Genomic DNA, 115,343 nt, shown 5'->3' with positions numbered 1-115,343 from the left:
TTTAACGCGGGGAGCGCCACCGCCGCCAACAAGCTGGCCACTAATGCCTTTGTCGTGACCCATCTTGCGACAGCGGCGGCCGCACTGGCCTGGATGGTCGTCGAGTGGGGGTCCAGGGGCAAACCAACCGTCCTGGGGGCAGCCAGCGGCGCCGTCGCCGGTCTCGTCGCCATTACCCCGGCATCCGGCTATGTCGGCCCGATGTCGGCGCTCTTCATCGGGGCAGGCGGAGGGATGCTCTGCTACACGGCCTGTATGCTGAAGGGACGGCTGGGCTATGACGATTCGTTGGATGTCGTGGGTGTCCACGGTGTCGGCGGGACGTGGGGCGCACTGGCGACCGGCCTGTTTGCCTCGAAGGCAGTGAATCCCGATGCTGCCGATGGATTATTTTTCGGCAATCCTCATCAGTTCGTGGTGCAGGTCATCGCGACGTTGGCCTGTATGCTCCTGGCGTTCGTCGGTACGGTGATTCTGTTAAAGCTCATCGACGCCCTGGTCGGCCTGCGGATCAGCGGTGAAGAGGAACAGATCGGCCTCGACCTGAGCCAGCACGAAGAGAACGCCTACGGCTTCTGAGCCATCAACTACACCGTGTGTTGGCACCGATTTTGTATATTATGGCCAGTATGACAATACAGGCAGAAAAGGAACGCGACGACCCCAGGACTACCGGGTTTAGCGCACTCTACGAAGCGTCCCAGATCCTGAGCGATCAGATCAACCTCGGTCACGGGCTTCGGCAGCTTGGACGGAAACTGGTCATGCGGGCACTACAAAAGAACCGTGGTGTCCAGGCGAGGGCGGCCGGTCGCCTGGGCATCCCGCCGCGACCGCTTGCCTACAAAATTCATAACCACCGAATTATCAAAGAGTTCCGCATCACAGGTTGACCACTCCTTTAGCAATCGGGACGATTCTCGCCGACATCTGTCGTCAATTCGCTTGACCCTGCTCTGTCTATTGTCTGCACTCCGGCATTGACTACGACACGCAATACACTACATTAGTTTTGTAAGCTTGTGTTGAACTCTGGACAGCGGAGCTGAACGAAGGGAGGTTTCCTCGCCAAGCCAGATTGGGAGTTGGTTCTACCCTACTCTTTCCCGCCGTTGGCGGGTGGCCAAAGGAGGTTCCCTATGATCACACTGAAGAATGTTCTTGTGCCGACGGACTTTAGCGAAACATCGAAGGTGGCGATCAAGTACGCACGGGAGCTTGCCTCAGCGTACCACGGATCGGTACATCTGCTGCACGTGTTGCCGGATGCCTCGATCCAGCCTTGGGCGTTTGGGGTTGACACCGAGATCATGGGGCTCCCCGCCGCCGAGCGGACGAAGCGGTGGGAACAGATGGCAAACGAGCAGTTGAAGAACCTGCTCTCGGAGGCCGAACGGGTGCAACTTGATGTTCGGTTTGCGACGAAGGTGGGCCATCCGGTTCAGGAGATTCTTCAGTACGCACAGGATCAGGGGGTCGATCTCATTGTAATGGGGACCCACGGTCGAAGCACCCCAGGGCCCAATATCGGCCAGACGTTCCCATGGAATCCGCCGATAGGCAGTGTCGCCGAGCGGGTCGTTCGCGGAGCCCCGTGTCCGGTCCTCACTGTTCGACAATTCGAGCATGAGTTTGTTACGTCTTAGACCTCTTCCGTAAAGCGTGTGCCGCTGGCGCCGGCCTCCCGCCACGGCGCCAGCGCACGCGAAAGCCGAATACCGTGCCTTCCGACCGGCTTGCCGACATCACCGGTTGCCTGCAACATGCAAGAGCATCAGATCATCACAGAGCTCAGGATCGAAGCTCACCGCTCTCTACCTTGACACGCTGCAATTCTGGGACTAGTGTTATGATAGATACCATAGGCCCCTGGGACCCCGTGAGATGCGACAATTCACCAAGCCAAAAGCGACGATCCTGGTAGTAGCAGTGGTTGTGACTATGGCTGCCGTAGTCTGCGTCTGTCCTTTTTGGCCGATGGCGAATGCCCAGATGACCACAATGATGGGTCATGACACGGACACACAACAAACCGAAGGGATGTGTCCGGTGCCTTGTGGCGTTCCCCCGTACGCTGTCGGTGTTGAATCGAACGGGTTGGTCCAGGGCCTGCCCGTGGTTAACCCTATCCTGACACTTGCTGCAGCAGTTCGGCCCATCTTCCATCCCCCTACGCTCGCCTGACGACTTCCAACTCTACCTAAACGAACTCTTTCATTAACACGCTCGTTCCGGGCGCTCGGCGCCAAGCCATGGCTGATGGCGTGAGCGGTGGTGTGCTCCGCTTCATCTCGTCGTACGTCCCTGTACGGCTCGACGCGGGCGCAATAAATTGCGCCCCTACGTAGGCTATGCGGTCCGTGCTTCGTCTGTCGTCGACGATGGGTCGCACACCACCGCCCACGCCACACCCGAAACTCGAAAGGGGAAGCGATGCGCAACAGAAGACATCTTACGATTGCAGTCATGTTCGTGCTGTTGTCGGCAACGCCCTGTGCCGCTGAGCCGTCGCTCGCCTTGACGCTGGAAGCGGGCGCCGATCTCGGCGAACTGCTGGCGGAAGCGCTCAAGTCGAATCCGGAAATCCTGGCGGCTCGCAAAGCGGTGGAGGCGGCGCAGGCGCGGATCATCCAAGCCCGCTCCCTTGATGATCCGGAGCTGAACATCGAGAGCTGGATGATCCCGCTCAATCAGCCCACCAACATGAATAAGGCCAACACCCATATGGTGAACCTTCGCCAGCGGCTCCCCTTCCCCGGCAAGCTTCGCCTGAAGGGGGAAGTGGCAACCCAGGAGCAGGCCATGGCAACAGCCCGCTATCGAGCCAAAGAGCGGGAGATCATCGCCGACGTCAAGAAAGGCTACGCCGATCTGTTCATGGCCGATCGCGATCTCCAGATTACTCAAGAGCAGCTCGATCTCCTTGAGCGGATCCTCAAGACAGCCGAAGTCAGATACGCGGTGGGGAAGGTGGCACAACAGGATGTGATCAAGGCGCAGGTAGAACAGAGCGACCTACTGAATCGCCTCATTCTCGCAGAGCAGGCGCGGCAATCGGCAGAGGCAAAGCTGAATACGCTCCTGAACCGCCCGGCTGATTTCCCCATCGGCCGAACGGCAGAACATGAGCCGTCCTCCATGCCTTTTGAACAAGCAGACCTCTACAAACTGACACTGGATTCCAGTCCCCAACTCCAGGAAGCCGCCTCTGGCATCACGCAAGCAGAGCGCGCCCACGAGCTCGCCGTCAGGAATCAGCGATATCCCGACTTCATGCTTGGCCTGGGCTACTGGTATGCCCCTCAAGCGGATTTCCAGCACACCTATTCCGCGATGCTGACCTTCACCATTCCGTTTTTCTGGACGAAGGCCAGGCACGACAAAGAAGTTGAAGAGGCGTCAGCCCAGATCGCGCGGGCGGAGGCAAGCCATCGGGCCGTGAAGAACCTGGCGTTTCTCGAGATCCGGGATAACTTGCTCAAATCGAATGCCGCCAGGAAATCGGTGACCTTGTATCGGACCGGACTGCTCCCCCAAGCCGAGTTGTCATTGGAAGCTGCCGAGGCAGCCTACAAGACCGGCCGTCTTGAGTTCACCGGCTTGCTGGAAGCCGAGCGGGCGCTTCGCGAGGTCCGCCTTGGCTACTATCGCGCGTTAGTCGCGCTCGAACAGAGCCTGGCCGATCTCGAGCGGGCGATTGGCCGAGACATTCTTGGTAAGCAGTGATCAGTGGTCAGTGGCTAGTGACTGGTGACTATGGGCGGTGACGTCGTACACCGCATGACAATAGCGTGGAAGGAGCAGATTGATGACGAAGAACAGAAGATATGCCCTCGCAGTCGTCTCGGCCGTTCTGCTGAGCGCCGGCTGCAGTCAAGGCAATGCCCCGAGTGGCCAAGCTACTCAGCAGAGGCAGGAGTCGATGCAAACAGGGAAGCCCATGGCCGCTGAGCAGATGCAGGGGATGCCAGGAATGGAGATGGGTAGTCAGATGAAGGGAATGCCGGGCATGGCGATGCCCTCAGATGGGATCATGGTGGATCCCGCCAAGCAGCAGCTTATGGGCCTGCGGATCGTCGAAGCGACCTACCAGCCTTTAGAGAAAACCATCCGGACCGTAGGGAGGATCGATTACGACGAGCGAAAGCTGAAGCAGATCCAGACCAAGATCGAGGGCTGGATCGAGCGCCTCTACGTCGATTTTACGGGAACATTCGTGAAACGAGGCGGCCCGCTGTTCAGCATCTACAGCCCGGAGTTGGTCTCGGCCCAGGAGGAGTACCTCCTCGCCCTGCAAGCAAAAACCCGGATCGGCTCCAGCCCCTTCGAGCGGGTGGCTGCTTCGGGACGCTCTCTGCTCGAAGCGGCCCGGCGGCGTCTGCTCCTCTGGGACATCACTCCGGAGCAGATCGCTGAGCTGGAACGGAGCGGCACGCCAACCAAGACGCTCACCCTGATCTCCCCCATCGACGGCTTTGTCATCGAAAAGATGGCCCTCGAAGGGATGCGGGTGGATCCCTCGATGGTCCTGTACAAGATCGCTGATCTTTCCACCGTCTGGGTCTACACCGACATCTATGAGTATGAGCTACCCCTCGTCAAGGTAGGGCAGGAGGCTATGGTCCGGCTCTCCTACTATCCCGGCCGGACCTTCCGGGGACGGGTGATCTACCTCTATCCCTATCTGGACAGTAAGACCAGGACAGCTAAGGTCCGACTGGAGCTCCCGAATCCGAGCGCCTCGCAACTCAAGCCGGGGATGTTCGCCGATGTGGAGCTGAAGGTGGCCCTAGGGAAGCGGTTGGCGGTTCCTCACGAGGCGATCCTTGATTCAGGAACGCGGCAGATTGTGTTTGTCGAGAGCGGTGAAGGCCGTTTCGAACCGAAGGAGGTCACGCTGGGTCTCAGGGTCGATGACCGCCATGAGATCCTTGCCGGACTCAAGCCCGGAACCCGAGTGGTAGCCAGCGCCAATTTCTTCCTCGATTCGGAGAGCAAGCTCCGGGAGTCGATGGGCGCCATGGCCGGGATGGCCGGCATGGAGCGGATGCGGATGGATAAAATGCAAGGGATGGAGGGAATGGGAGGACGCCAATGATCGAGCGCCTGATTGCCTGGAGCGCACGGAATCGCTTCCTGGTATTTCTCGCTGTGATCTTTTGCTCGCTCTGGGGGGTCTACGCCCTGCGGGGTCTCCCCCTTGACGCGATCCCGGATCTGTCCGATGTCCAGGTCATCATCTTCACTGACTGGCCCGGCCGAAGCCCGGATCTGGTTGAAGACCAGATCACCTACCCCATCATCACCAAACTTGTCTCTGCGCCCAAGGTCAAGTTCGTCAGGGGCCAGTCGTTCTTCGGCCTCTCATTCGTCTATGTCATCTTTGCAGACGGGACCGACATCTATTGGGCGCGCAGCCGGGTCCTGGAGTACATGCAGGGCGTAGCCGGCAGGCTGCCGCCGGGCGTAGTGCCAACCCTCGGGCCCGACGCCACCGGTGTGGGGTGGGTCTACCAGTACGCCCTGATCGACCGGAGCGGCCGGTATGACCTGGCCTTCCTCCGCAGCCTTCAGGACTGGCAGCTTCGGTATGCGCTCGCCGCCGTTCCTGGCGTCGCCGAAGTGGCCGGCGTGGGCGGCTTCGTCAAGCAGTATCAGGTCACTGTCAATCCGAATGCGCTGCTCGCCTATCACCTCCCGCTCAATGAGGTCATCGAGGCCATCCGCCGCAGCAACAACGACGTTGGCGGCCGGGCCATTGAGGCCTCCGGCACGGAGTACATGGTGCGGGGCCGAGGGTATATCCGGTCAGTCGCCGACATCGAAAACGTGCCGCTTGGAACAAACGACCAGGGTACGCCGATCCTGCTGCGCGACATCGCGAAGGTCTGGATCGGCGCCGACATGCGGCGCGGGATCACCGACTACAACGGCGAGGGTGAGGCCGTCGGGGGCGTCATCGTTATGCGCTATGGCGAGAACGCCCTGGACGTGATCAACGGGGTCAAGGCGAAGATCGAGGAGATCAGGCCGGCCCTGCCCGATGGAGTAGAGATCGTTCCGGTCTATGACCGCTCCAGCCTCATCCAGCGCGCCATCGCCACGCTCAAGGAGAAATTGATCGAGGAGAGCATCATTGTCAGCCTGGTCTGCATTATCTTCCTCTTCCATTTCCGAAGCGCTCTGGTGGCGATCCTGATCCTCCCGATTGCCATCCTCCTCGCGTTCGTCCCGATGTACTACATGCGCCTCACGTCCAATATCATGTCGCTGGGAGGGATCGCCATCGCCATCGGGGCCATGGTCGATGCCGCCATCGTCATGATCGAGAATGCCCACAAGCGACTGGAGCGGTGGGAGCACGAGGGAAGGCCGGGCAGTCGCGCTGAGGTCATCATTCAGGCAGCCCAGGAGGTGGGCAAGCCGCTCTTCTTCTCGCTACTGGTCATCACGGTCTCCTTCATCCCGGTCTTTACCCTGGAGGCCCAGGAAGGGCGGCTTTTCAAGCCCCTGGCCTATACCAAGACCTTCGCCATGTTCTTCGCCTCGCTCCTCTCAGTCACCCTGGCCCCGGCCCTGATGCTGCTCCTAATCCGTGGGCGGATCGCTACAGAGACAAAGAATCCCGTCAGCCGGTTCCTCATCTGGCTCTACTATCCGGTTGTTGACACCGTTCTGCGGTTCCGCAAGACGACCGTCGTCTTGGCGTTGGCTGCCCTGGTCGCGACCCTTCCCGCCTTTCTTCGCCTCGGTTCCGAGTTTATGCCGCCTCTGAACGAAGGGACAATCCTCTACATGCCCTCGGCCCTTCCCGGCCTCTCCGTCACCCCGGCGGCCCAGATCCTCCACATCCAGGACAAGCTCCTCCGTCAATTTCCCGAGGTGCAATCGGTCTTCGGCAAGATCGGCCGGGTCGAGTCTCCAACCGATCCGGCCCCCATCATGATGGTCGAGACCCTGGTCGAGCTGAAGCCGGAGTCCGAGTGGCGCAAAGCCCGCCAGCAGCGATGGTACTCACGTTGGGCGCCCGACCCCCTCAAAACGCTTCTACAGCCCATCTGGCCCGAGGAGCGGACGATGACCTTCGACGAGTTGGTGGACACCATGGATGCCAAGATGCGCTTCCCCGGAATGCCGAACGTCTGGTGGATGCCGATCCAGACCCGGACCGAGATGCTGGCCACGGGCTTTCGGAGTGTGCTTGGGCTCAAGATCTTCGGCCCAGACCTCCAGGTGATCGACCAGATCGGAAAACAGATCGAGGCGGCCATCGCGATGGTCCCGGGAACACGGAGCGTCCTGTCGGAACGCACGACAGGCGGCTATTTCATCGACTTCAGGGTCCGGCGGCAAGAGGCGGCCCGCTACGGTCTCCGGGTCGAGGACGTGGAAGAGGTCATCGAAACCGCCATCGGAGGAAAGGAGATCTCGATGACGGTCGAAGGGCGGGAGCGATACACGATCCAGCTCCGATATCCTCGGGAGTTACGGGACGACGTCGAGGCGCTGAAGCGGGTCCTGGTCCCCACCCCAATGGGGGCACAGGTCCCTATGGCCCAACTGGCCGACCTCAGCATCACGACAGGTCCGCCATCTATTCGGGATGAGGGGGGCGCCCTGGTCGGCTATGTGTTCATCGATGTGACCGGTCGCGACCTGGTTGGGTACGTCCAAGAGGCCAAAAAAATGATCGCACAGATGGTGCAGATCCCTAAGGGGTACTACCTAAGTTGGGCGGGGCAGTTCCAGTACTTCGAGCGGGCCAAGGCTCGCCTGATGATTGTCGTTCCGCTAACCCTCGCGATCACCTTTGTCCTCCTGTTCCTGAACTTCAACTCGGTCGCGAAGACACTCATTGTCCTGCTCTCCATCCCCTTCTCGCTGGTGGGGGGGATCTGGCTACTATATCTGCTCGGCTACCACCTGAGCGTGGCGGTCTGGGTCGGGATCATCGCCCTGGCCGGGGTCGCGGCTGAAACCGGGGTGGTGATGATTGTCTATCTCGATGAGGTCTATGAGCGTCGCATTCGGGAAGGAACGATGCGGAATCTCAGCGATCTTTACGAAGCGATCATCGAAGGGGCGGTTCAGCGGGTCCGGCCTAAGATGATGACGGTGACCGCCATTATGGCGGGCCTGTTGCCCATCATGTGGAGCCACGGGACGGGGGCCGACGTCATGAAGCGGATCGCCGCCCCCATGGTCGGCGGCATGGTCACCTCCACCATCCTCACCTTACTGGTCATCCCGGCGATCTACGCCCTCTGGCGAAGCCGGCAACTGCAACGAGGCGCTCAATAAACTCTACCGAACCCGCTCCTCTGACCTATATTAGAGTTAGAGAATAATATCGCTGGCGTTGTCACTGCAAAGGAGGTGTGAAAATGAGATGCGTGACTAGGATTGGACTTGGAATGGCATTGGCAGTCTTGGGCGTCGCTATGACCGCGCTTGATCCACCTGAAGCCCTCGCGACCCATGTGGTCATCCATACGGGCAAGCTCCACGAGGCGGTCACGAGCGTCAGCGCTGGGGATCATATCACCTGGATCAATGCCACGGGCGACCCCGCCATTCGCGTGGTCTTCGAAAATGGCACGCTGGGAGCCCCGGTCAGGAGCAAGCTGTTTACGACGGAAGCGAGCATCGAGTTCCCCCGTGTCGGTACCTACCCGTACCATATTCATGTCGGGGCGAGGCCGCTAGTTTTAAAGGGGACGATCGAGGTAAGGTAGCTCTCGAATCGTTCATCTAGAAACTCGCATTGAGAAGTTTCCGGCACCGCGGGTCACTGAAAGAAGTGACCCGCGGTGTATTGTCTAATTCCTCAGTCCGGCGACATGCATTGATAAGGTTCGGGGGGAGCCCTGTGGCGGTCCGCATTGGAGAAGGTAGCGAGAGGACCACGCTTCCCAAAGAGGCGTGGAACACCCTTCTGCGTTACGTACAGGAGGGAGTCCTTAAGGCGCTGTAACCCATGAGGGGAGCCGCCTCATTGAGACATGCTCCTCTCCTTTTTCCCGCCGCTCCTGCGACGCGATCATGGGTTGACCCACTTCCGGTCGTTGGCCTCGATGAAGCGGTCGGCCTCTTTTGGGCCCCAGCTTCCGACGGGGTAGTACGCCAGGCCGGTGCGGCCTGCGGCGGCCCAGGCCTCGAGGACAGGCGTCACCAGCGCCCACGCGGACTCCACCTCATCGCGCCGGATAAATAGCGTCGAATCCCCGAGCATGCAGTCCAGCAGCAGTCGCTCGTAGGCCTCTGCAGGATCGACCCCGAAGGCCTCCCGGTATGAGAAGCCCAGTCGAGCCGGCACCAGGCTGATGTACGGTCCAGGCGGCTTGAGCCCTACTCGTAATGAGATCCCTTCGTCCGGCTGGATGCGGAGCGTGAGGCGATTCGGCTCCACGATGTCCCGACTCTCGTGGCCGGCGTGGGCCGTGTGCTGAAACAGCAGCAGTGGCGGCCGCTTATACTGGATCGTGACCTCGGTGACCCGCTTCGGCAGCGCCTTGCCGGTCCGCACGTAAAACGGCACCCCCGCCCAGCGCCAGTTGTCGATCTCCAGGCGCAGCGCCACAAAAGTTTCCGTGGCTGTCTCCGTCGCGACCCTGGGCTCGTCGGCGTAGGCCACGATCTTGTTTCCTTTCAGTGTCCCGCTGATGTACTGCGCCCGAACGGTTGCGTCCTCGATCCGCTCGACCGGGACGGGACGGATCGCCCGCAGGACCTTGACCTTCTCGTCGCGGACCGCATCCGGCTCAAAGGTAGCGGGCGGCTCCATGGCCACCAGCGACAGGAGCTGCAGCATGTGGTTTTGCACGATATCCCGCAGAGCGCCCGCGCTGTCGTAGTAGCCGCCGCGATCCTCCACACCCAGGTCCTCGGCCACCAGGAGTTGCACGTGGTCCACATACCGCCGATTCCATAACGGTTCAAAGATGCTGTTGCCGAAGCGGAAGGTGAGGATGTTCTGGACGGTCTCCTTGCCCAGGTAGTGGTCGATCCGGTAAACCTGCGGCTCGCGGAAGACGCGATGGATGTGGGTGTTCAGGGCTGTGGCCGTGGCCAAGTCATGCCCGAACGGCTTTTCGACGATAATCCGGCAGCAGCCGCGAGTCTTCGGGGCAGGGGTCGTGTCGTACGGCGCCTCCCCCGTCTCGCTCACCAGTCCGGCGGCCCCCAGGCGCGCCACAATCTCCGCATAGGCCGAGGGGGGTGTGGCCAGGTAGTAGAGCCGATAGCCGCCGGTTCCGTGTCGGTGATCTACGTCGGCGAGAAGCGTCCGGAGCCGCTCGTAGCCGGCAGGCTCCTCGAATGCGGCCGCGACATAGTAGAGGCCGCGCGCCAGGCGGTCCCACACCTCCGGTTTCACCGGACGCAGGCGGGCATACTGCTCCACCGCCTTGCCCATCTCGTCGCGAAAGGCCTGATGGTCCTTCTCCCGTCTCGCAAACCCGATTACCGCGAACCGGTCAGGGAGCAAGTCGTCGTGCATGAGCGCGTAGAGGGCCGGCAGGAGCTTGCGCCGCGTCAGATCGCCGGACGCGCCAAAGATGACGAGCGCACACGCGTCCGGCACCTGATAACGGGAAGGTTGAGCGTTCGCCTCAGTCAAGAGCCGCATCTTCGCTAACCTCCGGAAGGGGGCTCGGCATGCCCGCCACGCAGCAAGCGGCGCACCAGGTTGGCGCCCATTCTCCCCAGACCGATCATCCCGAGTTGCATCGTGTCTGCTCCTTATAGGAAACGCAGCGGTCAGCTCTCAGCGTAATGCTTGTTGTAGTGCCGCGTGTAGTGATGCCAGGCCGGCCTCCACATCGGAACCGAGATGAACCCGTAACGCCCGGCGATTCCGCGCCGCCAAGACCTGGAAGTCGCCACGCGCCTGGGCGGCTTTGACCACGCCAAAGCTGAACCCCTGTCCGGGCACAGGCAGGTCGAACGCGTCGTCGCACGTAATCTGCAGAAAGACGCCCGTGTTCGGTCCGCCCTTGTAGGCCTGACCGGTCGAGTGCAGGAAGCGGGGGCCAAAACCCAGGCATGTCGCCACACGCTTGTTGTCACGGACTGCGTGACGCAGCCTTTGAAGCGCGCTTTCATGGGCGTCGTTCATCTCGATATAGGCCAGGAGCGCAAAGTAATCGCCGGGCTGCAGTCGGTTCAGGTGCGCCCTGAGATACCCGACGAGCGACCGGTCGCGGCCTGCGGCCGTGGCCAATGTGGCGGCGTTCTTGTCGTCACTGAACAGCACGATACCGTTGTCCTGAAGGATCGGGGTCTCCAGCAGTAGCGACCCTGTCTTCTCATATTCCGCCGTCAAGGTTCGCGTAGCCGTCTTACTCGCTTCCACGTCGGGCTGATTGAAGGGATTGATCCCGAGAAGCGATCCGGCTACGGCGGTCGCAATCTCCCACCGGAAGAACTCCTGGCCCACGTCATAGGGATCAGCAATCGAAATTCGGACACTGGGGTGGCCGGCCCCCTCCAAGGCATCCAATGCGGCATCCTGCGAGGGATCTGGATCGGACGCCAATCGGAGGTAAATGAACACGCGATCGGCGCCATACACCTCGATGGGACCTTCCGACTCACGATCGACGGGGATCAACCCTTTCCCCTCCTTCCCGGTCGATTCAGCAAGGAGCTGCTCCAGCCATGCGCCGAAGTGCCGGATGTCTGGCGACGCGATGATCGTCACTTTGTCGCGTCCGTGTGTGGCGAGCACACCCAGGACGGTGCCCAGAACTACGCCGGGATTCTCCTCAACCGGGACGCATGAGGCGCACGCATGGGCCATCGTCTCGGCACGGTCCAGCAGCTTCAGCACGTCGAGGCCCATGATCGCTGCCGGCGCCAGGCCGAAATCGGACAGGGCCGAGTAGCGGCCGCCGATACTTGGAAGGCCAAAGCAGATGTGACGAAAGCGAAGCGACTCGGCAAGCCGTTGCAGCTCCGACCCGGGGTCGGTAATGGCCATGAACCGGCTCCCGGCCTGGTCGGTGCCGACGGCCTGTCTTACGCGCTCAAAGAAATACCGGGTGAAGATGTTTGGCTCCAGGGTGGTACCTGACTTGCTCGACACGATGAAGATCGTGTTGGCCAGGTCCACTTGTCCCTCAAAGGTCCTGACTTGAGCAGGATCGGTCGAGTCGAGGACGTGCAGATCGGGGTAGCCGTTCTGTGTGCCGAACGTTCGGGCCATCACTTCGGGACAGAGGCTGGAGCCCCCCATCCCCAACAGCGCCGCATGCGAGAACCCGGCGTCCCTGATCTCTTCGGCAATGGCCCGCAAGCGACTCTCGGTCGCTTGCGGATCCTCGGTAATCCCTAACCAGCCCAGCCACTCCCCTTCATCCGTCGCTGTCCAGACGGTGGCATCCCGCACCCATAGTCTTCGCACCTTGCCGTCCACGCGCCACGCATCGAGCGACGCGCTGACCGCGGCAGCGAGATCGTCAGGGAGTGTGTAGGTTTGACGACCCGCCAGAGCACTGACGGCCGCCCGGCATCGCGCCTCCACCGCTCGCAGCAGCTTATCGAATGCCTCGGCGAACAGCCGCACGCCCTCATCCAGCAGCCGGTCGGTGACCTCGTCCATCGAGATGCCGATCCGCTCAAGCGTCCGCATCGTTGCCTCCGCGCCCTCGACATCCTCTTCGAGGCTGAACCGTGGGCATCCGTGATCGCGAAACGCCTCCAGCGTTGACGACGGCATCGTGTTCACCGTGTCGGGGCCGATCAGTTCCTCTACGTAGATCACGTCGCGGTAGCTCGGATTCTTGGTGCTGGTGCTGGCCCATAGGACACGCTGGGTGTGCGCCCCCTTGCTCGCGAGGGCCTGCCAGCACTCACCGTGAAAGATCGCCTTATATCGCTGGTAGGTGAGTTTCCCGTTGGCGATGGCGATCTTGCCGAGCAGACCTCGCAGCAGCGCCTGCTCACCGGCGCTCGTGGCGGTCTTCAGCCGCGCGCTGAGCATGGCGTCGATGGCCGTGTCAATGCGGCTGATGAAGAAGCTGGCGACACTGGAGACCCGGCTCGGATCGCCGCCACTGGCCACCAGTGCATCGAGCCCCGCCACGTAGGCCTTGGCAACCTGCTCGTAGACCTGTTGGGAGAAGAGCAGGGTGACGTTGATATTGATCCCCTCCTCGATGAGCTTTCTCACGGCGACAATGCCTTCATGGGTACCCGGGACCTTGATCATCACGTTGTCGCGCCCCACCATTCGCCACAGTCTCCTCACCTCCTCAAGGGTGGCCTGCGTGTCACGCGCCAGGTACGGCGAGACTTCGAGACTGACGAAGCCGTCCCGTCTTTTCGTCTGCTCATAGACAGGCCGGAGCAGATCGGCGGCGTCCTGAATGTCTTGGACGGCCAACTGCTCGTAACGCGACTTCGCGTCCAGATCCCGCTGCCCCTGGAGGCGCGCGAGGGCCTCGGCGTAGTCGGTGCTTCCGGTGATCGCCTTCTCAAAGATGGCGGGGTTGGAGGTGATGCCGCGCAGCCCGTCTTCATCCACCAGGCGCTGTAACTCGCCACTGGTGATAAGACCTCGCCGGATATAGTCCAACCAGACCGATTGTCCGTGCTCACGCAACGCTTGCACAACGTTCATGGTTTGCTCCTTTTGAATCATGCGGCCTGCTCCCAGCTTTCAGCTACCCGTAAGAGTGTACCACAGCTCGGAGACATCCTCGACGGCGGCGCGCAGCAGCTCCGCCACGCTCCAGGCCTGAGCGATGCAGCCGCGCGGCCGATGAGGCGGATCGCCGTCAAAGATCTCCGAGACCTGGCCGAGCCCGGCCTCGCGCAGGTGCGCGCGGAAAGGCGCAAGCCACGCCGCCGCCTGCTCACGGGCCTCCTTGGTGCCGCCATTGACCTTGATGTAGGCGGTGATGAACGGCCCCATCAACCATGGCCAGACGGTCCCCTGGTGATAGGCGCCGTCGCGGCTGTACTGGTCGCCCTCGTAGCGCCCGCGATAGTGCGGGTCGCTCGGCGCAAGGCTCCTAAGCCCATATGGCGTGAGCAGCTCTCGCTCCACCAGATCGACGATCCCCTTGGCTCGGTCGGCGGCGAGCATCGTGTGCGGCAGGCTGACGGCGAGGATCTGGTTGGGCCGGATGGCGGCGTCGCTCGCGTCCTTGTCAACGACGTCGTACAGACACCCGGCCGTCTCGTTCCAGAACAGCCGGTTGAAGCTGTGCCGTGTGAGCGTCGCCATCTCGCGGCACTGCGTGGCATTGGCTGGATCGCCAAGCGCCTGTGCAAGCTGCGCCACCACGCCCAGTGCATTGTACCAGAGCGCCTGAATCTCCACCGCCTTGCCGGGCCTGGCCGTCACCATGAAGTCGCCCGCCTTGGCATCCATCCAGGTCAGTTGCACGCCAGGCTCGCCACAGGTGAGCAGGCCGTCGTCATCTATACGGATACCGTAGCGTGTGCCGCGCAAATGCCAGGCGATGATGTCACCCAGCAGGTCATACAGATGCAGCTTGATAAACGCGAGGTCGCCGGTGTAGTGCAGGAGCGCCCGCACCGCCTCGAAGAGCCACAGCGAGGCGTCGACCGTGTTGTATTCCGGCGCCTGACCCGCGTCGGGAAAGCGATTCGGGAGCAGCCCGTGATCTGTCTCACGCGCAAAGGCCAGCAGGATGCTTTTGGCCACGTCGGCCCGCCCCGTCACAAGCGTGAGACCCGGCAGCGCGATCATCGTGTCGCGGCCCCAATCCGTAAACCAGGGATAACCCGCTATGACCGTCCTATCATTCCCCCGCTTGACGATGAAGTGGTCGGCCGCCGCCGCCAGCGTCTGAACCAGCCCGTCGCGGGATGGCACTGTGGCAAGCAGCTTGCCGCGCCGAGCGATCTGGGCCAGCCTGTGCTCAGCAGCGCTTCTTACATCGTGAGGCTCCGTCGAGGCGATGATGGTCGCTTCCGCTCGGCGACTCAGATCCCACCTCAAGGCGAACGGGCTGAACAGGTCCTCACGAAAGTCGAGTCCCCGCTCGCGCTCCGCCTCATACTCGAAGTTGCGATACCAATGCCCTGTTGCGTCGAGCTCGTCGGCGTCGTACGCGACGTGCAGCGCCGGCAAGCTATCATAAGGTGTCACTACCGCCCCATCGGCTGCCACCTGCACCTGAGGATTCAGCGCGTCGTTTTCATGGGTTGTAACGTGGTAGTCGCGGAACGCGATGAGCGGCCGTACCTCGATAAAATAGTGATCAGTGACTAGTGGTAAGTGACCAGGATTGCGGGTGGCAGATCGCAATTCATATTGAATGATCGTGCTGTTTTCGCCGTGGATCATGAAGACCGATTTCTGGATCTCGATCCCTTCGATGACGTAGGTGAAGATCGGGAATGGGTCGAGGCGGAACCGCCTGAGGTATTGGTAGCCTTGTGGATGGACGGCGCCGGGATACTGGTTGGCCGAGAGCTCGAAGCGCCGGCCGTTGATGATGCACACTTCCTCAAGCTTTGAGAGCAGTGCCAGGCGACCCACCGGCGGCTTGGTGGCGGCGATCAGCAATCCGTGATAGCGTCGCGTGTTGAGACCGATGATGGTGGAGGAGGCGAATCCGCCCAGCCCGTTGGTCTCCAGCCACTCGCGGTGGAGTGCCGCCGTGAGGTTGCTGCAGATCGCTTCACCGAATTCGATCACTCGTAACCTCCTGATCTTGCATGTTGGATCAATTGTGATCGCCTCCCCTGGAAAAAGGAATCAGAATTTTCTTTGCCCCTCGACACTCTAACACCGAAGAATAGAGATTCACGCCGCAACTCGGTCATTTGGTTGTCATTGCGAGCACTCGAAGGGTGCGCGGCAATCTCACCGTTCTGTTTTCGTAAGATGGCGAAACTTGCGGATGAAGAACGGTTGGATTGCTTCGCTGCGCTCGCAATGACGCATCCTAATGTCTATTCTTCGGCTGACAGCCACTCCTCGTTCATGGGGTTAGATGCATGCTGACGGTCAGCGATTCACCATCGAAGCAGATCAGCGTCGGGCATTCGGCCAAGACCCCGAGGCGGTGCGCGTCCCTTTCCGGCCGTTACAGTCTGCTCCGACGTCTCCTTCCAATACGTCAGTCGTCCAAGTTTCAAGACAAGAAGTCTAGCGAATCCCCCACACGATTCCTTGCATCTCAAGAACTGGTAGGAGGAGAAAGGAGGTGCGCGCGTCGAGTTCAAGGGTTAGGGAGCCGAAGATGTCGAGGTGTGCAACAGAGAACCACAAACACACAGGAGGATACCGATGAAACATCGAAGGATTCTCGCGTTGACCATGATCGGGGGGCTGGTCGTCATCGCGTTGCTGGGAAGTGGGCGCGCCTCCGAAGCGGCACAGACGACGATCACCCTTCAGCGGTCCCAAGGGGTCGAACGTGGCAGCGGCGAGGCGGTAATGACCGACAGCGCCCTGACCCTCCGCGTGAAGGACCTCAAGCCCGAATCGGTATATAGCGTCTGGTACGTAAATATGGAGCCGAAACACGAGATGGCCGGCGTCGGATCATCCCCGTATATGTTCAAGATGGACAAGAAGGGGGTCGCGACCTTCAAGGCGAAGCTCGATCGGCAGCCCTTTGGCGTATGGCAGATGCTGGTGATCGTCCGTCATCCCACCGGCGACCCTCAGGATATGGAGCACAAGGAGGACGCGTTGTGGGCGCCGCTGGGCAAGTCTGCGGGGAAAGGACCCATGAACCCCTGCGCCGGTAAGTAGTGAACTGTTATCACAGGCTTCTCCTCGACCTGAGCCCCAGGTGTGGTTTTCGAGCAGCCGCCCCTGGGGCTCATCCTCGGTCATTCCCAGGCTGAGAGCTGCCCATCACCACCACACCCTCACCATGCTGATCACTGGCACCCGCCCTCTCTGCTCGCAGTTGTCCAGGTCAGGTGCTTGTAGTCGAAGTCACCCTCTTCGATGAGGTTGAATTTGATGATCTGGAAGTTGGGGCTCAGGTCGAAGTCGCGCGGCAAAATCTGCGAGTAGTGGCGCATCGTCAAGGGGTAGGCGTATGGGACGGCCTCGAGCAGCATGTCGTCAGGTGGATTGCCGATATCGACCACCGGCAGGATCGGGTAGCCGACCCGCTGGAAGGCCTGGGCGATCATCCCTGAACAGATCACCTGGTGCTCGGTGCAGTTGCCCAGGCAGGTCTGGATGGTCCGCCGCTTCAGGAAGCCGAACTCCACCGGGCTGAGGAGCATCAGGGTCAGATCCAGGAAATTACGGTGGTCGTACGCCTTGCCGAGGTCCGCCAGGACTGAGTCGATCACGCGATCCAGATCGGCAGGGTCGATCTTGAAGGGCCTGCAGATCCGCAGGTTGTGCCACTGATACTTTGGGAGGGGCGAGGCCACCACCCCATGATCGGGCAGCGCCTCGATGAGCAGGCAGTCGGCGAGTTGGCCGAACCGGGCCAGCGCCTGCTCGCGCAGGGCTTCTCCCCGACGCAGCAGTTCATCTCCTACGTACAGGGCACAGTGACTCCACTGGCTCTGGGTGGTGTACTTGATGAGTTGGCTGATTCTGAGCATCCCCTCGATGAGGACCACATCCCCCTTCCGGATATGTTTATAGAGTCGCCCCATGCTGTTGGGGACCTTGATCTCATACGCGCCGACCTCCCGGTTGAGGCGTCGCGTGACCGCCCGCTTCATGATCTCCTTCAGCCGGACGAAGGGTGATTGAAGGGCTGCAGGGCATTGCATGGCTGACACCTTATACGCTCACGTTTATTAGATGCGGCAGGGTCGCCCCCGGATACGCAAAAGCGCGGGGAGACGGCGCATCGCATCCCGCGCATCCTTTCCGTTTTATGCCTCATCTATATCCATAGAAAGAAGTAGCGTGAACAGGATGGGTGGAATGGTGGGCTGGATGGAGGGAAGGCAGATGAGGGTGGCTCAAGACAAGAACCTGACAGACCCTGATGCGAAAGAGCTGGCGAAGGTCTTGGTGATGGACCTGGGTTATAAACCGAGTGTTGATGAGCGGCCCGCTCGTCTGCACTTTTAGAGGAGAAGACGATGGAAGGCCTTATAGGATTGTTAGCCGTGATCGGAATCGGGTACTGGCTTGCCAACACAAGCGGCTCGACCTGAGGGACTTCATGCCCCCCGGAGGGGGGCGTGCCAGATGCGAAGGATCCTGAACGCGATGTCGAAAAAGAGTAATTTCTCCTATCCATCGTATAGCTACCCGTATTATGGCTCTTGCTACGCCTATGACGCCTACGGCCGGTGCATGAGTTATGCGCCTGCTGGCGGTTACTCCCCCGACTGATGCGGACTCGCCCTTGCGGTCTTACGTGCGACATGTTCACTTGAGCCTTCTGGCTCTCGGGCTCTTGCTGACGGCATGTGCCGCCGGTCAGCTTCGGGGCCACACGTACATCAATGAGGCCAAAGGCTACCTCGCCCTGCTGCCCTCGGACGGGTGGAATGTTGAGATGGATAACGAGGCGGATCTGGTCTTGCGTCATCGGAGCAGTCAAGCGGGGATTGTGGTCAATGCCACCTGTGACGAGACCCTACCGAACCGACCGCTGGAGATCGTAATGCGACACCTCTTTTTCGGCATCCGCGAGAAGGAGATTCTGAGGCAGGATCGTCGCACGACGAGCCAGGGGGAGGCAGTAGAGGTGGTTGTACGAGGTGAGCTGGGTGGTCAGAGACTCCTGCTCCATGGTTATACCCTCAAGGGATCTGACTGTGTCTACGACCTTGTACTGTTCGCGTCTCCTGAGAAGTATTCGGGGGTAAACGAGGAGTTTGAGGCCCTGATTCATCGGTTTCAGCTCTCGAGAGGGGAGAAACGGTGAGGCGATTCTTCGCATACCTGGGGGGCAGTTTCCTGCTGGCACTGCAGGCGTTGCGCGAGGCCATCCTGCCACCCTACGAGTTCACCCTCTTTGTGGCGCAGATTCATGCGATGGGGGTCCTGTCGCTGGTCCTGACGGTGGTCTCGGGCCTCTTTGCCGGGATGGTCGTGGCGCTGCAGGGGGCGCATGAGCTGCAGCGATTCGGCGCGATTCTCTACATCGGACCCACGGTGGCGCAGTCCATGGTTCGGGAGGCGGCTCCGGTCATGACGGCGCTCCTGGTGGGGGGCAAGGTCGGGGCGGGGATCACGGCCGAGCTGGGGGCGATGATGGTCACAGAGCAGGTCGATGCCCTCCGAGCCATCGGGGCGAATCACGTGAAGTTCCTGGTGGTTCCTCGACTCCTGGCCGGGGTCGTGGTCTTTCCGCTTCTGACCAGCATTGCGAACGTCGTCGGGATGATCGGCGGCCTCCTGGTGGCCATGTTTCAATACCGACTCGACCATCTGCTGTACTGGAATACCATCGTCGAGATCAGCGTCGGGAGCGCGGAGCAGCCTCGCCTCCCCGACGGCGCAACCCTGCAGGTCGAGGAGCGGCTGGACGTTGCCGCCTTTATCGGCCAGGGGCAGCGGGTCCTGGGACACGCGGAGCGGGTCGCCGCCTCTCTCGATACCATGCTGTCAACGCTGGAAGAGTCCAAGACACCTGAGGCTATTGCCGGGGCGGCCAGGACCTTGGAGCGGATCGCCGCATCGATGGAGCGCGGAGAAGGGGCCATACCGTGGCTGATTCAGGATCCGGCCAGCCGCCGACTTGTGCAGGACATGGCCCGTGCTGCTGAGGCGGTGGGGGCTCTGGCCAAGGAAGTTAAGGAGGGCCAGGGTTTGGCCCATGTTCTAATTGACGATCCGGAGGGCGCCAAGCTGGTCCAGGAGTCCAGGGATTTGGTGAAAAACCTTACGGAAGCCTCCCGGCACCTCAACGAGATTAGTGAGAAAATCGCCAGAGGCGAAGGGACCCTGGGCGCATTGCTCGCCGATCCCATCCTCTACGAGAACTTGACGACGCTTTTAGAAGGTACGCAGCGAAGCCGGCTTCTCCGCTCGGTGATCCAGAGTACCCTGGAATCGGGGCGGCATGCGCGCAAAGACAGGCGGACGGAGGAGGTCAAAAAGAGGTGACATGCAGACCTTCAGGCACGGGATGGCGTCGCGTCGTGCGGCAGGCTCAGACGATGCTCTGTAGCCAGGAGCTGGTCGATCTCGTCTTTGACCCGCGGATGGCTCCTCAGTCGCTCAAAGATATGGGGATGGACGGTATGCAGGTACTCCAGCAGGGTCCGGTCATTAAGCGGTAATCCCCAGGCATGCCGATCAAGGATCCAGTCGCTCAGCCGGTCTTTTGCCTGCCGGTGGACGCTGGGGTCCTGAAAGAGCAGATCCAGCAGGTGCGTGAGCAATGGTGCATTCATGGCTAACTCCTTCTGCTGTTTAGATGGCGGCGCAACAATCTGGGATGCGCGCCGATGCCCCTCTCACGATTGCGATTGAGATTTGCGGCAGGGCTTTATATAATTCGCCGTCGGCTGAGAAGCAAAGCTGGTGTCGTGATCTGAACGCGGTGCCTTTTGGCGGGGAGGGAGCTCCGAATCGTTCCGCAATATCGAGGCATCTAATACTGTACCGAGGGATCAGATGGATCTTCCGGATCAGGACCTCGTCGAGCGGATAAAAGGCGGAGACGAGGCGGCCTTCGACGCGCTCCTGGGTCGCTATCAGGAGCGGGTCTATCGACTGGCCATGTCGATGACCAGAAACCGGGAGGATGCCGAGGAGGTCCTCCAGGATGTCTTCCTCGCGGTGTATCGCAAGATTGAGAGCTTCGAGAGCCGCTCAGCCTTCCGCACCTGGCTCTATCGAATCACCGTTAATGCCGCCCTGATGAAGCTCCGAAGCCGGGGGCCGATCCAGGAGTCGATCGAGGCGTACCTCCCCCAGTTTACGAAGGATGGGCGGCATGCCCAAATGGTTCATGACTTCACGCACGGGCCGGAGGATCGGCTCTTGCGGAATGAGCGCGAGCGCCTGCTCTGGGAGGCCATCGACGCCCTCCCGCCTGACTACAAGGTGGTCCTCGTCCTGAGGGATTTCGAGGGGCTCTCGAATGAAGAGGCGGCCGAGGTGGTGGGCGCGTCGCTGCAGGCCGTCAAGGCGCGCTTACACCGGGCACGTCTGGTCCTTCGCGGCAGGCTGGAACGATACATGACAGAATTGGGATCAAAGGGATGACCATGAGCTTCTGGGAGCGTCTGACACGCTGGACTGGGAAGCCGTTTTGGGGACGCGCGGGGATGCTCACCTGCCAGCAGCAGGTGGAGCTGCTGGCCGACTATCTCGATGGGACCCTGCCCCCCGAAACCAGCAGGGCGCTGGAGCGGCATCTTGAGGACTGCCCGGACTGTCACAACTTCATCAAGACCTATCAGGCGACGACGGCTTGGGTCAGAACGCTCCCCTACGAGGCGATGCCCGAGGAGCTGACAACCCGATTGACAAGCTTCCTCAAGACGCAGATTCGCCAGGAGAGAGCAGGCGGGGATCACCCGTGAGCATCATCTCCCAGCCTTCACACCATGTCTGTCCTTTCTGTAGGAAGGCCGGTCACACCGGTGGACAGGTATGCCTCAGGCTGACAGATTTCTCTGTGACAGTTCCGAGTAACAATAGTACAGAACCGCTCCCGCTACTGCCTCTGTAGTCCCCCCCCGGTTTTCAATCGAGCCGTCTCACTTGCCAAGGCCGCTGCTGGTCGTCTCCCTTCAAGAAACGTCTGGCGAATCCTTTCAGGCTCATACTTCCGCGCGGCCGTGAATCCTCCGGGCTGCCCCTGCATCTAAAAGACAGAGAAGGGGCGAGCCGGCAACTCCGCCCGTGGGATCACAACGCAATAGAACTGCCGAAGACATCAACGAAGACAGGGTCAGTGAAGACCCGTACGTACAACAATGAAGGAGAAAACAATGAAACGGTTCAGTATCGGTTCAGCAGTCATGGCGGGGTTCCTGGGCACGCTTGCGATGACGGCCCTGATGTATATGGCCCCGCTCATGGGTCTCCCCAAGATGGATCTGATCGGGGCCCTGGGGCAAGCGCTGCCCATCGGCCTGCCGACCTACCTCACAGGAAGCCTGGTTCACCTGTTCAACGGGGTCGTTCTGGCGATGATCTACGCCGTGGCGTTCGCCACGTGGCTTCCGGGCCCACGGCCCCTCAAGGGCGCTCTTTACTCCATCCTTCCCTGGATCTTTGCGATGGTAGCGCTGGCGCCGGCCCTGACGGTGCTGCATTCCCTCTTGGCTGGGTCCGCCGCCGTACCGGCTATGAATCCATGCGGCGCGGTGGTCCCCATGAATCCATGCGGCGCCGTGGTTGCCACGAACCCGTGTGCGGCGGTGACGCCAGACGGGGGAACCGCGCCGAGTGCGATGCTCATGGCGGGGATGAGTCTGATGGCCCACTTGCTCTACGGTGCCGTCATTGGGGCGGTGTACCGCGCGAAGGACTGCGTAGGAAGCCACAGCCCAGAATCGAGTCCACAAGTTGACGATATAACGTGTCGGCTCGGAAACATAAGATGATGTCTTCATCATCGGCGCCGTCGTTTTGACAACGCAAAAGAGACTCGCCTTGATCGGGCAAAAACGACGCACCCTTGCGAGGCGTGGTGGAGGCCTGACGGTCGCCTTCGCCCGCTTTGTGGCGGGCGTCAGGACCTTCGCGGCTCCCATGGCCGGTTCCGCCAAGATGCCCTTCCCCACTTCCTGGCCTACGATGCCCTGGGGGCAATCTGTGCCACAGCAGCGTGAGTCTCCTGCTTGCTCATGAGGACAAGTTCGCTCGATGTATTCGTTCATAGACGCGAATCCTTTTCATTGCTATGGTCATCTAATCATCGGTTGGAGGCTGAGGGGAGAAAGTTGAAAGTTTTTCACGGGAGGCGCACGTGAGGAGACATACGCTTATGGGCGACGAGAGGCAAATGCTCAATAATGGAACGAACAACGAAAATGCTCGAAGGGCCACTGTTGAAGAATCGGTGCTGGAGCGCTATGGGCAGGCCGCTCGAGAGGTCGAGGTGGGATTATGTGTCCCGGTCAGTTACGACCGATCGCTTCTGGAGGTGATCCCTGAGGAGATCGTCAAAAAGGACTACGGGTGTGGAGACCCGTCACGATACGTGATGGAGGGGGAGACGGTCCTCGATCTCGGGTCCGGGGGCGGCAAGGCCTGTTACATTATTTGCCAGATCGTCGGGCCGAAGGGGAAAGTCATCGGCGTCGACTTCAATGAGGAGATGTTGGCGCTGGCTCGGAAATATCAAGAGGCGATAGGTACAAAGCTCGGCTACCACAACGTGGAGTTTCGTCGAGGCAGGATTCAGAATCTCAAGCTCAACCTGGATCTCGTGGAGGAACATCTGGCGCGTGACCCTGTACACTCGGTCAACGACCTCTCCAGGCTGCGCGAGTTCGAGGAGCGAATCTCGCAGACGCACCCGCTGATTCCTGATGAATCGATCGATGTTGTTGTCTCCAACTGTGTCCTGAATCTGGTCCGACCTGAGGAGAAACGGGAGCTGTTTTCCGAGATGTATCGCGTCCTCAAGCGAGGCGGCAGGATTGCCATCTCTGACATCGTGAGCGATGAACCGGTCCCGGATCACCTGACACACGATCCGGAGCTGTGGAGTGGTTGCGTCTCCGGGGCCTTTCAAGAGGAAGAGCTGCTCCGCGCCTTTGAGGAGGCCAAGTTTTACGGGATACATATCGAGGAGATGAGAACAGAGCCGTACCAGACGATCGAAGGAATCGAGTTTCGCTCGATCACACTGACCGCCAACAAAGGGAAGGAAGGCCCCTGCCTCGAGCGAAACCAGGCGGTGATCTATCGCGGCCCGTGGAAGCAGGTCATGGACGACGATAACCATGTCCTCCCTCGCGGGGTGCGGATCGCGGTCTGCGATAAGACCTACCAGCTCTATTCGAAGGCCCCGTATCAGGATCAGTTTATTCTCCTGCCACCCAGAGAAGAGATTCCGCTGGAACAGGCCGATACGTTTGATTGCGCGCGTACGGAGCGGCGCCATCCCCGCGAGACCAAGGGAATGGACTACACGGTGACCCGGAGCGGCTCCAATGGCTGCGGTCCGGGCAGCACCTGCTGCCCCTGAGGTGAAGTATCCAATGCGTCGCCCCTTTGCTCAACGCATGCGCGACAGTGGTGACGGCTTTCGCAAGCGTCAGATCGATGTGCTCCTGGTGAACATGGGGAGATTGTGCAACCAGGCTTGCCTGCACTGTCACGTGGAGGCCGGGCCTGGACGCAAAGAGATCATGGGGCGTGAAACCGTCGAGGCCATCCTGCGCTTCGTGGAGGTTTCAGGAATTCCGATTGTGGATATTACGGGTGGCGCACCCGAGCTGAATCCGAACTTCGAGTACCTTGTTGTGAAGTCCTGCGTACTGCTCGAGCGTCACGTCATCAATCGGTGCAACCTCACCGTCATCTTTGAGCCTGGCCAAGACTACCTGCCGGAATTTTTTAGGGAGAACCGGATTGAGCTGATCTGTTCGCTTCCCTGTTATCTCGAGGAGAATGTGGATCGTCAGCGAGGAGACGGGACCTTTGAGCTGAGCATCCGCGCCCTTCAGATGCTGAACCGGCTGGGTTACGGCGTGCCGGGGACGGGACTGGATCTTCACTTGGTTTACAATCCGTTGGGCGCGTACCTGCCGCCACCACAGGAGCAACTCGAAGTGGACTACAAACGGGTCCTCCAGGAGAAATACGGCATTGTGTTCAACCGTCTCTACTGCCTGACCAATGTGCCGATCACACGCTTTGAGAAGTTCCTGAAGCTGCGTGGGGAGCACGATCAGTACATGCATCTCCTGGAGTCTGCCTTTAACCCGGCAACCTTGGACCGTGTGATGTGCAGGAATGTGTTGAGCGTGGGCTGGGAAGGGTCGGTGTACGATTGTGATTTCAATCAGGCGCTCCGGATGCCGCTTCGGGATGGAGAGGGTAAGCCGCTGAAGATCTGGGAACTGGACGCAGATTCCGTCGAGGGCCGCCAGATCCTGGTTGGGAACCACTGCTATGCCTGTACCGCAGGGACAGGGAGCAGTTGCGGTGGGGCCATACTCGCTTAAGGAGCACGCATGTTGCCTTGGAACGTAACGCTATTCGTGGCGACGATGTTCGTTGCCTATGCCAACGGGGCCAATGACAATTTCAAGGGGGTGGCCACCCTCTTTGGAAGCGGCACAACGAACTACAGAAAGGCCCTCTGGTTGGCGACGGCCACAACGTTTGCCGGCTCGATAGCGGCAGTCTTTTTGGCCACCACACTCGTCCAGACGTTCCGGGGGCAGGGCCTGATACCTGATGCTCTCGTCGGGTCGAAACCCTTCCCCGTTGCCGTGATCCTGGGCGCGGCCCTCACGGTATTTCTCGCAACCAAAATTGGTGCGCCCATATCGACCACGCATAGTTTGACTGGGGCCTTTGTTGGGGCCGGCCTCGTGGCTGTCGGTTTAGACTTGGACTTTTCAACCCTGTGGTCGAGTTATTTAGGGCCGCTCATGGTAAGCCCATTGATAGCAGTGGGTTTAGCAGTGCTTGGTTACCCGCTTTTCAGACTCGCGGCGAATTGTACCGGGTTCACAAAAGAGACCTGTCTCTGTATAGGGGAAGAGCGTGTTCCTGTGGCCGTGGCCATGACACCTGAAGGGCGACTCGTGACAACGGGCACCGAGTCCCTTCGTGTCGTCGTGGATGAAGAGAGCAATTGCCGGCAGCGTTATAGCGGTACGATGTTCGGCGTAAATGTCCAGACCGTCCTTGACGCTGGTCATTACCTGAGCGCAGGGGCTGTGAGCTTTGCCAGAGGCCTCAATGATACCCCGAAGATCGTCGCCCTCTCCGTGGCTGCAGGAGGACTCAATCTCGGGTGGGGTGTATACCTAGTCGCGCTGTTCATGGCCTTAGGCGGGCTGCTTCATGCGCAGGGCGTAGCTAAGACGGTGAGTAAACGCATCACCGCGATGGACACTGACCAGGGTGTTGTCGCCAACCTGGTGACAAGCTTTCTGGTCATCTTTGCTTCCAGGTGGGGTCTGCCTGTCTCGACCACGCACGTTGCATGTGGAGCCCTGTTCGGGATTGGCGCCAGCAATGGCAAAGGCCAATGGGACGTGATCCGGAATATCGTGCTGGCCTGGGTCATCACGCTCCCGGTTGCGGCATCGCTGGCGGCGGGGATCTACGCGCTGGTGCAACGGATCGCCTCATGATGCAAATGGGAGCTCGCTGATGGGACGCCTTCACAATCTGACCAATGCGCTTGTGGTGCAGCTCTACAAACACGTGCCATGGCTTTCCGAGCGGTGGGCCAAGCGCCATCGTTTCATGGAGACGGAAGGGATCCCTTGGGCATCCTTGAAGAAGCCGGTTCGAGAGTCGGTGATCGCCCTCGTGACCACGGCGGGGGTCCACCTGAAGACTCAACCTCCTTTTGACATGGACGATCCGAACGGCGATCCTAGCTTTCGGGTCATTTCGGCGGACATAAAGCCACAAGAGCTGACGATCACCCACAAATACTATGACCACTCGGCGGCAGACCAGGATCTCAACGTGGTCCTGCCCGTAGACCGGCTCAAGGAGCTCAAGGCCGAAGGGATTATTGGAGGGATCGCCCCCTTTGTCTATGGCTTCATGGGGCATATCGACGGCCCGCACGTAAAGACGCTGGTACAGCAGACCGCACCGGAGGTAGCGCGTCGCCTGCGGCGCGACGGGGCAGAGGCTGTCGTCCTCACCCCGGCCTGAGGGTTGTGCAATCAGGCCGTGGGCCTGCTCCAGCGTGCCATCGAAGTGGAAGGGATTCCGACAATTGGAATCACGCTGCAGGAAGAGGTAACAAAAAAGGTGAAACCGCCCCGTGCGCTCTATCTCCGTTACCCCTTTGGTCATCCTCTCGGTGAAGCTTTTGCCGTGAAGCAACAGCGGACGATCCTGCTCGATGTATTGAAGGCGTTGGAGACCATAACCGCACCCGGGACCATCCTGGAGCCTGGGTATCGGTGGAGGAGGCATCGCTTTGAGTGAGGTCGCTCAAAAGTCATCGACACGATGGGTGCGCCTGCTCGTGTTCGGCGGGCTCATCCTGGGAGGGGTGTTTTTGGCCAGGATGTTTGGGCTCCAGGAGATCTTCGGCCTGAAAAACCTTGCCCATCTAAAGGTATGGATCGACAGTTTCGGGCCAGTCGCTCCGCTGGTCTACATCACCGGCTACATCTTAGCCGAACTCTTCTTCGTCCCTGGTCTCCCGATTACGATCCTGGGCGGCGTAGTCTTCGGCCCGCTCTGGGGAACGGCCTATGTGTCTATCGCCTCCACCATCGGGGTGGCGCTTACCTTCCACATCGCTCGCTATGGCGCGAGGGGGATGGTAGCCCGGTGGGTCTCGGAGAACCCAAGGCTTGCGAAGATCGACCAGGCAATCGCGCGATACGGGTGGCGAATCGTCATGATCACCCGTCTGGTCCCTCTGTTTCCTTTCAATCTCCAAAACTATGCCTATGGCCTGACCAGGATCGAGTTTGGGCGGTACCTCTTCATCTCTTGGGCCTGCATGCTCCCGGCGACGGTTGCCTACACCTTCGCGGGTGGCGCCCTCGCTGAAGGAGGTGGGGATGTCCAGCGGACCCTGACGTATCTGGGGATTGCCGCTGTTCTGCTGGTCCTGCTCTCCCTGGTTCCGAGATGGCTCAAGCGAACCAGCTCAGTGGCGGACGATTTGGTAAAGCTGAGGTGAACTGATGGCAAGAAGAGTTCGATGGCTCGTCTCCTTCGCTCTCGGTGTAGCGCTCTCGCTCCACGCAGTCGTTCAAGCCCTGAGCGGAGACATCCAGGTCGTGGGCCGGTTCGGTCCTTCAACTAGTCCGGAGGGGTTTCCCAACGGCTGGAAGCCTCTGACATTCCGGAAGATCCCCTCGCAAACCCGTTACACGATGATTCGAGAGGGGGAGCATTACGTCGTGAAAGCGGAAAGCCATGCGTCGGCTTCCGGCCTGTACAAGGCGCTGGACCTCGATCCAAAGGTCTACCGGGTTATCTCCTGGCGATGGAAGGTGGAGAATATCCTCGCGAAAGGGGATGCCCGCCGCAAAGAAGGCGACGACTATCCAGCCCGTCTCTATGTGGCCTTCCAGTACGACGCTCGCAACGCCACACTCTGGGAGAAGACCAGCTATGGAGCCTACAAGCTCATCTACGGCGAGTACCCGCCAAAAAACGTCATTAACTACATCTGGGACAGCCGACTGCCCAAGGGGACAGCCATCGATAGCGCCTACACTGATCGGGCGAAGATGATCGCGGTGGAGAGTGGGGCGGAACACGTGGGGCGGTGGGTGCGCGAGGAGCGGAACCTTTACGACGATTATACGCGTCTCTTCGGCAAAGCACCTCCACGAATCGCCGGCATCGCCCTCATGACCGATACCGACAACACCGGCGAGGACGCAGTGGCGTACTATGGCGACATCGTGCTCCAGTCGGTGGATAGCGGCGACCGCTAGGAGGGAGGAGAGCTTGCTGAGCATTATCATTCCAGCGCTCAATGAGGCGAAAAATCTGGAGCGGCTCCTACCCCATCTTCGGGTGATCTGTCCGGAAGCCGAAGTGATTGTCGTGGATGGCGGCAGTGAGGATGGGAGCAGCGCCGTTCTGCGTCGGTTTCCATGGGTAAGATGCCTCTCGAATGAGCGGGGGAGGGCCAGGCAAATGAACGCAGGCGCGAAGGTGGCAAACGGTGGAGTGCTCCTTTTCCTCCATGCTGACATCCTCTTGCCAACCGAGGCTGAAGCAGCGATTGCGGAGGCCTTTCGCGACCCCGAGATCGTGGCGGGACGCTTCGATGTCCGGTTCGACAATCTCCGTCCGATCTTCACGGTCATCGCCTTTTTTATCAACCTCCGCTCACGCCTCACGAAGATCTGCACCGGTGATCAGGCCCTCTTTGTGAGACGGCAAACATTCGAAGAGCTCGGAGGGTATCCCGACATCCCCCTGATGGAGGATGTGGAGCTGACGAAGCGGCTGAAAGGGGTGGGGGGGATGGCATGCCTTCGCTTGAAGGTCACGGCATCGGCGCGGAAGTGGGAGCGGGACGGGATCCTTTGGACCATCCTGTTGATGTGGGCGCTCCGCTTCCTCTATTTCGTTGGTGTGAGCCCCGATCGGCTCCACCGGCTTTATTACGGCCACGAGCCTTCATCCGATATTAAACAGTCCGCTTCGAGCGTGAGGAGGAGCTGATGGACACCTTCGATCTCGCCGTGATCGGCGGCGGCACGGCGGGGCTTGTGACGTCTGCCGGCGCTGCGTCCCTCGGCGCCAAGGTCGCCCTCATCGAGCGCGACCGGCTTGGGGGAGAGTGCCTGCACACGGGCTGTGTCCCCTCCAAGGCCCTGATCCGCTCCGCGAAAGTCCTGCACCTGATGCGCCGGGCAGCCGATTTTGGTCTGAATCCGCCCGAGGTCTCTTTCGATTTTGTAAAAGTGATGGACCGGATGCGACAGGTGCAAGCGCAGGTAGGAAAGCACGACTCCCCGGAGCGATTTAAGGGGCTCGGCGTCACGCTCTTTTCCGACCAAGCGAGCTTCCTCTCCCCTACAGAGCTCAAGGTTGGCGGGGAGCCGATTGCCGCCAAGAAGGTGGTCATCGCCACCGGCTCAAGGACCGCTGTGCCTCCGATTGAGGGCCTGGCGGAGGTGGGCTTCCTCGACCACGTCGGCGCATTGACGCTTTCGCATCTCCCTCGATCGGTCGTCATCCTGGGGGCAGGGCCTATCGGGATCGAGTTCGCCCAGCTCTTCGCCCGCTTCGGCGTCCGGGTAACAGTCTTAGAGGTGGTGGGGCAGATCCTGCCCCGAGAAGATCAAGAGGTCGCCCAGGCGCTGGAGGCGATCCTGCGGGCCGAGGGGATCGACATCCACACCTGCACCAAGGCCTTTCGAGTGGAGCAATCCGGGACCGAGAAACTAGTCCATGGAGAATGCACAGGTGCATCAGTGACCTTCAGGGCCGAGGAGATCTTCCTGGCGACTGGCAGGCGGCCGAATGTGGAGGAACTGAACCTCGAGGCGGCAGGGGTGAGCTATAACAGTAAGGGGATCATGGTGGACGAGACGTTACGGACCCGCGCTCGGAACATCTGGGCCTGTGGCGACATCACGGGGAAGCTCCTCTTTACTCATGTAGCCGAGTACCAGGCCCGTCTGGTCGTCCGCAATGCGCTGTTCCCCTTCAAAAGCAGGGCGGACTACTCGGCCGTCCCCTGGTGCACCTTCACCGATCCCGAGGTGGCCAGGGTGGGCTTGACCGAGGCCGAAGCCAGGGAGCAGTTCGGAAATGTGAAGGTCTATCGTTATCGCTTTGGCGACCTGGACCGGGCCCTCTGTGATGGCGAGGCGATGGGCTTGACCAAGCTCGTGTGTACGCCGAAAGGCAAGATCGTGGGAGCCCATATCTTGGGCCCTCAGGCCGGTGATCTCATTCAGGAGGTAATCCTCGCGATGCGGAAGGGGCTCCCGGTCGGCGCACTTGCACAGACCATCCATGCCTACCCTACCCTCGTCGAGGGCGTGCGCCGGGCGGCTGATCAGTACTACCGGGAAAAGCTCTCCAGCGGGCCGCTCAAGGGGTTCCTTCAATTGCTTATGCGTCTTGGCTGAGAATGGATATGGAAACGGCCCATCGGGTGGGAGGATGAGATGTTGAGGAGAACGTGGTATTGGCTTTTCGTGGGCTTAGTGGCCTTCGCGACCTCGATGTGGGGTTCAGATTCGGCCCTGGCGGAGAGGGCGGGGCCTTTTACTGGGACCGTGGACGGCGCACCCATCATGACCGTCCTGCCGAAAGACGCGATCCCCGCCATCGATCATCCCACGTTCGTCTCCGCTACCGAGGGCGATCGGGTCATGCAGCCGGAAGAGCCGATTCTGGCTGTGACCGATGGGAAGGTCGCCAAGGCCTACTCACTCTGGCAACTCAACCACCATGAGATTGTGAACGACCAGCTCGGGAGCCTGCCGATTGCCGTGACCTGGTGACCCCTCTGCTTTACGGGCATCGTGTATGTCCGGCCGACGCACCAGGGCGCGCCGATCATCTTCGGGGTCAGCGGACAGCTCTGGAGGGACGCCTTGGTCATGTATGATCGCGAGACCGGCAGCCTCTGGAGCCACGTCACAGGAGGTGCCATTGTCGGGCCGCTGAAAGGGCAGACCTTGACACCCTATCCGGCCTCCCACACCACCTGGAAGCAGTGGAGACGACTCCATCCTGATACCCTCGTCCTCTCGAAGCAGAGCGCCTTCGGGGTCGAGGGAACCCATAATGCCTACAGGCGCTACTTCGAAGACCAGGAGAAGCTGGGGATCTTCGGAACCAGGAATCCGGACGCTGTGCTTCCTGGAAAGGAGTTCGTCCTGGGATTGAGTCTGGGCGACACGCGAGTCGCCTATCCCTATCGCGATCTGAACCGCCAGCCACTCGTGCAGGATATGGTGAACGGCGAACCGATCCTGGTGGCCTTCTCGGCAAAAGAGGCGACGGCAGTGGCCTTCTCGAGGCGGGTGGGGGAGCGGGTCCTGGAGTTTGCGAATCTGCGCGAGGCGGATGGCGACCTGGTGATGGAAGACCGGCAGACCGGTTCGACGTGGCAGGTGCTCACCGGTACGGCCATCAAGGGCCAGCTCACCGGCAGTCGGCTGCGTCAGCTTCCGGCCACCAGGGCCTTCTGGTTTGCGTGGAAAGGCTTCTATTCGCAGACCCGTCTCTGGCGTGCTTCACCACACCTCCCTTCGCACTTCCAACCGTAAGGTCCTAGGGCACATTCCTGCCTGGTTAATAGTCTTTCTGAGTTCAGTGCAAATCGGAGATCCATAAAAAGTTCTCCGCACCCCTTGACTCCGTACCTAGGTACAGGGTCTATGTTATAAGTGAGTTAAGGTGAGAAGATGCAGACATTGACGATCGGGCAGTTGGCGAAGCAAGCCCACGTGAATGTTGAGACGATTCGCTACTACGAGCGGCGAGGGCTCATGACCGAACCGCCCCGACGCGAATCCGGATATCGTGAATATCCCCTCGAGGCCGTCGAGCGGATCCGGTTCATCAGGCGCGCCCAGGAGTTGGGCTTCTCGTTGAAGGAGATAGGCGATCTGCTCGCTCTGCGCATCGAACCCGAGACAACGAGCGCGGACATCAAAAGACGGGCAGAGGCCAAAGTCGCCGATATCGACGCGAAAGTTCGCGACCTGGAACAGATGAAGACGGCGCTGATGAAGTTGGCTGCCGCCTGTCGCGGACGCGGCCCCACCAGCGAGTGCCCGATCCTGGAGGCCCTCGCATCGGAGGGGAGAAATACGTAAGGGAGGCACACATGAGCATGGAAACGACCATTGAATCTACCGAGCGCTTTTGGAGCGACGAGCCTTCGAAACGACCAGGCCGGCGGCGAATCCGCGCCCACATTGGCGGGCTGCACTGTTCGTTGTGTACCGGCACCATCGAGCGGGCACTGGGCAAGCAGACCGGCGTGGACAAGGTCGCGGTGAGCCTGACCCATGAACAAGCACTGATCGAGTACGACCCCGCGCGTGCGCGGGCCGAGGAGCTGCTGCAGACGCTTAAGGAGATCGGCTACACCATCTCCGATCCGCGCAAGCTGCGTGCGTTTGAGGAAGAAGAGCGGGCGCTGGTGCGCGAGCGCGAGCGGTTCCTCGCCGCGCTGGCCATGAGCATCACCGCGATGGGGTTGGCCGGGTACCCGCTCGACAGCCCGTGGTTTGCGCTCTGCGCGTTTTCCATCGCAAGCATGGTGGCCTTTTCCTTCGTAGTCCTGCGGAGCTACGGCGCGTGGTGGGCGCTGGCCGGCTCGGTCTTGCTCGCCGCGTTTGGGGCAGGTACGTACGCTCTGCAGTTGCGCGGCGCGTTCGGCGGCGCCACGCCGTGGCTTGCCGGCGCGCTCGCCCTGAGCGTCATCTTCGGCGTGGGCGGGCATATTGCGCACATGGGCCTCATGGCGCTGCGGCGCGGCATCCTGAACCAGCACGTGCTCGTCGAGGCCGGGGCATTCGCAGGACTGACCGGCGGTGTAGTCGGCTTGGCCTTCGACCTGCCGGATTATCCGACGACCGCGTTTTTCTCAGTGGCAGTGATGGTTCTGGCCTATCACATCTTCTCAGAATGGCTATCGCTGATCGTGAAAACCCGCAGTTCGCAGGCGGTCAAGAAGCTGCTGGACCTGGAGCCTGACGTGGCCTCTATCGTCAAGGATGGTACGGAGCAAGAAGTGCCGCTCGAAGCGGTGCGCGTCGGGGACGTGGTCCGCATTCGGCCGGGCGGGCGGGTCCCGGTGGACGGTCAGGTCGAGTCGGGTGAATCGGATGTGGACGAATCCCTCGTCACCGGCGAGCCGCTCCCCGTGGAGAAGCGCCCGGGCGACCGGACGGTGAGCGGTTCCCTCAACGGTCGCGGCACGTTACTGGTGCGGGTGACGGCTGTGGGTGAGGAGAGTTTCCTCCGACAGGTGATCCGCAGTGTCGAAGACGCGCGGGCGCTGAAACCAGGCCTGCTGCACCTTGTGGACCGCGTGCTGCGCGTCTACACCCCGGTGGTGCTGCTCACTGCGGCCGGCGCGACCCTCGTCTGGGCGCTCGGCCCGCTGGTCGTCGGGGCCGCGCCCGATCTGCGTCGGGCGATGTTCGCCGGCCTGAGTGTGCTAGTCATGGGCTATCCCTGCGCGGTGGGGATCTCGGCGCCGCTGTCGATCGTGCGAGGCGCAGGCCAGGCGGCCGAACGCGGTGTGCTGATGCGCACCGGTGAGGCATTTCAAGCCCTGCGACGCGTGCAGCGCGTAGTCTTCGATAAGACGGGTACGCTGACCGAGGGTCGTCCTGCGTTACGGACGATCGTTCCACTGGCCTGCCCGGAAGACGAACTGCTGGCGCTGGCTGGAGCCGTCGAGGTCGGGTCTGAACATCCGCTCGCCCGCGCCGTGGTGGACGAGGCAACCAAACGGCATATCGCGCTACCGGAGGTACAGGAATTTGAAGCCGTGGCGGGTCAAGGCGTCCGGGCGCGTCTTAACCATTCGCGGGTGCTGGTCGGCAGCCCTGGTTTTCTCGCGAGCCAAGCCGTCAATCTCCAGCCACAGGAACGGCGCATCAAGGCAATCGAAGCGCAAGGCCTGACCGTGATCGGCGTGGCGCGGGGAGACGAACTGCCGGGCCTGCTGGCGCTCGGCGACGGTCTGCGGCCCGACGCAGTGGAGACGGTGCGCCGCCTGCATGCGCTCGGCATCGGAACAAGCTTGATCACCGGCGACAACGAGGAGGCGGCGCGTTATTTCGCCCGCGCCGCCGGCATCGCCGACGTGCATGCGCGGGTGCTACCGGCCGAGAAGGCGGCGATGATCCGCACGCTTCAGGAGGGCGGTCGTACGGCCATGGTGGGCGACGGCATCAACGATGCACCGGCGCTCATGCAGGCCGAGGTCGGCATCGCCTTCGGCAGCGGAGCGGACATCGCCATCGAATCCGCCGATGTGATCATCCTCAACCAGCGGCTGGGCGCTGTGCTCGACGCCTACGAGGTCAGCCGGTACAGCTACCGAAAGATGGTGCAAAACGTCTGCCTGGCCTTCCTGTTCAACGGTGTCGGGATTCCGGCCGCCGCGACAGGATTGATCTACCCCATCTGGGGCATGGTGGCCATGGCGGCCAGCGTGACGTCGATCTTCATCAATTCCCTGTGGGGCCGCGGCGCCTACTTCTTCGAGGCCATCAAGGGGGTCGGGCAGCACTCGCAGATGTCTTCCAGCGTAGAGGCTTAAGAAAGGAGGAGCGGTATGGGAAAGCGAATAACGCAGGTCTCCGCTGTGATCGGATTGGCTGTGGTCCTGGCCTTAGCGTGTCCCGCGTTGGCCTTGGCCGAGATCAGGCAGGTTCAGATGGGTGTCGACGGGATGGTCTGAGCCACCTGAGCCTATGGGGTCCGAAAGGCCCTCACACGCCTGGATGGCGTGGACACGGTAAAGGTCAGCCTGAAGTTGGCGCAGGCAGAAATGAAGCTGAAGGAAGGCCAGCCAGTCGAGGTGGAGAGGCTCAGGCAGCTCGTTGTGGATGCAGGGTTTACACCGACCTGGATCCGGTTCGAGGCAATAGGCCGGCTCACCACCAGAGACGGCACTTCCTTCTTCAAGGTCGAGGGAACGGATCAGCTTATCGCGCTTGTGGCCGATGAGCAGCTCGAGGCGCTGCGGAAGGCCACTGGGCAGGACGGCAAGCGCGTAGCTATCGTCGGGATGATCCCGCAGGAGAAGAACAGGGCCCAGGTTGAGCGGTTTGAGGTCCCATAGCAGAAACGGCAAACGGAAAACGGAAAGAGAGGTAAGGGGTTCAAATGCTGCACCATACCAGAGGGCGGTGGTTCAGCGTTCTCGGATTGGTTGCTGCGTGCTGGGTGTTAGGGCCGGACCCGAGCTTGGCCGATCCGATTGTCGGTGTCGGGCCTACCACGCTGTTTTCCCTTGGGACAGCCGTGCGTGGGCTCGGGGTGTACACCCGTCTGAGTGAAGGAGGTAACCACCTCACCATCTGGGAGGCCCCGGTCTTGGCGCTCTATTCCCCTCGACGCGATCTCAACGTGGCGCTGAGTTTCCCGTATGTCTCAAAACATCTCACGCTGGAGGATGGCCGCCGGCGTGGCGCTGAGGGAGCCGGGGATATGCGGCTCTTCGGCCTCTACCGGTTCTTCCGGCAGGACCGGCCTCATGGAATCTTCGAGGCCACGCTGTTGGGCGGTCTGAAGCTTCCGACCGGCGACAGCGGGCGGCGCGATAGCCAGGGGCGGCTTCCGCCTGCCTTGCAGCCGGGGTCAGGCTCGGTCGATGGCCTGGTGGGGCTCAATCTGGGTTCGATTAGCCGGCGGTGGGGACTGTACCTCGGGGCGTTGGGCAAGGTAAATAGCGAGGCGCAAGGGTTTCAGGCGGGGGATACGGTCTCTTACAACCTCGCCGTCCAATATCAGCTCTTTCCGGACTGGCCGATTCGGGACCTCTCCCAGTTTAACCTAAGCCTGGAGCTGGTGGGGACTACGGCGACGAAGGATGCGGTCAGGGGTGCTACCGTGTCGGAGTCCGGTGGGACCGAGTTCTTCCTGGCGCCGGGCTTCCAGTATTTTCTTGGTCCACAGTGGGTGGTCGAGGCGGCGGTGGAGGTCCCCATCAGCCGAGGCCTCGACCGGTCCTTCGGCCTCAAGCCTGACGTGATCGTGATCTGGGGGTTCCGGGGGGTGTTCTAAGAGGGTTACGGTAAGCTAGTGCTTCATTGCGAAAGTTAGCGCATATAAGCCGTCATGCCCGCGAAGCTTGTCCCCGCAGGCTTGAAGCGGGGAGCGGGTATCCAGTAAAATCAATGGATTCCCGCTTAAGGACCGCGGGAATGACGGTACGGGTATTATTACAGTTATTGATCTATAGATCTTCCGGCTTCAATCCGGTTCGCTTGGCGATTCGGCTGAGCATGCGCGGTCCGATTTCGTCCCGATCGTGGAATGCGAAGACAAAATCTGGCCAGCCTGGGCGAGAGAGCACGTGGTGGGAGCCTTTGGCCTCACGCTTCATGGTCCAACCGAGCCGCAAGAGGGCGGAGAGTACCTGCCGGGCTTTGGCTGAAGGCCACTCGGTCATGCAGGGACCGCGAAGAGTTCATGGAGTTCCGGAATGGTTTCGCCGTGGTCAAGTCGATCAGCGATCACTCGGAGGGCAAGGGATTGAACTTTAACGAGCGCATCTTCACGCGTTTCCGCATAGACCATGACCCCCGGCAGATCGGGCACCTCGGCGATCCAGCGACCGTCGTTCTCACGCTCGATCTCGATCTTCACCGTATCGTCCTCCCCATACCTGTAGGGTATCGCTTTTCCTACTTTGCAAAGCGGGGTCGTAAAACGTCCAAGAAGTAGAGTGATTCTCCCGCTGCTCCAACGAGTTGTCAAGGTGTTCCATCAGGCCAGGGGTGGGAAACCGCGTGCAGAAGCGGTGACCTTGCAGTCGGAGCTCTGGTCAGCTCCCTTCTTGAGCTGGCCTGATGTAGGTGGATCTACTGGGGCGTCGCCCCAAAACCCGCGCGCTTTACCGCCTCGATCATCTGCTCGATGGTCACGGCGCCCTGTTCATACGTCACGCGCGCGAGCTTGTCCTTGAAACTTACCTCGGCGCGTGTAACGCCCTTCAGCCCTTCCAGGGCCTTCTTGACCACGAGGGGTCAGGCCCCTCACGTCATACCGTCAATTCGCAGGTGAACGACGGCAGTTTCTGCGGCCAGTCCTTGCCTCAAAACGAGGAGGAACGATACGCCAAGCCCCCAGACGAGGAAAGATCGGCGATTACACGGAAGCAGTGTGCTCATTTCATATCTCCTTCGTGTCCCATGACCGGGTGATCGGCGGTGGAAACAGACGCTGGCGTCGTATCTGAGGTGCCGGATGTGGCGCGCATCAACAGGTCGGCGGTGAAGTTCGGGAGTTGATCCAGTGCAACGGCTCCGGCTACAATAACGGTTGCAAGCAGGAGGAGCGCCAGGTTCAATCGTCCACCTGACATCCTGCAACTCAGCGCATTGCAGCGCTTGCGCTCACGAAGGTAAAAGGTCCAGCCGATGGCCACCCCGATGATCCCCGCTGGGATAAAGATGGCCCGGTACCGCATGGTGGTCATCATGAAGGCGCCGCTCCCCAGCCCCAGGACAATAACCGCAAGCGGCAGGAGACAGCAGAGCGAGGCGATCGTCGCAGACGCCATTCCAAAAAAGCCGGACTTCACATCCGATACCCGCATGTCTTTCACACCTCATATCTTCTCCAGCGCATAAGCGCCGTAGGCATAGGTCACCCGTTGCGTGATCCCGTGGCACTCGATGGTGTCACCAGGCTGCACGTCATCGGGAAGCACAAGCAATTCATCTCCCACGGCACAACTCGCCGTCTTGAGCACCACGGCTGACCACTTGCCCCTGTGCTCGCTCACCCGGAGCGAGAGGCCCGCTCAGTTAGGACAGGCGATGATGTCGCTTGAGCGCGTCTGCGGCGGAAGCTCGATCTCCTGCCCGCATCCGCTACAATGAACCTCGACCATTCCACCTCCGAGACCGTACCGCAATAGCCTTAACTAAGCCCGAGCAGCCGTTCGAGCTTCCCGCGGTCGAAACCGACAACGACTTCGCCATCGATCACCGTGACGGGTGTCGCCCGATAGCCGAGCTTCAGCAACTCCTCCAGCGCTGCCGGGTCTTCCTGAATATTCTTATCCACGAAGGCGATACCGTTATGAGAAAGAAACTCTTTCTCCTGGTGACAGGACCCTCACCCAGCTTGACTGTAGACAGTGATCTGCTTACCCATCATATTGTTCCTCCTCGCCTCTCATCTTACCACCGACCGTTCCCTGTTGATAGCATCCCAAGACCCCGGAGTTTCAGGGATGCGCGTGCAGGCCTAGAGGTGCTCAGCGTTCTTGGTCGCCATCTCACGCGAACGCTGGAGGATGCGCTTCACCCGCTTATCAGCAATCCCGATAGACCGTATAGCGCCCATGAGTGGCAGTGGTGACATACTTACACCATTTCAGGCAGGCGAGGTGATTCGACCAGGCTTTACGACGGGGCTCTCCCGGAACTTGTGCGGGTACGGCAGGACGTGCTTACAGAAGGCGTCGAGTAGTTCACAAGGAAGTTGAAGGTGAGAAAACGATCGCGACGCGGGTCACGAGACGATGTGACCCGCGTCGCCTTTCGGAGGTTTCTGAGTTCTACAGCAGGCGTTGATAGAGAGCGACGGCGTCTGCCGTGGGGGGATCGCTAGCCGCCTACATGCAGGAGTGGCCGCCCGGCTTCAACTCGTCCAGTAACGCCATCATGGAGTTGTGGACATCCGCGCCGATCTTCTCGTTCTCAAAGCGCTCAAACTCCTCACTCAAGTGCGCCTGGTCATCCGCGCTCAGCATATTGTCCGCCATGGCGTACAGGATCATGTTCTCTTTATCGATGTGGGGCCGCAGCATCTGGATATAGGCCCGCCCGTTCCGGATCACCTTCTGTGCGGCAGCCGGATCGGTCCCAAGCGCCGCGGCGGCATCGGCCATGTCACGGATGTAGGTGCGCCCCGCCTCGTGCTCCGACAGCATCACCGCAATCGGTCCGCCCTGCAACGGAAAGCCGCGGTTCACCATAGTCTTGAACAGCAGGTCTTCCTCCTTGCCGTGATGGCACGCATCGGCGAACGTCCGGATAAACTTGACCGCCTTCTCGAAGTAGGTCCGATCCGGCGCCGCGCCGGCCTCCAGCGCAATCAGCTTTCGCTCCAATCCATCCAATGCCTGGAGGATCAGGGTATGTTCGTCCTTGAGGGTCTGGGTCGGCGAGCCGGTATGGGCATGCTGGTGTCCGTGATGTTCGTGTCCATGGTGTGCATGATGCTCGTGCATATGGTGCCCGCCGCAGCCCATTCCCTCGGCTGGTGCATGCGTACCGGCAGCGGCGGCTACCCGGCGGATGGCCACCTGCCATACGTCCGGACCGGCCTCCAGATAGCGCCACTCGAACTCTCCGGTCCGTTCGGCGGCAAAGGTGTAGTACAGCGGCTTCGGATCGTGGTCGTTGACCAGGAGCATCGTATCCCCGACCGCCAGTTCGTCAAACACGCGAAAGATGGTCGGATGCTTCTGCGGAATCGGCAGGACGCGGGCATCGACGGTTGCGGCATAGTTCCCCGACATAGTGACTTCCTCCTTCAATGAAACAGAGCGTTGTTGGTTGTTAGCGGATGGTCATCTGAGGCATCGCCTCGGCGGCCGTCTCGGCCGCCAGACGCACCTTCTCCGCGACAGCGCGGAAGATCTGCGCCTCAGCCGACTCCGGCATCGCCACGACGATGGGGGCGCCATGATCCCCGCCCTCCCGGATTGCCGGGTTCAAGGGGATCTCCCCCAGGAATGGGACCCCGAGCGACTCGCTGACCTGTCGTCCGCCGCCGCGGCTGAAGATATCGGTTTCGCCCTGACAGTGGGGGCAGATGAAGTAGCTCATATTCTCCACGATCCCCAGGATCGGGACGCGGGCCTCCCGAAACATCCTGAGACCCCTCTCGGCATCCATCAAGGCTACGACTGACGGGGTGGTTACGATGACCCCGCCGGTCAACGGCACCGACTGGACGAGGGTTAACTGGGTATCCCCGGTTCCAGGGGGCAGATCGACGATCAGATAGTCCAGCGCGCGGTCGTCCAACCCACCCCAGTGAACCTCGTGCAGGAGCTGTTTCAGGGCCTGGGCCACCAAGGGACCGCGCCAGATGATCGGCGACTGGTCGCCCAGCAGATAGCCGACCGATATCACGTTGAGGCCGTACCGTACGAGCGGGACAATTTTGCCTTCATGCGCCTTGGGACGACCCACCTCGCCCAGCATCCTCGGTACATTCGGTCCGTAGATATCGGCGTCCAAAAGACCCACCACCGCCCCTGATTGGGCGAGGGCCAGGGCGAGATTGACGGATACCGTACTCTTGCCGACACCACCCTTCCCGGACGCCACGGCGATGATACGCCGAACCCCTGGCAGCGGGGCCGGTCCTGGTGCCGACTCCTGGGGTGCCTGGCGTCGGACGGTCTGGATATACAGCGTACCGATCCCAGGGATGCGACCGAGTGCTTCACGGACCGAGGCCTCCACCTTAGCGATGACCTGCGTATCCTCGGTCGGAATCTGAAGATCGAGGTAGACATCCGCGCCCTCGACCCGCGTATTCTTGATCATGCCGAAGGAGACGAGGTCGCGGCTCATCCCCGGGTACTTGACCTCCCGAAGCGCTGAGATGATCGTATCTTCGGTTAACCGAGGCGTTACCATGCGGGCGCCCCCCGTCCGGCGTTCGCCAGCGCCCGCTTCCCCTCGGGCGAGATCATGTCCGGATTCCAGGCCGGTTCCCAGACGATCTCGACAGTCACACCGGTGACACCCGGTATCTCCCGGAGGGCGCGGTCGACCGCCTGGACGAAGCTGGCGTGCATGGGACAGCCGCGCGTGGTCAGGGTCATCCGGATCCCTATATCGCCCCCTTGCATCTGAACGTCGTAGATCAGACCCAGATCGACAATATTCACGCCCAACTCCGGATCAATCAGCCTCCGGAGCGTGGTGTAGATCTGCTCTTCCGTTATCGGTGATGTTCCCGGTTGCGTCATCATACCTCCTTTTGCTGAACCATTACGGCTTGGACCTCCCGGCCTTTGAACCGCGACCCTGCTTATGCCCCTACAGTCTGCGCCTCCGGAAGCGGCGTCAGGCGAGGGACCAGGTGGCGATAGATCCGACATACGGCCACGGCGAACGCCAGACCCGCCATAGCCAATGTGACTGTACCCACCTGCAGGAGCAGCCAGGATGTAAAGATCACCCCGGCCACGGTCATCACGATGCCCGCACACAGCAACCAAAACTCCGTCCGCGGCGTCGACTCGCCCAGGAGCTGGGTGGCAGCCGGAACCGGCCGCAGTCCGACCAGGTCGCTATAACGGTGGTGCCAGACCAGGAATGGAATAATCTTGTACATCATACCAATGATCATGACCGAAATCCAGCCGAGAAGCGCCAAGGCCCCATAGCCGAAGGTCAGCCTCGCGCCGAACTCGTCGCTCGACACCCAACCGGTACTCAGCCACACCCCCAGGACCGTCACCATGACCAGCGTGCCCAACGCGCTCAGGGAATGCCGCAGCCCCCAATCCAGCCGGGGACGTCGGCGCGTCCGCAGGACCTCGCGCATCGTCTGCAGAAACAGCCCGACCGCAGCGGCGATCAGAATAGCGAAGAGCACGGCCAACGAACTGTGCAGCAGCAGCGTCAGATACAGGCCCACCAGACCGACGTTCAACAGCCAGAACTGCAGGGACGGCAGGCGCTCATCGCGCAGCTCGCTCAGGCTGAACATGGGGATCAGTTTATACCCCGCCCCGAAGATCATCATGCTGGCCCACCCGATGCCGGCCAAGTGGGCGTGGGCGTGAATGGTCCGCAGAACCTGGCCTCCCAGGAAATCGAACATCTTGTCGAGCGCCATCAGATTTCCCATGATCACGGTCGAGGCCAGGTAGACCAGCGCGGCCGCCACATGTCGCCCGATGATGTCCCAGCGTGGGAGCTGCCACATTGTCCGCCCCATATTGATCACAAAGAGTGTGACAGCAATCAGCACCAGGCCCGCGCCGATCGCGACGCCGTGATGGTGGCCCATCCAGAAATGGCTGACCATCAGCGTGACGCCGATCAGCATGATCCAATACTGCCAGCAGGCCAGACGCTCGCTCCACAGCGTGGTCTCCAGGGCCACCGGGACCAGTTGGAACGACGCCCCCATGATCGTCATCGTGATCCACCCGAGCGTCAGCAGATGGGTGAGGGCCAGGACATTGCCCTGATAGTAGAAGTCCAGCAGGTTGTCGACCTGCCACGGCGCCCACAGCAGGGCGCCCACAAAGGCCGCCTGCGCCGTCACGAAGTAACGCAGCGGCACCCAGAGGGACGGCTGGCGGGCCGGGGCGGCGCTACTTCCAGATACGGGTCTCGAACCAACCATTCGTCGTCTCTTCGGTGGAGAAGCTGAAACCCCGCTCCTCAAGCTTCGGATAGAGCAGCATCGGCCGTCGGTCGGTCATCGCCAGGATCTGCCCGCCCGCGGTAATCCGCGGGAGATTCTCCAAGATCTTCGCCATCGGCTGCGGCGGCTCCAGACCGCGGGCGTCGACGACGATGGCATCCCCGGTCGGCGGTGCGGGTCTTGACGCGGCAGCAGGCGCCGGCGCGGCTGCCGAACAGGCATCCGTCCGATAGAACGTGATGCACCAGTCTTCCGGACCGCGTTTCTGCGTCCAGTGGGCGAAGCCCCGCTGCGCCATGACACCATACAGCGGGATCGGCTCAAAGATATTGTACAGCGTAAAGACCTGGTCATCTCGAAGCGACATAACGGTCTGCATGATCCGTTGAAACGGCTCTTGTCCCGCCCGTACCTGATCGCGCACATCCAGGGTCACGCGGCGATCATCGGGTACGTTTCGAATCGCCTCCGGCATCGACGCACCCTCGCCGTGACAACTGCTCTCGTTCATCATCGATTACCTCCTTTTTCTCGGGTTACCTGCCACTTGATTGCAATATACCCATGACGTCATTCCCGCAGTCCTTCAGCGGGAATCCATGTTTTTACTGGATACCCGCTTTCGCGGGTATGACGGTATATGTGCGCTAACTTTCGCAATGAAGCACTACTCAGCGTCGAGTGTAGTATAGGGGAGAGATTCTGGGATGTCTGCGACTTTAGTCTCACAGTCTACAGCCTATAGCCTGTAGCCTATGGGAAGAATAAGGCAAGATCAGAGCATACGGATCAGGGCAGCCCGGCTCACGATCACAACCCCGTGGCGATCAAACGTAATGGCGCCCTCCTTTTCCAGGGCCTTAAAGGCCCGGCCGATCATCTCGCGGGCCGTTCCCACAACCGACGCCATCTCCTGTTGCGTGGACTGCTGCTTCAGACGCAGACCGCCTTTGCCGTCATCCTCGGCCATCTCCAGCAGATGCTTGGCCACGCGGCTGGTTACGCTGCGAAACGAAAGATCCTCCACCTTGCGGGTAAAGTAGCGGAGTTTCCCGGCAAACGCCTTCAGAAAACCGATCGCGATCGCCGGGTGCGCCTCGACCAGCCGCCGCATCCCCTCGCGCCGGATACCCCAGAGGGCCGTCGGCTCCACCGCCTGGGCATTGGCGGGGTTCGGTCCATCGTCGAAGATCGGGACCTCGTTGAAGCAATCCCCGGCCTCCGCAATCCGAAGGACCTGCTCGCGCCCATCAGGCGAAAGCTTGAAGATCTTCACCTTGCCGGAACGAACCACGTACATCGCCTGAGCCGGCTCCCCCTCCGTAAACAGCACCTGCCCTTTCTCTAACTGCACCTCGAAGGCGTTGGCGCGGATACCCTCCAACGCCCGCGCATCAAGGTCCTGGAAATAGGGAATCGCTTTCAACTGCTCCGATGACATGGTCACCTGATATAACGAAACGGGGGATGTTTCGGATCCTCGGTCTTATTGTAGGAGGACACACAGCACAGGTCAATCATTGCTCCGCTCTCGCAATGACACGCGTAGCGGACAGCGGCTCGGTTCAAATCCATTGGATGCGGGCGAGGTGGTTGACCTTGCTGAGGCCACCGGTCACACAAGGTCCTTTTTTCGCTCCTGCAAGAGCCGCTTGGCGAGCGACGGCGTTTTTGGCAGACACCCCATAGCCGCCGCGATCGGATCCGCAACGGGTGGGATCAAATGGATGACACCGCCGTATTCGAAGACCTCCAATTCGGACCCCGTGGTCATGTGGTACTTTTTTCGGAGCTTGGCCGGAATGACAACCTGGCCTTTCGCCAGGATCTTCACCGTCGCCATGGTTTAACCTTTCTCGCTAAAGATTATACATAATGATCGTACCATGCCGGCCGTCGTATGAAGCTGCGTCCCTACGCCAGTAGGTAGCCCTGCGACCTGCCGGAGAGGATGAAATCAAGCCCTCGTGCCGATAGGGTGAAAGCGCTTCACCTTTACGCGGGCGCTGTGCATACGGGCCTGAGCCGCATCGTATCCGGCCTGCATGTTAAGCAATAAATCCATGTTGACGCCGAACGCCTTTTCCAATCTCAGCGCCATGTTAGCCGAGACAGCCGCCTTGCCATTGGCGACATCAGACAGCGTAGCCCGGCGCACACCAAGGATCTCCGCTGCCTTGGTGATGGAGAGGCTCAGCGCGCCCAGCACGTCCTCACGGATGATTTCGCCGGGATGGGGCGGGTTCTTCATAGCCATCACTCAATCCTCCTAATGGTAGTCCTCAAAGTTCAGGTCCGTGACCACATTACCTTTGAATGTAAAGGTCACGCGCCAGTTGCCGGTAACGGTGATGCTGTATTGACCTTTGCGACCGCCTCTCAGCGGGTGTAATTTCCATCCCGGCACGGTTTGCACTTGCGACAGATTGTCAGCGAACTGCAGCGCGGCGAGTATCGCCTTGAGTTTTCTTACAGACCCAGCGGGCAATAGGCTGCCGTCGTCATCCTCGTACAGGCGCTTGAGACCCCTGTGCCGAAATGTCCCGATGTGCATGGCATACTGTACGCTATGGCCGTACGTGTGTCAAGCTCCATCTCGGCGCGTCTACCAGGGGCGAGAGGGGCTCGACTCACCCGACTGCGGCAGCGTATCGCTGAGACATAGCGCCGGCGAATAGTCGCGCCCCAAGTGGGGGTTCTTTTCACCTCGTTCGGCGGGTCTCGCTGCCGCCACAGATTTTTGCCTACGCCAAAAAGCGTATTGAGAGGGGGGGGGGGGGGGGGGGGGGGGGGGGGGGGGGGTGGGGGGGGGGGGGGGGNNAAATTGTTTTTTCATTTCCCCCCCCCCCCGTACCTATATTGCAGCAGGAATTTTTTATCTATAGCGCGGGCCGCGGCAGATCCCATCTGACTAAGAGGGCCTGTCGCGACGTCGCAGTCCGGAACTCCGAGCAGACCGGACCAGCGGTTTCCTGACTTAGGAGGATGGATCTATGCAAGCCCTCGCCGTATTCATTCCGCGTTCTTTCCTGACCCGCCGGCGGCTGTCCGGCCTGCTGGCCGCGTGGCTGCTCCTTATCGCCAGCACCGTCTTCGCGGCCCCCGGAGATCTCGACCCCACCTTCGGCACTGGCGGCAAGGTCACCACCGAATTCGGTGGAGATCCCCTTGCCCCTAATATCGCCTTCGCCCTTGTCCGGCAGCCTGATGGCAAGCTGGTAGCGACGGGAACTTCGAACCACAACTTCGCCCTAGCCCGCTATAACCCTGATGGAAGCTTGGATACCTCGTTCGGCACCGGCGGGAAGGTAGTCACCACCTTCTTCGGCGGCTGCTGCGGAAGAACCGTCGCCCTCGTCCTGCAGCCCGACGGTAAATTGGTGGCGGCGAGTTCTACACTTGTTGGTTTCTTTATCGACTTCGCCCTGGCTCGCTATATGCCGGATGGCACCCTGGATCTGAGTTTCGGAACTGGCGGCACGGTGACCACCGACTTCGGCGGCACAGGTGGCGTGCCGAGTGCCCTCGTCCTGCAGCAGGATGGCAAGCTGGTGGCGGCGGGATTGTCGTCGTGTTCTCCTTTTTCTTCCTGTTTCGCCCTGGCCCGTTACAACCCCGATGGGAGCCTGGATACCAGCCTTAACCCCGCGGGCAGTGTCCCTGGCACGGTGACCACTGACTTCGGCGGCTCCTTTCAGACCGGAGCTCGCGCCCTCGTCCTGCAGCCGGATGGGAAGCTGGTGGCGGCGGGGGTCGCAGACGCCAACTTCGGGACCCCCGACTTCGCCCTAGCCCGCTACAATGCCGATGGGAGCCTGGATACGACCTTCGGCACCGGCGGCAAGGTGACCACTGACTTCGGCGGCCTCTTCGGTAACGACGACGCCCGCGCCCTCGTGATCCAGCCCGACGGTAAGCTGGTAGCGGCAGGCGTTTCGGATGGCAACTCCGCCCTGGCCCGCTACAACCCCGACGGGAGCTTGGATACGAGCTTCAACGGCACCGGCAAGGTGACGACCGGCGTTGGCAATGGTGGGGCCTCCGCCCTCGTCCTGCAGCCCGATGGCAAGCTGGTGGCGGCCAGCTTAGCCGTTGTTGGTCTTTTTACAGACTTCGGCTTGGCCCGCTACAACCCCGACGGGTCACTGGATGGCACCTTCGGCGTAGGCGGCATAGTGACCACCGATTTCTTCGGGAGCTTCGATGAAGCCTCCGCCCTCGTCCTGCAGCCCGATGGCAAGCTGGTGGCAGCAGGGGTCGCAAACGCCAACTTCGGGACCCCCAACTTCGCCCTGGCCCGCTACGAAGGGACACCCTTCCCCGACCTCACCGGCGCGTGGAATAGCCTCAGCCAGATCTGCCGGACGACACCACGAGGCCTGCAGCGGTGCAGGCTTGCAGGGCGAGTCAACGTCATGAACCAGGGCACCGTCAGGGTACCACGCGCCTCCTTCCTCCGCTTTTTCCTCTCCAGTGACGGGATCACCCCGGAGACCTTCCTGAGGCAGGTCGCTGTGGGCGCGCTCCGCGCAGGCCAGACGCAGGGTAAAAGGCTGAGCGTCGCCCTGCCAATTGGCACCACCGCCACAGGGAAGTTTGTCCTCGCCATCCTCGATTTCACGAACGTCATCACGGAAACTGATAAGACTAACAATATGATCGTCTTCGGACCGCTGCCCTAGCATGATGACAACGGGAGTGATCGAGGGCGTGTCTTATCATCGCCGACCGACCTCGCCTCCCCGAACCGGACCACCAAGTCCCACCGGAAGGAGGATAGCGATATGCGATCCTGCACTGCGCTCATTCCATGCTCTTCTCTGAGCCGTCGGTTGCTGGCCGGTCTGTTGACCGCCTGGCTACTTCTGGTCGGCGGCGCAGCGTTCGCCGCGACTCGTTTCGTTGCGACGTCAGGAAACGACAGCGGCAACACCTGCCTCTCATCGGACTCTCCCTGCAAAACGATCACGCACGCCCTCACCCAAGCGGTCGCGGGCGACACGATCTCGGTCGCAGCAGGGACCTACAACCTTGCCCTTGGCGAGACCTTCCCGCTCACCATCAACAAGGCACTGACGCTGACCGGTGCGGGGGCTGGGAGCACGATCCTGGACGCTACAGGGGCGAACGCGCGCGTCATCGAGGCTCTTTCCTTCTTTGCACCGGTGACGATCACCGGGGTGAGGATTACCGGCGGCACAGTGAACTGCACTGCCAGCGGGAGCGGCTTCGGCTGCATTGCCCTGGGCGGCGGCCTTGGTAGCGGCGGCCTGACGCTCATGAACAGCACCGTGAGCGGGAATACGGTAAGCTGCACAGCCAGCGGGGGCGGCTTCTGCGAGGCGCGCGGCGGTGGTCTCCGTGGTGGCTCGATGACACTCACGAACGTCACGCTGAGCGGGAATACGGTAAGCTGTACCGCCAGCGGGGGCGGCTTCGGCTGCATCGCTATAGGCGGTGGCCTCGACAACGTTGGCATCGAGGGTATCACGACGCTCACGAACGTCACGCTGAGCGGGAATACCGCGAGCTGTACCGCCAGCGGGGGCACCTTATCCTGCGGTGCCGATGGCGCCGGCCTATACAACGAAGGCGCCGTGAAGCTCACGAACGTCACGCTGAGCGGGAATACGACGAGCTGCGACGGAACCGGCTGCGCCTTCTCTGGCGCTCTTTCGAGCCCCGGCTTCATATCACTTCAGAACACGATTATTGCGAAGCAGCTTGTCGGCCCAGACTGCAGTAATAGCTGGGCTCTCCCCCCCTCCTTCGGGCACAACCTCGACAGCGACAATACCTGTCAGCTTACCCAACCCAGCGACCATCCCGGAGTAACCGACCCCCTCCTCGGTCCGCTACAGAATAACGGCGGCCCTACGCAGACGCATGCCCTGCTGCCAGGGAGCCCTGCTATTGACGCCGGCACTATCAGCGGCTGCCCCTCCACCGATCAGCGCGGCATCACCCGGCCGCAGGGCGGCACGTGCGATATCGGCGCGTTCGAATTCGGCGTCAACGTCGCGGGGGTATTGCTTAATGGGTCCGCGTTCGGCACGGACCAGACGATTACCTACGAGGCTACTCTCATTCCAGGGTCTACACCGACGCAGGTGGACATCTACCTTGGGGTCCTGCTGCCCGACGGGGTGACGTTTCTATCCTTCGTCCCGGGTCCGGGCGACACGATCGTCTTTGTCTTCGACACGGTCCCGGTGCCGTTCGCGGCCAACGTGACGCTGGCCCCGACTGACGTGCCATTCGCCTATACGTTCAATGGCGCCGAACCGGTCGGGACGTACTTCACCTACGCCGGCCTCGCCGTGGCGGGCAGCGATCCCTTGCAGGCCGCAAACCAACTCAGCGTCGGGGTTCAGGCGTTCCAGTTCAGCCAGTAATATTGGTACACCGGCCAGGTCGGTGTTCTACCGATTGACATATTATTATCGCGTGTATAGACTCTCGATATGAACATCAAGGTCATACTCGAATTAGGAGAAGATGGACAGTACGTCGCACACTGCCCCGCTTTGAAAAGCTGCTGGTCGCAAGGCAAAACGCGCGAGGAGGCGTTACACAATATCCGCGAGGCAATCGAATTGTTCCTCGAACCCGCACCAGGCCAAGCGGTCTCGGATACGACCCACGAAGTCGTTGAGATTTCGTGAAGCTGCCCCTCCTCTCTGGCCGACAAGTACTGGCTGCTTTAACGCGTCTTGGCTTTGTAGAGATTGACCGCAGAGGTAGCCACGTCAAGATGGAACACCCCGACGGACGACGCATTGTGTTTCCCTATCATCCGGAAGTGGATCGTTATACGCTCAGGGGCGCGCTACGAGATGCGGACATTGAGACACGAGAGTTTCTGGGGAATGTCAAATAGGCGCTAGTTCAATACCCGCGAGGTCGCTGAAGCCGGAATGGATTCCCGCTTAAGGACTGCGGGAATGACGTCCGGGTATTAATCCAATCAAGTACTTGCGCTACCTTTCCAGTGTTGCGTCGGCTTCACTGAACCACCAGATTTTCACACAGTAGAGTACTTCCCGAACCATGACCTGTCCCGCACGCCTTCAAGACACCAACTATTTAGAGGCAGTACAGCGACGAGGGCGTCAAGGATTTGACCTGCGCCGATTTTTCCGGTAGGTTGAGCACCGACACAGGTCGTCTCGTCATTGCGAGCGACCAACGGGAGCGTGGCAATCTCACCGTTTTTAGAGCTGCGAAGAACGATGAGATTGCTTCGGTCGCTCCGCTCCCTCGCAATGACCGACACGGGAGACTTTCTAGGCAATGACGTCCACTGTTGTGACGTACGAGGCACGAGGTAATGTATAGAGATATACGACGCCATCTCTTCCGCTTGCTGTCCCCGATAGCGATCTTCTGCATCACTCTTGGACTCGTCATCGCTGATATGCCTGGCGGAACCGACCTGTGGGCGGCTGATGTACGGCCCGAAGAGGGTCACCTCGCGCCTGACTTTACGCTCAAAACTCTCGAAGGGAATACCGTTCGGCTCTCGGAGTTTCGCGGGAAGAAGGTGGTGCTGATTAACTTCTGGGCGACCTGGTGTCCCCCTTGCCGGCTGGAGATGCCGACGATGCAACAGATCTACACTGAGTACAGGGACAAAGGGTTCGAGATCCTCGCTGTCAACATCGAGGCCGACGCAAAGCAAGAAATCAGTGACTTCGTGAAGGAGCTTCGCCTGACCTTCCCGATTCTGCTCGACCCCGATATGAAGGTCCTTCGCAAGTTCCGGGTCATCGGGCTACCTGTCTCGATCCTGATCGACCGTCAAGGGATCATTCGCGCCAAGGAGATCGGCTATCGCGACTGGACCAGCAGGGCTTCTCGAAGGCTGGTCGAGTCCCTGCTCACCCCGCCCTAAACCCCAACACCTGCACCCCACATCCTCCACCCTACCCCCTGTCTTTTGTCCCGCACGTCTCTTAAGCATCACCCTCGTTGCCCTGCCCACAAGATAATCAACACGTTTTCATTATGTACCATTTCCCCCAAAGCTCATATCACGATTCAACTTCACCACTAACAGTGTAACTCATTGGTTTTACGCTGTGTGACCTCTCACAGATCCTGCGCGTCATCGACGATCTTGATGGTCATTCGTTTTGGACGGAGGCTGGCTCGCTTCTTGCGAGCGTACCGGTTCGACTCGGTCAACGGAGACTTTCTAAGCAGTCACACCCACAGAGGAGAGGGATTCATGAGAATGAAGTTGAAACAACTCACGGTAACTGGACTGGCAATGAGTGGGGCACTCCTCCTTGCCGTCGCTATCGCTGCCCCTGCGGCATGGGCTGAGGATGCCAAGGATCGAGAGATCCGGGAGTTGAGAGAGCTGGTAGAACGACTGGGGCAGCGGCTCAACCAGCTCGAGAATCAGGTTGGCGCCAAGAAGGAAGTCGCCGCTGTGTCTGCGCCGGGAGCAGCCGCCGCACCAGGGGAAGCCGCTCACAGTCTGGGAGATCGGATCAAGAATCTGGAGGACGCTCTCAAGACGACCCCGATTTTGAACACCATGAAGGACTGGCAGTTCGGCGGGCATGTTGCCGTCTCCTATAACTACAACTTCAGGGATCCGAAATCGCAGAACAACGTCATCAGATTCTTCGACGACAAGGCCAATCAGTTCGATATTAACCAGGCTGAGTTTTATGTTGAAAAACCGACCAGCGAGGCTTCACCCATCGGCTTTGGGGTTGACGTAATCCTTGGACGGGATGCCAAGAAGATTCACTCATTAGGGCTGGGCGAAACCGACCAGCCGTTCGATCTGACCCAGGCCTATGTGACCTACAAGGCACCCATCGGCAGGGGCCTGGACCTTAAGGGCGGAAAGTTCGTGACCCTGCACGGCGCCGAGGTGATCCGGCGAACGGGCAATTTCAACATCTCCCGTTCAATGGCGTTCTCCTGGGCCATACCGCTCACCCATACCGGCCTCATGGCGACCTACCCCTTTACCGACTGGCTTTCAACAACCGTGGGGATTGTGAACGGCTGGGACAATACGGATGATAATAACAGAGGCAAGTCGTTTCATGGCGCAGCCACCGTCACTCCCCCCTTCCTGAAGGATTTCACCCTCACCCTCGGCGGGTCATGGGGGGCTGAGACGGTCTCCAATGCGTTCGACCCCGCTCGTGACGTCAATCGCAATGGTCCCAAGCGAGGCCTGATCGATCTGATCGCCACCTATAAGCCGTTCACGCCGCTCACCCTCACACTGAACTACGACTACGGCAGGCAGGAGGAAGCCTTCTTCGATGACGGCGATACGGCGGTCTGGCACGCAATAGCAGCCTACGCCATCTATGACATTACTGACCGACTCTCGGTGGGTGTACGGGGCGAGTACTTCAAGGATCAGGACGGCTTCCGACTCCCTGGCGCAACACCGGGTGAAAAACTGGAGGTCTGGGGCACGACACTGACCGGCCGATACAAGTTGTTCGATCACCTCTTCGCCAGCGTTGAGTATCGCCATGACCAGGCGAGGCACGGCCAAGAGATATTTGACAGGGACAAAGGCAACGGAAAGGTCAAATCGCAAAATACGGTTCAAGGCGAGCTGATCTACCAGTTCTAAGTGTAACGGGCAACGGCGGCGGTCTCGAGGGTGAGACAGCCGCCCGTATCCCACAGCGGCGTGTGGACGCGCCCTGAACAAGTAAGGAGGCAACGATGCTCACACCATTGCAACGACAAGGGATTCTGATCCTGGCCTTCATGGCCCTGCTGTTCCTTGGCTTCGCGACGACCCTCTGGGCCCAGGAGGCGGCGCCGGCTCCGGCGACGACCGCCGTCGCCGAGACTGTCACTTTCACCAAGGAGATGGCTGACGCCATCAAGGATTATAAAATCGCGGTGGATACCCTCTGGGTTATGATTGCGGCATTCCTGGTCTTCTTTATGAACCTTGGATTCAGCATGGTCGAATCCGGGCTCTGCCGAGCCAAGAATACCGTCAATATCCTGTCGAAAAACTTCATCGTCTTCGCGATCTCATCATTGGCCTTTTACATCCTTGGATGGGGACTCATGTTTGGTGACGGCAATGCCTTCGTGGGCCTGAAGGGACTCTGGTTCGTGGGCGGGGCCGACAATAGTCCAGCCATGGGCGACGCCTACCAGGGGGTCTATAGCGCCATCAACTGGACCGGCGTCCCGATCTGGACCAAATTCTTCTTTCAGCTCGTGTTCGCCGGGACGGCGGCTACCATCGTGTCCGGCGCGGTCGCCGAACGGATCAAGTTCCATGCCTTCATCGTCTTCACCTTCGTCATGGTGGGGGTCGTCTACCCTGTGATCGGCCACTGGATCTGGGGCGGCGGGTGGCTCCAGAAGCTCGGCATGTGGGACTTCGCCGGCTCGACCGTCGTCCACTCGGTGGGGGGCTGGGCGGCGCTAGCCGGTATTTTGATGCTGGGTCCCAGAATCGGAAAGTACACAAAGGACGGTAAGGTCAATCCGATACCCGGCCACAGCATGACGGCCGCAACGATCGGCGCCTTCGTCCTCTGGTTCGGGTGGTTCGGCTTCAATCCGGGTAGCACGATGGCAGCCTCCTGGAACGATATCTCCCGCATCGCCGTCACCACCAATAGCGCGGCGGCGGCGGCGGCCTTCAGCGCCACCCTCGCCGCGTGGCTCCTGATGGGCAAGCCCGATCTCTCGATGACCTTGAACGGATGTCTGGCAGGGCTCGTCGCCATCACAGCCCCATGCGCGTTTGTGAGCGTCGGCAGCTCGGTCATCATCGGTCTTATTGCAGGGGTCGTGGTCGTCGGGGCCGTCCTGATGTTCGATCGGCTCAAGATCGACGATCCCGTCGGCGCCACCTCGGTCCACCTGGCCTGCGGTATCATGGGGACCCTGTTCGTCGGCCTGTTCGCCCAGGACAGCATCATGCCCAAGACGACCGGCGACGGGCTGTTCTTCGGGGGCGGTTTGACGTTACTCAAGGCCCAGGCGATCGGAGTTCTTGGCGTCGGCCTGTTCACCTTTACGATCTCGCTGGCGGCCTGGGCCGTCATCAAGATGGTCATGGGGATGCGCGTGAGTCCAGAGGAGGAACTGGAAGGGCTCGACTACGGCGAGCACGGGATGCTGGCTTATCCGGACTTTCAAGTGGTCACCCATTCGGTTGGCGTGCCTGGACCGGTTCCACCACCCGGTTATCAGATGAGCCCGGCGGCTGTGCCAAAGAGGGTGCCGGCACACCAATAACCGACACAGCGCGTTTGCTCCCTGGTGCCATGCGAAAAACTGTAGCAATCGTTGACGATAGTCCCAAATCACGGGCCGCTCTCGGCAGCGCGCTCAGACGGCTCGGGTTTGAGGTGGTTGGAGAAGGAGCGAGCGGGGCTGAGGCCCTGCATCTGGCCCGCACGCTGAGGCCTGATGTGCTGTTCCTGGCGGTGGGTCTCCCGGACATGGACGGCCTGACGGTGGCTGCTCATATCCTGGAGACCCTCCCCCTGCCAATCCTTATGCTGAGTAGCCACCTCGACCAAGGGTTGGTTCGGCGCGCCAAAGAGGTTGGCGTGATGGCCTATCTGCTGAAGCCGCTTCGCGAAGAGGAGTTGCTGCCGGCTATCGAATTGGCCGTCTCCCGATTCGAGGAGTTCAAAACCCTTAGACAAGAGAACGCCGACCTGAGGCGAAACCTTGAGGACCGAAAGTTGATCGAACGCGCCAAGGGGATCCTGATGGAACGCGAGCGGATCTCCGAACAGCAGGCGTTTGCACGGATCCAGAAGACCAGCATGAACACGCGACGATCGATGGCCGAGATCGCTCAGGCCATCTTGCTGAGTGACGCGGTCACTGCCAGGGCGCACTAACACTCCCGGATTCAGGTCACCGGTCACCTCCTGACCACGCCCGGTTCTCGCCACCACCGCCAGCCGAGATTTCCAGTGATGCTCACCATTTGCATGATAGTTAGCCCCCTCTGGTTGCAATGCTGGGGTCGTCCGTGTAACATGGACGCATGCACAACCTGGACCTGATTCTGACGCTGACGGGTGGCTTGGCGGCCGCCCTGATCCTGGGCTACCTGACCCATCGGCTCGGGCTGTCCCCGATCGTCGGCTACCTGTTGGCCGGCATTGCGGTCGGGCCGAGCACGCCCGGATTTGTCGCCAACCGGGAACTTGCGGACCAACTCGCCGAGATCGGGGTCATCCTCCTGATGTTCGGCGTCGGCCTCCACTTCCACTTCCACGACCTGCTGGCGGTGCGCAAGGTGGCCGTGCCAGGTGCCCTGGGCCAGAGTGCTGTGGCGACGCTCCTGGGCTGGTTGGTTGGCCTGGCCTTCGGCTGGGGTTGGTCGGGGGGCCTTGTGTTTGGGTTGGCGATCTCGGTCGCCAGCACCGTGGTCCTGCTGCGGGTCCTGGCGGATAACAATGACTTGCACACCCCGACCGGTCACATCGCTGTCGGCTGGCTGGTTGTCGAGGACCTGTTCACCGTCCTCGTGCTGGTTCTGCTGCCGGTCGTCTTCGGGGCCGGGGCTGGGGCGGGCGGCATTGCCGTGGCCCTGGTCTGGTCCGTTGTGCAGATCGGCCTCCTGGTGGCGTTCGTCATTTTCGCCAGCGGGCGGCTCCTCCTCTGGCTGCTCGCGCGGGTCGCGGCGACGCGCTCGCGCGAGTTGTTCACGTTGACCGTCCTGGTCCTGGCGCTGGGCATCGCCGTGGGCGCCACCAAGCTGTTCGGCGTGTCGATGGCGCTGGGGGCCTTCTTGGCCGGGATGGTCGTCGGCCGGACGGACTTCAGCTCGCGCGCCGCGTCGGAGGCGCTGCCCATGCGCGACGCGTTCGCCGTCCTCTTCTTCGTTTCGGTGGGGATGCTCTTCAACCCCGCGTTCCTGGTGGAAGCACCGCGGCTGGTCGCCGCAACCCTGGCCATCATTCTCCTGGGCAAGCCCCTCGCGGCCCTGGCGATCGTCGTGCTCTTGCGTTATCCCCTCCGGGTCGGCCTGGCTGTGGCGGTGGCCCTGGCGCAAATCGGCGAGTTTTCCTTCATCCTAGCCACGCTCGGCCGGGCGCTTGAAATCCTGCCGGAACAGGCGACGAGCGCGCTCATCGCCGCCGCGATCGTTTCGATCAGCCTCAACCCGATTCTGTATCGGCTGATCGACGCACTGGAGGCGCGCGCCAAACATCACCCCCGTCTGTGGCGTTGGCTCAGTGTACCGCCCAGGGTGGAGTCGCCAGAGCAGCCCGCGGGCGAGCCCGCTTCCACCGTCGCATGCAATGGCCAGGCCATCGTCGTCGGTTATGGCCCGGTCGGCCGTACGCTGGTCCGGCTGCTCCGGGAGAACGAGATCGAGCCGATAGTCATAGAGTTGAATTTGGACACTGTTCAACGACTACGCGACGACGGGGTGCGGGCCGTGTACGGCGACGCCACCCACCTGGCAACCCTCAAGGAGGCCGGGGCGCAGGACGCCATCGTCTTCATCCTCAGCTCGGCCGGTATGCGCGGCAGCGAGGAGGCGATCCGTTTGGTCCGGGAGGTCAACCCGCGGATTCGCGTCTTCGCGCGCTGCCACTACCTCCGGGAAATCTCGGCCTTGCGCCGCCACGGTGCGGACGCGGTCTTCGCCGGTGAAGGGGAAGTGGCGCTGGCGATGACTGAGTTCATCATGCGCCGGCTGGGCGCGAGTGGGGAGCAAATCGACTGCGAGCGGGATCGCATCCGGGACGAGCTCTTTGGCTCCCCTCTCGCCATCGAGATCCTGCTGCCTCCTCCGCCACGTTCGGCGACTGACGGTGAACAGCTTGCAGAGCAGGCCCAAGCGCGGGAGGGCGAGGCAACTTCTCCGGACGAGGCGGGGGCCAACCAGTCGCTGCAGCAGACCGGCGGGGCATGACGGGTTTTCGGGGTTCAACGGCTCTCCAGCCCCGCCGGCTGCTGAGCCTGGTCGTTGGGCAGACATCTAAGTAGGCATAGCGACTATGGGACGGTGAGATCCGGGACAGGGAGGTGATCGATGAGTCGCTGGATATTCGAACCGGGACATACCGCCGCCGAGTTCTGCGTACGGCACATGATGGTCACGTACGTCCGGGGTCACTTCAAGCACGTACACGGCACACTGGAGTTCGACCCCGAGGCGCCCGCCTTGTCTCGCGTCGATGCCGTCATCGATGCGCGGGGCCTCTGGAGCGGTGAGCCTGATCGCGATACCCACCTCAAGGGTCCCGACTTCCTCGACGTGGAGCGCTTCCCCGAGATCACCTTTCGCGGATCCCAGGTTCGCCTTACAGGGGCCACCGAGGCCGTGGTGGTCGGCGACCTCACGCTGCGCGGAGTGACCCGATCCGTCGACCTGCACGTCCGCTACCTTGGCCAGTGGCAGACGCCATGGTGGGAGGACGGTACGGACAAGGGACCGAAGACTCGCGCCGGGTTTCTTGCCACCGCCCGGATCAACCGGCACGACTTTGGCGTGAGCTGGAACAGCGCGCTCGATCGGGGCGGTGTGGTGGTTGGCAACGATGTGACGGTGACCATCGACGCCGAGGCAATCCTTGAGTCTTAGCGAGTTGTGTTGGAGCATCGAGTTCCGAGCCCCGGTGATCAGCCATCAACCTTCTCTTGCTTAACCACAACAGAATATGAGACGTACTTCGAGTTGGATTGATCGTTCAGGTCCCTGGCGGATGAGCCGGTACCGCCTCTGGGTGTCAATACCGATTCTCATCGGGCTGCTGTTCTGCGCCGCCTGCAACAGCAGGGTTGAAGACCGCGCATATGGCGAGACCGTTGCTGCCCCGACCGTGTTCACGGCTACCGAGGAACTCGTCCGGGTCAAGCGGGTATTCGATGGGGATACTATCCTGCTGGAGGATGGCCGGACGGTTCGGTATCTGGGCATTAACACGCCGGAATACCAGGAACCGTTCTATCTCAAGGCCAAGCAGCGTAACGAGTCGCTGGTCATGGGACGGGAGGTTCGACTCGAGTTCGATCAGGAAAAGACCGACAGCCGCGATCGGCTGCTGGCCTATGTCTATGTGGGAGATGAGATGGTCAATGCCAGATTGGTGCAGGAGGGCCTGGCGCATGCCTTCTTTGTCGGACAGAATCGGAGGCATCACGCCCTACTCCTTCGGCTCGAGGCCGAGGCCCAACAACGCAAGGCCGGCATCTGGTCTGCCAGGGGTCGCGCCAGAGATCTGAAAATCACCAACGTGCGCCCTGCCGATCCGGCTCAGCATGATGCGTATCCCTCCTACGTTCGCATCGCCAACCTGAGCGCCGCCGCAATCAGTCTGGACGCTTATACGCTGTCAAATGAAGGAGGACACCAATGCCGCTTCCCCGATGTCAGCGTCGATCCGGGCTATACGGTGATCGTATCCGGTGGAAGCGGGTCACATGGCGTCGATCGCAGGGGGCAACTGGTCGTCTACTGCGCAGGGCTGGTATGGGACCTGATCGAAGATACCGCTTTCCTCAAGGATCCCACCGGAGGCGTCGTTGACACGTTCCACTACAAGGGTAAGCGGGTCAGGAGGTCGCCGTTGCGCCAACGCAACTGACGATCGTCATTTGACGACCTGATCGAGAATCTTGCGGAGTTCGGTGCTCGGCTTCGCAAAGCCGAATCGATCATTGGGCGACACCCCGTACACCATCCCCACCACCTCACGCTTGAGGTTGAGGAGGGGCGCCCCGCTGCAGCCTTGCTGGATCCCGTCCGACTGAAAGTCTGCGCTGAAGGCCTGACCGCCATTCAGCGACTTTTCGAAGATCCCGATCCTTCTCCGTATATCCCCGACCGGCCCACAGACCGTGCCGACCACCGTTTCGTTCTGGATCAGTTCGAGCCGTTCCGGCAGGGTACCGGCCGGCAGCGGTCGGCCGACCTTCAGCAGTCGAAGCAGGAGGATATCGGAACTCCCAAGACGCCGCGTGATGTCGGCGCTGTACTCCTTGCCGAGGTGTATGACTCGGATATGGCCGCCCTTGTCCAAATGTGCGTTGGTGAGGACAAACCCTCGAGGATCCGCGATAAACCCGTGGGCAAAGCTCTTGACGACCCCTTCGCCGTCTACATTCTCAACGGTCACGAGGAACGGCGGTTCCTGCTCCAGCGCCCGTCGCATCTCATCCTCTTCGGGCCGCACCGACGTAATGCTCTCTTTCTCTGCCTCTTTTTGAATCTTCTCGATGGCCTGCAGCGCATTCACGCGCTGATTGACATCCTCGATACCGCGCGCAATGCGGGTCGCCTCCTGGATCTCGCCGCATTCCCCCGCCAGCGACACCGCAATCCAATACTGCTGCATGGAACGCGCGAGCGGCGGCACGATGGCCCGCGACAGCGTCAGGGCCTCCTGAAGGACGCGAATCCCCGGCTCCTTGGGAAACGACTGACACATCAGCTTACCGATCCCGGCGATGGACTGAGTCTGCTCCTCCTTGTCGCCGATCGATCGGGCCTGCTCCAGCAAGGAGGCAAACCGTTTCTCGATTGCCGGGGTAGCGTCGCCCCAGATTGATCCAGGCCTCATCAGCGTAACGGCCACGAGTAAAAGCAGGACCGCCGCCGTCTTTCCTCGCTGCATTTTCTCTCCTCTCAATGCCATGGCACCCCTCGGCTTTGTTCTACGGCGCGAATGCATTCCCTCTTCATTCGCAGTGAACTGGAACACCGGTGTACGCAGAAGATACCAGAATAGGAACCGAAGCGGAAGAGATCGTATGTGAACCGAATCTACACCTTCAAACAGGGCGTCACGCCTAACATATGAACACCACTTTTCTTCATGTGCCTCGGGATCGTGCAGTCGCTCTCATCAAAGCGGCGTACGCCAAGGCGGGTGGGGTGTCCTAACTCCTTAATTCTTAGGCAAACAACGTTCAGGCACCTATCGTCTCAACAGTTGGCATCGTAATTGCGCAGTCCTCACCAGTAAAAGGCTGCCCGAGGCTGGGCGGCCTCACGACGGCAACGACGCCGGTTCCCCCAAGGGACCGGCATCGTTTTTCCGGATAGCGGAGGCCAAGGATGGACGGACCACAAAGGCTGGTCGTCATCGGCAACGGGATGGCCGGGACGAGGGTTGTTCAAGAGATTCTATCCCGGGATCACAAACGGTTTCACGTGGTGATGTTCGGTGCAGAGCGGTACGGCAACTACAACCGTACCCTCCTGTCGGATATCCTGACCGGTTCCAAGGACGTCAAGCAGATCTTCTTGCATCCCCTCGACTGGTACCGCGATCACGATATCCTGTTGCATGCGGGAGTGACCGTCGTCGCGATCGACCGCGCCAACAAGATCGTGCTGGCCGCCGACGGCGTGGAGGAATCGTATGACACCCTGATCCTCGCCACCGGCAGCCGGCCCTTTGTGCCCCCGGTCGAAGGGGTGAAGAAAACCGGGGTCTTCGTCCTCCGGACCCTCGATGACGCACAGGCGATTGAGGCCTACGCAAAGGGCTGTCGGACGGCAGCCGTCATCGGCGGCGGCCTGCTGGGTCTGGAGGCTGCGCGCGGTCTGCTGTCGCTTGGACTCCAGGTCACCGTTGCAGAAAAGACGTCCTGGTTGATGGCGCAGCAACTGGACGCCGACGGGGGCGCGCTGCTGCAGCGGGCCATGGAGCGGTTGGGCGTACAGGCGCTGCTTGAAAAGAGTATAATGCGCATACTCGGGGATGAGCGGGTTGCGGGTCTCGAGTTTCAGGACAACACGACACTCAACGTTGACATGGTGGTGATGAGTTGCGGGATCCGACCCGACACCGAGCTTGCCATACAGTCCGGACTGACGGTCGATCGAGGGATCATCGTCAACGACCGGATGCAGAGTTCCGATCGCGACATCTATGCCGTCGGCGAGTGTGCCCAGCACCGCGGAAAGCTCTATGGCCTCGTCGCACCGTTATATGACCAGGCGAGGGTGCTGGCCGAGCATCTGACCGGCGTTTCCTCGAACGGCGGCTATCAGGGTTCCAAGCCCGTCAGCAAACTGAAGGTGATGGGGGTCCAGCTCGTCTCAATGGGCGACACCGCTGCAGTCGAGCCCCAGGACGAGGTCGTCAGCTACATCGAGCCGTCGCGGGGCGTCTACAAGAAGATGATCATACGCAACAACCGCCTTGTCGGCGCCACCCTCCTGGGCGAGACGGATACCGCCGGGGTGTTGACCCAGATGTTCCTGCTGGACGCCGTGCTTCCGGAGCGGCGCGCCGACCTGCTGTTCGGCACCTCTACCGGTATCCCGATCCTCTCGGTCTTTGACCTCCCTGATCACGCCCAGATCTGCCACTGTCACGGCGTCACGAAGGGTCAGATCAGAGAGGCGATCGAGTTCGGCAAGTGTCGGACGGTCTCGCAGATCGGGGCCTGCACGAAGGCCGGAACAAGCTGCGGGGGTTGTAAGAAGCTCCTCGAACAGTTCCTCGAGGTCTATGCGGGAGAGGTGGCGGAGGACCCATCCGAACACTGGTATGTGCCGAGCATCCCGATGACCAAGCCGGAACTGGTGGCCGCCATCACGGCAAACGGGATCAAGGGCGTCAGCGCACTGTTCCGGGAACTGAACAATGGACATGAGGAACCGAGCCACAAGATGGCCCTGGCGTCGCTGCTGAAAACCATCTGGGCTGAGGAGTACGAAGATGAGCGCGACGCGCGATTCATCAACGACCGGGTTCACGCCAATATTCAGAAGGACGGGACATTTTCGATTGTGCCGCGCATCTGCGGCGGCGTCACGTCGGCGGCGGAGCTTCGGCGCATCGCCGATGTCGCGGAAAAGCATCAGATCCCGGCGATCAAGCTGACCAGCGGTCAGCGAATCGCACTGGCAGGCGTACGGAAGGAGCAGCTTCCGTACGTCTGGAAGGATCTGGGCATGCCCAGCGGGCATGCCTACGCCAAGGCGGTCCGTTCGTGCAACACCTGTGTGGGATCCGATTTCTGCCGATTCGGGCTGGGCGATTCGATCGCGCTGGGGATCAAGATCGAGAATCGATTTTCCGGCATCGAGACCCCACACAAGATGAAGCTCGCCGCCGTCGGCTGTCCGCGCAACTGCGCCGAGGCCACCGTGAAAGACCTTGGCGCCGTCGCCGTTGAGGGCGGCTGGCAGGTCTACGTAGGCGGCGGAGCCGCAACCCGGGTGCGCGCGGCGGACCTGCTGTGTGCGGTCAAGACACACGACGAGGTCCTCACATATATGGGCCGCTTTATCCAGTATTACCGGGAACATGGAAAGTACATGGAGCGATCGCATAGGCTTGTGGAGCGTGTCGGCATCGAGCGGCTCCGTGACCTGCTTGTGAAGGATGTAGAGGGGATCGGTGCGCGGTTGGATGCCGAGATCGAACGGGCGATCGAGGCCCGCACCGATCCGTGGGCCGAAGCGGACGAGCCGGTCCATCCGGCCCAGTTCAGTAGACCCGTGTTGATAGATGTCACGAGGTGAAGGATGGAGATGAAACGCGCCGCACTGGAGATCGTTGTGCCGCTTGGCCCGGTCGATGCGATCCCGCTCGGCCAGGGGTGCACCTACGTTGTGGACGGCTGTCCCATCGCCGTGTTCCGGCAGCGCGATGGGCAGCTCTTCGCGACCGAAAACGCCTGCCCGCATCGCGGCGGCCCGCTGGCTGAGGGCATCATCGGGGACGGGAAGGTGATCTGCCCGCTTCACGCCAGGCAGTTCGATCTGGTGACGGGCGCATCGCAGGACTGCGCCGTGAAAACCTACCCGGTCCGCGTGGAGGGCGGCGAGATCCTCCTCACCCTCGCCTGATACAGGGGGGACTTTCGCCATGAAGGCTCCACGAGCAGCTACCTGCTGCGCCGGGCGCGAGGCCATAAATTGACTCGCCCTCAGTGCCTGAAATCCTGGCGTCAGCTTTTGACGGAAACGACGCAACCGGAGGAGAGGGTGCTGACGATCGCCTGAAAGGCTATACGATCCACAGAATCTTCAGTTCGCCCTCGACTTGCCTAAACTCCTTGTCGCCTGTCACCAGCTCTGCTTTTCTGAGTTTGGCCAAGGCGGCGGCGAAGCAGTCGGCGTAGGACATCTTCTTGCTGGACTTAAACGTAGCCGCCTGCCTGGTCAAGTCCAGATCGGCAGGGACAATCTCGATAGGCAGCGTCGAAATGAGGTGAGCCACCTCGTCGGCCCGCTCGCGTCCCGCCTCTCTCAGCGTGACATAATATACCTCGCCCCAGTTGATCACTGAGAGGAGGAGATCGCGACCGGAATCTCTCGCGACACGGAACAGCTCGATCATCCTGTCCGCCCCAGCCTCACCCTCCAGATAGGCGATGAGACTGTAAGAGTCTATCACCCGAAACGCCGCCCTCACAGCTCCCGCTCCTTTGCCTTTTCCGCCATCAGTGTCTTGAGGAGCCTGCCTCTGGTACCGGTTATCCCTGCCATTGTCCGGATATATTCGTCAGTGATCGGCTTCAGAACGATTTCCCCCTCCCGCTCGTACAGGTACACCTGCGTTCCCTTTTTAATGCCGAATCGCCGCCGCAGCCTCGACGGGATCACCACTTGACCCTTGACTGTAACAACCGCCTTATCCATAGAGCCTCCTTTAGGAATACCTTTTATATATACATACCTTCTTCATACACGTTAGTCAATATATTTACCGTAATACATTAGAGTATCAGTATACCTAAATCTTTCGTCCGCTGGAGCGAGGGGCGGAACGGGTTGGAGTCTCCGGGTCGCCGCTTCGATTGTGTCAACATGTCAAACAAGACCATCGACACGCGGACCTGTCCGGCAAGCTGGCCTGCAAGCCAATGGCAGACATATGGCCGGGCAGCGCTGTAAATCTCTATTCCCGAGTATGGACAGGAGAACGCGGAGATGGCTTCTCGCGGATCGTCATGACCCGAGCAGCAGAAGGGTACGCCGGGGTTTTCAAATCAGAACGGTGAGATTGCTTCGCAGCGCTCGCAATGACGCTGTTGGGGACGACACCGAGGAGTCGATGCGGTTACGGCTGTTCTGAACGCTGGCGGGCGTTGTTCTGTATCTTCCTCGCGATGGTATTTTTCAGCCGTCTGGCCTCGCGCTTAAATCGAACCAGCAGTCTTCTGGCCCAGACGAACTCGGTCGCCAGGATGGCCAGGCCGAGCGGGATGACAAGCGTGGCGGGCCCAGGGAGTACGATGAGGACGATCCCGAGCACCAGGACCGTAAAGCCGATGACAATCACGATGACGCGCTTCGCCTGTTTCAGCGTGCCGATCATGAAGCCGCGCATCAGCCGGTACGTCTCCTCATCCCAATAGGTCGGTCCCGGTCAATCGCCTCAGCGCTTCCCGATACTTGGCAGAGGTTCGTTCCACAATGTCCGGGGGTAATTCCGGTCCCGGTTCCTGCATGTCCCACGCGATCGACTTCAGGTAATCGCGCACAAACTGTTTGTCGAAGCTCGGTTGGGATCGGCCAGGCGCATAGGCGTCGCATGGCCAGAACCGGGAGGAGTCGGGCGTCAGCACCTCATCGATCAGGATGAGATCGCCATCCAGCAGCCCAAACTCAAACTTGGTGTCGGCGATGATGATCCCTCGCTCCAAGGCATGCGTCCTTGCCCGTTCATACAGCGACAGGCTGACCTCCCGAACACGCTCGGCCAGCTCTCGACCTACCTGGACCGCGGCCTCATCAAATGTGATATTGACATCGTGCGCCCCCTGCTCCGCCTTCGTCGAGGGGGTGAAGAGGGGCGGGTCGAGACGGCTGGACTCGAGCAATCCGGCGGGCAGCGGAATGCCGGATACCGTCCCTGCCTTGTGGTATTCCGCCCAGCCCGAACCGGACAGGTAGCCCCGAACAATACACTCGATGGACAGCGGCTTAGTCTTCTTGACGAGCATACTCCGTCCCTGAAGCATCCCGCGATAGGGGCGACACATCGGCGGAAAGGCGTCGACCTCGGTGGCCAGCACGTGGTTGGATACGAGGTCCGCGGTCAGATCAAACCAAAAGGTCGAGAGGGCGGTGAGGACCCTCCCCTTCCCCGGAATGCCTGTCGGCAGAACGACATCGAATGCGGAGATCCGGTCCGTCGCCACCAGCAGCAGGCGATCACCAAAATCGTAGATATCCCGGACCTTCCCCCTCGCATAGAGGCTAAGGTCCGGACACTCCGTTCTCAGCACAACCGGTTCGGTCACATCAACTGAGGTCGTCTGCTTCTCCATAGTCGACTCGGAAGGTGAACCCCTGACAGGTGGGTTTCTCGATACGGCCGTCGATTGCAGCCCGATACCGTTGTGGTTCAGCGCCACGCGATAATTGGCTATCAGTATGCGACAATTTCCCCCCGGAAGTCAAATACAGTTACATGTAAACGATTTGCTATATGTATAACGATTTCCTTATAATACAGCTATGACCTTCCATCAGCTTCGCGTCTTTCTGGCGGTGGCCAGACACGGCAGCTACTCGCGCGCAGCCGGAGAGCTGTTGCTGTCTCAGCCCGCCGTCTCGGCACAGGTGCGGGAGCTGGAGCGGACCCTCGATGCCACCTTCTTCGAACGGGTCGGTCGAACCATCGTCCTGACTGAGGCAGGAAGAGAACTTCTCCCCTATGCCGAACGAATCTGTACCCTGACCGACGAAGCCAGGCTGGCCATGCAAGAGCTTGACGGCCTGAAGCGCGGACGGATCGCCGTCGCCGCCGTCAGCACCGCCGGCGCGTATGTCCTTCCATCGTTGCTCGGCGCATTTCAACGGCAGTATCCGGGCATTACCATCAACCTGGAGGTCACCAACCGCGCGCTGGCGCGAGACCGACTCGTCCATAATGAGGTCGATCTCGTCGTGATGGGCCGCCCCCCCGAGGAGGTCCCGCACGTGGCCGAACCGTTTCTCTCCGACGAGATCGTCGTCGTCGTGGCCCCATCGCATCCGCTTGCCGCGGCCAGGCGGATTCCCGTTGATCGTCTGGCCCAGGAGGTCTTCATCGCACGCGAGGTGGGCTCGGGAACCCGCTTGAACGCCGACGAGTTCTTCCGCCAACAGGGCATTACGCCGCGGGTCGGGTTGGAGTTGGGGGATAACAGCGCCGTCAAGGAGGCGGCGGCGGCAGGGCTCGGGATCGCCCTGCTCTCCCGTCACGTCCTTCGGATGGAACTGGCGCTGAAGCGCCTCGTCGTGCTGGATGTTCAGGGGCTTCCCCTGCGACGGCAGTGGTTCGTCGTCCACCGCGAGGACAAGCATCTCAGTCGTGCCGCGACCGCGTTCAAGGCATTCCTGCTTACCTCGGCCGAGGCCGTATTGGGATCTGCGGGCGGATCTCATCGCAGCAGAGGCCGCGCGGGCCGTTGAATGACCCGACGCGTGGCGCGTCACGACCGACGGTCGGCGCTCAGCCTTTCGCCTCATCGTCATCACCGCGACCGGGCGCCACTCCCAACTCCCGCAGTTTCTTGCGGAGCGTGTTCCGATTGATCCCGAGCAACTCAGCCGCCCGTAACTGGTTGCCGCCGGTTCGCTCCAGGACACGCAACAGCAAGGGCCGCTCCAACGCCGCGAGAAAATACGCGTACAGTTGCCCGTCCTGTTCCTGTTTGAGACGGGACAACTCGCCCGTAATCCCCTGCGACAGCAGCCGCTCGAACGATGATCGACCGCCGCTACCGCTCGCGGCCTCCGCCTGCAACAGGACGGCAGGCAGATGCTCCGGCAGGACGAGAGAGGTCGGGGCCAGCACACAGGCCCGTTTGACCGCATTCTCCAGTTCGCGGACATTCCCCGGCCAGTGGTACGCCAGCATCAGTTCGAGCGTCTCAGGCGGCAGGCTCTTCGGCTCCTGCTTCTGCTCTTCTGCAAAGCGGTGGAGGAAGTGATTCACCAGCAGCGGGATATCCTCAATTCGCTCCCGGAGAGGCGGCAGCATGATGGCGACGACGTTCAGACGGTAGTACAGGTCCTCTCGAAAGCTCTTCTGTGCGACGGCCGCCTCGAGATTCTGATTGGTGGCGGCAATGACCCGCACATCCGCGGACAGCGATCGTTCGCCGCCCACCCGCTCGAACTGCCGCTCCTGGAGCACACGCAGGATCTTGGCCTGCAGGCCGATATCCATATCCCCGATCTCATCGAGGAAAATGGTTCCGCCCTCGGCCAGTTCAAACTTGCCGCGTCGGAGGGCACTGGCGCCCGTAAAGGCGCCACGCTCGTGGCCGAACAGTTCGCTCTCCAGCAGGTCGCGAGGAATCGCGGCGCAGTTGACGGCCACAAACGGACGCGCCGACCGCCGGCTGTTGTAATGAATCGCCTTCGCCAGCAGTTCCTTGCCGGTACCGCTCTCGCCTCTGATGAGGACGGTCAGGTCGCTGGCCGCCATCTTCCCTACCAGCTTGAAGATCTGCTGCATGGCCGGACAGAGTCCGACCACTCCCCCGAAATCGAAGGGCCGACCGCCAAGCGCCTCCATCTGCGCCACCCGCTCGGTCAGCTCGCGGATCTCGAATACCCGCCGGACGAGGATGGCCAACTCGCCGAAGTCGAAGGGCTTCGTGATGTAGTCGTAGGCCCCACGCTTCATCGCCTGGACGGCCGCCTGAAGCGTACCGAACGCGGTCATGATGATTACGGGAAGCTCGGGACGGACCTCCTTGATCCGGCTGAGGGTCTCCAGCCCCTCGGCACCCGGCATCTTGATATCCATGAGAACCAGATCGATGCCGGGGTCGGCGGACTTGGCGAGTCCCTCCACCCCGTCGGCGGCCAGTACGACCCGGTACCCTTCGCGCTCCAGCGCCTTGCGGAGGGCCCACCGGATACTCTCCTCGTCATCGACGACCAGGATCTGTCGTGTCTGCGTCATGGCAGGGGGCCCTGCACGGCCCAATGAGGGTCGTGGTGAGGTGAGACGGCCTCGGATTGCTTCGCCAGAGGCAGCCATACCCGAAAGTTGCTGCCCCTGCCCGGCGTGCTGGTCGCCTCCATCGCCCCGCCGTGGTCCTCGACGATTCGGAGACAGATGGCCAACCCCAACCCGGTCCCCCCCTCTTTTGTGGTGAAGAACGGCGTAAACAGGCGCCGCTCGATCTCGGGATCAAACCCGCTTCCCTGATCGATGACCTCGACGACAGCCACCGACCGACCTCCACAGCACTTGGCGGACCGCTCATACCGTGTTCGGATAATGAGGTCCCCTCCATTCGGCATGGCTTCCACTCCATTCCGGATCAGATTCAAAAAGAGCTGCCGCACTTCCGCAGGATCGGCAAGGATCTCCGGCAGTTGCGGGTCGTACTGACGCTGGACAGCGACACGGGCCGTATGCAGTGGCACCCGCTCCAAAAAGAGGAGGCTGTCAAGAATCTCGTGCAGATTACATGCGCGCAGAACCGGGCCTCGAGGCGTCGCGAACGACAGGAGGCGCTCGACGATCGCGCTCAACCGGTCCACCTCTTTGACGATCACCGAGGTATATTCTCTCAGGAGGGGAGGGAAGCCAGGCTCACCCTCGAGCAACTGCGCCGCCCCTCTAAGGCCGGCCAGCGGATTTCGAATCTCGTGCGCGACCCCGGCAGCCACCGTCCCGAGCGCAGCCAGGCGGTCCGATCGTTGCACGCGCTCCTCCAACTCCCTGATCCCGGTCTGATCCCGGATGGCCAGGACAATACCCCGCGCCCGTCCCGTACCGTCACTGATGAGGCCGGATATGGCGCTGATGACCACGTGCGAGCCATCCGCCCTCGTCAACCTGACATCGAAATCGGTATGCGTTCGGCCGGTCTCCATGGTCTTGCGCACCAGTTCCTTCAGCGCGCGATCATTCGGAAACATCTGCTCAAAGGGCCGCCCCTGAAACATCTGCGCTGAGAGTCCCGTCAACTCTTCTGCCGCCGGGTTGATGGAGCGGATCTGTCCCCCCGGCTCGACGATGATGATCCCGTCCTGCAGACTGCCCAGCAGATCTTCATAATAGGCCCGCATCGACTCGATAGAGGCGCTGAGCTCCTCGCAGCGCCGTCTGAGCCCCTTAACCTCCGACGCGTTGAGCGTATCCCGTTTTTCAGGCCTTACCGGCACGCGCTATCCCCTTCAATGCCATCACGCTCATGGATGACCGGCAACACGATACACGGCCTCCGCTCCATGGATCGGGCTGACACCTGGTTGCTGTCGTCGTAGAGTCGATATCGGGGTCGATGTTCCACCCGGTCTGTGTGGATCAACGATCCGGAGGCTACGTACACCGTGGGATCGCGTCGAAGGCGTAACCGGCGGAACGGTTGAGACGATCGAAGGGGGAACGATACGGTGGAAGGGTAAGACGGGGCCGGCACGGGCGGCCCCGTCGATACATCACACGCGGAAGAAAGGGTTCACCTGTTTCCGCCGGCGTGTCGACAATTGCATCCGGACTGCTGTCGCCCTGCGCCGCCACCTAGGACTTGCGGTGATGCTTCTGATCGTGAGCCCGCTGGCTGCTGATGATCCAGTCTTCGATGGCCTCTTTTTTAAACCGCCAGACGTTCCCAAGCTTCCATGCCGGGAGCGTCCCCTCTCGCGCCATCCGGTAAATCGTCGACTTGTTGAGCCGGAGGAAGCGAGCGACCTCCTCCAGGGTCATGATTGTTGGCCGTCGCTCCTGCTTCTGCATTCGTGCCCCCTTCATCGGCTGACTCCACAGGCCTCATTGCCTGCCGTTGCCGTCATCGACGGTTATTGGTTGATTCGTCCGCCCCGATCTCTCTACACCATCACAGCGCGTAACTCTAAATGGCAAATACTGACCTTGTCAAGTGTTTTCTAACAGACAGTCGTCGGTCGAGCCGACAGGTCAGGAGCAACAACAATAACAACAACGGACACGGTCGCGTGAAGGTCTCACTCGACCACGACGTTCGTCGTGGTGCGCAGTACCCCGGACACCGCCTGGATCTTCGAAATGATCGTAATCCCTAATGCGTTGATATCCGGCCCCTCTACAAAGGCAATGACGTCATGTGGCCCGGTCACAGCATGCGACAGCTTGACCCCGGGAATAGTCGATACCTGATTGGCCACGTCTTTCGACCGACCCGCTGCACACTCAAGGAAGACAAACGCGGATACCGCCAATCCCATTCTCCCCAGCGTCGCACGGTAGTATGACCGTGTCGCGACCTGCCCGGGCCGTACAACTGCACAGCCCTACGTCCATACAGTTCATCTAACATCTTCCAAGCCAAAGTGCAACAAAAAAATAGCTTCAGGCACACTTGCTCAATCGTGACTGGACGTCTCATCATTCGCCCTTATAACCCTTGACATGAAGGCGGTCTTCATGCGACTGTCCCGGTACGATAACGTATCATCCGATAGACTGTGCAGAATTCGTGAGGGGCATAATTGTGGCACCACTTGAGCAACCTGGGGTTGGTGCGCTGATCACGCAGTTCCCTCGGGAGCGGACCTGGCTGCTCCCCGCACTGCAAGCGGCACAAGAGGCCGAGGGTTGGCTGAGTCCGGAGAGCCTCATCGCGCTCGCCCTGCACCTCCGAGTACCTGAAAGCGAGGTGTACGGCGTCGCCACCCACTACCCCGAGTTCCGCCTCGTCAAGCCGGGTTCCCGCCTCATTCGAGTCTGTACCGGCATGAGCTGCCGTATCCAGGGTGGATTGACATTACTCGACGCCTTGCAAGACCGCCTTGGCCTCAGGGCGGGCGAGACATCACCAGATGGCGCCGTGACGCTCGAAGCGGCCGACTGCCTCTTCCGGTGTTCGATGGCCCCTGTCGTCGAGGTAGATCACCGCTGTTATGGGCGGCTGACGATGAACCGACTCGACCGTATCTTTGACGCTCCGCCTGCTCGATCATCCTCCATCTCCGTCCCGGCCTTGTCACGGTCGACTGGCGACACGCCGATGGCGACCCTCGGGCGGCTTGTCGAACAATCGCGTACCCGTGCGTCTTCAGAGTTGACGCTGATCGTCGGTATAGGCAGTTGCAGTACGTCGGTCGGGGCCGATCTCTTGCTTGATCGACTAGTCGAAGAGGTAAGTCGCCAAGGATTGGCCGCGACCGTTGCGGAGGGAGGCTGCAACGGGATGTGCTATGCCGCTCCCGTTGTGGAACTGCACCGACACGGCTGGCCGCGGATCAGCCTTAAACGGGTGACGCCTGGGCAGATCCCCTCGCTGGTCTCGGCACTCAAGGACAACCGGCCTCCCGCGGAGCATGATGCCATCGCGTGGGAACCGTCGTCCTGGCGTGGGATCCCCGGTCTTGATCAGGAACCGTTCCTGCGCAACCAGCACCGTGCTGTTCTTGAGCGTTGCGGGACGGTGAATGCGAACGATCTGGCCGATGCCCTGCGCCAGGACAGCTATGCCACATTCGCTCGTATCCTCGAACAGGGCGATCCGCTGGCCGTGATTCACGAGGTCAAGGTCTCCGGCCTGGCCGGACGCGGCGGGGCCTACTTCGGCGCTGCGCACAAATGGGAGGCCTGCCGCAACGCGCCGGGATCCCCCAAGTACCTCGTCATCAACGGCGAGGAGGGCGAGCCCGGCATCTTCAAGGATCGCCACCTGATGGAGGGCGACCCCCATCGCCTCCTGGAAGGGATCCTCCTGGCGGCCTTCGCCTCGGAGGCCGACCGCGGCATCCTGTTCATCAACGGCGAGGCCGACCTTTCGACGCGACGGATGGCACACGCACTCCAATCGGCTGAGGCCGCCGGACTCCTTGGGGAACGGGTCCTCGGCAGCGATTTCTCCTTCCACCTTGAACTTCGGCAGGGTGCGGGCGGTTTTATCCTCGGAGAAGAGACGGCGCTGATGGAGGCCATCGAAGGCAAGCGCGCCATGCCGCGCCCCAAACCGCCGTTCCCGGTGGAGGCCGGGCTGTGGGGCAGGCCGACGGTCATCAACAACGTGGAGACCTTGTCGGCCGTGCCGCTGATCGTCGGTCGCGGAGGCGCCTGGTTTGCGGCGCTAGGCGGCGGGAAAGGAACCAAGCTATTCGGCCTCTCCGGCCGCATTGCGCGGCCTGGAATCGCGGAGGCGCCGATGGGCGTAACGCTCCGCCACCTGCTCGACGCGATCGGCGGCGGAGACGGGAATGGGCAGCCGCTGAAGGCGGCGCTCGTCGGCGGACCATCCGGTGTCATCGTCCACCCGAGCCGGTTCGACGAGCCGCTGATCCCCGGCGGGACGCTCTCGCCGGGAAGCGGCGGGGTCGTCGCCCTTGGCGATGGCGTATCGATCAGTGATGTCACCCGGACCCTCCTCGCCTTCAATGCGCAGGAGTCATGCGGCAAATGCACGCCGTGCCGAGAGGGAACAGGCCGCCTGCTGGCGCTCCTGCGGCAGCCTCAGAACCCAGGTCGGCGAAAGGAGCTCGAGGAGTTGGCCGAGGTGATACGGCTGGCCTCGCTGTGCGGCCTGGGCCAATCGGCGCCCCTGTCGCTCCTCTCGGCGCTCGATCAGTTTTCTCAAGAGATGACCTCAACCCCGCCCGAGAGCGGCAGAAAGGGATGACGATGGGCGATGCGGTCGTCACTCTGACCATCGACGGAACCGAGGTCGCGATCGCATCCGGGGCAACGGTCCTCGACGCCGTCAACCGGCTTGGCATCCCACTCCCGCAATTGTGTAAAGACCCGGATCGGCCTGCACTGGGCGCATGCCGGAGCTGTCTGGTCAAGGTCGACGGGATGCGCGGCTTCCCGGCCTCCTGCTACCTCCCCGCCCGCGACGGGATGGTGGTCTCGACCAACGATCCGGCTCTGACACGGATCCGCAATGGGGTCCTTGACCTCACCTGCGGTATGGCGACCCCCTCGTTCGATCGGCCAGGGTTCGGCCAGCTCTCGGATGCCTGCGCCCGACTCGGTTTCTTCCAACGCCGCCATATGCCGTGGCGACATGTCCCGGTGGACGATACCAAGTCGTTCTTCATCCTCGATCGGGACGCCTGCATCCTCTGCGGCCGCTGCACCGTCGCCTGCGATGACGTTCAACTGATCGGCGCCATCGCCCTGTTGGGGCGCAGCAGCGCGACCAGGGTGGGGGTCGTGAGCGACGGCTCGCTCGCCTCGTCCGTCTGCACCTCATGCGGGCAGTGCGTCGCCGCCTGCCCGACGGGGGCCATCCGTCCAAAGGAAATGCCCGCGGCCGCCATGCGGGAGGTCGAGACGACCTGCCCCTACTGCGGCGTCGGGTGCGGCATCCGCCTTCGCGTTCGGCCTGATGGGCGCCTCGCGCTGATGGCCGACGACGTTCCCACGAATCGGTCGAGTCGCGGGATGCTCTGCGTCAAGGGCCGGTTCGGCACCGGATTCGTCCATGCGGCCGACCGGGTCACCAGACCTATGGTGCGCCGCAATGGGGGCTGGCAACAAGTATCCTGGGACGAGGCCCTTGATACGGCGGCGGAGGGTCTGGTCAGCCATCGCGGGCGCTTCGGCGCGCTCGCCTCGGCGAAGGCCACCAACGAGGAGGGCTATCTCGTCCAGAAGTTCGTCCGAACGGTCATGGGCACCAACAATATCGATCACTGCGCGCGCCTGTGCCATTCACCCTCAGTGGTGGCGATGCTGCGCTCACTCGGCTCCGGGGCCACCTCCAACTCGTACGACGATTATGAGGAGGCCGGCTGTCTGATGGTCGTCGGCTCGGATCCATCGTCGAACCATCCGGTCATCGGCGTCCGCCTTCGCCAGGCTGTGAGCCGGGGCGCGAGACTGATCGTGGTGAACCCGAAGCGGATCGAGCTATGCGACCAGGCGGACCTCTGGCTGCAGCAGCGGCCGGGTACCGACGTCACGCTCTTCAACGCGATGGCGCGGGTGATCATCGACGAAGGGTTGGCCAACCTGGAGTTCGTGCGCAACCGGACTGACGGATTCGAGGCATGGCGGGCGTCACTGGAGCCGTACACGCTTCCGTTCGCCGAACAGGCGACCGGTATCCCGCAGGCGCAGATCGTTCAGGCCGCCCGGTGGTACGCGAAGCCTCTTTTCTCCGGCTCCTGCCTGCTCTGGGGGATGGGGGTCACACAGCATACCAATGGAACGGCCAACGTCCACGCCTTACTGAACCTTTCCCTGGTCGCGGGCCAGATGGGGTTTGCCGGCTCCGGCATCTCACCGCTTCGAGGCCAGAACAACGTACAGGGGTGCTGCGATGCCGCCTGCCTCCCCTCACACCTCCCCGGCTATCAAGGCTACACACCGGAGGTATTAGACTCGTTCGGGGCAGCCTGGGGCGTTCGACCGCCTGAGAACACCGGAATGGCGCTCACCGAAATGATCAACGCATGCCTGGACGGATCAATCCGGGCCATGTACCTGGTCGGCGAGAACCCCCTCCTCACCGAACCCGATCTTCACCACGCGAAAAAGGCGCTCTCTAACCTCGACTGCCTCGTGGTTCAGGAGCTGTTCCTGCACGAGACGGCAGAACTGGCCCACGTCTTCCTGCCCACGGCCGCCTTTGCCGAGAAGGACGGAACGTTCACCAACTCGGAGCGGCGCGTCCAGCGGGTCAGAAAGGCGATCGATCCGCCGGGAGAGGCCAGACCGGACTGGTGGATCACCTCCGAACTGGCCAAACGGGTCGCCGGTAAACTCGGTCTGACGAGCGACGGTTTCAACTATACCCACCCCGCTGAAATCTTCGATGAGATGGCGCGACTGGTCCCGTTTCTTGGCGGCATCTCCTATGATCGATTGGACCGTGAAGGCGGGATTCAGTGGCCCTGTCCGACATCGGATCATCCGGGTACCCGCTTCCTCTACGCCGAGTCGTTCCCCATCGGAAAGGCGACATTCATTCCTGTGACTCAGACAGTCGAGGCGGCCGAACTGCCCGATCCCGAGTATCCATTCCTCCTGAACACCGGTCGTATCCTTTACCACTGGCATGGCGGGACACTGACCACGCGTGTCAAAGGACTCCTCGACCTCGCGCCTCGGCTCGAGGTCGCCATCAATTCGGACGATGCCCGGCGACTTGGCCTCGATAAAGGCGCGCCGGTTCGCCTCATCTCCAGACGGGGGGAACTGACCGGATTCACGCAGCCGACCGACGCCGTCAGGCCGGGCGAGGTCTTCGTCCCCTTTGTGAAGCTGGCCGAGTCGGGCGCGAATATCCTGACCAACGCGGCCCTCGATCCCCTCGCCAAGATCCCCGAATACAAGGTCTGCGCCATCCGCATCGAACGGCTCGACCAGTAGTCGCATATATCCGAAAACACTATCCACCTGCGTAGTACGCGCTCTGCGGAGTGCCGCTCGCCGGATTCCCTTGACGGCAGCGTAGACAAGCATACAATATAGTCATCAGAAGGAGGTGCTTACGATGCGCACGACGATCAATCTGGATGACGAGCTGGTTACGGAGCTGATGCACGTGTCAGGGGTTAAGCGGAAGCGAGAGGCTATCCACCTGGCGATCTCTGAATTTCTTCGGAGGAAGAAGATTGAGGGATTACTCGCCCTGGAGGGGAAGGTTCACCTGGACCTCGATTGGCGTAAGCTCGAAGAACAGGAACTGAAGACTCAGGCCGAACGCGAGAGACGCTGGCGTGGTCATCGCTGACACATCTCTCTGGATCGAATATTTCAAAGGGGGGAGCGAGCCGGCGCGTGCCGGCCTCCGGACCCTCATTCGCACCGAACAGGTCGCCCTTGTGGGCGTGGTAGTGGCTGAACTACTCCAGGGATGCCGCTCCTCTGACGAGGCCGATACCATCCTCTCACATCTCACTGGTCTCCGCTTTCTGGATACCAGCTTCATAACCTGGAAGCGAGTTGGAGAGCTGTCGGCGTCGCTCCGACAGAAAGGCGTCACGCTTCCGCTGTCCGACCTGATCATCGGGATCCTGGCCATCGAGCATCGGTGCCAGGTCTATACTCTCGATTCGCATTTCAAGCTCATTCCCGGTCTTCGACTCTATGCCCCGCCTCGTTCGCCTATGGCCCGGTAACCTCATCGTCTGGGCCCCCCTAGAAGAGCTTCCCCCCCTTAGTGTCGCGCGTGTGAAATTCGTTGTATATTTTTCCGACGTCATTCCAGCCAAGCCCGCACAGCGGGCGCGAACGAGAATCCAGGGAATAGCGCGAGTTCTGGAGTCCCGCTCCCCGCTTACAGCCCGCAGGGATAAGCTTCACTGGAATACCGCATGCGCCGCTAGTGCACTCATGGAGATGAAAGCGCTGCCTTCCCCCTCGCCTCCCGGGTACCCTTTGGGTGCGGAAAGGGTTGGGGGTGAGGAGGCGTAGAACCCACGGCAAACAACGGAACGCGTCGCGCGGCTGCTCTATGCTTAGGCCGTAAACCAAACCTTGTGCAGAAGGAATAAAGGCGTTAGCATTGTCATGTCGAGGAACTTGTAGTCCTACGGTAGGATGCGTAACCTGAAGTCGGGAGGTGAGAACGGTGAAGTTTACGCGCATTACGATCAGCCCCAGACAGATGGGCGGCGTACCCTGCATCCGGGAGTTGCGCATACCCGTGGCCACCGTGGTCGCGATGGTAGCTGACGGGATGCCTGAGGATCAGATTCTCGCCGCGTTTCCTGACCTCGAACGGGAAGACATCCGTGAGGCGCTCCAGTACGCAACCGAGGCGCTGCGGGAGCGCGAGCTGCCGCTCGTCACGAACCCTTGAGATTCCTTGTTGACAACGCGCTCTCGCCACTCATAGCGGACGGACTACGCAATGCCGGACACGATGCGGTGCATGTGCGCGAGCATGGATTACACACCGCCGATGAGAAGAGATCTTTGACCGCGCCGCCATCGAGTCGCGTACCGTAGTGTCAGCGGACACCGATTTCGGAACCCTCCTCGCGCTTCGGGAAACTACTCGCCCCTCCGTGATCCTCTTTCGCATGACCTCACCCCGTCGCCCGGAGGCACAGGTAAAGCTGCTTCTCAGGAACCTGCCGGATCTTCAAGACGCTATCGATCAGGGAAGCGTCGTCGTCTTTGAGGCGGCACGCATTCGCATCCGCTCCTTACCTATCGCGGGGATGTAATTCGCGGTATTGACAGATTGCATAATCTTGATACACGCCACGGATCCCTTGTTCCGCACCCTCCCCTTCGTCCGCTTCCTGGGAGATGTAAACATCCCTGCTTAAACCACCACGACGTCCACTCCCGAAGCCTGGATTCGCGGATGCGTCGCTCAGGCTCTTGCCACCCAACGGCGAGTAGCGGCAGCCCAGTTCGCGTAATTTCACATTAGAAGCAGCGGGCTAACGTGTTGCGGATGAGCAGCGGTCAAGCACCGCTCTTCACCACACGTCTCGCGCCGTCTACTCGATCCGCTTATTAGCCACATCGGAGGGGCGGCAGATTAGCGGTCCAGTAAGTCTCTCAGGGCGGTAAGCGTGAGCGGGTCGTCCCGACGACGATGAATCATCCGATGGCAGTTCGCGCAAACAACAACCATGTCTGTTTCGGGATTCACGCTCGCCGCTCCGCCGAGTTCGCTCACCGGAAGGGCGTGATGCACCTCAATGTAGCCTTCGCCGCGATGACCGTAGACTTCTGAGAAGTCGAATCCACACGCCATGCAGGTGATTCCGTGAATCCGGACAGCATCCGCCCGCAGCTTGGATTGCGTTCGAAGTAGTTGCTCAGGTGCGACTTCTTCGTTCCCTCGAATCGCTCTTCCTCTAGTGACAGAGAGTCGAGATCAGCCTCGATCGTAGCGGTCGTAGAATCCATCTGTCCGTAGGCGTTATAGAACGGCCGCAACGACACGCCAGGCACCTCTGTGAAGCGGTACGCGTAGTCGTCGGACTTCACATGCAAATTCACATTGCCGCCGCTATCAGGAGCTAGCCCGGAGACAAGTGTGTTATTCGGTACTTAGCAAGTGATATCTTTATTGGGAGGATAAAACAAACGCCAGTATTCCGAGTTAGACGTTCGGCGAAGAGGTGGGTACCCCATATATTGTCATTGCATCGAAGTCCCCTCATCCTCATCCCCACATGGGGGCAGGGGATGAGGTGTTCCTGGATTCCGGCTCGCGCCCGCGATGCGGGCTTGGCCGGAATGACGGCGGAACAATTGGGTGCGGGTCCGATCGGCGTATCGGTTTTCACCAACCCCTCGTAGAGCGGCATGAGCGATGACATCTCTGGAGCGAAAAGTTCGTCGAGATTCTATGCCACGGCACGGTCAGTAACCGCTGGGGATCGCTTCTGACCGAGAAGCTTCAGACAGAGAGCGCGTATCGTCTCCAGTTCGTGATAGAACTCGCGTCGCGCCTCCTCTGCGGGCAAGCACTCAAACAGATCGGGTAACTGGGTCCCCCGACTCATCACGGCATCAGCCTCCTTCTTCCGAAGAGTTTTCCGGACGAAGAGGCAATTATCGGCGTGGTAAAAACATTCCACCGCTTCAGTGGGACTGAGCAACCCGCTGGCCAATGATTGGACAAGCCCAAGGTTCACAAGCGCAAACAGTTCTAGCCGTTGCCTCTGGCTCCCGGGCACCTCCGAGAGCAGCAGACGTGATGGATGGCGCTGCTTCATGGACTCACCATTGGAAAACAGCGTAGCCTCTTTGGGCTCCTTGCCCCCGAAGGACTGTAACCGCTTGGCCTCGCCTTGACCCAATGGTTAGACGTGTTAACCCCTAGTCAGCCGGTCTTGGCGCGACGAGCGGGTTTTTTCGCTGGTAGAGACACGACCTTACGACTACTTTTTTGCTCTTGTTCCTGCAGGTCGCGACAAATGGCATCCAGGTCGTAGTTAAACTTCGCCGCATGTCTCTGCCGGATCTTTCTCACTTCTTCAACAATTGGGTCTTTCCACATGCTACTTCCCCATCAATTCTTCAGGCGTGCAGATCACAGGCGGTTCGTAACCCCGCAAGTGGTACATGATCGCCACCGGCCGCCTGAGACTCGAATAGCTTCAGTCTTGAATGAAGGTTTGCGGTCTCACGATCCTGAGATCAAAGGATAAATCAGCAATATCGAGAAGGTCGTTATCCCCGGTAATTAATATCCCGGCCTTTGCGGCGTGGCAGCATTCGAGTACCACGTTATCTTTGGGGTCCCGGGAGAGCGAGAGGCCTTCCGCAGGATAGACAATCTTTGCGCGTGACACAACGGCAGCAATGCCCGCAATGAGCGCTTGCATCTGTTTGTGAGTAATCTTCTTTTGTGCTTCAAGCTTGATGGGCGTCTGCCGATATTCCTGAAGCAGTGCCGGTGAAACACAAATATCTGCTTCCCTGAACGCCTTCGTTATCGCTTTGGCAGGAGTACCCTTGAAGGCAAAGGCTGATACCAACACGCCGGTATCGATGACAACCCTATCTCTTTTTTTCGTATGCCTTTCTCCTTACCGATCGTACGGCATTCTCAATGTCCTTTATTGTCAGTTCAGTCTTCTTGAACGCCTCCCCGGCAATTTTGAAGGCTGCATCAAGTCGGTCCTCGGGAGAAAGGACAGATAGGATGTAGTCATCCGGAGTAATCTTTTTAGCTGCACCAACTGCCATAACAAGAACCTCCTTCCGCAAGATAGTCGCTTGCCCGTCGTTTGATCGAAAGCTTCACCCGTCTCAACGATTCTCTTTGAAAGAAACGAGCGGAAGAAGCCTGGCACCGCGACGAGTTTCCGGCCAGTGGTGAAATTATGCATGTGGTGCAGGTCCGTGTCAATCCCACTGACGTTGCAGGCAGCCGGCATAATCGTGTACAATATTCGATGGTCTGACGGGGTTCGGGCTGCCGAGCGGCAGCAGGCAGGCAACGGGAGAGACGATGATCGAAGCGGACAGGCTGACGAAATATTACGAGAAGCATACCGCCATTCGCGACGTCTCCTTTACGGTGGAGAAAGGCGAGGTCGTGGGGTTTCTCGGCCCGAACGGGGCCGGGAAGACCACCACGATGCGGATCCTGACGGGGTGTCTACCGCCCAGCAGCGGGACGGCCCGCGTCGCCGGCTACGATATCCTGACCGAGTCGCTCCAGGTCCGGCGACGTATCGGCTATCTGCCGGAGAACGTGCCGCTCTACACCGATATGAAGGTAGCCGACTATCTGGCATTCGTCGCCGAGGTCAAGGGTGTGGAACGCGGGAAGCGGCGCCAGCGGATCGGCGACATCATGGACAAGTGCGGCGTGGCGAAGGTCCGGCGGACCCTGATCGGGGCGCTGTCTCGCGGCTATCGCCAACGGGTCGGGATCGCCCAGGCGCTGCTCAACGCTCCCGAGGTCCTCATCCTGGACGAGCCGACCATCGGCCTCGACCCGAGGCAGATCATCGAAATCCGGCAGCTCATCAAGGAGCTGGCCGGTCAGAGTACGGTCATCCTGTCCACCCATATCCTGCCCGAGGTCAGTATGCTCTGCCATCGGGTGATCATCATCAACAACGGACAGATCGTGGCGGTCGATACGCCGGAGAACTTGACGGTCGGACTGCAGGGTTCCACCAAGCTGCGCATCAGGGTGGAAGGCCCGGTCGATCAGATCGGGATGGCCTTGACCCAGCTTCCGGGCGTCCTGCGGGTCATGGCCGATGACGAGGTCCATGAGACCGCCCATTGCTTCGTGGTCGAGTCGGAACGTAAGTGCGATCTCCGCCGCGAGGTATCGCGCCTGATCGTTGAGCGCGGCTGGGGGCTGCTGGAGCTCCGGCCCGCCGATATGAGCCTGGAGGAGATTTTTGTCCGCCTGGTGACCAAAGAGACGCAGGAGGCGCAGGGATGAACGTCCTGGCGATCTTCAAGCGGGAGTGGCGGGCCTACTTTGCCTCGCCGATCGCCTACGTGATCTTCACCATCTTTGCGCTGATCTCGGGCTACTTTTTCTACGGCCTCCTCACCTTCTTCTCGCTCAGCAGCCTGCAGGCCGCCATGAACCCGACCTTCGGTCGTAGCCTGAACGCCTCCGAGTGGATCGTTCGCCCGCTGTTTCGGGATATCGCCATTACGATGCTGCTGCTGATGCCGGCCGCCACCATGCGCCTGTTTTCGGAAGAGAAGAAGAGCGGGACCATCGAGCTGCTGTTCTCGTATCCGATCAGGGACTGGGAGCTCTTATTGGGGAAGTTCCTGGCGGCGTTGGCGCTCTACTCGGTCATGCTGGGAATCAGCCTCTTGGATATCGCGCTGCTCAGCTTTTTCGCCACGCTGGAATGGGGACTGATCTTCAGCGGCTATCTTGGTCTGCTGCTCCTCGGGATGGCCTTTCTGGGGCTCGGGCTCCTGGCCTCGTCCCTGACCGAAAACCAGGTCGTCGCCGCCGTCGGGGCGTTCGGCGTCCTGCTGTTGCTGTGGGTCATCGGGTGGACCACCGAGGCGGCCGGTCCGACGCTGGGCCCCATCCTCTCGCACTTATCGATCATCAACCATTACGACAGCTTTGCCAAGGGGACTATCGAAAGTCGGGATGTCATCTTCTACCTCAACTTTACCCTGCTCTGCCTCTTCCTGACACTCCGCTCGCTGGAATCGAAACGGTGGAGAGGCTGATCCATGGATAAGCTGACGCGCCTCGCCCTTCCGTCCGGCCTCATCCTCCTTGTTGCCGGCGGGATTGCCTACAATATCCGACCCGATCTGAAGGCATGGACGGGGGGCGTCCTCCTGCTCGGGGCGATCCTCATCCTGCTTAGCGTCTATCGTGCCTTTGGTACGATCACCCTTTGGCTGAATCGGCGTTCCACGAAGACCGGATTGAATGTCGGTCTGATGACGATACTGGTACTGGGGATTATCGGTCTGGTGGAGATCATCTCCGCCAGGCATAATACGCGGTTCGATCTGACCGCAGGCAGGCGATACACCCTCGCCGATCAGACCAGAAAGGTCGTCAAAGGCCTGACCAAGGATGTCCAGGTGACCGCCTTCTTCCGGGCCGACCAGGCAGAGCGCCGACCCGCCGAAGAACTCTTACGCCAATATGCCGATCTCTCGCCGCGGTTCCGCTTTGAGGTGGTCGATCCCGACAGGAATCCCGGCAAGGCCAAGCGGTACGGGATCGCCACCTACGGCACCACGATCCTGGAGATGCCGGAGAAGGAGGAGAAGATCCCGGAGGTCGACGAGGAGCGCCTGACGAACGGGCTGCTGAAGCTGCTGCGCGAAGGGCCACGGATCGTCTATTTCCTCAAGGGGCACGGCGAAAACGAATTGGAAGACGGATCGCGCAACGGTTACCGGCAGGCCAAAGAGGCCATCGAGAAGGCTAACTATCAGGTCAAAGAACTGCTGCTGCTTCGGGAACGGGAGGTCCCACAGGACGCCGCGATGCTCGTCATCAGCGGCCCGAAACGCGATCTGGCCGAATCGGAGCTACAGGCACTGGACCTGTTTGTCCAGCGGGGCGGCAAGCTCCTGATCCAACTCGATCCGTATGCGGCGCCCAACCTCAAGGCGTTTGTGGCCCGATACGGCATCACCGTCGGCGACGATGTGATTGTGGATCAGTACGCCCGCACCATGGGCGGCGACTACCTGATGCCGATCGTCTCAACCTATTATCCGCACGCAATCACCCATAACTTCACCCTCGCCTCCCTCTTCCCCTTCGCGCGCTCGGTTGATGTCGCCAGACCGTTGCCGGAGGGGGTGACGGTGCAGAAGCTCGGGGAGACCGGACCGGGGAGCTGGGCGGAGACCGACAAGGGCGAGTTGAATCGCGGCCAGCTCAGCTTCGAACAGGGTCAGGACCGGCCTGGACCGGTCCCGGTAGGAGTCATCGCCACGGTCCAGGGCGCGCAGACGGACGCCGCAGCCTCGGGTACCCATACGGCAGAAAAGGCCGGACAGGAACAGGGGGCACAGACGCAATCGAGGATCGCCCGGCTGGTGGTCTACGGTAACTCCGGGTTTGCCAGCAACAATTTCCTACACTTCTCAGGTAACCGGGATCTCTTCCTGAACAGCATCAGTTGGCTGGCCGAGGAGGAGGCGATGATCGCCATCCGACCGCAGGAGGCCGGGACCACCCCGATCATCCTGAGCGCGACGCAGGGGCGGATGGCCTTTTGGATGCTGGTCGTCGTGGTGCCGGGCCTGTTTCTGATCTCCGGCACATCGATCGTCATGGGGCGCAAGCGGTCGCGATGAGGTGGCGCTCGCTGGGCGTACTCGCGCTGCTGCTCGTGCTTGTCGGGGTTGTCTACTACGCCCTGGAGGGCAAGGGGACGCAATCCGGATCGGACGGCAGCCGATTATTTCAGGCCGACGAGAAGGAGATCGAGACCATCTCGATCAGGAAGGGCGATGCGCTGATTGTCCTTACACGCGAGGGCGAAGGCTGGCGGTTGACCGAACCGGTGCGCGCGACAGCCGACAGTACCGAGGTCGGCTCGCTGCTCCATGTGCTCCTCGACGCTCAAAAAGAGCGACAGATCGAGGAGACGCCACAAGACCTTGCCGACTACGGACTTGACCATCCCTCGCTCCACCTCAGCCTGACGCTCAAGGGCGGCCACATGCTCCCGACGCTGCTGCTGGGCGATCTGAACCCCAACGGCCGGTCGGTCTATGCAAAGCGCCCGGACCAGCCGGCGGTCTTCCTCGTCACCGTCATGGTGCGGCTCCGTACAGATAAGAAACCGGACGATTTTCGCGACAAGACCCTGCTCGTCCTGGAGCCGAATCAGGTGACCCGGATCGAGCTGATCGGTACAGGACAACCGATCAGCCTCAGCCGGACTCACGGCAAGGGATGGGAGATGGCCAGGCCGATTACGGGGAGGGCGGATGCCGCCGTCATCGGGCAGATGCTCTGGAAGATCAAGGATGCCCGCGTAGAGGCATTTGCCGACTCCGCCGGTCCCGACGCCAGGCGCCGGTATGGCCTGGAGCGCCCGGACCTGATCGTGGAGCTGAAGGAGGGGGACACCGCAAAGCGACTGTTGCTGAAGAAGGCCGCCGACCCCAAGGTCGGGCTCTATGCCATGACTGATTCCGGAAAGGATGTCATGACCCTTGACGCGCAACTCCTGACCGATCTCGCCAGGTCACCGTCCGATCTGCTGGACCGATCCACACCACAGAACCCACCCGTGTCGTCCTCACGCTGATCAGACTTGGGAAGAGGTACGCGCGTCCTCGACCAGCAGGCGCCAGTGCAGCGCAAATGAGAGGACGACATAGTAGATCGGGTACAGTAGAGACCAGGCCACCAGTGACGGGGACGGCTCGGGAAGCTGCCAGAGGAGAACCAGGAGCGCGATGCCCCACAGGATGCTCACTCCGACGGTCAACGGACGAAGGGTTCGGGTGCGGCCGGGATAGACATATTTGATCGGCACCAGCACCATCATCGCCGCAAAGAGGGTGAAGGCGGCGTTGAACCAGAGGGGGCTCCCCCCCACGTAATAGTAAAAGGCCAGGACATTCCAATACGAGGGGAATCCGGTAAAAAAGTGATCCGGCGTCTTGGCAGAGACATGACAGAATCGGTAGGCGCTGGCGAGCAGCGGGAAGGGCACAATCCAGATCGAGGCCGACGGCGGCAGCAGGTTGGCCTCATGGAGCAAGACGATCGGGACGACCACGTAATTCAGATAGTCGACGATATCGTCAAGCTTGGCTCCGTCAAACTCCGGCAGGACCTCTTTGACGCGGGCGATCCGCGCCAGCGGCCCATCCACCGAATCAAATATGACCGCCAGCACCATCCCGTAAAATGCCCCCCGGTAATCGCCCCGGTGGATGGCGACGAGGCACCAGACCCCGATGACCGCCCCCAAGGCGGTGAACAGATGCACCGCCCACGCCACTACCCGCCGCCCCGCATGCTCCTCTCGTACCATGCCGAACGCCCACTCCTCCCCGGTCATTCCACCGATAACCGTCGCACCATATGAGTGACTTCGCTCTTATCGAATTGTCGGTCGGATGAGCGATCTTCTCACTTGCTTGTTTCCGCGTTTTCCTGCGAAGGCTTATCAGGGCGTGCTATCTCGGCGATCCATCCCTTGACCCGCTTGGCATCGTCGGAATCCGGCGGGACGAGTGCCAGAAACCGTTTGAACGCCTCAGTGGCGCCCTTTGCGTCTCCCTTCTCCTTCAGGGCCTGCCCCTTGTCGAACAGGGCGTGAGCGTACTGGGGGTTCAGGCGCAGCGCCCGGTCATACAGCCTGATGGCCTCATCGGGACGGCCACTGCCCATCATGATGACCCCGAGATGGGTGAGCGCCTCAACCTGGTTGAGATCGCTGATCAGGACTTGATGATATTTGTCCCAGGCCGCTTTGAGATCGCCGGCTTCAAGTGAGGCGTGCGCCGCCTTCAGAGCCGCGTCAATCTCCGATGGCGAGAGTTTGGGACCGGGTGCGGCGGCCGTCGGCGTGGCCGGCGGTTGTGGTTGCGGGACGAGTGGAACGAAGGCCGAGGCCAGATACCCCAGGAGAAAGCCGACGGCCAATGTGCTGCTCAACATGATAACGAGACGCATCTTACCGGTGGATCGTGACTTCTCCGCAACCTTCTCTGTGTCTACTGTATATGCCATGGCTCGATCAGTCGTAACCTCCCTCATCAGTACCCCTCGCACCTCCCTCAGATGGGGAGGAGACAGGGAGACTTCGGTAATGACGGTTCCAACAATGAATGTCACAACGTGTGAGATACACGATTCTAGGAATCCGGTGACTTCGCCGTCTCCGCCGGCGGTAAGGCATGCAGCGCGGATTCCGCCGTCAGGATCTCGTCCAGTTCGGCGGGATGCTCCTGGGCCATCTGTGCCCCTGTCAGCCTTCCCGTCAGCCAGACCATATTCATCGGATAGATGTCAGGCCGGAAGATCACGCTGTAGAGGTGCCAGACCAGGATCGCCAGCGTAGCCAACCAGGCCTCGTAGTAATGGACGACTGTCGCCAAGTCGATCACCAACAGGGGCCAGCGCCTCAGCGCCGCCGTCTGGAACCACATGATGCACCCGGTCCCGGCCATGACAACGGTTCCCCACACGACCGCCCAATACTCCAGCTTTTCCACATAGGTAAAACGGGAGAAACGGGGCCGGTGTGACCGAAGCCCCAGATTGAAGGCGATCATGGCCCACGCCTCGCCGATATCCCGCCGACAGGGACGCATCACTCGAAACTGCGTCCGGCCGCGCCGGGTCTCAAAAAGATAGATCAGATGGTACACCGCAGCCAGCGTCATCAGCACACCGGCAATTCGATGGAGCCCGGCGCGTACGGCATATCCCTGTTCGATCCAGACCAGCGGACGCGCCCACCACGCGTCAGGAAACTTCAACGCAAAGCCGGTGACCGCCAGGATCGTAAAGGTGACGAGCAACGTCAGGTGCTGTATCCGCTCGTTCAGTGTCCAACGTTCAAAGAACCGGCCGGCCACCCGTGGCGGCACACTCAGTCCGTCTGTTCGCCGCCTCTCTGCCCGCCAACACTCTCGCAGATGCGCCAGGAAGTCAAGTCCGTTGTGCAGGCTCATTCCGCCGATGACGAGAGCGATCATTGCGAGGTAGATCCGCCGGACCAGGGTCACCCATGGGTGCTCGCCGAACCCTGGGGCGACGTGGATCCTGGTGCCGGCCAACTGCATACCGGCCCCTTGGTGGCACTGCCCGCAGGTACGCGCGAGGTTGCTCGGATTAACGGTGGAACGGGGATCGGCCGATGGCCGAATGTTGTGGACTCCGTGACAGCTTGCACAGTTGGCGACGACGGGCGATCCGCCTCTCACCGCCAGGCCGTGAAAGCTCTCAAAAAACGTTCCGGCGCGGCGCGGCGCGAGGCCGAACTCCTCGATCACCGGCGTCGCCTCGTGACAGGCCGCACAGGTCTTGGAGATCGCAAGCGGCGCCACCCGCGATCCCGGGGCGCGGGTGGCGGTGATCCCGTGCTCCCCATGACAATCAGTACAGGTCGGCGCCGCGAAAATCCCGCGTGAGACGGCCTCTCCATGGATGCTGTCTTGAAACTGCTCCGCCTCGTCGCTGTGACAACGGCGACAGGTATTCGCAACGTTTCTCGGAAAAATCGGCGACGCGGGATCGGCGCCTCGTCGAATCTCGTGGGCGCCATGGCAGTCGGTGCAGGTCGCGGCAGCAAGGTTGCCTTTCTGCAGAATAGCCTGGCCGTGAACACTCTGGGTAAAGAGCGCAACGACCCGCGGCCTCGAAATCCGTTCTTCGGCGATAACTCTCGGATCCCCATGGCACCGGGCACAGGTCTCGTGAATCCGTGAGCGATGGGCAGGCGATGCAGGATCACGACGAGACGCGACGGAGTGGGCGGTATGACAGGTCACGCAGGTCGGCAGGTTCCGGGTCCGTTCTCCGAGACGACCGGCATGAATCCCAGTCGCCATCTGTGCGGCCTGCACGGTGTGACACGACGTACAGATCGTGTCGGCATCGACCGAGATCTTTTGAATCTGATGACTGCCATGGCAGGCGATGCAACTGCCGCTTGGCTCGCCGCTTTTCAGCTTGGCATGAGCACTGTCCGGAACCCGCTCATGGGGCCGACGGTGGCACGTATGACAGCGGACCGGCGGCGGCGTGTCGGTGTGAGGTCCTTCCGAGATGTCACGATGGCACCCGATACAGGCGAGCGTGCGGTGTGCCGATTGAGCCAGATCGGCCGGCTCGACGAACAACGAACCGGGTTGTCCCCCTTCGTTCTCTTTTTTCAGATCGGGATCGTTGTGGCAGGTCAGACACACCTCGGACGAGGACGTAGGCCCCGGGACGGCTGCCACGGTGTTCGGGGCTGCGACGAAACACAGCCAGACAGCGAAAAGGGTCCTGACCACCTTTCCGCAGTCTACGCTCCTGGTGATTACGTACGATATGGCGCCGCTACCCACGTTCCCAACCAGGATGCACGACAGTCGCGATCGGGAAGCGGCAGCCCCTTTAATCGACTGCCGAACCCGACCCAGTTGCTATGTCTCGGTGCTTACCTGCACAGCACTATGACGCTGAGGAGGCGGCGGCGGGGGATGCCGGGACCTTATGACACTTCAGGCAGTTGCCCATCTCCTTCGTCGAGAATACAACCTTGCCGTTGTGACAGGTGCCACACGCTTTGCCTTCATCGTAGGCCTTCATCGTCAGGTCCGGAGAGGTTCCGATCTTGGTCTTGAACGGTTTACCCTTGCCATGACAGTTCAGGCACTTCTGCCCTTTTGCCATATGCAGGTTGTGATCGAATGTCACCTTCCCGGGGCTCGGATTACCCTGTTCATCCTTCGTCTTCTGCTCAAAGGTGAAGGGAGGGGGGATTTTCGGCTTGGGTTGGGCCATACTGCGAGCCGGCGTAACACTCACGATCAGGAGGCTCGCGAAAGCCAATATCGCGCTCCTTCCAATCACTGATGTCATTGTTTCTCCTTTCTGTGGGCGAGCTTCTTGACTCGTACGCATCTCACTGAGTTCTCCGACTGCATCCGCTCGAGGTCTTCGCACACATTACCGGAATGTGTCATCGATCCCCTGAACTATAGTCACTTCGCGCCATCGTGTCAATGCCGGTCGCCTGTCAGATCGCCTGATTCCGGCCCTCTCCGTCGGTCAACCTCTCTGATCTTCAGGAAAAGGCCGACCAGGACCGCAATAATGATCAGCATGGACGCGGCCAGCCCCTTTCGGCGGAATTGTACCTCGGCCAGAAGGTTGTGGCCACTCTCGAGACTCTTCTGGGCAACCTCCAGCCCCGAGTCGGTGGCGGTCTTGATCGCTTCCGCATCAAGCGAATGGACGGTCGCTCTCGCCTTAATCAAGGATTCGTTGGCGGTAATCAACTCAAACCGAGGAATACCGATCTCCATCCCTGCGTGCTCGGCCCGGGTGAGGATCGCCGAGGCCTGATCGATCCGACCCGCAAGGGCCTCGATCATCGATCGCAACTCCGCAGCCTTTTTGAGCGGCGCAGAGTCGGATTCATGGCAGGTCGCGCACGGGGTGCCCTCGCCTCCGCCCAGCATCGCCTCAGACGGGTACGTAATATCGTGATTGCTGTGGCATGTCACGCACGCCGGCATCCCCAGTTCGTCGAAGGCCGACCTGTGCGGACTCTTGGCGAAGAGATCGGCCGTGACAACGTGGCAGGAACTGCAAACATTCACCACCGAATCGACGCCGGGGGGCGCCGCACCGTGACTGCCATGGCAACTGCTGCATGTCGGAGAAGCGAGATCGGCTCGCTTCGTCAACATTTCGTAATGAACGCTTTGCTGGTATTTTTCAAGCTGATCGGTGGGGATTTGGTACGGCTTCATGTACTCGGGATTGCCGTGGCATCCGCCGCAGGTCTCGGCAACATTAGTCGGATAGGTCCAGGCCATCTGATCTTTGACGGAGCGGATGGCATGGACATCATGACAACTGATGCAGACGGCAACCTTCTGATCCCCTTCGCGAAGTCGCTTGCCGTGAACGCTGGTATAGTACTCCTTTACTTGGTCCGTCCGAATGGATGGATTAAACTGCCGCATATAGCGCGGATCGCTGTGGCATTTCCCGCAGGATTCAGGAATTCCCTGCCGCGTCGGCTTTCCCACAAATCCCTTTGCCGGGCTATGAGCCTGCCCCTTATTGTCAAGCGCGGTCTGATCGCCGCCGTGACAGCTATGGCATCCCAGTCCTCGCGCCAGGTGGTAATCGTTTTTTATCTTAAAGGCCGGACGGTTAAGACGCTCTTCCCGTAACGCCCTGTGACAATCGACACAGGCGTCCTCGGCGTCGGCGAACGGTGTGCGGATCAAGGCCGCCGCGATGAGAACAATGCCCAAGCAGACGGCGCGCAGTGCGATCCCCACCACCCTGTTATGGAACGGCGGGCGCGACATATCCAAGTACGGTAAATATGACAATGTACGCAATGATACCGATTCCGATCCGTCGGAAAAGCGGACTCGGCTCGCCCAGAGCCGACTTCTTGTCCAGAAATGGGACCAGCAAGAGAAACAGCCCGCCCAGACTGAAACCCAGTACCCCCAAGACCTCGCCGTCAAACGGGCCGATTTTGGCCGGGATATACTTCAGGCTCTGAAACATAAATACAAAGTACCATTCCGGCCTGATTCCTGCCGGCGCCGGCGCGAAGGGATCCGCCTTTTGTCCCAACTCCCATGGGAACAGCGCGGCCAAGGCGGCCAGGAGTCCGAGCGTCACGAACCAGCCGAACAGGTCGCGAAGCAGGAAATTCGGGACAAACGGCATGGCCCGGAGCGGTTGTCCTCGGTGTGCGCGTTCCACAGATGGGGGAACACTCATCCCCTGCTTCTGGACCAGAAACAGGTGGAGGGCGAGAATTGCAGTCGTCAAGGCCGGTAAGATGGCAATATGGATGCCGTAGAACCGGGAGACTGTCGCGCCGGTGACCTCGTCGCCACCGCGCAGGAGCCTCATCAGGAGATGACCCACAAGCGGAAACTGCCCGGCAATCTCGGTGCCGACCTTGGTGGCGAAATATGACAGCACATTCCACGGCAGCAGATAGCCACTGAAGCCGAAGAACAGCACAATGCCGAACAACAACATTCCGGTGACCCATGTCAGCTCGCGAGGCTTTCGATAGGCCTGCATAAGATAGACGCTGAACGCATGGATCATCATCATCAGCACCATCAGATTGGCCGACCAGCTATGGATCGAGCGCACAAGCCAACCGAACTGAACGTCGGTCATGATGAACTGTACGCTCTCATACGCCTCTTCGCCGCTGGGGCGGTAATAGAGGGTCAGCAGGATCCCGGTCGCCACCTGGATCGCAAAGAGAAAAAGGGTCATCCCGCCGAAATAATACCAGACTGAATGACGATGGACCGGGATGACCTTCTTCTGAATAAAATGTCTGATCGGCCAGAGATCGATTCGCTCTTCGAGCCAGGCCGTAATTCGAACGACCGCCACCCCACTTATCCTTTCATGACAATAATCTGATCTCCCCTGACATTCAGCTTCAGGGCCTCCAAGGGTCGTGGCGGGGGGCCGCTGATATTTTTCCCATTCAGATCGTATACGCCGTTGTGACAGGCGCACCAGATGTCCTGCCGATCTTCCCGGTATTGCACCGTACACTGCAGGTGCGTACAGACGGCCGAGAACGCGCGCAGATCGCCGCCGGAGGTCTTCACCAAAATACCCGGAAGACTTTTGAATCGAAATATCCGCCCAGAGTTCGCCTTCAGTTCCGCGAGCTTCCAGGGCAGGGTCACGCTGACGGTCGTCGGCTCGGCGAGCTTTGGAGGAATCAGGTATTTGACGATCGGATAAAAGATGGACACGAAGAGTACGCCGAGGGAACTCCCCAGCAACCAATTGACCATCCGCCGCCCATGATCAACCTGTTCGCCCTGCTCGTGCACGACCATTCCCTCCTTTACTCGTAAATATGAACAGCCAGTCCACCAGACAACACCCGGCAGGCTGGCTTGTCTGCTCCGTTCGCAGGCCACATACTAACACATGAGAGGCGCCTGGAATACGGGAACTCGCTCAGAACTGGTAGCGCAGCGTGAACGCCCCGATATGCGCGTCGTAGTTCTGGAGAAACCGGGCGCCTAAAAAGGTATCGGTTGTCGGCGGCAGATCCGCAAGCCCCGATTGCCTGATGGCATCGGTCGACCAATCCTTCTCGCGAAACTGCTCAAACCGATACTCGCCCTTGATGCTCCAATTGTTGGTCACATAGTAGCGTAGCGCAGCAATAAGGGTATGCAGATTGGTATTTGACAGCGGATAGCGAACAGCCCTCGCGCTCGCCTGCTGAGCCGTGGTACCGCTGGTCGGCGTCACCGGATTCAACGAATTAATGATCGTATCGGCATCCGAAAAGGTGTAGGTGAGCCGAAAATTGAGGCGCTTCGGGATCAGGCTGATATCGGCGCCGACCCCATAGGTATCCACCTTATCCCTGTTGATACTCCGCCAGTTGAAATCGGCAAAGTCACAGACCACGTTGCTGACGGCGGCGGTGGGATCCGTAAAACTGCATCCCGCTGCCGGGACGGTCGCCGTCGAGACGTTGCTGATAACCGGCCGGGACCGGGAGAGCTGATCGTATTTAAACTCCTCTCTCATGTAGTTCACGAAGAAGGACAGCCACCGAAACGGGCTGTAGGTCAGATCGGCGCCCAGACTCCATCCTTTGGAATCCTGTAACCCAAGCGGCGCCTTGTTAAAATCATCCCGGATAAGACTATAGGTTGTCGTAAAGTTCAGCGTCTCGACAGGGGTGATCGACGCCAGGATCTCGACCCTGTCCCTGGTTCGATCGGCCTCGTCGAATTTTCGAAGCAGAAGCGATTGACCCTGGAGGTTCAGGGCAAAGTCCTCTCCCTCGATATCCTGCACCACATGCGCCTCGTGAGCCTGGGTATTGTAATGACTGATATTACGCCAGCTCCTTCGGTAGGCACCGCGAAGCAAAAGCCAATCGAGGGGTGAGTAATCGATACTGCTCTTCAGGAAGTGCTCATTACTGGTCGGCACCTCACGCAGCTTCGGATCGCGGTCCCATCGCTCCCACTCGTAACCCAACTTTATATGAAGATCTTCCAGAAGGGCATAGCCCGCATCCAGGTGGGCATTGTGTTTAGTGTAGGAGAAGGGCGCGTTGGCGCGGGTGTCGACCGTCAGCGACGTATCCCGGACCGTATGCGCAGGAAATTCGATGATCGGCGACCGGTTGTCAAAGTCATAAAAGCGGTAGCCACCGTACAGCGTCAGCGGCACGGCAATGACCGGACGGCTCGTCGCATTAACGCTCACAAGGGCCGTTCTGACATCGCCGTTGAGGTCCTGACGGGGCAGGGCCAATTGAGGATCGCCGGCCAAGGCGGGGTTGATGGTATGTGGGACAAAGTTCTCATTCTGAAACCGCCAGCCGTACGAAAACCTCCCCGCGATCCGGGTACGCAGCGGGAGCGAGAGGCCGCCCGACAGAAACACGTTATGGGCATGGTTGCTCGGATCCATTGTGGTCCGACCGCGCGCCGACGTCGTCGGACTGTTGGTCGCGGAAAGCGGGTTGTCGAATACGATCGTCTCGATCCCCTGATCGAAGATCGAGGCCGCGTAGCCGAACCCCACATTCCAACCCGGCCTCGCATACTCGGTCTTGACCTCAACCTGATGGGTTCGATCAAAGCGGGGGGCTGGGAGTTCCACAATATTCCCGCCGGGGCTGCTGAATCCCGCGCCAAAGGGGATCGTTCCATCCTTTTCCGTATAGGTGTACCGGGCGCCGACATTGAGCGACTCGCTCAAGGCGTATTTGAATCGGAATCCCGCCTTGCTGGTCAGGAACGATAGATCGACGGGCGCCGCGTTGGCCAGAAATCCGCTCAATACAGCAGCACGGCCTGCTGGAGCGGCGGCCTCCACCGTCGATGCGACACCGGGCGGGAGCCTCAGCGTTACGGTGCTGTCTTCATGGGTCGTCGCAAACAGACTCCGCCCCGTCGTACTGAGCAGATGAGGGACCTGGTCCCAGAAGATCTCCAGCGAATAATCGCCGTACCGACCCGTTCGAAACAGATAGCTCTGATCCTGCTTGAAGCTGTCTATCGCGCTAAAGTCGATATAGTGCCTTTTGTCTTTGGTCTCCAATGAAAGCCGCAGATGGTCCAAAAATGGGCTCTCTTCGAGGACGCGGTACTCCTGGAACTTCGCTGAACTCCGACGGCCGTCGATGTCGCGATAACCGCCCTCAACATCCAATCCGGTCAGCTCAAAACCGAACGGCAGCCCGGCGTTCAGCCAGTTCACCCATGACGGGATCGCCTCCGGCGGCGGGGCCTCTTCGGCGAAACATACGGTCACGACGGCCGCGAAGAAGGCTGCCGCCGACAGCAACGCACGCCCGATCCGTCCTGTTCCACACGATACGCCCATGGCCCCCCTCCTCCGCTGTCAGATCGCTGCCTCAGTTCTCGAAGGCGAACCCTGAGGGATGGTTTGATCCATGGATCTTCTGGTGGCAGTTGAGACAGCCCCGGTTGATGACGAATCGTGACCCGGTCCTCGGATCGTACGGGTTCGTCGGGTGCCGGGTCTCGACATGACACTGCTGACAGAGGCGGGGGACCCTGACCTTCAGCAGTCTCGCATTGGTCGAGCCGTGCGGCTCGTGGCAGTTGGAACAGCTCTCTATGACGGGTGCGTGCTCCCACAGAAACGGCCCCCGTTTCTCGGCATGACAGCTATAACAGTTCTCGTTGACGGAATCCTCGCGGAGCATCGCCTGCGTCGCAGTCCCATGAGGATTGTGGCAGTCGGTACAACTGATCTTCCCCTCGCGCAGCGGCATGTGAGAGCTGCGCTGGAGTTGGGCGCGTCGGTTCTGGTGGCACTGCGAACAGACCTCGATCGCGGTCGGCTTTGCCAGATTGTACCGACTCGGCTCCATCACCTTGTGACAGGAGACGCACGCGACTCCCCGGACTTCGTGGGTGCTTCCTCTCCAGAAGGTGTGCTCACCCTTTTCGTGACAGCCGTTGATGCACGTGGCATTCTGGGCTTCGACCGGCTCTGCTCCCTTTTTGAAGGTCATCAACGTCTGTAATGCGCCCCCTTCCGTCTCCACGTGCGGGCCCGCAGGACCGTGACACGACTCGCAGCCGCGCTGCTCCTGGGGGGTCCGCGGGTTCACCGACATGACCCGCCCCATCATCGTCTTGTGGAAGCGCTGGGCCGGCTCCTCGTGACATACGAGGCAGGCGTCACTTCCCACGTACTTGGCGCTGGGCGGCGGACCGGTCCACGGAGGCCGGGGCGGATCGGTGCGTGTGGCGGATGGTGTGCGGGTTTGAAGGGTATCGGGACCGGGAGGTGGCGAGCCGAATCGACTACACGACCAGCCAAAGAGCAGGACAAGAGTGAAGAGAGCCGGAAGAACCAGCACAACGTCACGCTTCCTCATCTTCCACTCCTCAGATTGTTGAGCGGGAACCAGGAACGCGACTCTACCCGGAAATCAGGGCAGAACCTTACGATCTTCTGCACAAGATGTCAAGCACTTCCTGCTTATAAGAGGGGAAGGTGCGATAAGGCGGTCGGCCGCGCCGTCGGGAGGATGCGATCAGAACTGAACTCGGAGGAATCCCCCTAACACGTGTACGTCATAGTTGGAGTACCGAGAATCGAGGAGCAGGAACCGCGCGGCATTATCCAGCGTGTTGGGGAAGAGAACCGGCTGGAGGGTATCCCAGGCGAAATCGTTGAGACGATATCGCTCGAAGGCGTACCGGGCACCGATGGTCACGTATTGATTGAGCTTATAGGTCAACATGGCCATGATGTTATGAAGCTGACTCCTTGTGTCTGGGAAGGGAAACGCTTGAGCGCCTGAGCGGAAGTCGGCTTCAATGGGATTGGGATTAGTTGTCAGAATCTTCCCGATCGATCGAGTGAAGTGATACCCAAGGTTCAACGTCAGGCGATTCGGAATCAGCGCAGCATTCAAGCCTGCCCCCACCGATTGTGTGCGGTCATCGACACTGCTGTCCCAAGCGTTTGCCGGGTTAAAATCCAAGCTCCCGGTCCTGGAGATATTGCTCATCTTGAACTTCCCAAAGTCGTTGGCATAGAAGCCGTACAGGGTCATCCACTTGAGCGGCGTATAATTGGCATCAAACCCAAAGCCATATTCATGCTGCCGCTTCACGCCGAAATCGGAATCATTGAACTCGTCATTCAGATAGCGGAAGGTCCCAGAAAGGGAGAGTGGATCCAAAGGGGTGACCTGGACCATCACATCGGCCAGATCCCGTATCCGATTGGCCTGGTCGAACTTTCTGAGTCCTGCAAACTCCAGACCCGATACATACCTGCCCTTAAACTGCCGGTCGCCATGTCTATACGAGGCCCTCGCCGACAACCAGGAAAACGGCTTGAAATCCAGGGCTGCCTTGGCGATATGCTCGTCGGTCACGTCGGTCTCGCGGTTGTCGCGATTCCAGCGCTCGTATTCGTACCCGGTTTTCAGTGTCAGGGTCCGAAGCGCATGCCACGATATGTCCATCCCGGCGTTCTGCTTGGTGTAGGATTTGGGCACGTTCGCGATCGGCGATCCATCGTCAAATTCGGTTGTCCAAAACGAGTCGGGGTTGGCCGCGTAGCCGGGGAAGACGATTCTGGCGGTCTGGTTGTCATAGTCGTAATAACGGTAAAACAGATTCAGGGTGGTATCTTTGATGGCCCGGTTGGTTAGGGCATACGACTGGGTCAGGATCCGGATCTCCCCGTCGAGGGAACGCTCCGGCAGGGGCAGCGTCGCCGCCTGGGGGGAACCCGGAGCATTGGTGGCAAGAATGGCCGAATTGAGCGTAAACGGGAGGAACCGGTCGTCCTGAAAAAGCCAGGTGTGGGAGAGGCTCCCGGTGAACTGGGTCTTGAATGGCAGAAACACTGATCCGGATCCTGTAACAGCATGAGAGTGGTTATCCGGAAAGAGTTGGATCTGGGCTTCAGCAAATCGGCCCCGATTAAACGCTCCGGCGCCTGGCGCCAGCTCATCCGTATTATTGAACGGATTTTGCCAGTGGAGGCGCGTCGTATCGTTGCTGAAATTCATATAGTCATACCCCAGGTTGACGATCCATCCATCTCCGGAGAGGTCGGTGGCGAATCCGATCTGAGTGGTCTGGTGGTCGAGCGGCTCCGGCAGCTCAATCCCCAGAACCCGGAATGTGTCGCCCAGCCCCGGAACAAGCCGGCGTTCGTAGGTCCCCGTGCTCAACGCCCGGTTTCCCTCCTTGTCCTCATTGTCGATGCGGAAGCGGAAGTTCCACCTGAGGTCGCTGCCGGGATAGAGACTGTACAGGATGTCACCCTTGGCCCGACGCCTCTGGAGGCGAAGATTGAGATCGGGGGCGTCGTTGATGAGCGCGCGGGCCAGATTGGCGGTCGCGACGTCGCCCGTATCCGGCGCCGCTGGAGGGGAGTTCGGGTCGTTGTCGGTGAAGAACTGGCGGGCCGTCGTGTTGGCAAATACGAAGTTGCCGCCGCCGGTGTGGGTCAGAAGACTCTTGGAGCCTCGTGAGAAGAAATGGGGGATCTCGTCCCACGAGAAATTGACCATCAGCTCACCGTATTTCCCAAAGGTGAGATCAAATGACTGGTCATCCCTATCGATGTTTGTGCCGGAGCCTCTGAGATAATACGGGTTGTCCTTCCCCTCCAGGCCGAACTGGAAGAGGTCGAAGTTGAATCCACGGTGGACCTCCCGGTACTCCTCAAACTTCGAGGTCCGCGTACCGTGACTAAACTCCTTGAGCTGAACCCCGATCTGTCCCTCCCCAAAGAGGGTAAACTTCCTCCCGTCAAGCTCTATCTCCTGTTCGGCATAGAGGATACCCGGAAGTGCCAGAAGCAGGAAACCGAGCGAGAAGAACGCTGACCCAACCCACCGAACCAGCTTATTGGCGTTCATGGTTGGCCCTCTCACGATCGATGGGAGCGATGCACTTTCGGCCTAACGGAAGAACAGCGGCCCAGAGGGGTGATTGCTCCCATGGATCCGGTTGTGGCAGTTCGTGCAACCTCGGTTGATCATGAAAAACTGATCGGGACGCCCAGCGATCGTCTGGTGTCGTCCCTGCATATGACAGCTCTGGCACAACCTGAAGCTGTTGGTCTTGAGCAGTTTGTCATGGTTTGACCCGTGAGGCGTATGACAGTTGCCGCAATTCTCCTTGACGGGGGCATGTTCCCATAGGACGGGACTGCGAAACTCCGCATGGCACCCATAACAGGTATCGTTGACCGAATTCTTCACCAGCATGGAGGGGGCCTGGCTCCCATGAGGATCATGGCAGCTCGTGCATGACATCTTGCCCTCTTTAACCGGGTGGGTTGAGCGCTCGTAGAGGTGCCGCTTCATCTCCACGTGGCATGCATTGCACGTTTCGGCGACAGTGGGTCCCTTCAGGATCGCCTTCGCCATCTGAGGACGGTGGGCGGTATGACAATCGACGCAAGAGATGCCACGAGTTCCATGGACGCTGCTCGCCCAGAACATCTGCTTCACATCTTTCGTGTGGCACGCGCCCAGGCACTTGGCGTTTTGCACCTCGACCGGTTCGGCGCCCTTTCTGAACGTCACGATCGTCCCAAGCGCTTCCCCCTCGGTCTCGACGTGCGGGCCTCCCGGATCGTGGCACGTCTCGCAGTTCAGCTTCTGCCCCGCAGTCTGAGGGTTCTTTGTAAAGAGTTTCCCCATGTGCGTCGCGAAAAAGGGATCAGCCTTCTTGTGACATTCGAGACACGCCGGCACTCCCACGTATTTGGCGCCTGCGGGCGGACCTGTCCATCGAGGCTTGGACGCGTCGGTTGTTGTTGTAGAAGGGGCTTGCGCGGTGAGCTCTTTGGTCCCTGAGGAGGGTGAGTCGGGCGACCAGGGAAGACGACTGCAGGACGATCCAACGAGCAGGACAAGGGTCAACACGGCTGCAAGAGTCACAACGTCACGTTGGTTCATTTGTCACTCCTCACGTTGTCGAGCGGGGATCGGAGGCGCAACTTTGACTCTACATCCGCGCAACACCTTATGATCTTCGACATGAGATGTCAAGTGATTCTTGGTGATGCTTGGTGAGGCGGGAAGTCCGATGGTGTGAACAGGTGGGGAGTCGTACGGCTCCCCACCTGTTCGATCGGGACGTTCGCGATTGCGGAACGTTCCAGCACGGGCCTTCAGCGGTTACGTGGTCCTTAGTCGTTATCTTTCTTCTTTCCCTTCTTCACCTTCTTCACCTTCTTCATCTTCTTCTTCTCCTCCTTCTTCTCCTTCTTTTTGGTGCCCTTCACGTCAGTGGTCGCAGTTGCCTGATTGGTACGGGAGGAGTCGTCCATGATGGTCACGGTCCAGGCGATCTTCCCTGCCGCCGTCGGTGTGTACGGCGGGAACGACCAGGTCGTTTCTTCCTCCTCTGCCTCAACGACTACCATGATGGTCTGGTTGTACACCTCCACTCCGTTTTGCATTCCCACCAGGGTGGCAGGCGTCTCTCCACTCGACTCTTCCTCATTCTCGATTTCAAGCTTGAACGTGACCTGCTGACCGACCTTGACCTTTTTGGTTGCTTTGAAGTGCTCGAGCTCGATGTCTAGCCCTCCGGGCGGGGGCGGTTGGACCGCCTCCGCGGTCAGGGTCACCGGGACCGATGGTGTGGCCAGGTCGTTGCTTGCAACCAGACACTCCATGGCCATCGTCCCTGCCTGGGTCGGCGCGTAGCTGATCGTGACCGTTTGCTGGGCGCCTGGGGCCAGGGTAAATGGGGCCGGAGGAGCATACGTCAGCTCCGCACTGGCCGCGTTACACGAGCCGATGCTGGTCACATCCAGCGGGGCGGTGCCCAGGTTGGTGATGGTGACGGTCTTGGACACCGAGCCCCCCACCACAACCGTGCCGAAGTTGAGCGAGGTCGGCGTCAGGCCGATGGTCGGTTGTGGATCGGGTGGCGGCGGCGGGATATTCCCGATCCCGGTGACCGCCAGGTTCGCCGAGGGCGTGGCCGGATCGTTACTGGCGATCGCGAGACACCCGGCATCGGTCCCGGCATCCGCAGGGGTATAGTGGACGGTCAGCGTCGTGCCGGCGCCTGGCGCGACGGTCAGCGGGCTACCCGGCGACCAGGTGAACTCTCCGCTGGTTCCTGGACACAGGGCGATGCCGGTGATTTCAAGCGAGGCTCCTCCTGTGTTCTGGATCGTTGTCGTCAAATCTCCTGACGGACCGCCGACGTTGACCGTGCCGAAATCGAGCGAGGGCGGCGTCAGGCCGATTGCCGGTTGTGAAGGGGGTGGCGGGACACTGCCCGTCCCTGTCAGCGACAGGCTGGTGGGCGAGGTCGAGGCGTTGCTGGTGATCGTCAGCGAGCCGGTGTCCGTGCCTACGTCCACCGGCGTGTAGGTGACGGTGAGGGTCGTGTTGGCGCCGGCCGCAACGGTAAAGGGTGGCGTCGGGGTAAAAATATACTCGGCGCTCGTCCCTGCCGCCGGTGCGATGCCGGTGACGTCCAGGGCAGCATTCCCGGTATTCTGGATCTGTGTCGTCCGCACCGCCGGCACGCCGCCTACCGCGACCGTGCCGAAGTCCAGCGCGGCGAGGCTCAGACTAATGGCCGGTTGTGAAGGGGGTGACGGCACACTGCCCGTCCCTGTCAGCGACAGGCTGGTGGGCGAGGTCGAAGCGTTGCTCGTGATCGTCAGCGAGCCGGTGTCGGTGCTGGCATCGGTCGGCGTGTAGGTGACGGAGAGGGTGTTGCTGCCCCCGACGGGAATCGTGAGGGGAGCGGCCGGCCCGAAGGTGTACTCGGTGCTCGTCCCCGCCGCCCGCGCAATGCCGGTGACGTTGAGCGTGGCCGTGCCGGTATTCCGGATCTGGGCGGTCAGGGTGACCGTGCTGCCGGTGTTGACCGTCCCAAAGGTGAGCGACGCCGGGTTCAGTGAAATGGCGGGCGCCGCCGGGGCAGCCACCGTGAAGCTGTTGGTCGCGACGATCTCTTGGCCGTGGTTTGGATTGGTGGAATCGGGCGTCCAGCGGGGACCGAACACTGTCGTGCCGCCCACGTTGCCCTTATCAAATTGGTTCCCGTACCAGGCGACGTTCCAGGTGTAGGTCCCCGGCGTGGTCGGCGCAGTCGCGGTGAGCGTGATCGGATAGCCTGTGTTGCCGCAGCACTTGCCGATTCCCTGGGTCGGCCCGCTACTGCGCACCAGCTCTTTCATTGTTTGATCGTACAGAATGGCGCGAATCCATCCGGATTGTCCGTCTGGTCGGTGGCCGCCCGTAATCGTGACACTCACCTGTTCGCCGGGCGCGTACGAGGTTTTATTGGTGGCGCCCGCCACGTTCATGCCGGTCATGCCGGTACTCGAATGCGTCCCATGCGAGTGGCACCCCTGACAGGTGGCGGGCGTGGGTGCTGAGTGGCAGGCAAAGCACGCGCCAATGCCGCTGAAATACTCTGGCTTCGCCTCGGCGGTGCGCGGCGCCAGACCCACGGAAAGCAGGGCCGCCAGCCAAAGGACACCAAGCAGACACGCCATTACACCGGGAAACCTTCTGAACCGCACACGCATTTTTGTTTCCTCCTCCACTGCATCCCACATGTTGCGGTTGACCTCAGACATTGACGTTCATCGTTACTGCACTGCAGACAGAGCGAATCGGGAACAGGCGCTGAAGATGCGCGTAAACAGGTGGGGAGCCGGACGGCTCCCCACCTGTTCGATCGGGACGTTCGCGATGCGGAACGTTCTCGCATAACGGGCCTTCGGCAATTTAGTGGCCGTTACCCTTCTTACCCTTAACCTTCGTGATGGCTGTTGCCTGATTGGTACGGGAGGAGTCGTCCACGATGGTCACGATCCACGTGATCTTCCCCTTTGCCGTCGGCGTATAGGACGGGAACGACCATCTCGCTTCTTCCATCGCCGGCTCGGCGAATATGGTGATGGTTTCGTTGTACACCTCCACGCCGTTCTGGATCCCTACCAGGCTGGCAGGCAGCTCTCCGCTCGAGTCTTCTTCATTCTCGATGTCAAGCCTGAATGTGACCTGCCGGCCGATCTTGACTTTTTTGGTCGCGCGGAAGTGCTTGAGCTCGATGTTCAGCCCTCCGGCCGGCGACGGCGAGACCCCTTCCGCGGTCAGGTTCACCGAGACCGATGGTGTGGCCGGGTCGTTGCTTGCAACCAGGCACTCCATGGCCATCGTCCCGGCTTGGGTCGGCGCGTAGCTGATCGTGACCGTTTGCTGGGCGCCCGGGGCCAGGGTAAATGGCGCCAGAGGAGAATACGCGAACTCCGCGCTGCTTGCGTTACACGAGCCGATGCTGGTCACATCCAGCGAAGCGGTCCCCAGGTTGGTGATGGTCGCAGTCTTCGAGACCGAGCCCCCCACCACGACTGTGCCGAAGTCCAAAGCGGTCGGCGTCAGGCCGATGGTCGGTTGTGGATTGGGTGGCGGCGACGACGAGATACCCCCGGTCCCAGCGACTGCCAACTGCGCCGACGGCGCGGCCGGATCGTTACTGGCGATCGCGAGACACCCAGCGTCGGCCCCCGCATCCGCCGGGGTATAGTGCACGCTCAGCGGCGCGCTCGCTCCGGACGCGACGGTCAGCGGCGTGCCCGGCGACCAGGTGAACTCTGCGCTCGTCCCGGCGCACAGGGCAATCCCGGTGATTTCAAGCGAGGCTCCTCCTGTGTTCTGGATCGTCGTTACCAGTTCACCGGCTGGCTCGCCCACCGCGACCGTACCGAAGTCCAGCGAGGTCGGCGTCAGGCCGATGGTCGGTTGTTGACCGGGTGGCGGCGGGGCGACACTGCCCGTCCCTGTGAGCGACAGGCTGGTCGGCGAGGTCGAGGCGTTGCTCGTGATCGCCAGCGAGCCGGCGTCGGTGCCCGCGTCCACCGGCGTGTAGGTGACGGTGAGGGTCGTGTTGGCGCCGGCCGCAACGGTGAACGGCGCCGCCGGTGTGGAGGTGTACTCGGTGCTGGTCCCGGCAGCCGGTGCGATGCCGGTCACCTCAAGCGGGGCTGTTCCGGTATTCTGGATCTGTGTCGTCTTCACAGCCGGAGGGCTACCCACCGCGACCGTGCCGAAGTCCAGCGCGGCGAGGCTCAGGCTGATGGCCGGTTGTTGACCGGGTGGCGGCGGGGCGACACTGCCCGTCCCTGTAAGCGACAGGCTGGTCGGCGAGGTTGAGGCGTTGCTCGTGATCGCCAGCGAGCCGGTGTCGGTGCCGGCATCGGTCGGCGTGTAGGTGACGGAGAGGGTGTTGCTGCCCCCGGCGGGAATCGTGAGGGGAGCGGCCGGCCCGAAGGTGTACTCGGTGCTCGTTCCAGCCGCCCGCGCGATGCCGGTGACGTTGAGCGTGGCCGTCCCGGTGTTCTGAATCTGGGCGGTCAGTGTGGCTGTGCTGCCGGTGTTGACCGTACCGAAGGTCAGCGACGCCGGGTTCAGCGAAATGGCGGCCGCCGTCGGGGCGGAAACCGTGAAGCTGTTGGTCGCGACGATCTCTTGGCCGTGGTTCGGATTGGTGGAATCGGGCGTCCAGCGGGGACCGAACACGGTGGTACCGCTCTGCGCGTCGGTCTTATCAAATTTGTTCCCGTACCACGCGACGTTCCAGGTGTAGGTCCCCGGCGTGGTCGGCGCAGGCGCGGTGAGCGTGATCGGATAGCCTGTGTTGCCGCAGCACTTGCCGATTCCCTGGGTCGGCCCGCTACTGCGCACCAGCTCTTTCATCGTTTGATCGTACAGAATGGCGCGAATCCACCCGCCGGTCGCGGTGCCGGACGGTATATGGCCGCCCGTAATGGTGACACTCACCTGTTCGCCGGGCGCGTACGAGGTCTTATTGGTGGCGCCCGCCACGTTCATGCCGGTCATGGCGGTGCTCGAATGCGTGCCATGCGAGTGGCACCCCTGACAGGTGGCCGGCGTGGGTGCTGAGTGGCAGGCAAAGCACGCGCCAATGCCGCTGAAATACTCTGGCTTCGCCTCGGCGGTGCGCGGCGCCAGACCCACAGACAGCAGGGCGGTCAACCCGACGACAACAAGCAGCCACGCCCCTAGGCCGAGAAACCTTCTGAACCTCACGCTCATCTTTATTTCCTCCTCCACTTCATCGTGTGTTTTTCTTTTCGCTGACCCGCTAGGATCCTGCACTCGGACCAGCGTTCTGTGCCTCAGGTCTTTGCCTTAGCGTTCAAGACCTATGCCAGAACGGGAGACTTGAATCTCATCCTCGAGTAACCCCTGATAAACTGGGAAGATTGGTAACATGCGCATCTCCCCTCAGCACCAGATGCACCTCGTTCGCAGGCCGGAACGTAAAATAGTTACACCGACAACCATAAGATCTACTCATCTCCGTTCCAGTCAGTTAAAGGAAGCACGCACAACACCTATGGCTTGGCAAAGGTCCGGATGTAGGCGATCACGTCGGCGATCTCCTGGTCGCTCAGCTTCGTCGCGTATCCCGGCATCGGCTTCTTGCCGTCCTTCGTGACCTTTATCAGGTCTGCATCGGTGAACTTGGCCATCTCCTTCTTGTTGGTGTAGTCCCTGGCTTTTGTCTCCAGCGTATCGGCCTTGGGCCCATCCCCTTTTCCTGTCTCCCCGTGGCACTTCAGGCACTTGTCCGCGTAAATCTTCTTCGCGTTCGCCATATCGGCTCCAAAGGCCGATCCGCCTGACATCGCACTTATCACCACGAACAACGTCGTAGCGCCTACGACCGAACAGAACCGCTTCAGTGGCATCCTCATTCTCTACGCCTCCCTCCCAAGGATATGTGTAGCCGAACCTCCTCGGTTCCCGACAGTCCGGCTTCTAATTTTGAAGTACCCTATCATCATCATTTCGGATTCGGACCGGCCTCGCCCCGAGGACCGCCCAACCCGGGAGGTAGCTCTCGATCCTTTCGCGAGCCTCCGCGAACCCTTTCTCCCTGCCCTCACGGATCTCCCAGATCGATACGATGGGAAACAGCTTACTGCAGAGCATGTACACCAGGATGAACATCGCAAGAAAACCGGCCGTCACCGACCATTCCACCCATGAAGGGTGATACACGCCTGTGGCGTACGGCAGACGTGGGTTGGCCAATGAGGGGACCACGATGGTCAAGCGCTCGAGCCACATTCCGACGGTCACGGCAACCGACGCCACAATGGTCCCCGTCACCGTCCGGGTCCGCCTGTTGCTGAGGATCAGCAGCGGGATCACGACGTTGGTCGCCATCATGGCCCAGAACAGCGGGGCATATGGACCAAAGAGCTTACTGAAGAAAACCGTCTGCTCTTTCGTTGCGCCGCCGTAATAGACGGTCAAATGGGCCGCAAAGGTGAAATAGAACCAGATCAGCGACATCGCCACGAGCAGCAGGCCGAGATTGGTGAAATGGGCCGGCTTGAGGTAGTTCTCAAGATGGTAGGCTCGCCTGATGACCCCCATGACGATGAGCAGCGCGGCGATGGCGGAGAAGATCGCCCCCGCAAAGTAGGGCCCCAGGATGATGCTGTGCCACATCGGCTGAATGATCATGGCAAATACCCAGGAATCGATCGGCAGCGCCGCCGGGATCACGAGGACGGACATCACCCCAATGGCGACCTTTAAGTACCGCTGCTGTTGCTCGCTTCCCGTCCACCCCAGGGCAAGCGGACGGTAGAGCCAACGGCGCCCCGGTACGCGATCCCGCAGGATCGCGATGTCGGGGATCAGCGCGAGGTAGAGGTAGATGCTGCTGATCGTCAGATACGCGGTGATGCTGATCATGTCCCAGAGCAATGGGGATTGAATGTTGCCGTCCCGAAAGAGTAAGAAGACGCGGTCCGGTCTGCCGAGATCGAGAACCACGCTTCCCACCCCGAAAAAGAGCGCAATGACCGTCATCATCTCGGCCGACCGGGTAATCGCCCGTCGCCATTCTGCCTGGCACAACCGAAGGATGGCAGAGATCAGGGTCCCGGCGTGGCTGATGCCGATGAAGAAGACGAAGTTCACCACATAGAGACCCCAGTAGACCGGTCGGTTCAGCCCCGTGGTGCCGAGGCCATTCCAGAGTTGATACAGCCAGGCGAAGAGCCCCCACGCAGCCACCGCGCCCAATGCGGCAGCAGTCCGGTAGAACCCGTTCCCGGTTGTGAGCATCGGCCGAATCAGGTCAGATTCCGGATCCTCGAACCGCGCCGCGTGGCTGCTGTAGTCATGCTCGGCTTGGACGCTCGGCCCTGAAAGGACCATACCTTGTTGGTGGCTACTCCTTTTTTCCGTCATAACGCTCTCCTTCCGTAAGGTAGTAAACCTTGGGCTTCGTACCCAGTTCCTCAAGCAGCCGGAAGCTTCGAGTGCTCTTCGCTAACCGCGAGACGGTGCTCTCCGGATCGTCCAGATCACCGAAGTACATCGCCTTGGTCGGGCAGGCCTGGACACAGGCCGGCACATAATCTCCTTCTCGAAGCTCCCTCCCCTCGATCTTCGCCTGCTCTTTGCCCTTTTGCAGACGATGGTGGCAAAACGTACATTTCTCGACGACCCCTACCGGTCTGACGGCCACGTCCGGATTAAAATGATCCGTCTGATCCGGCCACTCGGGTGTCGTCCAGTTAAAGTACTTCACCGTATACGGGCAGGCGCTGGTGCAGTAGCGACAACCGATGCAACTCGGATAGATTTGCGCGACCAGACCCTCCTCATCCTTGTAGGTCGCGCCCGTGGGGCACACCGCCGTGCAAGGCGGGTTATCACAGTGCATGCAGAGCCGCGGGATGAAGCGGGTTCTCACGTTCGGATAGTCCCCTTCGATGGTCGTGGGCACCTCGATCCAAGAGATCGCTCGACCTTTTTCGGCTTCCTCCGGCCCGGCGACCGGGACATTGTTCTCCGTCCGACAGGCCACCACGCAGGCCTGGCAGCCGTCACACTTATCCAGATCGATCACCATCCCCCATCGTGGCATTGACCCCTCCCTTACGCTTTCGACAGCCTGACCCGCGTCGCATACCAGGCGACGAATCCGGCCAACCGATCCCACTCCGCGCCGAGAATCCGGTTGGGATTCTCCCCTCTTCCGCGCGCCCATCGGCCATTCGCCGTATGCCCGTGACCAAGCGGCATGTTGACCACATCAGGCATCGCTCCCGGATAAAGGCGCACCCGCGTCTTGAACCTGCCGTGGGGTGACTCCACCCAGACCCAGTCCTTATCGGCAATCCCGAGCTGCCTGGCTGCCTTCGGATTGACCTCGATCCAAGAATCCCATGGCAGGCCTACCGGGTTTTTTGCAATCTCCTGGAGATGCGGCTGGCGCGCGCCACGGCTTCCGGCGTAGGTCGCGCCCTTGTAGGTATTGAGATGGAACGGATAGTCCTGGGCTGATCCCACAAACCGGGGGGGCTCGTAGTGTGGCAGATACGCCAGGTCTCCCCGGGCAGCGATGCCCAGCTCCTGGAGCAGATCGTCCACCGACTTCCCTGCCGCGGCGCGCTCCAAGACTCGCCGTAAGTGCTGCGAGTAGAACTCAAACTTTCCGGAGGCGGTCTTCAAGGAACTGCGGCGACCGTCGAACGGATAGACCGGATCCCACCATCCGCCGCACTCGACCAGTGCCTTCCAGAACTCCTCAAACGATCCGAAGCGGGTCGGCCGCGTCTTCGGTGCCGGCGACGCCGCGGGCTGACCGTCGGCGGGTGAGCCAAGAAACAGCGTGCCTCTCGCGCTTTGGAAGATCGCTTTCGCAGCCCCCTTCATGATCCCCTCGAAGTCGTCCCACGGCAGCGCCGCGGCAGTTGTGCCGCCCATCGCCTTGGCGATTCCGATGAGCACATCACCGGTGTGTCGCGTCTCATAGAGCGGTTTGCTGACCGGCCGCCTGATCCCAAAGACAGGGTTCTTCATCACAGGGAGCATCGGGTCATCCTGCCATCGCTCCAGATAGGTGTGATCGGGAAGGATCAGATCGGCCATCGCCGTGCTTTCATCCATGTACGGCGAGAAGCTCACAATGAACGGGATCTTGTCAAAGGCTTGTGCGAACCCCACGGCATCAGGATAGGCATGGATCGGGTTCGTGTTGTACAAGAAGAGGGCGTTGATCGAGTAGGGCTCACCTCGACGGATGCTGTGGGGAAGCTGCGAGGCAACGTGAGATGCGAGAGGAAAACGACGACTGCCGGCCTGATCGATTCGGGACATCGATCGTCCCCTTTTCGCAACGGCATCGCCCAGCACCGGAGGCCATGGCGCCGATGGGACCTCGGCCGGCAGCACGACTCCGCCGAGGACCTGAAGGTTTCCCACCAGTGCATTCAAGCAATGGATGGCCATCCGGGTATACAGGCCGTTGGTGTGCATGCTGGCCCCACGCTCGGCCAGCGCCACCGCCGGCTTCTCCCGAGCGAACCGTCTGGCCAGCTCGACGATGGTCTCGACCGGCACACCGGTAATCGCCGACACCGCATCCGGTCGGTAGTCTTTCAAGACGACCGACTTGAAGCCCAGATGAGAGACGCCCTGACCGTCGCGCCAGTCCTCAAACCCGAACGTCTGCCCCCGAACAAACACCTCATCGTGCAGGCCCTCTCGAACCATGACGTGCGCAAGACCAAGCGCGAGCGCCCCATCGGTACCCGGATTGATAGGGATCCACTTGTCGGCCTTCGCCGCGGTGAGCGACAGGCGCGGCTCCACGACAACAATGCTCGCCTTGGTCCCCGGCCGCTCCTGCCTCAGATACCCGTACGTCCGGTGGGCCAGGACGGGCGACCAGCCGGTCTCGAGCAGACTGTGGCCGAACGAGAGAATGAAGTTCGAATTTTCAAGATCGTACCCCACCAGCGTCTCGATCCCCTGAGTAAGCAGGACGGCCTTGGCCGTCCCGTCGGCGACGGTGCGGATGTAATTCGGAGACCCGTACACCTCCAGGAATCTGGCCAGTAGTCGGTCCATAAGGCCGCGCACCTGCCCGGCGAGGATGGCCACCGTATGAGGTTCGCCGCGCTCCCTGATCTCGGTGAGCTTCTCCGCCACCATCCGGATTGCGTCGTCCCAGCTCAGGCTCTGCCATTGCGACGAGCCCCTCCCGCCCAGCCGCCTCATCGGCCCTTTGATGCGATCGGGATCGTAGAGCGCCTGGAGACCCGACTGCCCCACGGCGCACAAGCGGCCCTGATTAATCGGATGAGCCGTAAGGCCGTCGATCTTGATCGGCTTGCCGTCGATAACCCTGACGCTGATGCCGCAGCCACCAGGACACTGCTGGCAGACAGAGGCGATCCATTGCTCAGGACCGGGCGGCCACGGCGATTGAGCCTTCTTGCTCTCGATCAGCCCTTCAAGGCCGCATCCCGGCAGCGCCAGCGTGCCGACGGCCGCGGTCGAGAGCTTCAGAAAATCGCGACGATTTAATTTCATCTCAGTCGTCCATGGCAGTCATGATTCACCTAATGTAGTGAGTCCAACGTTTCTTTGCTTATTCCGTTCGCCCTGAGCTTGTCGAAGGGCGATCGACCGTGGTCCCCGGAATCACCGATGACAGGTATTACAGTCATTGGTGACATGCCGCTCCTTGTGGCATGACATACACCAGTCCATGCTGATCGCTTGCGCAGGTCTGCGCGGAGCCGTCTCGCTCGCCTCTATCGGGCCATGGCATGTCTTGCACTCGAGTCTTCCCTTGACGACGTGCAGTCTGTGAGAGAATAAGGAGTGGTCGGGAATCCGGTATAGTCTGACCCAGTGGATCTCCTCCTGCTTTTCCGCGTAGCCGGCCAGCCTCTCTTCTTCCTTCACGTCTTCAGCCTGCTTCGATTGGGTTCCCTCGTGACAGTCCATGCAGTGCTCCAGCCGCGGCATCCCGGCCGCCGCCTGTTTCTCGTAATGGGTATGACAGGCCTTGCACTTCGCATCCTTCAGATGGGCCTTGTGACTGAAGCGCATAGGCTGTTCCGCATCGCCCGATCGTGAGGCGTAGAGGGCGATACCGGCCACCAGAAAAATGGCAGCCACGACGCCCAGCCCAACTCGTTTACTGAAAAAATTCCTCACTCCCGCAACCGTGACTCAGTCCGATGCTGCAGGGAGCGCAGCAAAGCGTCCCTGGACATCAACGCGTGCGCGGCATAGGGGGCAGACTGCCGGAACTGAAGCGGTGGACACACGGTGACCGGCGCGTCCAAATCCCGGAGCGCCGGCGGATACCCTGCCGCTCAGCGCGCGCTGGTCGGCCTCGGGCCAGGTTTCGCAGGAGATATCACGACCAAAGATTGCATTCAGCGCTAGGGTGAGCGTGAGGGACGCCTTATTTCGGAAGCTGACCAATCGCTGCAAGTAAGCCATCCGGTAGAACCACCACCCCAACCGACCATGGAACTTGAGGCCCAGCAGATTGACCAGGGCCATCCCGCACCCGAGCCCCACGATGTTGCCGGTAAAGTCAAACCGAAAGGGCTCTCGGATCCGCCCCTGCAGCATATTCAGGATATTGCCCGCGGCCCGGATCCCTTGGCGAATCGCGACCGGCGCCAAGGCCGGATACGGGCGCCCCTGGCGTCGGTCCACGACCGAGGCACCATCCCCGATGACGTACACCTCCGGGCACGCCGGGATCGTGAGGAACTCATCGACCACAATGCCTCCCTGTGGGCTCCTCGGTACGGGCAGCTTGGCCAAGACGGGATTGGCCGTGACGCCGGCCGCCCAGATGAGGGTCCGCGTGGGGATGAGCTCGTGATCATTCAGCTCTACATGTTCCATGCTCGCGCCGGTCACCCGTGTGTGCAGCCGGACCTCAATCCCCCGCTTCATCAGCGTCTTCTGACCGGTCTCGGCCAGCTCGCCGGCGAAATCAGGAAGGATCCGATCGCCCTTGGAAACCAACAGGATCCTGATCTCCGACGGGTCCACGGGATAGTACTTGAGCAGGACCGTCCGGATCAGGTGGCGCAGTTCAGCGGCCACCTCAACCCCGCAGGGGCCGGCTCCGGCGACCACGAAGGTGAGAAGCTGACGCCGGCGGATCGGATCAGACTCGACGACAGCGTGTTCAAAACACCGGATGGCATGGTTCCGGATGGCTAGGGCATCGTCGATCGAGTTCAACGTCAGCGCGTGCGCGGCAATGTGCGAGTTGCCGAAGAAAGAGGGTACGCCCCCGAGGGATACAATCAGATAATCGTAAGTAAGGGTGGTGGTCTCCGTTCGGATCGTCTGCTCGGCCAGGTTAAAATCCTGCACCGTCCCTTGAACGAAACAAAACCGGCCTTTCTGGGCCAGGAATCGCAAGGGATACGTCACATGCACCCGACCGAGGGTGCCGGCCGCCACCTCCGGCAGGAACGGGGTGAAGGTGAAATAGTTGCGCCGGTCCACCAGCGTGACCTGGGCCACGTCGGAGCCGGCCAGCTCTCGCTGCAGCGTCATGGCCGCATACAGACCACCGAACCCTCCTCCGAGCACCACGATCTGCGCAGGTATTCGTGTCATGCGAGCTCTCCTTTCATCCGTCGATGCGTCATGCGCGACATGTCGTTGCCTCATCCGAGTTGCGCGAGGATGTGGGGATAGAACACCAGCATCGTCCCCAGCGCCGTGGCGATGACCAGCAGGAGGAAGCCCACCAACTGCGTGGTAAGGCACCACGTCAAAATCTTTGGGTCCTCTTGCAGATACTGAGGCTTCTTCCGGCTTTGCCAAAGGAAGGCGCTATAGGTGATCACAATGAGCAGAGCCAAGACAACCTTGACGTACAGCCACTTCCCCAGAGGGGAGTGGAACGCGATCCAATACCCCGCCAGCACATCCCGAAATCCCGTTGCTATGGACAAGAGGACGAACACCACTCCGGCGGCGGTATTGAAGCGCGTGAGGCTGTAGATCCGGTTCTCGAAAACCGACGTGGCCAGCCCTCTCAGCAGCCAATACCCCATCGTCATAAAAGCCATAAACAGCAGGGCGATGGGCAGGTGTACGGATAGAGGGTGCAGGACTCCGTTCATCGCGCGTGTCCTTTCATGCTGCTTCGTGCACACGTTGCGAGGGACATTGGTCGTATACGATCGCGTGTCTTGCCTCGCTTTGACCGTGTCCGTGTAGGACTATCACCGACACCGTTGTCGGTCGTGGTCTTACAGTGCAAACGCCAGGCCAAACGATCTTGTGCCTTTGTGATGGCCTGCCCTGCTCTCGACAACGCGCGAATTGTAAAGCAGAACCGGCTTGCGAAGCCGTCAACAGCAACAACACCCTCACGCCGTCACACTCGGTTGTTGTCGTATGGCAATTTTTCACAGTCAGGCCCCTTTATGTGAAAATATGTTCACACAACGACGCCGCGCACAACCATCACAGATCGTTTCATGCCCAGAGTATGTGAGGGAAGACGAAGGGGAACAAGTGCGGGATGGGGAACAGCAATAAGATTAGCGACCCTAGTACGACTAGGGCCAAATGGCCCTAGAGGGGAAATCAGGGCAACTTCATATGGTGGCGGGCGAAGAACGCCGCCGCCTCCGCGCGGCGGGAGAGGTTGAGTTTCTCGAAGACGTGGGAGAGATAGTTCTTGACCGTCTTGTCGCTCAGTCCGAGTGCGCGTGCGACCTCCCGATTGGTCATGCCTTCAGAGACGAGGGCCAGCACCTTTTGCTCCTGGGCCGAAAGCTGAGAGATCTCACTGATACCTCGACCGGTCGCGAGCCTTTTGATCTTCTCCAGAACCTTGTGCGTCACCGCCGGATCAAGCAGCGATTGTCCGGTTGCGACGGTCTCGATGGCCTGCACGAGTTCCGGTTCCGAGACCTGCTTCAACAGGTAGCCGGCGGCTCCCGCCATGATCGAGTTGAAGACGGCGTCCTCATCGGCATGGGAGGTCAGCATAATGATGTGCGCTTTTGGATCGGCACTCCGGATCTCCCTGCAGGCCTCAACCCCGCTGCTGTCGGGTAAGCGCACGTCCATGATGATGACGTTCGGCTGCAGCCGCGCCGCCTGAGCCACCGCCTCGGCCGCCGTTCCCGCTTCACCCACCACCTCAATGGTCGGTTCGCGGCTCAGCAACGATCGCAGTCCGACCCTGACGACCGGGTGATCGTCCACAATGAGCACGCCGATCTTCTTCCCTATCGTGTCTCGTTTCATCTCAGCCGCTCCCCCCGCTTCAGCGGGAATTCCATGGTGACCCTGGTCCCACGGCCCTCGGCTCCTTCCACCCGTAGGACACCGCCTAACCTTTTCGCCCGCTCCTCCATCGTGCGAAGGCCGTGCCCGGAACCCGAGCACCGAGTCGGATCACATCCCCGACCGTCGTCCTCAACCCTCAGGCGAAGCTGTCCGTCGGACCTCGCGAGGGTCAGCAGAACCTTTGAGGCGCCCGCGTGTTTGACGACATTGGTCAAGGCCTCACGGCAGATCTGAAAGAGGTGGCCGGTTTGCTCGGGCGTCAGTACCGCGTCGATGTCCGGCTCCACGTCTAACTGCACATCGATCAATCCGTTCAGCGACAGGCCGTGCGCCAAGTCGGCGAGGGAGCGACTGAGGCCGGATGACTGCAGCCACTCCGACTGCAGGCCGATGATGTAGTTGCGGACATCACGGATCACCATGTCCAGATTGCGGATCGAGATCTCCACAATCGGCTTGATCCGCTGCGGATCCTCCTCAGCGAGGCGAACACACTCCTTGAGACTGAGGCCTGTGGCGTAAATCGATTGGATGATCCCGTCATGAAGATCTCCCGCGATCCGCTCCTGTTCCTCCAGCCTGGCCAATGCTCGAACTTCTCTCTGGAGCCGTGCGTTTTCGATCGCGACCGCCGCCAGATTGGCCAGCCCGCTTAAGAATTCCATCTCATCCGGATCCAGAGCACGCGCGGTTCGATACCCAACGCACAGATCGCTCATGATCCGATTCCCGCTTCGCATCGGTACCGCAATATGGGTGGGTAGAAGGATCTCATGCGCAACGACCGGGCAGTCGGCCTCGGGGTCCACGACCTTCGGACAGGTCGCCATATCAAGGACCGTTCCTGGTTTTTGGCGCACAACCTCCGGTGCGCCGCTCGTCGCCCCCACCCTATACCCGACCCCGGGTTCGTCGAGACACAGAACAACCACATCCGCCTTCAACGTCTCGCGGGTCTTATCCACGACAAGCTGTAGGACCTGGGGAAGCGAAGGCAGGCCCATGATCTCGGTTTGGATTTGAAGCAGCGCCTGGGTCTCCTGCGCCTTTCGCTCGGCACTTGCCCTCGCCTCGCGAAGCTGTATCGTGCGCTGCTTCAGGTCGACGGCCATTCGATTGAATTGACGACTCAGATCCTCTAACTCGTCATTGGTCTCGATCTGAATGGGTCGATCGAAATCTTCCTGCGCGATGGCTTTGGCCCCGCGGATCAACGCGATAATCGGGCGTGTGAAATGTCTGGCAGCGGCCACACCCATTCCGACAGCCGCAAGCAACACCACCCCGCCCAGCACCAGGACCAGCACCTGAAGGGAGCGGGTGGAGGACAGAAACTCTGCTTTGGAATAGCTGTGGAGGACGACCCAAAACTCCCCTTGACGGTCGCGGTTGGGGAAGATGGGAGCAAAGGCCACGATCCTCCCCTTGAGGCCCGACTGAACAACGATCCCGGTCGTTCCCGAGAGGATCGTTGTCGCCGCTGTCGGCGGAAAATCCTTCGAGAGCCACTCCGCTGAAGCTGGGCCGCCCACATTCCGACTGGGTCGGAGCCGTTCGGAGTAAGAGGCTAACCACGCTGGAAATGGAGGCGCACCCGACCTTGCCGCATTGTTGCCGGACTCGATCCATGTCGAACGTGAGAGGTAGAGACCGTCGGACCGGACAACCGAGACGTCCCCCCTCTGCTCTCGAAGGGCCAGAATCGGATCGAGGATCTGAGAGGCGTACAGATTGGCGATGACGATGCCGCGCCGCTGTTCCCGGGCATCTCTTAATGAGACCGCGTAGCGGACCACGGGCTTGTGGGGAACCTCCACGACACCCCGTTCGATGTTGAGGTCCATGGGGGAAATATACATGGTGCCCGGTGGGGTGGCCATGGCCTCTTGGAAGTAGTATCGATTTCCTTTGTCCTGGAGGCGGCCCGGTGGGACGAGGTAGTGATGCTGCCCATCGAACTCAGCCCGGACCATCTCTTTCCCTAATTCATTGATGTACCTGATCTGATAGAAGCTTTTATGGGATTGAGAGACGGAGAGGAATTCCTGACCAAGACTGGACAGAAGAAGGGATCGCTCCTGCCTGATCTCAGGTGGGAGATTGATGAGAGCCTGGAGGGTGGGGAGTTGACTCATGAACACGACATCCCCTTCCACTCCCTTGAGAAATCGCGCGACCTCCTCGGCCTTCGAGGCAACCCCACTCTTCAAACGATCCTGGGTGGCGGCATTCAGGAGGCGGAAGGAATGTACCGCCCCGTACCCGCCCACCACGGCGACCGGAACCACCCCGAACAGACAGAAGGCAATGATCAACTTGGCCCGAATAGAAAGCCGGCCGAAGATCTTGTTGATGTTGAAGATCTGAAAGATCAGTGGCCTGTATTTTCGTGGCGGATCGGCAGCCATGTGGCAACTCCGTTCCAACGACCGGCATAGCCTCGGCCTGTCGGCGCGTGTCTAAAATTATTATAGTACATTTTTCATAACAAGTAGTCTGCTCGACTGGTCAGCCCCCTACCCCGGAACCAATCATATCGCTTGAACGCATAGCGAATGGGAAGATATCATGCGGGTACGTTCGGAGAGGCTATGCGTGTCGAAGACGATAGGTGTCCTACAGACGAGACGGCTCATAGCAAGCCGCACAAGGAGAACAACGATGCCGAGGTCGAAGTTGCCGATCCCCTTTCAGCAGTTCACTCAACGATTCCCGGAGGTCCATGCAGCGTACGAACGCCTCGGGTCCACTGGAGGCAAAGATGCGGGAGCTGATCCAACTCGGGATGGCGATCGGGATCCGGTCAGAAGGGGCGGTTCATTCTCATGTCAGGAAGGCGCTTGAGGCGGGTGCTTCGCCTGAGGAGATCAGGCATGCGGTCCTGCTGGGAATGCCGACCATCGGATTGCCTACAACGGTTGCCGCCTTCACGTGGATCGGCGACATCCTCGACTCCGGAGCCACATCCCGCGCCAAGAAGAGGGGCTGACGGTCTAAGCATCAGTAGATATCGAATCCGCCGCGAACTTCCGACTCGGCCAGTTGATTGCCATATAC

The 115,343-nt window shown here is 60.7% G+C and carries 107 protein-coding genes and 2 pseudogenes (2 of these 109 running past the window's edge); 54 read left to right on the top strand and 55 right to left on the bottom strand.

What is annotated here, in order from left to right; genetic code table 11:
- The 7 genes from C3F12_08530 to C3F12_08500 form a co-directional block, all read left to right on the top strand.
- Positions 1-579 carry the 3' end of an ammonia channel protein gene (locus C3F12_08530; protein PWB46097.1) on the top strand. It extends 795 nt beyond the left edge of the window, so only the last 579 of its 1,374 coding nucleotides appear in the window; its start codon lies off the left edge, out of view; the stop codon is at positions 577-579.
- 41 nt (positions 580-620) lie between these two features.
- Positions 621-893 carry a hypothetical protein gene (locus C3F12_08525; protein PWB46096.1) on the top strand — a complete coding sequence of 91 codons (273 nt, stop codon included), beginning with the start codon at positions 621-623 and terminating at the stop codon, positions 891-893.
- Positions 894-1,139: 246 nt separating this feature from the next.
- Entirely contained in the window at positions 1,140-1,646 is a 507-nt protein-coding gene (locus C3F12_08520; protein ID PWB46095.1) for a hypothetical protein, read from the top strand.
- 787 nt (positions 1,647-2,433) lie between these two features.
- The gene (locus tag C3F12_08515; protein ID PWB46094.1) at positions 2,434-3,726 is read left to right on the top strand and encodes a hypothetical protein; all 1,293 of its coding nucleotides are present in this window, start codon (positions 2,434-2,436) and stop codon (positions 3,724-3,726) included.
- A 307-nt stretch (positions 3,727-4,033) separates the two neighbouring features.
- Positions 4,034-5,098, top strand: coding sequence for an efflux RND transporter periplasmic adaptor subunit (locus C3F12_08510; GenBank protein PWB46406.1), 1,065 nt, complete (start codon positions 4,034-4,036; stop codon positions 5,096-5,098).
- Positions 5,095-8,301 (top strand): CusA/CzcA family heavy metal efflux RND transporter, encoded by a 3,207-nt coding sequence (locus C3F12_08505; GenBank protein PWB46093.1) that lies wholly within the window; start codon positions 5,095-5,097, stop codon positions 8,299-8,301. The genes C3F12_08510 and C3F12_08505 overlap by 4 nt, the downstream gene beginning before the upstream one ends.
- Positions 8,302-8,384: 83 nt before the next feature.
- Complete coding sequence (locus tag C3F12_08500; protein ID PWB46092.1) at positions 8,385-8,735, top strand: hypothetical protein; 351 nt, start codon at positions 8,385-8,387, stop codon at positions 8,733-8,735.
- Positions 8,736-9,040: 305 nt separating this feature from the next.
- Here the strand turns inward: C3F12_08500 and zwf are convergent, their stop codons facing one another.
- From zwf to C3F12_08485, 3 genes are all read right to left on the bottom strand, one after another.
- The gene (gene zwf / locus C3F12_08495; protein PWB46091.1) at positions 9,041-10,627 is read right to left on the bottom strand and encodes a glucose-6-phosphate dehydrogenase; all 1,587 of its coding nucleotides are present in this window, start codon (positions 10,625-10,627) and stop codon (positions 9,041-9,043) included.
- Positions 10,628-10,765: 138 nt separating this feature from the next.
- Complete coding sequence (gene tal / locus C3F12_08490) at positions 10,766-13,621, bottom strand: transaldolase (protein PWB46090.1); 2,856 nt, start codon at positions 13,619-13,621, stop codon at positions 10,766-10,768.
- Positions 13,622-13,660: 39 nt separating this feature from the next.
- Positions 13,661-15,670 (bottom strand): glycogen debranching protein, encoded by a 2,010-nt coding sequence (locus C3F12_08485; GenBank protein ID PWB46405.1) that lies wholly within the window; start codon positions 15,668-15,670, stop codon positions 13,661-13,663.
- Between the two features lie 597 nt (positions 15,671-16,267).
- On the opposite strand from C3F12_08485, the gene C3F12_08480 reads away from it, so the two are divergent.
- Positions 16,268-16,738, top strand: a complete 471-nt coding sequence (locus C3F12_08480) for a hypothetical protein (GenBank protein PWB46089.1) — start codon at positions 16,268-16,270, stop codon at positions 16,736-16,738.
- Positions 16,739-16,869: 131 nt separating this feature from the next.
- On the opposite strand, the gene C3F12_08475 is transcribed toward C3F12_08480, so the two are convergent.
- Positions 16,870-17,730, bottom strand: coding sequence for a lipo-like protein (locus C3F12_08475; GenBank protein ID PWB46088.1), 861 nt, complete (start codon positions 17,728-17,730; stop codon positions 16,870-16,872).
- Positions 17,731-18,272: 542 nt separating this feature from the next.
- Here C3F12_08475 and C3F12_08470 point away from each other — a divergent pair.
- Together C3F12_08470 and C3F12_08465 are read left to right on the top strand one after the other, a co-directional pair.
- A complete protein-coding gene (locus C3F12_08470; GenBank protein PWB46087.1) occupies positions 18,273-18,842 on the top strand; it encodes a hypothetical protein in 570 nt (189 codons plus the stop codon).
- Positions 18,839-20,026, top strand: coding sequence for a hypothetical protein (locus C3F12_08465; protein PWB46086.1), 1,188 nt, complete (start codon positions 18,839-18,841; stop codon positions 20,024-20,026). The genes C3F12_08470 and C3F12_08465 overlap by 4 nt, the downstream gene beginning before the upstream one ends.
- Before the next feature lie 11 nt (positions 20,027-20,037).
- Here C3F12_08465 and C3F12_08460 read toward each other — a convergent pair whose 3' ends face one another.
- Positions 20,038-20,316, bottom strand: a complete 279-nt coding sequence (locus C3F12_08460; protein PWB46085.1) for a hypothetical protein — start codon at positions 20,314-20,316, stop codon at positions 20,038-20,040.
- A gap of 223 nt (positions 20,317-20,539) precedes the next feature.
- On the opposite strand from C3F12_08460, the gene C3F12_08455 reads away from it, so the two are divergent.
- From C3F12_08455 to C3F12_08370, 18 genes are all read left to right on the top strand, one after another.
- Positions 20,540-21,133 (top strand): RNA polymerase subunit sigma, encoded by a 594-nt coding sequence (locus C3F12_08455; protein ID PWB46084.1) that lies wholly within the window; start codon positions 20,540-20,542, stop codon positions 21,131-21,133.
- Positions 21,130-21,453 (top strand): hypothetical protein, encoded by a 324-nt coding sequence (locus C3F12_08450; GenBank protein ID PWB46083.1) that lies wholly within the window; start codon positions 21,130-21,132, stop codon positions 21,451-21,453. Before C3F12_08455 ends, C3F12_08450 begins: the two co-directional genes overlap by 4 nt.
- Positions 21,454-21,864: 411 nt before the next feature.
- On the top strand, positions 21,865-22,482 hold the full coding sequence (locus C3F12_08445; protein ID PWB46082.1) for a hypothetical protein: 618 nt from the start codon (positions 21,865-21,867) through the stop codon (positions 22,480-22,482).
- 401 nt (positions 22,483-22,883) lie between these two features.
- Positions 22,884-24,074 carry a methyltransferase gene (locus C3F12_08440; protein PWB46404.1) on the top strand — a complete coding sequence of 397 codons (1,191 nt, stop codon included), beginning with the start codon at positions 22,884-22,886 and terminating at the stop codon, positions 24,072-24,074.
- Between the two features lie 13 nt (positions 24,075-24,087).
- Positions 24,088-25,056 carry a radical SAM protein gene (locus C3F12_08435; protein ID PWB46081.1) on the top strand — a complete coding sequence of 323 codons (969 nt, stop codon included), beginning with the start codon at positions 24,088-24,090 and terminating at the stop codon, positions 25,054-25,056.
- 9 nt (positions 25,057-25,065) lie between these two features.
- A complete protein-coding gene (locus C3F12_08430) occupies positions 25,066-26,199 on the top strand; it encodes an inorganic phosphate transporter (protein PWB46080.1) in 1,134 nt (377 codons plus the stop codon).
- Positions 26,200-26,218: 19 nt separating this feature from the next.
- A complete protein-coding gene (locus tag C3F12_08425; GenBank protein ID PWB46079.1) occupies positions 26,219-26,737 on the top strand; it encodes a hypothetical protein in 519 nt (172 codons plus the stop codon).
- An 18-nt stretch (positions 26,738-26,755) separates the two neighbouring features.
- On the top strand, positions 26,756-27,016 hold the full coding sequence (locus C3F12_08420; protein ID PWB46078.1) for a hypothetical protein: 261 nt from the start codon (positions 26,756-26,758) through the stop codon (positions 27,014-27,016).
- The gene (locus tag C3F12_08415; protein PWB46077.1) at positions 27,009-27,725 is read left to right on the top strand and encodes a TVP38/TMEM64 family protein; all 717 of its coding nucleotides are present in this window, start codon (positions 27,009-27,011) and stop codon (positions 27,723-27,725) included. The genes C3F12_08420 and C3F12_08415 overlap by 8 nt, the downstream gene beginning before the upstream one ends.
- Positions 27,726-27,729: 4 nt before the next feature.
- Positions 27,730-28,491, top strand: coding sequence for a hypothetical protein (locus C3F12_08410; protein ID PWB46076.1), 762 nt, complete (start codon positions 27,730-27,732; stop codon positions 28,489-28,491).
- Positions 28,448-29,230 carry a glycosyl transferase gene (locus C3F12_08405; protein PWB46075.1) on the top strand — a complete coding sequence of 261 codons (783 nt, stop codon included), beginning with the start codon at positions 28,448-28,450 and terminating at the stop codon, positions 29,228-29,230. The genes C3F12_08410 and C3F12_08405 overlap by 44 nt, the downstream gene beginning before the upstream one ends.
- Positions 29,230-30,648: a pyridine nucleotide-disulfide oxidoreductase gene (locus C3F12_08400; protein ID PWB46074.1), complete on the top strand. Its 1,419-nt coding sequence runs from the start codon at positions 29,230-29,232 to the stop codon at positions 30,646-30,648. The genes C3F12_08405 and C3F12_08400 overlap by 1 nt, the downstream gene beginning before the upstream one ends.
- Positions 30,649-30,687: 39 nt before the next feature.
- Positions 30,688-31,026, top strand: a complete 339-nt coding sequence (locus C3F12_08395; protein ID PWB46073.1) for a hypothetical protein — start codon at positions 30,688-30,690, stop codon at positions 31,024-31,026.
- Between the two features lie 18 nt (positions 31,027-31,044).
- Positions 31,045-31,797 (top strand): hypothetical protein, encoded by a 753-nt coding sequence (locus C3F12_08390; protein ID PWB46072.1) that lies wholly within the window; start codon positions 31,045-31,047, stop codon positions 31,795-31,797.
- A gap of 138 nt (positions 31,798-31,935) precedes the next feature.
- Complete coding sequence (locus C3F12_08385) at positions 31,936-32,349, top strand: heavy metal-responsive transcriptional regulator (GenBank protein ID PWB46071.1); 414 nt, start codon at positions 31,936-31,938, stop codon at positions 32,347-32,349.
- An 11-nt stretch (positions 32,350-32,360) separates the two neighbouring features.
- On the top strand, positions 32,361-34,814 hold the full coding sequence (locus C3F12_08380) for a copper-translocating P-type ATPase (GenBank protein PWB46070.1): 2,454 nt from the start codon (positions 32,361-32,363) through the stop codon (positions 34,812-34,814).
- A 189-nt stretch (positions 34,815-35,003) separates the two neighbouring features.
- Positions 35,004-35,339, top strand: coding sequence for a hypothetical protein (locus C3F12_08375; protein PWB46069.1), 336 nt, complete (start codon positions 35,004-35,006; stop codon positions 35,337-35,339).
- Positions 35,340-35,383: 44 nt separating this feature from the next.
- The gene (locus C3F12_08370) at positions 35,384-36,283 is read left to right on the top strand and encodes a hypothetical protein (GenBank protein ID PWB46068.1); all 900 of its coding nucleotides are present in this window, start codon (positions 35,384-35,386) and stop codon (positions 36,281-36,283) included.
- 172 nt (positions 36,284-36,455) lie between these two features.
- On the opposite strand, the gene C3F12_08365 is transcribed toward C3F12_08370, so the two are convergent.
- The 14 genes from C3F12_08365 to C3F12_08300 form a co-directional block, all read right to left on the bottom strand.
- Positions 36,456-36,671, bottom strand: a complete 216-nt coding sequence (locus C3F12_08365) for a hypothetical protein (protein ID PWB46067.1) — start codon at positions 36,669-36,671, stop codon at positions 36,456-36,458.
- On the bottom strand, positions 36,668-36,868 hold the full coding sequence (locus tag C3F12_08360) for a HicB family protein (protein PWB46066.1): 201 nt from the start codon (positions 36,866-36,868) through the stop codon (positions 36,668-36,670). Before C3F12_08360 ends, C3F12_08365 begins: the two co-directional genes overlap by 4 nt.
- 215 nt (positions 36,869-37,083) lie before the next feature.
- A complete protein-coding gene (locus C3F12_08355; GenBank protein ID PWB46065.1) occupies positions 37,084-37,242 on the bottom strand; it encodes a hypothetical protein in 159 nt (52 codons plus the stop codon).
- Between the two features lie 146 nt (positions 37,243-37,388).
- Positions 37,389-37,820, bottom strand: coding sequence for a hypothetical protein (locus C3F12_08350; GenBank protein PWB46064.1), 432 nt, complete (start codon positions 37,818-37,820; stop codon positions 37,389-37,391).
- Between the two features lie 326 nt (positions 37,821-38,146).
- A complete protein-coding gene (locus C3F12_08345; protein ID PWB46403.1) occupies positions 38,147-38,383 on the bottom strand; it encodes a glutaredoxin family protein in 237 nt (78 codons plus the stop codon).
- Between the two features lie 463 nt (positions 38,384-38,846).
- Positions 38,847-39,755, bottom strand: coding sequence for a hypothetical protein (locus C3F12_08340; GenBank protein PWB46063.1), 909 nt, complete (start codon positions 39,753-39,755; stop codon positions 38,847-38,849).
- A gap of 40 nt (positions 39,756-39,795) precedes the next feature.
- Positions 39,796-40,887 (bottom strand): chromosome partitioning protein, encoded by a 1,092-nt coding sequence (locus C3F12_08335; GenBank protein PWB46062.1) that lies wholly within the window; start codon positions 40,885-40,887, stop codon positions 39,796-39,798.
- Positions 40,881-41,222, bottom strand: a complete 342-nt coding sequence (locus tag C3F12_08330) for an aromatic ring hydroxylase (GenBank protein PWB46402.1) — start codon at positions 41,220-41,222, stop codon at positions 40,881-40,883. Before C3F12_08330 ends, C3F12_08335 begins: the two co-directional genes overlap by 7 nt.
- A 62-nt stretch (positions 41,223-41,284) precedes the next feature.
- The gene (locus C3F12_08325; GenBank protein ID PWB46061.1) at positions 41,285-42,550 is read right to left on the bottom strand and encodes a hypothetical protein; all 1,266 of its coding nucleotides are present in this window, start codon (positions 42,548-42,550) and stop codon (positions 41,285-41,287) included.
- Between the two features lie 31 nt (positions 42,551-42,581).
- The gene (locus tag C3F12_08320; protein PWB46060.1) at positions 42,582-43,148 is read right to left on the bottom strand and encodes a universal stress protein; all 567 of its coding nucleotides are present in this window, start codon (positions 43,146-43,148) and stop codon (positions 42,582-42,584) included.
- 261 nt (positions 43,149-43,409) lie between these two features.
- On the bottom strand, positions 43,410-44,075 hold the full coding sequence (locus C3F12_08315; protein PWB46059.1) for a Crp/Fnr family transcriptional regulator: 666 nt from the start codon (positions 44,073-44,075) through the stop codon (positions 43,410-43,412).
- A gap of 174 nt (positions 44,076-44,249) precedes the next feature.
- A complete protein-coding gene (locus C3F12_08310) occupies positions 44,250-44,477 on the bottom strand; it encodes an AbrB family transcriptional regulator (protein PWB46058.1) in 228 nt (75 codons plus the stop codon).
- Between the two features lie 114 nt (positions 44,478-44,591).
- Positions 44,592-44,891 (bottom strand): addiction module antidote protein, HigA family, encoded by a 300-nt coding sequence (gene higA, locus C3F12_08305; protein PWB46057.1) that lies wholly within the window; start codon positions 44,889-44,891, stop codon positions 44,592-44,594.
- 12 nt (positions 44,892-44,903) lie between these two features.
- Positions 44,904-45,188, bottom strand: a complete 285-nt coding sequence (locus tag C3F12_08300; protein ID PWB46056.1) for a plasmid maintenance system killer — start codon at positions 45,186-45,188, stop codon at positions 44,904-44,906.
- A 135-nt stretch (positions 45,189-45,323) separates the two neighbouring features.
- Between C3F12_08300 and C3F12_08295 the strand changes: the two genes are divergently transcribed.
- The 12 genes from C3F12_08295 to C3F12_08240 all read left to right on the top strand — a co-directional run bounded on the left by C3F12_08295 (position 45,324) and on the right by C3F12_08240 (position 58,215).
- Positions 45,324-45,545: a hypothetical protein gene (locus C3F12_08295; GenBank protein ID PWB46055.1), complete on the top strand. Its 222-nt coding sequence runs from the start codon at positions 45,324-45,326 to the stop codon at positions 45,543-45,545.
- A gap of 82 nt (positions 45,546-45,627) precedes the next feature.
- Positions 45,628-47,316, top strand: a complete 1,689-nt coding sequence (locus C3F12_08290) for a hypothetical protein (GenBank protein ID PWB46054.1) — start codon at positions 45,628-45,630, stop codon at positions 47,314-47,316.
- Positions 47,317-47,418: 102 nt separating this feature from the next.
- Complete coding sequence (locus tag C3F12_08285) at positions 47,419-49,029, top strand: hypothetical protein (GenBank protein ID PWB46053.1); 1,611 nt, start codon at positions 47,419-47,421, stop codon at positions 49,027-49,029.
- A gap of 69 nt (positions 49,030-49,098) precedes the next feature.
- On the top strand, positions 49,099-49,299 hold the full coding sequence (locus C3F12_08280) for a HicB family protein (GenBank protein PWB46052.1): 201 nt from the start codon (positions 49,099-49,101) through the stop codon (positions 49,297-49,299).
- The gene (locus tag C3F12_08275) at positions 49,296-49,514 is read left to right on the top strand and encodes a hypothetical protein (GenBank protein ID PWB46051.1); all 219 of its coding nucleotides are present in this window, start codon (positions 49,296-49,298) and stop codon (positions 49,512-49,514) included. The genes C3F12_08280 and C3F12_08275 overlap by 4 nt, the downstream gene beginning before the upstream one ends.
- A gap of 450 nt (positions 49,515-49,964) precedes the next feature.
- Complete coding sequence (locus C3F12_08270; GenBank protein PWB46050.1) at positions 49,965-50,528, top strand: thiol-disulfide oxidoreductase; 564 nt, start codon at positions 49,965-49,967, stop codon at positions 50,526-50,528.
- 228 nt (positions 50,529-50,756) lie between these two features.
- A complete protein-coding gene (locus C3F12_08265; protein ID PWB46049.1) occupies positions 50,757-52,250 on the top strand; it encodes a hypothetical protein in 1,494 nt (497 codons plus the stop codon).
- 95 nt (positions 52,251-52,345) lie between these two features.
- Positions 52,346-53,890, top strand: a complete 1,545-nt coding sequence (locus C3F12_08260; GenBank protein PWB46048.1) for an ammonia permease — start codon at positions 52,346-52,348, stop codon at positions 53,888-53,890.
- A 29-nt stretch (positions 53,891-53,919) separates the two neighbouring features.
- Positions 53,920-54,507 (top strand): response regulator, encoded by a 588-nt coding sequence (locus C3F12_08255; protein ID PWB46047.1) that lies wholly within the window; start codon positions 53,920-53,922, stop codon positions 54,505-54,507.
- 149 nt (positions 54,508-54,656) lie between these two features.
- Positions 54,657-56,540, top strand: a complete 1,884-nt coding sequence (locus tag C3F12_08250) for a sodium:proton exchanger (GenBank protein ID PWB46046.1) — start codon at positions 54,657-54,659, stop codon at positions 56,538-56,540.
- Positions 56,541-56,660: 120 nt separating this feature from the next.
- Positions 56,661-57,212 carry a polyisoprenoid-binding protein gene (locus tag C3F12_08245; protein PWB46045.1) on the top strand — a complete coding sequence of 184 codons (552 nt, stop codon included), beginning with the start codon at positions 56,661-56,663 and terminating at the stop codon, positions 57,210-57,212.
- A gap of 76 nt (positions 57,213-57,288) precedes the next feature.
- Positions 57,289-58,215, top strand: coding sequence for a hypothetical protein (locus tag C3F12_08240; GenBank protein PWB46044.1), 927 nt, complete (start codon positions 57,289-57,291; stop codon positions 58,213-58,215).
- Between the two features lie 6 nt (positions 58,216-58,221).
- Here the strand turns inward: C3F12_08240 and C3F12_08235 are convergent, their stop codons facing one another.
- Positions 58,222-59,244 (bottom strand): hypothetical protein, encoded by a 1,023-nt coding sequence (locus C3F12_08235; GenBank protein PWB46043.1) that lies wholly within the window; start codon positions 59,242-59,244, stop codon positions 58,222-58,224.
- A 443-nt stretch (positions 59,245-59,687) separates the two neighbouring features.
- Between C3F12_08235 and C3F12_08230 the strand changes: the two genes are divergently transcribed.
- Together C3F12_08230 and C3F12_08225 are read left to right on the top strand one after the other, a co-directional pair.
- Positions 59,688-62,111 carry a nitrite reductase large subunit gene (locus C3F12_08230; protein ID PWB46042.1) on the top strand — a complete coding sequence of 808 codons (2,424 nt, stop codon included), beginning with the start codon at positions 59,688-59,690 and terminating at the stop codon, positions 62,109-62,111.
- Between the two features lie 3 nt (positions 62,112-62,114).
- Positions 62,115-62,438 carry a nitrite reductase (NAD(P)H) small subunit gene (locus C3F12_08225; GenBank protein ID PWB46041.1) on the top strand — a complete coding sequence of 108 codons (324 nt, stop codon included), beginning with the start codon at positions 62,115-62,117 and terminating at the stop codon, positions 62,436-62,438.
- A 160-nt stretch (positions 62,439-62,598) separates the two neighbouring features.
- On the opposite strand, the gene C3F12_08220 is transcribed toward C3F12_08225, so the two are convergent.
- From C3F12_08220 to C3F12_08205, 4 genes are all read right to left on the bottom strand, one after another.
- Positions 62,599-63,093: a VapC toxin family PIN domain ribonuclease gene (locus C3F12_08220; GenBank protein PWB46040.1), complete on the bottom strand. Its 495-nt coding sequence runs from the start codon at positions 63,091-63,093 to the stop codon at positions 62,599-62,601.
- On the bottom strand, positions 63,003-63,233 hold the full coding sequence (locus tag C3F12_08215; GenBank protein ID PWB46039.1) for an AbrB family transcriptional regulator: 231 nt from the start codon (positions 63,231-63,233) through the stop codon (positions 63,003-63,005). The genes C3F12_08220 and C3F12_08215 overlap by 91 nt, the downstream gene beginning before the upstream one ends.
- Before the next feature lie 421 nt (positions 63,234-63,654).
- The gene (locus tag C3F12_08210; GenBank protein PWB46038.1) at positions 63,655-63,924 is read right to left on the bottom strand and encodes a hypothetical protein; all 270 of its coding nucleotides are present in this window, start codon (positions 63,922-63,924) and stop codon (positions 63,655-63,657) included.
- A gap of 16 nt (positions 63,925-63,940) precedes the next feature.
- Positions 63,941-64,867 (bottom strand): phosphoribosylaminoimidazolesuccinocarboxamide synthase, encoded by a 927-nt coding sequence (locus tag C3F12_08205; protein PWB46037.1) that lies wholly within the window; start codon positions 64,865-64,867, stop codon positions 63,941-63,943.
- Between the two features lie 190 nt (positions 64,868-65,057).
- Here C3F12_08205 and C3F12_08200 point away from each other — a divergent pair, with 190 nt between their 5' ends.
- Entirely contained in the window at positions 65,058-65,996 is a 939-nt protein-coding gene (locus tag C3F12_08200; protein PWB46036.1) for a LysR family transcriptional regulator, read from the top strand.
- A gap of 40 nt (positions 65,997-66,036) precedes the next feature.
- On the opposite strand, the gene C3F12_08195 is transcribed toward C3F12_08200, so the two are convergent.
- The 4 genes from C3F12_08195 to C3F12_08180 all read right to left on the bottom strand — a co-directional run bounded on the left by C3F12_08195 (position 66,037) and on the right by C3F12_08180 (position 69,755).
- Entirely contained in the window at positions 66,037-67,500 is a 1,464-nt protein-coding gene (locus C3F12_08195) for a nitrogen regulation protein NR(I) (GenBank protein ID PWB46035.1), read from the bottom strand.
- Positions 67,497-68,714: a PAS domain-containing sensor histidine kinase gene (locus C3F12_08190; protein PWB46034.1), complete on the bottom strand. Its 1,218-nt coding sequence runs from the start codon at positions 68,712-68,714 to the stop codon at positions 67,497-67,499. The genes C3F12_08195 and C3F12_08190 overlap by 4 nt, the downstream gene beginning before the upstream one ends.
- Positions 68,715-69,072: 358 nt before the next feature.
- On the bottom strand, positions 69,073-69,288 hold the full coding sequence (locus tag C3F12_08185) for a DNA-binding protein (GenBank protein ID PWB46033.1): 216 nt from the start codon (positions 69,286-69,288) through the stop codon (positions 69,073-69,075).
- A gap of 227 nt (positions 69,289-69,515) precedes the next feature.
- Entirely contained in the window at positions 69,516-69,755 is a 240-nt protein-coding gene (locus C3F12_08180; protein ID PWB46032.1) for an AsnC family transcriptional regulator, read from the bottom strand.
- 251 nt (positions 69,756-70,006) lie between these two features.
- On the opposite strand from C3F12_08180, the gene C3F12_08175 reads away from it, so the two are divergent.
- From C3F12_08175 to C3F12_08150, 6 genes and pseudogenes are all read left to right on the top strand, one after another.
- Positions 70,007-72,154, top strand: coding sequence for an NADH-quinone oxidoreductase subunit F (locus tag C3F12_08175; GenBank protein PWB46031.1), 2,148 nt, complete (start codon positions 70,007-70,009; stop codon positions 72,152-72,154).
- Positions 72,151-74,853 carry a formate dehydrogenase subunit alpha gene (locus C3F12_08170; GenBank protein ID PWB46030.1) on the top strand — a complete coding sequence of 901 codons (2,703 nt, stop codon included), beginning with the start codon at positions 72,151-72,153 and terminating at the stop codon, positions 74,851-74,853. The genes C3F12_08175 and C3F12_08170 overlap by 4 nt, the downstream gene beginning before the upstream one ends.
- Before the next feature lie 124 nt (positions 74,854-74,977).
- Positions 74,978-75,217, top strand: a complete 240-nt coding sequence (locus C3F12_08165; protein PWB46029.1) for a DUF2191 domain-containing protein — start codon at positions 74,978-74,980, stop codon at positions 75,215-75,217.
- Positions 75,204-75,605: a hypothetical protein gene (locus tag C3F12_08160; protein ID PWB46028.1), complete on the top strand. Its 402-nt coding sequence runs from the start codon at positions 75,204-75,206 to the stop codon at positions 75,603-75,605. Before C3F12_08165 ends, C3F12_08160 begins: the two co-directional genes overlap by 14 nt.
- A 452-nt stretch (positions 75,606-76,057) precedes the next feature.
- Complete coding sequence (locus tag C3F12_08155; GenBank protein PWB46027.1) at positions 76,058-76,288, top strand: hypothetical protein; 231 nt, start codon at positions 76,058-76,060, stop codon at positions 76,286-76,288.
- A pseudogene (locus tag C3F12_08150) lies at positions 76,285-76,658 on the top strand (hypothetical protein). Before C3F12_08155 ends, C3F12_08150 begins: the two are co-directional and overlap by 4 nt.
- Positions 76,659-76,981: 323 nt before the next feature.
- Here the strand turns inward: C3F12_08150 and C3F12_08145 are convergent.
- The 4 genes from C3F12_08145 to C3F12_08130 form a co-directional block, all read right to left on the bottom strand.
- Positions 76,982-77,200 (bottom strand): hypothetical protein, encoded by a 219-nt coding sequence (locus C3F12_08145; GenBank protein ID PWB46026.1) that lies wholly within the window; start codon positions 77,198-77,200, stop codon positions 76,982-76,984.
- 598 nt (positions 77,201-77,798) lie between these two features.
- Complete coding sequence (locus tag C3F12_08140; protein PWB46025.1) at positions 77,799-78,254, bottom strand: hypothetical protein; 456 nt, start codon at positions 78,252-78,254, stop codon at positions 77,799-77,801.
- Between the two features lie 300 nt (positions 78,255-78,554).
- Positions 78,555-78,950, bottom strand: a complete 396-nt coding sequence (locus C3F12_08135) for a putative toxin-antitoxin system toxin component, PIN family (GenBank protein ID PWB46024.1) — start codon at positions 78,948-78,950, stop codon at positions 78,555-78,557.
- 7 nt (positions 78,951-78,957) lie between these two features.
- Positions 78,958-79,146: a hypothetical protein gene (locus C3F12_08130; protein ID PWB46023.1), complete on the bottom strand. Its 189-nt coding sequence runs from the start codon at positions 79,144-79,146 to the stop codon at positions 78,958-78,960.
- 265 nt (positions 79,147-79,411) lie between these two features.
- Between C3F12_08130 and C3F12_08125 the strand changes: the two genes are divergently transcribed.
- From C3F12_08125 to C3F12_08110, 4 genes are read left to right on the top strand one after another with little or no spacing between them, the layout of a single operon-like run.
- Positions 79,412-80,365 carry an MFS transporter gene (locus tag C3F12_08125; GenBank protein PWB46022.1) on the top strand — a complete coding sequence of 318 codons (954 nt, stop codon included), beginning with the start codon at positions 79,412-79,414 and terminating at the stop codon, positions 80,363-80,365.
- Positions 80,362-81,129: an ABC transporter permease gene (locus C3F12_08120; GenBank protein ID PWB46021.1), complete on the top strand. Its 768-nt coding sequence runs from the start codon at positions 80,362-80,364 to the stop codon at positions 81,127-81,129. The genes C3F12_08125 and C3F12_08120 overlap by 4 nt, the downstream gene beginning before the upstream one ends.
- Before the next feature lie 3 nt (positions 81,130-81,132).
- Positions 81,133-82,728 (top strand): hypothetical protein, encoded by a 1,596-nt coding sequence (locus C3F12_08115; GenBank protein PWB46020.1) that lies wholly within the window; start codon positions 81,133-81,135, stop codon positions 82,726-82,728.
- Positions 82,725-83,690, top strand: a complete 966-nt coding sequence (locus tag C3F12_08110; protein PWB46019.1) for a hypothetical protein — start codon at positions 82,725-82,727, stop codon at positions 83,688-83,690. Before C3F12_08115 ends, C3F12_08110 begins: the two co-directional genes overlap by 4 nt.
- On the opposite strand, the gene C3F12_08105 is transcribed toward C3F12_08110, so the two are convergent.
- The 22 genes from C3F12_08105 to C3F12_08000 form a co-directional block, all read right to left on the bottom strand.
- Positions 83,691-84,452, bottom strand: a complete 762-nt coding sequence (locus C3F12_08105; protein PWB46018.1) for a CDP-diacylglycerol O-phosphatidyltransferase — start codon at positions 84,450-84,452, stop codon at positions 83,691-83,693.
- A gap of 71 nt (positions 84,453-84,523) precedes the next feature.
- A complete protein-coding gene (locus C3F12_08100) occupies positions 84,524-85,153 on the bottom strand; it encodes a hypothetical protein (GenBank protein PWB46017.1) in 630 nt (209 codons plus the stop codon).
- A 98-nt stretch (positions 85,154-85,251) separates the two neighbouring features.
- The gene (locus C3F12_08095) at positions 85,252-87,399 is read right to left on the bottom strand and encodes a hypothetical protein (GenBank protein ID PWB46016.1); all 2,148 of its coding nucleotides are present in this window, start codon (positions 87,397-87,399) and stop codon (positions 85,252-85,254) included.
- A gap of 160 nt (positions 87,400-87,559) precedes the next feature.
- Entirely contained in the window at positions 87,560-87,961 is a 402-nt protein-coding gene (locus C3F12_08090; protein PWB46401.1) for a hypothetical protein, read from the bottom strand.
- Positions 87,962-88,110: 149 nt separating this feature from the next.
- Positions 88,111-89,406: a hypothetical protein gene (locus C3F12_08085; protein PWB46400.1), complete on the bottom strand. Its 1,296-nt coding sequence runs from the start codon at positions 89,404-89,406 to the stop codon at positions 88,111-88,113.
- A gap of 7 nt (positions 89,407-89,413) precedes the next feature.
- Positions 89,414-90,502 carry a cytochrome bc complex cytochrome b subunit gene (locus C3F12_08080; protein PWB46015.1) on the bottom strand — a complete coding sequence of 363 codons (1,089 nt, stop codon included), beginning with the start codon at positions 90,500-90,502 and terminating at the stop codon, positions 89,414-89,416.
- Positions 90,503-90,507: 5 nt separating this feature from the next.
- Entirely contained in the window at positions 90,508-90,963 is a 456-nt protein-coding gene (locus C3F12_08075; GenBank protein PWB46014.1) for a plastoquinol--plastocyanin reductase, read from the bottom strand.
- 124 nt (positions 90,964-91,087) lie between these two features.
- Positions 91,088-93,487, bottom strand: coding sequence for a hypothetical protein (locus tag C3F12_08070; GenBank protein ID PWB46013.1), 2,400 nt, complete (start codon positions 93,485-93,487; stop codon positions 91,088-91,090).
- Between the two features lie 31 nt (positions 93,488-93,518).
- Positions 93,519-94,514, bottom strand: coding sequence for a hypothetical protein (locus C3F12_08065; protein ID PWB46012.1), 996 nt, complete (start codon positions 94,512-94,514; stop codon positions 93,519-93,521).
- A gap of 159 nt (positions 94,515-94,673) precedes the next feature.
- Positions 94,674-97,025, bottom strand: coding sequence for a hypothetical protein (locus C3F12_08060; protein ID PWB46011.1), 2,352 nt, complete (start codon positions 97,023-97,025; stop codon positions 94,674-94,676).
- Between the two features lie 42 nt (positions 97,026-97,067).
- Positions 97,068-98,072: a hypothetical protein gene (locus C3F12_08055; GenBank protein PWB46010.1), complete on the bottom strand. Its 1,005-nt coding sequence runs from the start codon at positions 98,070-98,072 to the stop codon at positions 97,068-97,070.
- A 233-nt stretch (positions 98,073-98,305) separates the two neighbouring features.
- Positions 98,306-100,729 carry a hypothetical protein gene (locus C3F12_08050; protein ID PWB46009.1) on the bottom strand — a complete coding sequence of 808 codons (2,424 nt, stop codon included), beginning with the start codon at positions 100,727-100,729 and terminating at the stop codon, positions 98,306-98,308.
- 151 nt (positions 100,730-100,880) lie between these two features.
- Positions 100,881-103,211, bottom strand: a complete 2,331-nt coding sequence (locus C3F12_08045) for a hypothetical protein (GenBank protein ID PWB46008.1) — start codon at positions 103,209-103,211, stop codon at positions 100,881-100,883.
- Between the two features lie 302 nt (positions 103,212-103,513).
- Entirely contained in the window at positions 103,514-103,876 is a 363-nt protein-coding gene (locus C3F12_08040) for a hypothetical protein (protein ID PWB46007.1), read from the bottom strand.
- 64 nt (positions 103,877-103,940) lie between these two features.
- Positions 103,941-105,389 (bottom strand): polysulfide reductase, encoded by a 1,449-nt coding sequence (locus tag C3F12_08035; GenBank protein ID PWB46006.1) that lies wholly within the window; start codon positions 105,387-105,389, stop codon positions 103,941-103,943.
- Entirely contained in the window at positions 105,370-106,071 is a 702-nt protein-coding gene (locus C3F12_08030) for a 4Fe-4S ferredoxin (protein PWB46005.1), read from the bottom strand. The genes C3F12_08035 and C3F12_08030 overlap by 20 nt, the downstream gene beginning before the upstream one ends.
- 11 nt (positions 106,072-106,082) lie before the next feature.
- Positions 106,083-108,524: a hypothetical protein gene (locus C3F12_08025; GenBank protein ID PWB46004.1), complete on the bottom strand. Its 2,442-nt coding sequence runs from the start codon at positions 108,522-108,524 to the stop codon at positions 106,083-106,085.
- 111 nt (positions 108,525-108,635) lie between these two features.
- Positions 108,636-109,118 (bottom strand): hypothetical protein, encoded by a 483-nt coding sequence (locus C3F12_08020; GenBank protein PWB46003.1) that lies wholly within the window; start codon positions 109,116-109,118, stop codon positions 108,636-108,638.
- 54 nt (positions 109,119-109,172) lie between these two features.
- On the bottom strand, positions 109,173-110,648 hold the full coding sequence (locus C3F12_08015; GenBank protein ID PWB46002.1) for a hypothetical protein: 1,476 nt from the start codon (positions 110,646-110,648) through the stop codon (positions 109,173-109,175).
- Entirely contained in the window at positions 110,645-111,106 is a 462-nt protein-coding gene (locus C3F12_08010; protein ID PWB46001.1) for a hypothetical protein, read from the bottom strand. Before C3F12_08010 ends, C3F12_08015 begins: the two co-directional genes overlap by 4 nt.
- A gap of 469 nt (positions 111,107-111,575) precedes the next feature.
- Entirely contained in the window at positions 111,576-112,244 is a 669-nt protein-coding gene (locus C3F12_08005) for a DNA-binding response regulator (GenBank protein PWB46000.1), read from the bottom strand.
- Positions 112,241-114,694: a hypothetical protein gene (locus tag C3F12_08000; GenBank protein ID PWB45999.1), complete on the bottom strand. Its 2,454-nt coding sequence runs from the start codon at positions 114,692-114,694 to the stop codon at positions 112,241-112,243. The genes C3F12_08005 and C3F12_08000 overlap by 4 nt, the downstream gene beginning before the upstream one ends.
- A 253-nt stretch (positions 114,695-114,947) precedes the next feature.
- Between C3F12_08000 and C3F12_07995 the strand changes: the two are divergent.
- A pseudogene (locus C3F12_07995) lies at positions 114,948-115,275 on the top strand (carboxymuconolactone decarboxylase family protein).
- Positions 115,276-115,286: 11 nt separating this feature from the next.
- Here the strand turns inward: C3F12_07995 and C3F12_07990 are convergent.
- A protein-coding gene (locus C3F12_07990; GenBank protein ID PWB45998.1) for a hypothetical protein crosses the window boundary here: on the bottom strand, positions 115,287-115,343 show its 3' end. It continues 555 nt past the right edge of the window; 57 of the gene's 612 nt are visible here — the last part of the coding sequence; its start codon lies beyond the right edge, outside the window; the stop codon is at positions 115,287-115,289.

It is taken from the genome of Candidatus Methylomirabilota bacterium (assembly GCA_003104975.1).
Lineage (GTDB): Bacteria > Methylomirabilota > Methylomirabilia > Methylomirabilales > Methylomirabilaceae > Methylomirabilis.
Note: the sequence above shows the minus strand (reverse complement) of the source record. Positions and strands in the feature narration are given on the sequence as shown.

Coding starts and splice junctions, on each gene's coding strand:
- C3F12_08525 (PWB46096.1), top strand. CDS start 621: ATGGCCAGTATGACAATACAGGCAGAAAAGGAACGCGACGACCCCAGG.
- C3F12_08520 (PWB46095.1), top strand. CDS start 1,140: ATGATCACACTGAAGAATGTTCTTGTGCCGACGGACTTTAGCGAAACA.
- C3F12_08515 (PWB46094.1), top strand. CDS start 2,434: ATGCGCAACAGAAGACATCTTACGATTGCAGTCATGTTCGTGCTGTTG.
- C3F12_08510 (PWB46406.1), top strand. CDS start 4,034: ATGGTGGATCCCGCCAAGCAGCAGCTTATGGGCCTGCGGATCGTCGAA.
- C3F12_08505 (PWB46093.1), top strand. CDS start 5,095: ATGATCGAGCGCCTGATTGCCTGGAGCGCACGGAATCGCTTCCTGGTA.
- C3F12_08500 (PWB46092.1), top strand. CDS start 8,385: ATGAGATGCGTGACTAGGATTGGACTTGGAATGGCATTGGCAGTCTTG.
- zwf (PWB46091.1), bottom strand. CDS start 10,627: ATGCGGCTCTTGACTGAGGCGAACGCTCAACCTTCCCGTTATCAGGTG.
- tal (PWB46090.1), bottom strand. CDS start 13,621: ATGAACGTTGTGCAAGCGTTGCGTGAGCACGGACAATCGGTCTGGTTG.
- C3F12_08480 (PWB46089.1), top strand. CDS start 16,268: ATGAAACATCGAAGGATTCTCGCGTTGACCATGATCGGGGGGCTGGTC.
- C3F12_08475 (PWB46088.1), bottom strand. CDS start 17,730: ATGCAATGCCCTGCAGCCCTTCAATCACCCTTCGTCCGGCTGAAGGAG.
- C3F12_08470 (PWB46087.1), top strand. CDS start 18,273: ATGCGCCTGCTGGCGGTTACTCCCCCGACTGATGCGGACTCGCCCTTG.
- C3F12_08460 (PWB46085.1), bottom strand. CDS start 20,316: ATGAATGCACCATTGCTCACGCACCTGCTGGATCTGCTCTTTCAGGAC.
- C3F12_08455 (PWB46084.1), top strand. CDS start 20,540: ATGGATCTTCCGGATCAGGACCTCGTCGAGCGGATAAAAGGCGGAGAC.
- C3F12_08450 (PWB46083.1), top strand. CDS start 21,130: ATGACCATGAGCTTCTGGGAGCGTCTGACACGCTGGACTGGGAAGCCG.
- C3F12_08445 (PWB46082.1), top strand. CDS start 21,865: ATGAAACGGTTCAGTATCGGTTCAGCAGTCATGGCGGGGTTCCTGGGC.
- C3F12_08440 (PWB46404.1), top strand. CDS start 22,884: ATGCTCAATAATGGAACGAACAACGAAAATGCTCGAAGGGCCACTGTT.
- C3F12_08435 (PWB46081.1), top strand. CDS start 24,088: ATGCGTCGCCCCTTTGCTCAACGCATGCGCGACAGTGGTGACGGCTTT.
- C3F12_08430 (PWB46080.1), top strand. CDS start 25,066: ATGTTGCCTTGGAACGTAACGCTATTCGTGGCGACGATGTTCGTTGCC.
- C3F12_08425 (PWB46079.1), top strand. CDS start 26,219: ATGGGACGCCTTCACAATCTGACCAATGCGCTTGTGGTGCAGCTCTAC.
- C3F12_08410 (PWB46076.1), top strand. CDS start 27,730: ATGGCAAGAAGAGTTCGATGGCTCGTCTCCTTCGCTCTCGGTGTAGCG.
- C3F12_08405 (PWB46075.1), top strand. CDS start 28,448: ATGGCGACATCGTGCTCCAGTCGGTGGATAGCGGCGACCGCTAGGAGG.
- C3F12_08400 (PWB46074.1), top strand. CDS start 29,230: ATGGACACCTTCGATCTCGCCGTGATCGGCGGCGGCACGGCGGGGCTT.
- C3F12_08395 (PWB46073.1), top strand. CDS start 30,688: ATGTTGAGGAGAACGTGGTATTGGCTTTTCGTGGGCTTAGTGGCCTTC.
- C3F12_08385 (PWB46071.1), top strand. CDS start 31,936: ATGCAGACATTGACGATCGGGCAGTTGGCGAAGCAAGCCCACGTGAAT.
- C3F12_08380 (PWB46070.1), top strand. CDS start 32,361: ATGAGCATGGAAACGACCATTGAATCTACCGAGCGCTTTTGGAGCGAC.
- C3F12_08370 (PWB46068.1), top strand. CDS start 35,384: ATGCTGCACCATACCAGAGGGCGGTGGTTCAGCGTTCTCGGATTGGTT.
- C3F12_08365 (PWB46067.1), bottom strand. CDS start 36,671: ATGACCGAGTGGCCTTCAGCCAAAGCCCGGCAGGTACTCTCCGCCCTC.
- C3F12_08350 (PWB46064.1), bottom strand. CDS start 37,820: ATGCGGGTATCGGATGTGAAGTCCGGCTTTTTTGGAATGGCGTCTGCG.
- C3F12_08340 (PWB46063.1), bottom strand. CDS start 39,755: ATGTCGGGGAACTATGCCGCAACCGTCGATGCCCGCGTCCTGCCGATT.
- C3F12_08335 (PWB46062.1), bottom strand. CDS start 40,887: ATGGTAACGCCTCGGTTAACCGAAGATACGATCATCTCAGCGCTTCGG.
- C3F12_08330 (PWB46402.1), bottom strand. CDS start 41,222: ATGACGCAACCGGGAACATCACCGATAACGGAAGAGCAGATCTACACC.
- C3F12_08320 (PWB46060.1), bottom strand. CDS start 43,148: ATGATGAACGAGAGCAGTTGTCACGGCGAGGGTGCGTCGATGCCGGAG.
- C3F12_08315 (PWB46059.1), bottom strand. CDS start 44,075: ATGTCATCGGAGCAGTTGAAAGCGATTCCCTATTTCCAGGACCTTGAT.
- C3F12_08310 (PWB46058.1), bottom strand. CDS start 44,477: ATGGCGACGGTGAAGATCCTGGCGAAAGGCCAGGTTGTCATTCCGGCC.
- higA (PWB46057.1), bottom strand. CDS start 44,891: ATGGCTATGAAGAACCCGCCCCATCCCGGCGAAATCATCCGTGAGGAC.
- C3F12_08300 (PWB46056.1), bottom strand. CDS start 45,188: ATGCACATCGGGACATTTCGGCACAGGGGTCTCAAGCGCCTGTACGAG.
- C3F12_08290 (PWB46054.1), top strand. CDS start 45,628: ATGCAAGCCCTCGCCGTATTCATTCCGCGTTCTTTCCTGACCCGCCGG.
- C3F12_08285 (PWB46053.1), top strand. CDS start 47,419: ATGCGATCCTGCACTGCGCTCATTCCATGCTCTTCTCTGAGCCGTCGG.
- C3F12_08280 (PWB46052.1), top strand. CDS start 49,099: ATGAACATCAAGGTCATACTCGAATTAGGAGAAGATGGACAGTACGTC.
- C3F12_08270 (PWB46050.1), top strand. CDS start 49,965: ATGTATAGAGATATACGACGCCATCTCTTCCGCTTGCTGTCCCCGATA.
- C3F12_08265 (PWB46049.1), top strand. CDS start 50,757: ATGGTCATTCGTTTTGGACGGAGGCTGGCTCGCTTCTTGCGAGCGTAC.
- C3F12_08260 (PWB46048.1), top strand. CDS start 52,346: ATGCTCACACCATTGCAACGACAAGGGATTCTGATCCTGGCCTTCATG.
- C3F12_08255 (PWB46047.1), top strand. CDS start 53,920: ATGCGAAAAACTGTAGCAATCGTTGACGATAGTCCCAAATCACGGGCC.
- C3F12_08250 (PWB46046.1), top strand. CDS start 54,657: ATGCACAACCTGGACCTGATTCTGACGCTGACGGGTGGCTTGGCGGCC.
- C3F12_08245 (PWB46045.1), top strand. CDS start 56,661: ATGAGTCGCTGGATATTCGAACCGGGACATACCGCCGCCGAGTTCTGC.
- C3F12_08240 (PWB46044.1), top strand. CDS start 57,289: ATGAGACGTACTTCGAGTTGGATTGATCGTTCAGGTCCCTGGCGGATG.
- C3F12_08235 (PWB46043.1), bottom strand. CDS start 59,244: ATGCAGCGAGGAAAGACGGCGGCGGTCCTGCTTTTACTCGTGGCCGTT.
- C3F12_08230 (PWB46042.1), top strand. CDS start 59,688: ATGGACGGACCACAAAGGCTGGTCGTCATCGGCAACGGGATGGCCGGG.
- C3F12_08225 (PWB46041.1), top strand. CDS start 62,115: ATGGAGATGAAACGCGCCGCACTGGAGATCGTTGTGCCGCTTGGCCCG.
- C3F12_08215 (PWB46039.1), bottom strand. CDS start 63,233: ATGGATAAGGCGGTTGTTACAGTCAAGGGTCAAGTGGTGATCCCGTCG.
- C3F12_08210 (PWB46038.1), bottom strand. CDS start 63,924: ATGCGCGGCTTCATGATCGGCACGCTGAAACAGGCGAAGCGCGTCATC.
- C3F12_08205 (PWB46037.1), bottom strand. CDS start 64,867: ATGGAGAAGCAGACGACCTCAGTTGATGTGACCGAACCGGTTGTGCTG.
- C3F12_08200 (PWB46036.1), top strand. CDS start 65,058: ATGACCTTCCATCAGCTTCGCGTCTTTCTGGCGGTGGCCAGACACGGC.
- C3F12_08195 (PWB46035.1), bottom strand. CDS start 67,500: ATGACGCAGACACGACAGATCCTGGTCGTCGATGACGAGGAGAGTATC.
- C3F12_08185 (PWB46033.1), bottom strand. CDS start 69,288: ATGCAGAAGCAGGAGCGACGGCCAACAATCATGACCCTGGAGGAGGTC.
- C3F12_08180 (PWB46032.1), bottom strand. CDS start 69,755: ATGGGATTGGCGGTATCCGCGTTTGTCTTCCTTGAGTGTGCAGCGGGT.
- C3F12_08170 (PWB46030.1), top strand. CDS start 72,151: ATGACGATGGGCGATGCGGTCGTCACTCTGACCATCGACGGAACCGAG.
- C3F12_08165 (PWB46029.1), top strand. CDS start 74,978: ATGCGCACGACGATCAATCTGGATGACGAGCTGGTTACGGAGCTGATG.
- C3F12_08145 (PWB46026.1), bottom strand. CDS start 77,200: ATGGCGTGTGGATTCGACTTCTCAGAAGTCTACGGTCATCGCGGCGAA.
- C3F12_08130 (PWB46023.1), bottom strand. CDS start 79,146: ATGGCAGTTGGTGCAGCTAAAAAGATTACTCCGGATGACTACATCCTA.
- C3F12_08125 (PWB46022.1), top strand. CDS start 79,412: ATGATCGAAGCGGACAGGCTGACGAAATATTACGAGAAGCATACCGCC.
- C3F12_08120 (PWB46021.1), top strand. CDS start 80,362: ATGAACGTCCTGGCGATCTTCAAGCGGGAGTGGCGGGCCTACTTTGCC.
- C3F12_08115 (PWB46020.1), top strand. CDS start 81,133: ATGGATAAGCTGACGCGCCTCGCCCTTCCGTCCGGCCTCATCCTCCTT.
- C3F12_08110 (PWB46019.1), top strand. CDS start 82,725: ATGAGGTGGCGCTCGCTGGGCGTACTCGCGCTGCTGCTCGTGCTTGTC.
- C3F12_08105 (PWB46018.1), bottom strand. CDS start 84,452: ATGACCGGGGAGGAGTGGGCGTTCGGCATGGTACGAGAGGAGCATGCG.
- C3F12_08100 (PWB46017.1), bottom strand. CDS start 85,153: ATGAGGGAGGTTACGACTGATCGAGCCATGGCATATACAGTAGACACA.
- C3F12_08075 (PWB46014.1), bottom strand. CDS start 90,963: ATGGTCGTGCACGAGCAGGGCGAACAGGTTGATCATGGGCGGCGGATG.
- C3F12_08070 (PWB46013.1), bottom strand. CDS start 93,487: ATGGGCGTATCGTGTGGAACAGGACGGATCGGGCGTGCGTTGCTGTCG.
- C3F12_08065 (PWB46012.1), bottom strand. CDS start 94,514: ATGAGGAAGCGTGACGTTGTGCTGGTTCTTCCGGCTCTCTTCACTCTT.
- C3F12_08060 (PWB46011.1), bottom strand. CDS start 97,025: ATGAACGCCAATAAGCTGGTTCGGTGGGTTGGGTCAGCGTTCTTCTCG.
- C3F12_08055 (PWB46010.1), bottom strand. CDS start 98,072: ATGAACCAACGTGACGTTGTGACTCTTGCAGCCGTGTTGACCCTTGTC.
- C3F12_08050 (PWB46009.1), bottom strand. CDS start 100,729: ATGTCTGAGGTCAACCGCAACATGTGGGATGCAGTGGAGGAGGAAACA.
- C3F12_08045 (PWB46008.1), bottom strand. CDS start 103,211: ATGAGCGTGAGGTTCAGAAGGTTTCTCGGCCTAGGGGCGTGGCTGCTT.
- C3F12_08040 (PWB46007.1), bottom strand. CDS start 103,876: ATGAGGATGCCACTGAAGCGGTTCTGTTCGGTCGTAGGCGCTACGACG.
- C3F12_08035 (PWB46006.1), bottom strand. CDS start 105,389: ATGACGGAAAAAAGGAGTAGCCACCAACAAGGTATGGTCCTTTCAGGG.
- C3F12_08030 (PWB46005.1), bottom strand. CDS start 106,071: ATGCCACGATGGGGGATGGTGATCGATCTGGATAAGTGTGACGGCTGC.
- C3F12_08025 (PWB46004.1), bottom strand. CDS start 108,524: ATGAAATTAAATCGTCGCGATTTTCTGAAGCTCTCGACCGCGGCCGTC.
- C3F12_08015 (PWB46002.1), bottom strand. CDS start 110,648: ATGAGGCAACGACATGTCGCGCATGACGCATCGACGGATGAAAGGAGA.
- C3F12_08010 (PWB46001.1), bottom strand. CDS start 111,106: ATGAACGGAGTCCTGCACCCTCTATCCGTACACCTGCCCATCGCCCTG.
- C3F12_08005 (PWB46000.1), bottom strand. CDS start 112,244: ATGAAACGAGACACGATAGGGAAGAAGATCGGCGTGCTCATTGTGGAC.
- C3F12_08000 (PWB45999.1), bottom strand. CDS start 114,694: ATGGCTGCCGATCCGCCACGAAAATACAGGCCACTGATCTTTCAGATC.